The organism is Streptomyces sp. MMBL 11-1, from assembly GCF_028622875.1.
Classification (GTDB): domain Bacteria; phylum Actinomycetota; class Actinomycetes; order Streptomycetales; family Streptomycetaceae; genus Streptomyces.
Map to the genome: position 1 here is coordinate 6,777,883 of NZ_CP117709.1, position 114,296 is coordinate 6,892,178.

A 114,296-nucleotide genomic window follows, 5' to 3' on the forward strand; every position below is an offset into this window, starting at 1 on the left:
CGGCCCGGCGACGACGAGATCGACAAGCTCTGCCGCATGGTGGACAAGGCCAAACGGGTGACGCTGTTCTGCGGCAGCGGCACGGCCGGGGCGCACGCCGAGGTCATGGAGTTCGCCGAGAAGATCAAGTCCCCGGTCGGGCACGCGCTGCGCGGCAAGGAGTGGATCCAGTACGACAACCCGTACGACGTCGGGATGAGCGGGCTGCTCGGCTACGGCGCCGCGTACGAGGCGACCCACGAGTGCGACCTCCTCGTCCTGCTGGGCACGGACTTCCCGTACAACGCCTTCCTCCCGGACGACGTGAAGATCGTCCAGGTCGATGTGCGCCCCGAGCACCTCGGCCGCCGCTCCAAGCTCGACCTCGCGGTCTGGGGCGATGTGCGCGAGACCCTGCGCTGCCTGACGCCCCGGGTGAAGCCCAAGTCGGACCGCAAGTTCCTCGACCGGATGCTGAAGAAGCACGCGAACGCCCTGGAGGGGGTGGTCAAGGCCTACACCCGCAAGGTCGACAAGCACGTCCCGATCCACCCCGAGTACGTCGCCTCCGTGCTGGACGAGATGGCCGACGAGGACGCCGTGTTCACCGTCGACACGGGCATGAACAACGTGTGGGCCGCCCGCTATCTGACGCCCAACGGAAAGCGGCGGGTGATCGGTTCGTTCAGCCACGGCTCGATGGCCAACGCCCTCCCGCAGGCGATCGGCGCCCAGTTCACCGACCTGAACCGGCAGGTCGTCGCGATGTCGGGCGACGGCGGATTCTCCATGCTGATGGGCGACTTCCTCACCCTGGTCCAGCACGACCTGCCGGTGAAGGTCGTTCTGTTCAACAACTCCTCGCTCGGCATGGTGGAGTTGGAGATGCTGGTGGCGGGCCTGCCGTCGTACGGGACGGCCAACGAGAACACCGACTACGCCGCCATCGCCCGCGCGGCCGGCGCCTACGGCGTACGCGTGGAGAAGCCCAAGCAGTTGCAGGGCGCGCTCAAGGACGCCTTCAAGCACAAGGGTCCCGCGCTCGTCGATGTGGTCACCGACCCGAACGCGCTCTCCATCCCGCCGAAGATCAGCGCCGACATGGTCACCGGCTTCGCACTCTCCGCCAGCAAGATCGTGCTCGACGGCGGAGTGGGCCGGATGCTCCAGATGGCCCGCTCCAACCTCCGCAACGTGCCCCGCCCCTGAGCGGAGCTGCGCCTGCGTGGTGATGGTGTGCGCGGGTGGGATGTTCCGTGCGCCCCTCGCCGCTCCTGACCGTTCACCTATTGATGACCCGGCAAGCGTGACCGTACGCGTACAGGGGCATGCATCCCGTGAGGCTGTTCGATGATCGGCCGGATCAGAGGAGGTCGGTCCACTGTGCGGGCGGGGGAAATGGCGAAGCGTCAGAGAAGGATCGCGGTCGTCGAGGGGTGCGGCCCGCGGGGCCGGAGACCGGGCGAGGCACCACCGCCGGCCCGGATGCGCCGGAGGGTGGGCCACGCCGAACAATCGGCCGTGGGCGAAGTGCGCCGGGAACTGCGGGAGTTCCTCCGGCACCGCTCCGACGAGGAGCAGCGCGAGGCGGCGGAGTTGCTGGTGAGCGAGCTGGTGACCAACGCTCTCATCCACACCCGGCACGGGGCCGTGGTCACCGCCACCGCGTCGCCCGCCCGACTGCGCGTGGAGGTCCAGGACTTCGCGTCGGAGGATCTGCCCGCGCCGTACGTACCGAACGCCGACGACGGTACGCACGGCAGGGGCCTGATCCTGGTCCGGAGCCTGGCCGACGCCTGGGGCGTGGAGGCGCAGACCCTGGGCAAAGTCGTCTGGTTCGAGCTGCGCGGCGGGAGGCGCTGAGGGGCGCTCAGCCGAACTGCTGCTCCAGATCCTTCAGTTTCTGTTCCAGCGAGTCGAGCCGGGGGAGTGTCTGGGTGTCGTCCTCGGCGGTGAGGTCGACGGTCCGCGGGTCACTTCCCCGGCTCGAAGCGTCCAGGCTCTTCGAGTTCGAACCGTCCGCCTGCTTCGGGCCGACGGCTTGCAGGGATGGCCGGGGCCGCAGAGGCAGCTGACCCGGCTCTGCTATGGCGGGCTCCGCGACGGCCGGCGCCGCGCCGCCCGAGGCCGGGGCGAGAGCGGGCACGTCCACCTGTCGCGCGCCCCCTCCGCCGCGTCCCCAGACCCGGTTCTGCCGGTTCAAGGCCTTGATGCGGGCCCGGTCCAGCTTCTCCTGGTCGCGTCGGCGCAGCCGTTCCTGCTCACGCTCCCTGCGGTCCTCCCGCACCTCGTCCACCGCCTCGTCCAGGGTGCGGACGCCCTCCAGGAGCATCAGCGACCAGGCGCAGAAGGTCTCCCTGGGCGCCCGGAGCCAGCGGACGATCCGGATCTGCGGCAACGGACGGGGCACCAGGCCCTGTTCGCGCAGCGCGGCACGGCGGGTCTGCTTCAGCGCGCGGTCGAAGAGGACCGCGGCCGAGAGGGACATCCCCGCGAAGAAGTGCGGCGCTCCCGCGTGGCCCATGCCCCGGGGGGCGTGCACCCAGTTGAACCAGGCGGCGGCCCCGGCGAACGTCCACACCAGCAGCCGGGAGCCGAGCGCGGCGTCACCGTGGCTCGCCTCCCGTACGGCCAGCACGGAACAGAACATCGCGGCCCCGTCCAGTCCGAACGGGACCAGATACTCCCAGCCTCCGGTGAGGTTCAGGTTCTGCCGGCCGAAGCCGACGAGCCCGTGGAAGGAGAGCGCGGCGGCGACCGCCGCGCAGCAGAAGAGCAGGACGTAGCTGGCGGTGGCGTACAGCGCTTCCTTGCGTCTGCGGCGCTCCTCGCTGCGTTCCCAGGAGTCGTCGGCCGCGGCCTTGCCGGCGGCACGCTTGCCGCGTGCGACCACCGTCACCGCCGCCATGACCCCCACGAGCAATACGGCGCCCGGAAGCAGCCAGTCAAGCGATATGTCGGTCAGTCTCATGCGCGGTCCCTTGCGTCACGTAGGGCGTTTCGTGCGCCATCGTGACGGAATTCCCGTCCCGCTCCGGTGGTTTCGGGACAAGAGCACGCCATGGGGGTGGGAGAGGTTATCGATGGGTGGAATCTTCTCGAACGACTGCCCGGTCGGGCCGGGTTGCGTTCGATTCCACGTCATCCGGACGGGCGGTGTGGATCAGGAAGCCGCCGCGAGCTTCCGTACCCGGTCCGCGTCGCAAGTGCGCGGGCAGGTCACACAGGTGTCCTCGGGGCGCAGGGTGTAGAAGAGGCAGCAGCTCGCCCGGTCCCGGGTCGGCAGCGACCGGCCCTCGGGTCCGGTCAGCTCGCGGAAGCCCGCGGTGCCGACGTACGGCTTCGTCGCGCCGGGGAGCAGCAGCTCCAGCTCGGCCATCGCCCGGCGCTCCTCGCCCAGCAGGTGCGCGATGTACCAGAGGCCCTCGACGATCTCGTCGGTCGCCATCCCCCACAGGGCACGCTTCCCGCGCCGCATGCGCGGCCCGAAGCCCTCCAGCACCGGGCCGAGGTGCTCGGTCAGGGACGCCAGGACCTCGGCCCGCAGCGCCGCCTCGTCCGGGACGACCCGGGCCCCGGGCAGCGTGGCGGCCGGGTCGTCCGGCAGGCAGGCGAACTCCCGGACCCGTACGGTCAGATGCCCCAGGGACCGCTGGAAGGCGACGTCCTCGACCGGGATCCGCACCACCCGGCGCTGCAGGAACCACGGCACGGTCACCAGCAGACAGGCGGGCCAGGCGTACCGGTGCAGGCCGAAGCTCGCCACCACGTCGGGGCGGGCCCGCTGTCCGTAGTCGCGCAGCACCTGGGCGTCGTCCCAGGCGAGGAAGGCGTCCACGGCGTCTCCACCGGCCGCCAGCTCCGCCGCGCCGACCCAGCCCGCTCCGGACGGGGCGACGGCGTCGCCGGCGAGCACGTCGGCCCGCAGACCGGGAAACACCTCGGTCAGCCGGGCGTACGCGGCGGTCACGGGAGACGTCGCGGTACCGGTGAACGGCGGGGAGAGGGGCATGCGGGGAACCACCGAAAGGGGATCGTTTGCAGGTAAGCCTTACCTTACCCGACGCCGTCGATGTTTGAACCGCGCCCTCCTCCCTCTATCGTGCACAGGAGGCCCCGCGCACGCGAGTCGGCCCGCGGCAGGCGGAGGAGGTCCGGGTGGAGCAGGGCAACGCGCATGAGGGCGCACGTCCGGCGTACGCCCTGGGAGCGTTCCCGCGCACTCCCGCGGACGGCCGGATGGCGGAGTGCCGGGTGCCGGAACAGGCCCGGGGCGAGCGGGCCGGAGCCGAGTGGGCCGGAGCCGAGTGGGCCGGAGCCGGGCAGGCCGGGGGGCGACCGGCGGAGGGCGAGCAGGCCGCCCGGGGCGAGCACACCCACGGGGAGCCTCTCGCACCGCGTGCCGTCCAGCGCCACTCCGTCCGCGGCCAGATCCTGGACGCCCTGCGCGCCGCCCTCGTCGACGGCGAGCTGGTGCCCGGCCAGGTGTACTCCGCCCCCGCGCTCGGCTCCCGCTTCGGCGTCTCCGCGACGCCGGTGCGCGAGGCCATGCAGCGGCTGGCCGTCGAGGGAGCCGTCGAGGTCGTGCCGAACCGCGGGTTCCGGGTCAGCGAACGCGGCCCCCGCGAGCTGGCCGAGCTGGCCGAGGTACGGGCCCTGATCGAGGTCCCGGTGATGCTCAGCCTGGCCCGGACGGTCCCGGCGCACCGCTGGAGCGGCCTGCGCCCGCTGGCGGAGGCCACGGTCACGGCGGCGGCCGTGGGCGACCGGGCCGCCTACGCCGAGTCGGACCGGGCCTTCCACCGCGCGGTCCTCGCGCTGTCGGGCAACAAGCAGCTCGTGTCCGTCGCCGACGAACTGCACCAGCGCTCCCAGTGGCCGCTGGTGTCGGGCCCCGCCACCCGGCGGGCCGACCTGTTGGCCGACGCCTCCGAGCACACCGCCCTGCTCGACGCCCTCGTGGCCCAGGACCTCACCGTGGTCCAGGCCCTGGTCCGCGAGCACTTCGCCGGCGCCGACGGCTGACCGGGGCGGCGCCCGTGCCCCCGAGGGGCGCCCGGCGCCTCCGCCTCAGCTCGCCTCGGCGGTGCGCGGGGCCGGGGGACCGAGGTAGGGGGCCAGCCAGGTGGGTACGCCGCCCAGCAGCCGGAACAGCCGGCCGGCCTCGGCGCGCAGCCGGGCCGCCTGCGGCTCCTCCTCCGCCTCCGCGAGGGAGATCAGCGCCGGGGCCGTACCGACCAGGAACCCCAGCTCCTCCCGGATCCGCAGCGACTCCGCGAAGCCGTGCCGGGCCTCGGCCAGCTCCCCCTCGCGCAGGGCGAGCGCCGCCAGATGCCGCCAGGTGGACGAAAGCAGCAGGTCGTCGCCCCGGGTCGACGCACCGGCGTGCGCCCGGCGGAACGCGGCGCGCGCCGACTGCGGCGACTCCGCGATGTTCTGGGCGATCAGCCCGCGCCGGAAGTCCAGCAGCGGCCGGGCCGGGGACCCGGGAGCCAGCAGCGCCGCCGACCTGCTCAGTGCCACACTCGCCTCGTCGGCCCGGTCCCGTACGGCCAGGAGGGTCGAGGCGTAGGCCAGATGGCCCCGCTCGGAAGCGGCCGATCCGCGTTCGTCGTCGCTGCGGGCGATGGCCTCCGCCGTGCGCAGGGCGTCCTCCGCGTCGGTCCAGCCCTCCCCGGTGTAGAGACACCGCTCGGTCAGCAGCGCGGTGCGCTGGAGAGCGGCGGCCGGATCGGTGCTCGCGTGGGGCTCCAGCAGTGCGGCCGCGTCCGTCCAGCAGGCGCGTGACCGCAACCGCCATACCGCGGTCTGGAGCGGCGGATCGTCATCTGCTGTCGTTCCGGAACCAGACATGGCGGTATGCGCCACATTGCCCTCCCCGAGCGCGCCATTGTGCTGTTGGGTACGGCGCATCTCAGCACGGATTGGCACGCCGGGCCAAGGGGTCCGGACAATGTCAGGTGAAAGATTTCACAATCGGCCGGAGTCCGACGGTGCCCCGCCGGGCCCCGTGCGCGGCCGGAAGATCAGCTCATGCGCAGGGCGAGGAAGAAGTCGAGCTTGTCCTCCAGGCGCGAAAGGTCACGCCCCGTCAACTGCTCGATTCGTCCGACGCGGTAGCGCAACGTGTTGACGTGCAGGTGCAGCCGGGCCGCGCAGCGGGTCCAGGACCCGTCGCAGTCCAGGAAGGCCTCCAGCGTCTCGATCAGCTCCGCCCGGTGGCGCCGGTCGTAGTCGCGCAGCGGATCGAGCAGCCGGGCGGTGAAGGCGCGCCGGACGTCGTCGGGGACGAACGGCAGCAGCAGCACGTGCGAGGCCAGCTCGTGGTGACCGGCCGCGCAGACCCGCCCCGGGCGGGCCGCGGCCACCCGGCGGGCGTGCCGGGCCTCCTCCAGCGCGCCGCGCAGTCCTTCGGCGGAATGCACGGCCGCGCTGACACCCAGTGTCAGCCGGCCGTCCTCGGCGAGCCCCGCCGAGAGCGGTTCGCGTACGGAGGCCAGCAGCGCGTCGGCGTGCAGCCCGGGATCCGCGTCGAGGGCGTCGGCGGGGGCGGCATCGTCAGCAGCGCCCTCCCCGGCGTCCGCGGCGTCCGCGGCCACGGTGGTGGGCGTGGGCAGCGGCACCAGGGCGATGGCCTCCTCACCCGTGTGGGCGACGGCGATCCGGTCGGCCGAGTCGGGGCCGCTGACCGCCGGGTCGACGAGGATCTCCTCCAGCAGCGCCTGGGCCACCGGACCGCTCGCGATGTCGCCCGCGGCGCTCCAGTCGACCCGGGCCACCACGACCTGCCACTGCGGGGACATGCCGAGGCCGGGGAGCAGGACGGGTGCGGCGACCCGCAGCCTGGCCGCGATCTCGGCCGGGGCCGCGCCCGCCTGGACCAGCTCCAGCACCTCCTGGGCGAGCCTGCGGCGTACCGTACGGGCCGCGTCGCGGCGGTCGCGTTCGACCGCGATCAGCTGGGTGACGCCCTGGAGCAGATCGAGCCGGGCGGCGGCCCAGTCCGAGGCGTCGGCCTCGACCGCCAGCAGCCAGTCGGAGAGCACCGACTCCCGTACGTCGCGGGCGGCCGGCACCGCGCCGCGGCCGGTGTTCCGGATCGGGAAGAGTGAATACGTCGTACCGGCGACTGCCGCCCGGTGCGGGCCCCGGCGGCCGGTACGGGTCGCGGCCAGGTGGTGCCCGGCCAGCGCCGCGCCCAGCGGCCCGGGCAGCGGGGCGCCCGCCCCGGCGATCTGGCGGCCCGTGGGGGAGAGGACCCAGGCTCGCAGGTCCAGGTCGGAGGTGAGGAGATCCAGGACCACCTCGGGGCCGCCGCCCGCCGGGCCCGAGGTCATCAGCCGGCGGTGCCGGTCCACCACGGCCGCCAGGTCGCCCGCCCGCTCGCCGGAGACCTGACGGACGACGTACTCGGTGATCGTCGCGAAAGCAACGGTCTCATGCACGGCGAAGAGGGGGAGGCGGTGCTGCGCGCACGCCTCGACCAGATCGGCGGGGATGTCACCGAGCTCCGCCTCGCCGGCTGCGAGACCGGCCACCCCGGCGCCCGCCAGAATCCGGACGAACGGCTCGGAGTCCGCCGCGCCCCGGCGCCAGGCGAGGCCCGTGAGCACCAGCTCCCCGCCGGAGAGATAGCGGCTGGGATCGCGCAGGTCGGTCGTCATGACGCCCCGGACCGCGCGGTCCAGCTCGTCCTCGCCGCCGAGCAGCCGCAGGCCCAGCGCGTCGGTCTCCAGCAGTGCGCGCAGCCGCATCTCGTCGCCGCCGATCTTTCCGTAGAGGGAGCAGGTGAAGTTCGTGAAGGAGCAGGTGAGGGTGGAAGTGGATGAAGGAGGCCGTGGGGTGGGGGAGCCGTGGGGGATACGGGTATCTGTGAATTGCGGAGAGGTTACTGGTTCCCGCCATTCGTTCGAATCTACAAGACGAGGACGGACACCAGCCAACTCCTTCAGTGTTTCGGTGACTGCACCGGTAGGAGCGGGGCTTGTGTACTGGGCCACACACCACGTGAACACCATATGAACGAGCCAGTCGAGGGCAGGCCGTCCCCCAGCCCCAGCGAACGACCCGATTGAGAAGAAGAGAGCCACTCATGGACTTCCTTCGCCCCGCCAGCTGGGAGGAGGCGCTCGCCGCCAAGGCCGAGCACCCCACAGCTGTGCCCATCGCGGGCGGCACCGATGTGATGGTCGAGATCAACTTCGACCACCGGCGGCCCGAGTACCTCCTGGACCTGAACCGCATCGGTGAGCTGTCCGAGTGGGAGGTGGGCCAGGAGAGCGTGCGGCTCGGCGCCTCCGTGCCGTACAGCGCCATCATGGAGCACCTGCGCACCGAGCTGCCCGGTCTGGCGCTCGCCTCGCACACCGTCGCCTCCCCACAGATCCGCAACCGCGGCGGCGTCGGCGGCAACCTCGGCACCGCCTCACCGGCCGGTGATGCCCACCCGGCCCTGCTCGCGGCAGGCTGCGAGGTCGAGGCCGAATCCGTACGCGGAACGCGGCTGATTCCCATCGACGCCTTCTACACAGGGGTCAAGCGCAACGCCCTGGAGCCGGACGAGCTGATCCGCGCCGTGCACATCAGGAAGGCCGACGGACCCCAGCAGTACTCCAAGGTCGGCACCCGCAACGCCATGGTCATCGCCGTCTGCGCCTTCGGTATCGCGCTGCACCCCGAGACCCGCACCGTGCGCACCGGCATCGGCTCCGCCGCACCGACGCCCGTCCGGGCCAAGGAGGCCGAGGAGTTCCTGAACGCCGCGCTCGAAGAGGGCGGGTTCTGGGAGAACGGAAAGATCATCACCCCCGCCGTCGCCAAGCAGTTCGCCGCCCTCGCGTCCGGCGCCTGCAACCCGATCGACGACGTGCGCGGCACGGCGAAGTACCGCAGGCACGCGGTCGGCATCATGGCCCGCCGCACGCTCGGCTGGACCTGGGAGCAGTACCGCGGCGCGGGCCGCACGCTGGAAGGAGCTGCGTAACCATGCGAGTCAATTTCACGGTCAACGGCCGTCCGCAGGAGGCCGACGACGTGTGGGAGGGCGAGTCCCTCCTGTACGTCCTGCGCGAGCGCATGGGCCTGCCCGGCTCCAAGAACGCCTGCGAGCAGGGCGAGTGCGGATCCTGCACCGTCCGGCTGGACGGCGTCCCGGTCTGCGCGTGCCTCGTCGCCGCCGGCCAGGTCCAGGACCGCGAGGTCGTCACCGTCGAGGGCCTGGCCGACTACGCCAAGCACCGCGAGGACGCCCATCCCGGCGGCGGCTGCGCCACCGGCGCCTGCGGCACCACCCTGGACGCCGCCCAGCGCTGGCAGTCCAGGCCCACCGACGGCCAGACCGGCGAGGCCGTCGAACTCTCCCCGATCCAGCAGGCGTTCATCGACGCCGGAGCCGTCCAGTGCGGCTTCTGCACCCCCGGCCTGCTGGTGGCCGCCGACGAGCTGCTGGAGCACACCCCCTCGCCGTCCGACCAGGACATCCGTGAGGCGCTCTCCGGCAACCTCTGCCGCTGCACGGGTTACGAGAAGATCCTCGACGCGGTCCGCCTCGCGGCCGCCCGTCAGGAAGAGGCGGTCCAGTCATGACGACGCCCCCGAAGGACCGGACCGTACCGGCCGGCACGCCCACCAAGATCACCCAGGGTGCGCCCACCAAGGGCGGCATCGGTGAGTCCACGCTCCGCCCGGACGGCACCCTCAAGGTCACCGGCGAGTTCGCGTACTCCTCCGACATGTGGCACGAGGACATGCTGTGGGGCCAGACGCTGCGCTCCACCGTCGCGCACGCCGAGATCGTCTCCATCGACACCTCCGAGGCGCTCGCGACGTCCGGCGTCTACGCCGTGATGACCTACGACGACCTGCCCGCCGAGATGAAGAACTACGGCCTGGAGATCCAGGACACCCCGGTTCTCGCCCACGGCAAGGTCCGCCACCACGGTGAGCCGGTCGCCATCGTGGCCGCCGACCACCCGGAGACCGCGCGCCGCGCCGCCGCCAAGATCAGGATCGAGTACCGCGAGCTGCCGATCGTCACCGACGAGGCCTCGGCGACCGCCCCCGACGCGGTGCTCGTGCACGAGGGCCGCGACGACCACCACATCGGTCACGTCCCGCACCCCAACATCGTGCACCGCCAGCCGATCATCCGCGGCGACGCCGACGAGGCCGCGAAGCGGGCCGACGTCATCGTCACCGGCGACTACACCTTCGGCATGCAGGACCAGGCCTTCCTCGGCCCCGAGTCCGGCCTCGCGGTGCCCTCCGAGGACGGCGGCGTCGAGCTGTACGTCGCCACCCAGTGGCTGCACTCGGACCTCGGCCAGATCGCCCCCGTCCTCGGCCTGCCCGAGGAGAAGGTCCGTATGACGCTCTCCGGCGTCGGCGGGGCCTTCGGCGGCCGCGAGGACATCTCGATGCAGATCCACGCCTGCCTCCTGGCGCTCCGCACCGGCAAGCCGGTCAAGATCGTCTACAACCGCTTCGAGTCCTTCTTCGGACACGTCCACCGGCACCCGGCGAAGCTCCACTACGAGCACGGCGCCACCAAGGACGGCAAGCTCACGCACATGAAGTGCCGCATCGTCCTGGACGGCGGGGCCTACGCCTCCGCCTCCCCGGCGGTCGTCGGCAACGCCTCCTCGCTCTCGGTCGGCCCCTACGTCATCGAGGACGTCGACATCGAGGCGATCGCGCTCTACACCAACAACCCGCCGTGCGGCGCGATGCGCGGCTTCGGCGCGGTCCAGGCGTGCTTCGCCTACGAGGCGCAGATGGACAAGCTCGCCGCGAAGCTGGGCATGGACCCGGTGGAGTTCCGGCAGCTCAACGCCATGGAGCAGGGCACCCTGCTGCCCACCGGGCAGCCCTGCGACTCGCCGGCCCCGGTCGCCGAGCTGCTGCGCCGGGTCAAGTCCCGGCCGCTGCCGCCCGAGCAGCAGTGGCTGGCGGCGGGCAGCGAGGGCACCTCCGTCGACGTCCGCGCGCTGCCCGGCGGGCTCTCCAACACCACTCACGGCGAAGGCGTCGTGCGGGGTGTCGGCTACGCGGTCGGCCTGAAGAACGTCGGCTTCTCCGAAGGCTTCGACGACTACTCCACCGCCCGGGTCCGGATGGAGGTCATCAACGGAGAACCGGTCGCGACCGTGCACACCGCGATGGCCGAGGTCGGCCAGGGCGGGGTCACCGTCCACGCCCAGATCGCCCGTACCGAACTCGGCGTCAACCAGGTCACCATCCACCCCGCCGACACCCGGGTCGGCTCCGCCGGATCCACCTCCGCCTCCCGCCAGACGTACGTCACCGGCGGCGCGGTCAAGAACTCCTGCGAAGCCGTACGGGAGAAGGTCCTGGAGCTGGGCCGCACCAAGTTCGGGACGTACCACCCGGCCTGGGCCACCGCTGAACTCCTCCTGGAGGGCGGCAAGGTCGTCACCGACGGGGGCGAGGTGCTGGCCGACCTCGCCGACGTCCTGGAGGACGAGGCGATCGACATCGAGCTGGAGTGGCGCCACCGGCCCACCGAGGCGTTCGACCTGCGCACCGGACAGGGCAACGGCCACGTCCAGTACTCCTTCGCCGCGCACCGCGCGGTCGTCGAGGTCGACACCGAGCTGGGCCTGGTCAAGGTCATCGAACTGGCCTGCGCCCAGGACGTCGGCAAGGCGCTCAACCCGCTCTCCGTCCTCGGCCAGATCCAGGGCGGCACCCTCCAGGGCATGGGCGTCGCGGTGATGGAGGAGATCATCGTCGACCCGCAGACCGCGCAGGTGCGCAACCCCTCCTTCACGGACTACCTGCTCCCCACGATCCTCGACACGCCGACGATCCCGGTCGACGTGCTCGAACTCGCCGACGAGCACGCCCCGTACGGGCTGCGCGGCATCGGCGAGGCACCCACCCTGTCGTCGACCCCGGCCGTCCTCGCGGCGATCCGGAACGCGACGGGTCTGGAGCTCAACAGGACACCGGTGCGGCCCGAACACCTCACCAGCACCTGAGAGACCGGCCGGGCGACTTCCCACCGGAGCTCGCCCGGCACAGTCTCCGAGCGGTCCCCCCGAACCCTCCGGGCGGCGCGCAGCGCCGAGAACGTCACACTTTTCCGCTCCCCGCGCCGCCCGGAGACACCAAGTACCGCACCGCTCGCGGTTCTTCACCGCCGTGCCGAGAGCACGGCACCGCCTCACGGATCATCCGTGCCGCCGGCACATCCGTTCTGCTTCCCCGTCCGTCCCGGCCGTCCCCGGGTCGTGCAGCCGACGCAGTCATCCCAAATCCCGCATTCAGGAATCTCCAAGCGGGTGCCCCTGTGAACCTTGGGAGTCAGGCATCATGACCCAGCAGTCAGTGGAACCGAGAACCAGCCCGGAAAGCGCGGGCCCCGGCTCGCGCGTCCCCGCCGGAAGATCATGGCTCGACCGGTACTTCCACATATCCGAACGAGGATCCACCGTCGCGCGCGAGCTGCGCGGAGGCGTCACGACCTTCATGGCCATGGCGTACATCCTCCTGCTCAACCCGCTGATCCTGGGCGGGGAGGACGTCAACGGCAACCTCCTCAGCCAGCCCGGCCTGATCACCGCGACCGCCTTCGCGGCGGCCGCCACGACCCTGCTCATGGGCTTCGTCGGGAAGGTGCCCCTGGCGCTCGCCGCCGGGCTCAGCGTCTCCGGCGTGCTCGCCTCGCAGGTCGCGCCCAACATGACCTGGCCGCAGGCCATGGGCATGTGTGTGATCTACGGTGTGGTGATCTGCCTCCTGGTGGTCACCGGCCTCCGCGAGATGATCATGAACGCGATCCCGCTCGCGCTCAAGCACGGCATCACCATGGGCATCGGGCTCTTCATCGCCCTCATCGGCCTCTACAAGGCCGGATTCGTCCACCAGGGCCAGGCGACCCCCGTCTCCCTCGGCCCGGCCGGTGAACTCGCCGGCTGGCCCGTGCTGATCTTCTGCGTGACCCTGCTGCTCATCTTCATGCTCCAGGCGCGCGACATCCCCGGCGCGATCCTCATCGGCATCGCCGTCGGCACCGTGGTCGCGATCGTCATCAACGCGATCGTCGACATCGACCCCAAGAAGTGGAGCAGCGGCCCGCCGGAACTGGAGGGCGGCGCGGTCTCCGCCCCCGACTTCTCGCTCTTCGGGAACGTCGAGTTCGGCGGCTGGGGAGACGTCGGGGTGATGACGGTCGGCATGATCGTCTTCACCCTCGTGCTGGCCGGCTTCTTCGACGCGATGGCCACCATCATCGGCGTCGGCACCGAGGCCAAGCTCGCCGATGACAAGGGCCGCATGCCGGGCCTGTCCAAGGCGCTGTTCATCGACGGCGCCGGCGGCGTCATCGGCGGTGTCGCCTCGGGCTCCGGCCAGACCGTCTTCGTGGAATCGGCGACCGGCGTCGGGGAAGGGGCCCGGACCGGGCTCGCCTCCGCCGTCACCGGACTCTTCTTCGCCGCCTGTCTCTTCTTCACCCCGCTCACCGCGATCGTGCCGACCGAGGTGGCCTCGGCCGCCCTCGTCGTCATCGGCGCGATGATGATGCAGAACGCCCGGCACGTGGACTGGAGCGACCGCTCGGTCGCCATCCCGGTCTTCCTGACCGTGGTCCTGATGCCCTTCACGTACACCATCACCACCGGTGTCGCCGCGGGGGTCATCGCGTACAGCGCCATCAAGCTCGCCCAGGGCCGGGCCCGTGAGGTCGGGGCCTTCATGTGGGGGCTGACGGTGATCTTCATCGTCTTCTTCGCCCTCAACCCGATCGAGAGCTGGCTCGGCGTCCACTGACGCCCGGGGTCCGGTCCTGAGATCATGACCGGACCCGCCCCGCGCCCCTTCACACCTGAGGAGATACGCCATGCTGGACATCGCCGAAGAGCTGCACCGGTGGGTCTCGCAGGGACGCGAGTTCGCCGTCGCCACCGTCGTGGCGGTCGGCGGCAGCGCGCCCCGGCAGCCAGGGGCCGCCCTCGCGGTCGACCGCGAGGGCGCGGCCATCGGCTCGGTGTCCGGCGGATGCGTGGAGGGGGCCGTCTACGAACTGTGCCAACAGGCCCTTCAGGACGGGAAATCCGTCCGCGAGCGCTTCGGCTACAGCGACGAGGACGCCTTCGCGGTCGGTCTGACCTGCGGGGGTGTCATCGACATCCTGGTGACACCGGTACGGACGGACGACCCCGCCCGCCCGGTGTTCGCCGCCGCGCTCGCGGCCGCCGCCGAGGGGACGGCGGCCGCGCTGGCCCGCGTCACGGACGGACCCGACGAGTTGCTCGGACTCCCGCTCCTGGTCCGCGCCGACGGCAGCCACGAGGGCGGGCTCGGCGGCCACCCGGCGCTCGACCGGACCGCCGCCGCCGAGACCCGCGCCCTGCTGGACGCGGGCCGCACCGGGCCCCTCGCCATCGGCGCGGAGGGCTCCCGCTGCGGCCGCCCCATCGAGCTCCTGGTCGAGTCCAGCGTCCCGCCGCCGCGCATGATCGTGTTCGGCGCCATCGACTTCGCCGCCGCGCTCGTCCGCGCCGGGAAGTTCCTCGGCTACCGGGTCACCGTCTGCGACGCCCGACCGGTCTTCGCCACCGCCGCACGCTTCCCCGAAGCCGACGAGATCGTCGTCGACTGGCCCCACCGCTACCTCGCCGGGACCGCGACCGACGCGCGCACCGTGCTCTGCGTCCTCACCCACGACGCCAAGTTCGACATTCCGCTGCTGGAGGCCGCCCTGCGCCTCCCGGTCGCCTACGTCGGCGCGATGGGCTCCCGCCGCACCCACCTGGAGCGCGACGACCGGCTGCGCGAGATCGGCCTCACCGACCGTGAACGGGCCCGGCTGCACTCACCCATCGGCCTCGACCTCGGAGCCCGTACGCCGGAGGAGACGGCCCTGTCCATCGCCGCCGAGATCGTCGCGGTCCGGCGCGGCGGCAGCGGCGTACCGCTCACCGGTGCCCATACCCCCATCCATCACGACAGCAGCGGACAGCCGCTCGCCTCGGTGGCCTGAAACGTCCGTCAACAGCCCATCCGTCTCGGGCGGGTTGCCGCCACGGCGGTTTCCCGCCCGCCCGGAACGCAGCGGTCGCCCCGGATTTGCCGGTAGATCAGCTGCATGACTTCTTCCCCCTCCTCCGTTCCCGGCCGGGCGAGATCCGCCCGCCCCGGACGCAGAGCCCTGCTCCTGGCGACCTCGGCGGCCCTGCTGGGCGGCACGCTGGTCCCCCTCGCGGGCACCGCCGGCGCCGCCCCCGCACCGCGAGCCGAGGCCGCGAGCTCCGACATCCGTACCGAGAGCCACACCATCACCCTGATCACCGGTGACGTCGTGCGCTATGCGGACGGCCCCGGCGGCCAGGACACCGTCACCGTGGACCGCCCGGACGGCGCGAGCGGCGGCGTCCGCATCCAGCAGGCGGGCGAGGACGTGTACGTCCTGCCCGACGAGGCCACCACGCTGATCGCGTCCGGCGCCCTGGACCGTCGCCTGTTCAACGTCTCGGCGCTGGTGCGGATGGGGTACGACGACGAGGGCACCGGCTCCGTCCCGCTCATCGCCACCTACCCGCCCGCACGCGCCAAGGCCCTGCCCGCCGCGCCGCGCGGCGCGAAGAAGGTCCGCACTCTCGAATCCGTCCACGGCGCCGCCCTCACGGCCGACAAGGACGACGCGCGGACGTTCTGGAGTGCCATCACCCGTCAGGACAAGGCCCGTTCATTCGACGGCGGGATCGCGAAGCTCTGGCTGGACGGCCGCTCCGAGGCGCTGCTGACCGATTCCGTGCCGCAGGTGGGCGCCCCGCAGGCGTGGGCCGCCGGCTTCGACGGCAAGGGCGCCAAGGTCGCCGTCCTCGACACCGGCATCGACGCCGACCACCCGGACGTCAAGGACCGCGTCGTCGGCGCCCGCAGCTTCGTCCCGGGCGAGGAGGTCGACGACAAGAACGGTCACGGCACACACGTCGCCTCCACCATCGCCGGGTCCGGCGCCGCCTCCGGGGGCGCCAACAAGGGCGTCGCCCCGGCAGCCGACCTGCTCGTCGGCAAGGTCCTCAGCGACGAGGGCTCCGGCGCGGACTCCGGGATCATCGAGGCCATGGAGTGGGCCAAGGCCGAAGGGGCCGACATCGTCTCCATGAGTCTCGGCTCCCCGGTGCCCGACGACGGCACGGACCCGATGTCCCAGGCGGTGAACTCCCTCTCGGCGGACGGCGGTCCGCTGTTCGTCATCGCGGCGGGCAACGCGTACGGGGCGGGCACCATCGGCTCGCCCGGCTCGGCGGAGCAGGCGCTCACCATCGCCGCCGTCGACAAGCGGGACGGCCGTGCCGACTTCTCCTCCATGGGCCCGCTGGTCCGCTCGCACGGCCTGAAGCCCGACCTGTCGGCCCCCGGCGTCGGCATCAACGCCGCGGCCTCGCAGTCGATCCCCGGTATCGACGGCATGTACCAGTCGCTGTCCGGCACGTCGATGGCCACGCCCCACGTCGCCGGCGCGGCGGCGATCCTGAAGCAGCGTCACCCCGACTGGTCCGGTCAGCGCGTCAAGGACGCGCTGATGACCTCGTCCAGGAAGCTCGACGCGTACACCCCGTACGAGCAGGGCACCGGCCGGCTCGACGTGAAGGCGGCCATCGACACGACGATCGAGGCCACCGGCTCGGTCGAGGTCGCCTCCTACGCCTGGCCGCACAGCCCGTCCGACGAGGTCGCCGAGCGCACCGTCACCTACCGCAACACGGGTGCCGAGGACGTCACGCTGAACCTGGCCACCGACACGGACGAGGCGGCGTACACGCTCTCCACCGACAAGCTGACCGTCCCGGCCGGAGGCACCGCGGAGGCGGTCCTCTCCCTCGACCCGGCGAAGGTCGCCAACGACACCACCTTCTCCGGCCAGGTCGTCGCCACCGACGCGGCGGGCACGACGGTCGCGCACACCGGCTTCGCGCTCACCAAGGAGAAGGAGCTGCACGACCTGACGGTGAAGCTCCGCGACCGGGCGGGCAAGCCGATGGACGGCGCCGTCGTCATCGCCGAGCTGGGCGACCCGCAGCTCGGCCTCGTCCAGGTCAGCGGTGGTGAGACCACCCTGCGCCTGCCGCCCGGCAACTACACCGCCTGGTCCTCCGTGGACGTCGACGGAGACCGCCCCGACTCCAAGGCCGTCGCCTTCCTCTCGGCGCCCGAGACGATCCTGAACAAGCCCACCACGGTCACCCTCGACGCCTCCGAGGCCAACAAGGTCAGCGTTCGGACCCCGAAGGAGACCGAGACCCGCCAGCTCCGCTACGACATGGCACGTACCGCCCCGGACGGCACCGTCCAGCGCGACGCGTACCAGATCCCGCTGACCTACGACCAGCTGTGGGCGAGCCCCACCAAGAAGGTCACCCAGGGCAGCTTCAGCTTCCTGACCCGCTGGCGTCAGGGCGAGGAGCTGATCGACGTGGAAGCCGACGGCCGTGACGTGCCGGTCTTCGTGCAGGGCGGCTCGCCGGTCGCCGAGGACAGCAGGCAGAAGCTCAGGGCGGTGTACGCGGGCAAGGGCACACCGGCGGACTACCGGGGTGCGGACGCGCGAGGCAAGGCGGTCGTCATCACCCGCAGCCCCGACGTCGCTCCCGCCGAACGCCTCGCCGCCGCGCTGGCGGCCGGGGCCGAGGCCCTGTTCGTCGTCAACGACGAGCGCGGCGTGGCGATGGAGAGCTACACCCCGTACGGCGAGGAGACCACCATCCCCGTCGCCTCCGTCCAGGCATCCGCGGGCGAGAGCCTGATCAGGGCGGCACAGCGCGGCAAGAAGGTCCAGATCGACCAGAAGAAGTTCGCGGACTACCTGTACGACCTGGTGGACCGCCACGACGACACGATCCCGGACCGCTCGCTGGCCTTCACCCCCTCGACCCGTCAGCTCGCGAAGGTGGAGAACACCTTCTACGGCCACAAGAAGACGCTCGGCGGCGGCTACCGCTACGACATCCCGGACTACGGGCCCGGCCTCGGCTTCGAGGAGTACGAGCAGTTCCCGGACGTCCGCACCGAATGGGTCAACCCGCTGCCGGGCGACTCCTTCTGGTACGAGAACCACTCCGTCCTCAACGCCGAGCAGTCGGACCGGGCGCACGAGATGCGCAGCGCCGAGCTGGACTACCGGGCGGGCGAGGACTACCGCGCCGAGTGGTTCGCCCCGGTGACGCGCCCCCGTCTCGGCACTGCCTACTGGGGTCCGTTCCGCACGGTGTACAACGACATCCAGTTCAACATCACCCCGTGGACGGACGCGGGCGCGGGCCACTCCGGCTCGATGCCCGAGGACGAGTACGACACCACCTCGTACGCCTTCTACCAGGGCGACAAGGAGCTGAAGAAGGGCGCGGGCAGGGCCGGATACGTCTGGGACCTCCCCGCCGAGAGGCTCCCGTACCGCCTGGTCATCGACTCGGAGCGGGACGCGGAGACCTGGAAGACGTCGACCCGCACCCACTCCGAGTGGGGCTTCGTCTCCGGCGCGCTGGAGACGGGCGGCGCGGACCAGGCCGACATCCCGATGCTTCAGCTGGACTACGCCGTCGACACCGACCTGGCGGGCGACGTCCGGGCGGGCCGCACGACGGAGATCGGCCTCTCCTCCGGCACCCAGGAATGGCTGCCGGGCGCGGTGAAGGCGAACACGGCCTCGCTGTCGGTGAGTTACGACGACGGCAAGCACTGGTCGAAGGTGGAGCTCCGTCAGCGGAAGACCGGTGAGTGGACCGCGAAGTTCCGCACCCCGTCGAAGGGCGCGACGTCGGTCTCGCTCAAGGCGCACGCGGAGGGCCCCGGCGGGCTCGTCGTCGACCAGGAGATCATCCGGGCCTTCGGCCTGAAGTGACCTGCTGACGTGGTCCCGCACCGCCTCGGGGGTGCGGGACCACGTGCGTGGGTGAGTAGCGATGTCCGCCGGTCACGTCGCTCACCGGCCGGGCCGGTGAGGTTGGATAGGACCATGAGCGTTCACGACGTGGCCCGTAGGCTGCCGGGCATATCCGCCCTCACCGACCTCTGCCGTTCCCTGGCGATGCTCGACGCGATCCTGTGCCCCGAGTGGGACCACCGCTGGCACTGTTACGACGCGCAGTGGTCGCCGACGGAGTCGATGGCCTCGATGCGGGACGGTTCGGGCGGTGAGTACAGCGTGGTCTTCTCCGCCGACGGGGCGTACGCGCGCGGCTTCGACCACGAGTCGCCGATGAGCCCCTACGTGGAGGACGGACCCTGGCCCGGAGTGCTCGACGAGGTGCCCGCCGTGTTCCACCGTTACGTCGACGAGCCCTCGTTCACCGACGAGTTCGGTATGCCCGTCGTCACCGCCTGCCTCTGGCGCGCGAGCGACGACGACCGCTGGCGGGCGGGATCCATCGACTTCCCGGAGGAAGGCGAGGACTCCGACGGGGCCGACTGGCTCTTCCAGCTCCTGGTCACGGGTACCCCCGAGTCCTACCAGGAGTGGGCCGAGGACCATTTCGAGGTCTCCGTCGACATCGAGGCCGTACGCCACGTCTATGCGCTGCGGCCGCTGACCGACGAGGTGATCGCCGCTCTCGCCCCCGAGCGCATCCCCGCCGAACTGGCCGAGGACATCAAGGAGATCGGGTACCCGGGCGGCACGGGGGAGTAGACCGCGCCCCGGACGCCGGGCCCCGGGCCCGGTCACGGACCGGCAGGCCCGGGCGGACCCCCTCCGGAGCAGGGGCCCGCCCGGGGCGGCTCACTTCCCGCTCTGCAAGGCCCCCCACGTGGCCGGGCCCACCTTGCCGTCGACCGCGAGCTTCCGGCCGGTCTGATAGCTGCGTACCGCCGTCTCCGTGGCCGGGCCGAAGCTGCCGTCCACGGAGACGGTGGTCCCGAGCGCCGCCGTCAGGGACCGCTGGAGCCGCTTCACCGCGTCGCCCGAACTGCCCCGCGCCAACGCCGGGGTCGTGCCGGCCGACAGCAGGGCCGTCCAGGTCCTGGGGCCGACCGTCCCGTCCGCCGCGAGCGAGCGGGCCCGCTGGAACGTCTGCACCGCTGCCTCGGTCATGGGCCCGAAGCTGCCGTCCGCCGCGCCCGCCTCGTAACCCTGTGCGTTGAGCAGCGTCTGGACGGCCTTGACCTGCGGGCCGGTGGAGCCGGACTGCTGGGTCGTGTACGTGGGGAAGGTCAGGCCGTCGCCGCCGCTGCCCGGGTCGCCGTCGATCAGCTCCATGTAGTGGTTCCAGTCCCAGTTGGGGCCGGGGTCCGTGTGGTCGGCGCCGGGCGCCTCGCTGTGGCCGATGATGTGCGACCGGTTCTTCGGGATGCCGTACCGCGCCGCGAGGTGCTTGGTGAGGGCGGCGGAGGACCGGTACATCGCCTCCGTGTACCAGGCCGGGTTGTCGACGTAGCCCTCGTGCTCGATCCCGACGGACGAGGAGTTGGTGCCGCCGGCGTGCCAGGCGGTGTCCTTCTCCAGGACCGACTGGGTGACCTCACCGTCCGAGGAGCGGATCGTGTAGTGCGCGCTGACCTTCGAGGCGGGGTTCTGGTACCAGCTGATGGAACCGGCGTACGACCCCTGGGTGGTGTGGATGACCACCTTGTCGATGGCGGCCTTGCGGCCGACGACGAAGTTCCCGGAGTACGCGGGCACCCAGCGCGCCGAGGGGTAGTCCGCGCTCTGCGCGTAGACGTCGGACGCCGACACCGCGCCCTTGTCCGGGGAGACCGGCCGGGAGGGCACGAGCACCTCCTCGCCGCCGGGCGCCGTGGCGGACACGCCCTCGGCGAGGAACGTGAAGACCGCGTCCGCGTAGAGCGCGGCGGCCGGTCCCTCGGCGGCGCTGTAGCGCGCCACCGCCGGGTACCAGGAGTTCACGTCCCGGCGCTCGGCGGCGTCCAGGCCCAGCGCGTCCGCGTGGTCGCGCAGGACGGCCGCGCCGCCGAGGATGTTGGCCGTCGTGTCCCGGCGCAGCCGGGCCGCGCTCTCGCCGGTCAGCTCGGAGGCCTTCTCCAGGGAGCGGTTGGCCGGGTTGCTCGCCAGATGCATCACGCCGTAGCCGTTCGCCTGGCTGGGCGTGCCGCCGTGGCCGTCGAAACGGCTCTCGCCGTAGCCGACGGCGGCCAGCAGATCGCGCGGTACCCCGTACGCGTGTGCCGCTTCGGCGAGCGCGCGGTTCATCGGGGCGGGCGTGTCCGCTCGCGGCGCGGCGTTCGCCGGTTGCCCGGTGGCGAGGAGGGCCGTGGCGGTGAGGGCCGCCACGGCACAGGCGCGGGCCCGGATTCGGGCGGCGGTGCGGAGGGGCATGAGGGCTCCTGCTCTGTCGGGGTGGGGGGAAGAGAAAAGCCCTCGGGCCCGGAACGGGCCAGAGGGGTGCCAAGCACGGTCAGGCTATCGATATGGGGTGGGCATGACAAAGAGCGGAAGGGGCGATTGTGCTGGCAACATCCTGCAAAACAACGGGAGTTGAGTGCGGTGCTAGCCCTGCCGGGTGACGTGGAGCATCACCCGGCAGGGGAGTCGGCACGGGTTGACGCGGGGGCTGGGTGCTACCAGCGGTCGCGGTGGATGACGTCCGCCACCGGCCGCCGCCGGACCGGACCGAAGTTGCCCGCGGGCCACCCCACCGGCACGGCGGCGAACGTCGCCATCTCCTCCGGGATACCCAGCTCCCGCTTCCACTCCTGCTCCAGCATCAGGTGCCAGATGGTGATGTTCGCCGCGAGCCCCAGACCCCGGGCCGCGAGCAGCAGGTTCTGCACCCCCGGATAGACGCAGGAGCCCTCGGCCAGCGCCTGGAAACGTGTCTGCGTGTTCATCATGTGCTCCGTGCCCGCCGGGCCGAGCGCCCGCGCCGACGCGGCCAGGCCCTCCTCGTCCAGGCGCGGCTCGGGGAACCGGTAGCACGGCACGATCAGCACCGGGGTGTCGGCGAAGTGGTCGCGCTGATGCTCGATCGCCGCGACCATCCGGCCGTACGCCGCCTCGTCCATGCCCTGCGGGGCGTACTTCCCGGTCGTCGCCAGATACGCGTCGACGCACCGCTTCCACAGCGGGGCGAGCCGTGCCATCACCTGGCGGTCGGTCACCACCACGTACTCGTAGCACTGCATGTTGCCGCCGCTGGGACCCCAGACGGCGGCCTGTATCAGCTGCTCGACCATCTCGTCCGGCACCGCGTCCGGCTTGAGGCGACGCATGGCGCGCATGGTGGACATGGTGGCGAAGAGAGCGGGGCCCCCGGGTGCGGACGGGTCGGCCTGAACTGTTTCCATGGTCATGATCGCGGAGTCTAAGGGCTGTCCCGCGACTCCCGGTGGCCACGAGCGGCGTCCAGGGGGTGTCCGGGCGATTCGGCGCGGGCGGGCGGCGACCGCCGATCCACGCGGACCTGTCGGACACCCCCCGGCCCGCCGCCTCAGCGCCGCGTCAGCCGCACGACCGGGATGTCCCGCTCGGTGCCCGCCTGGTACTCCCCATAGCGCGGGAACAGCTCCACCAGCCCCGGCCAGACCCGCGCCTTCTCCTCGGGCGGGAGCGTCGCCGCGACGGCCCCGAACCGTTCGGTCTCCACCCGGAGTTCGACCTCCGGATTGGCCTGGAGGTTCAGGTACCACAGCGGCGGACGGTCCGAGCCGCCGTTGGACGCCACGATCAGATAGTCCTCGCCGTCCCGCCCGTACATCAGCACCGTGCGCCGCACCGTCCCGCTGCGCCGGCCGACGTAGTCCATCAGCAGGCAGGGCACGCCCAGCTGAGTGGTGCCCTCCGTGCCGCCGGAGGACTCGTACAGCTCGGCCTGCCGGGCGACCCAGTCGGCGGGGCTCGACGCGACCTCCGCGTTGCCGTCCTGCTCGGCCGTCATCGGTTTCTCCTTCTCTCGTGCCGCCCCGTGCGGGCTGCGCCCCCCATCCTGGCATCCACCCGCGCCGCGCCTGGATTCGTACACCTGGACAGCCCTCCCACCGCACGGGGGAACGCGGACCGGGAACCTGCCCGGGAAGGCGTATAAAGGGTCCTTCCGGAGCAGCCGGCGTCCCCGATGGCCCCTCCCCCCACCTCCCCTCACAACGCGGCCGGCGTCACCGCGTCACCGAGCCCAGGAGAGCCGAATGAGCACTTCGGAAGAGATCAGCACGCTGCTGGTGACGAAGTTCGGAACCGATCCCGGGGCCATCCGCCCCGATGTTCCCCTGCACCGGCTGCGGCTGGACTCCCTCGCGCTGGAGGAGCTGCGGCTGCTCATCGAGGACCGGCTGGACGTGGACCTGGAGGACGTCGCGCTCACTTCGCGCGACACCGTCGGCCGCCTCGTCGAGGCCGTCCACGGGAAGGTCTCCGCGTGAGCGCGGCCACCGGCCGGCCCTACCGGCGAACGCCGCTCGCCCCGTTCGCCGCCGCCGTGACCGGCGTCGGCCTGGTCACCGCGGCCGGCACGGGTGCGGACGCCGCCTGGCACGGCGTCACGGAGGGCCTCGTGCCGTCCGCCGGCCCCCGGCCCGAACTGGACGGCCTGCCCTGCGACTTCTTCTACTCCGTCACCGACTGTGACCCGGGAGCGGTCCTCGGGGTGGCCGCCCAACGGCTGATGGACCGGTTCGCCCAGCTCGCCGTCGTCGCCGCCCGCGAGGCCGTCGCCGACGCCGGTCTCGACCCGGCCCTCTGGGACGGCGGCCGCGTCGGTGTCGTCATCGGCTCCGCCCACGGCGGGCTGCCCTTCTACGACGAGCAGCACGCCGCGCTCGCCGGGCGCGGACCCCGCCGGGTCTCCCCGAAGCTCGCACCGCTCAGCGTCGTCAACGGAGCGGCCAGCAGCGTCAGCCTCGACCTCGGCGTCCACGGCCCCAGCCAGGCCGTCTCCACCGCCTGCTCCTCCGGCACCGTCGCCATCGGCACCGCCCACCAGATGCTCCGCTCCGGGGCCTGCGACATCGTCATCGCGGGCGGCGCGGAATCCACCTGCACCCGCCTCCTGATCGCCAGTGCCTGCAGCCTCAAGGCCGTCTCCACCCGCCGCGAGGACCCGGCGAGTGCCTGCCGCCCGTTCGACACCCACCGCGACGGCTTCGTCGTCGGCGAGGGCGCCGGGCTCATCGTCCTGGAGCACCCGGACCACGCCCGGGCCCGGGGCGCCGCCGTCCGCGCCCATGTGCGCGGCTACGGGGCCTCCAGCGACGCCCACTCCGCCGTCGCCCCCGACCCCGAGGGCCTCGGCATCGAACGCGCTCTGCGCACCGCGCTCGCCGACGCGGGCCTCTCCCCGGCCGAGGTCGGGCACGTCAACGCGCACGGCACCTCGACGCTCTCCAACGACCTGATCGAGGCGACGATGCTGCACCGGGTCCTCGGCGAGAGCCCGCTGGTGACCTCCACCAAGGCGATGACCGGCCACACCCTCGGCGCGGCGGGCGGCATCGAGACCGCGCTCACCGTGCTCGCCCTCCAGCGGCAACTGGTGCCGCCCACTGTCAATCTGGACGCCCCCGACCCACAGATCCCGATCGACGTGGTGACCAAGGAGACCCGCGGCGCCTCCTTCGACTGCGCCGTCAAGACCTCGCTCGGCTTCGGCGGCCACAACGCGGCACTCGTCCTCACCAGGGCCTGAGCGGAAGGGAACGCAGGAGCACATGCCCGAGGAGATCATCCGGACCCTGGCGGTCGACGGAGTGCGCTACAGCTACCGCGTCCTGCCGGGCGCCCACCCCGGCGAGCCCCCGGCCACCGAACCGGCGCTCATTCTCGGCGGCGCGCTCCAGGGCATGTTCGGCTGGCCCCAGATGGACGACCACCTGGGCCCGGCGACCGACGTGGTCACCGCCGACCTGCCCGGCATGGGCAGCGCCGACCCGCTCCCGCCCGGCCCCAGCGCCGATCTGCTGCGCCGGGCCGTGCTCGGCATCGCCGACGACCTCGGCGCGCCCCGGCTGAACGTCTTCGGCTTCTCCTACGGCACCGCCATCGCCTTCGGCTTCGCCCGCCGCCATCGGGAGCGGGTGGCACGCCTGGCGCTCGGCGGCGTCCCGGTGCACATCGACGCGGCCCAGGTCGCCTCCTGGGAGCGGGCGCGGCGGCAGCTGGCCGCCGGGGACCGCGAGGGGTTCGCCGCGACGGCCGCCGACGCGCTGATGTGTCTCGATCCCGAACGGCACGTACACCGCAGGGAGCTGGCCCGCCGCTATGTCCGTCGCTCCTTCCTGCACGCGCTCACCCACTCCCCGCACGCGGCGGACTCGCTGTACCGGGCGCTGGCCGACCGGCCCGACTACTCCGGCGGTCTCAGCGGCGTGCCGGCGCTGGTCTTCGCCGGGGAGCACGACACGGTGACGCCGCCCGCGCGGCAGCGGGAGTTCGCCACGACGATCGAGGGCAGCCGCTTCCTGACGATCGGGGAGTCCGACCACTGGGTGGTCCTGGAGCGGGCGGACGAAGTGGCCTCGCTGGTCTCCCGGTTCTTCACCGGCCGCGATCCCGTGGCCGACGGGGCCGCCGCCGTCACCCTGCCGCGCCAGGCGGGCGCCCCGGCTGGGCGGACCTGAGCGGGGTCCGGGCGGGGCGGACCCGACTCGGTCCGCCCCGCCGGGTGGGCGCCTCGGCCCCTCAGTGCCCCGGGCCGCCGACCTTGATCCGCACCACCTGCGGGTCGTGGTCGCTCGCCTGGTCGGCGAACTCGGCGTTGATGTGCACCACGTCGTAGTCGGGGCGCCGGATGCCGGGGCTCGTCAGGATGTGGTCCAGCGTCTGCGAGTTGCCGTCGAAGACATAGCTGTACCGCTCCGACGCGGGGAGCGTCGTGATCAGGGGCTGGAGCACCCTGCCCTTGGTCAGCGCCTTCACCGTCGGGGAGAACTCGAAGTCGTTGATGTCCCCGAGTGTGATGACCCGCGCGGACCTGTCGGCCTTCAGCAGTGAGGCGACGAAGGCGTTGACCTCGGCGGCCTGCTGGATCCGCTGGGTCTCCGAGGAACGCGTCGGCTCCTGGTAGCGGCCGTGCAGCGGCTGGTCGCCGCCCTTGGACGCGAAGTGGTTGCCGATGACGAAGACGGGCCTGCCCCGGAAGACGAACTCGCCCACCAGCGGCTTGCGGCTGTTCTCCCACGCCGGGCTCGCCGGGTTGATCCGGCCCGGGGACGCGGAGAGCTCGACGCCCTTCCAGGTGTCGATGGCGCGCACCGGTGTGGTGGCGTCGCCGCCCGCGCGGCCGGTGAAGGACACCCGCTCGGGGTTGTAGAGGAAGACGTTGCGGATGTTGCCGCCGGGCTGGCCGCCGTCCTTGTTGTTCTCGGGGGCGATGTAGCGCCAGGCGTAGCGCGGCCCGCCCTGCGCGACGATCGCGTCGGCGAACCGCTTCAGCGTCGCCTCGGAGCCCGTCGTGCCGTCGTTCACCGCGCCGTTGTCGTCCTGGATCTCCTCCAGCGAGAGGATGTCGGGGGAGGACAGGTTGACCGCGACACCCTCGGCCAGCGTGTCGAACTTGGTCTGGTCGTCGCGCGCGTCGAGGTTCTCCACGTTGTACGTGGCGACCGCCAGTTCGTTCTTCTTCTGCTTGCGGGTCACCTCGCGCCGCAGCCCGTTGTCGATCACCGTGCCCAGCTCGGTGGCCTGCACGTTGTAGCCGCCGTAGCTCGCGTAGTCGAGCACGCCGGTGGTGCGGCCCTTCAGCACGTCCCCGACGTTCGCCGTCGGCACCGGCCGCGCCGGGTCCAGCGACATCACCTTGAGGCGGCCGGTGTTCTGGTCCTCGTACGAGGCGTAGCGCGTGCCGCCGCGCCGGGTCGGGTTCTCCCCCGGCTTCACGGTCACCCAGATCTCGTCGTACGCGGTCGTCGCCCCGGTCACCCGGGTGTCGGCGATCTCGACCCGGGAGCCCTCCAGCGCCTCGTAGAGGTCCAGGGCGTACCGGGACGGGTCCAGGGGCAGTGCGTCGATCGCCCCGCCGCCCGCCGAGGGCACGTAACGGCCGGGCACCGAACGGGCGTCGAGGACGACCGGGGCGGGCAGCGCGTTGCCGGAGGACAGGACGGTGGTGCGGGGTGCGGTGATCTGGGTGAGGGACTGGGTGCCGGTGCCCGGGGAGTATTCGGCGACCTTGCCGCTGACCAGGACCGCGTCGCCGACCTTCACGGCCGGTGCGGTGGAGCCGGTGTAGACGAACAGGCCCTCGCCGGTGCGCGGGTCGCCGTCGGGGGCGGTGTCCTGGATCCAGAAGCCCCGCGAGCCGCCGGCCCGCACTCCGGTGACGACGCCCGGGACTCCGGTCACCGCCTCGCCGTCGAGCGGGGAGACCCGGGTGGTGCCCTGGATGTCGTGGATCCGTACGTCGCCGGGCTCGGTGGGGCCGGGCTCCTCCGGCTCCTGCCCGCCGCCGGACGTCTCGCCCTTGGCGTTCACCGGCGTCGGGGCGCCCGAGGAGAGGTCGGCGGCGTTGTCGTCGGTGTCGGCGAGCGAGGCGGCCCGTGCGACGGACGCGGTGGCCGACGCGCCGGGGACCGGGCCGCCGCCCTCGCGGACGACCGCCGAGCCGTAGCCGACCAGGTCGACGATCCGGGTGTCCGCCGCACAGTCCGCCGCCGACTTGCAGGTGAGCGGGGCCGTTCCGGAGACCAGGGCGACGGTGCCGCTTCCCGCCGCCATGGCGATCGTGCCGGTGGTGTCGGCGGTGGGAAGGGCGACGGTTCCGCCGGTGCCCGCGGCCTGGGCGACCAGGTAGCGGCCGCCGGGCGCGATCGACCCGGACAGCTCGGAGACCTGCCACCGGGAGCCCGCCGACGGGCTGCCCGGCAGGTACTGGACGCTGAGTCCGCCGACCTCGAAGGACGCGGAGCCGGCGTTGGCCAGCTCGACGAAGTCCCGGGTCAGCGTCGCGCCGGAGTTGCCCCCGCCGCCGTACACCTCGGAGATGACGGCGGTGGCGGACGGGGCCGCCTGGGCGGCGGGCAGGGCGGTCACCGCGAGAGCGGCGGCGACGGCGCCGGTCAGAAGAACGGAACCGGATCTGTGTATCTGCACGGGAGGTGCCCCCAACTGAGTAGTAGGGGCAAAAACTATGCGCGTAGAACGGGCATGACAAGGCGCTGGAGGTTAATTCCGGGCGTATCCCGGGTGAGCGCCACGGACCGGCGCCCGGAGCGGTCCGGGGGAGGACCGCACCGGGCGGGTCACGAGGGCGTCCGTCCCGTCCGATCGGCGGCGGCCGGGACGGCGGGGGTCACTGGCGGATGCGGTCGCGGATCCAGACCCCGGCCTCCTTCAGGACCCCGGTCCCCGCCCATGTGCCCCCGTCGCAGGTGCCGGTCTTGAAGACGGCGCCGGAACGGTGGTCGTCGGAGTAGTTCCAGTTGGTCCAGGAGATCTTCTTGCGCTTCATGAGATCGAGGTAGCGTTGCGACATGGTGAAGTCGTTGGCGCCCTCGCCCGAGTAGTTCTGCGTGCCGAACTCCGTGACGAACACGGGCAGTTTGTTCGACGCGCGGTCGAGCGCGCTCAGGTACTCCTCGCGGTGCGAGGCCGCGTAGAAGTGGAAGGTGTACATGATGTTGGAGGCGCGGACGGGGTTGTTCACGACCTCCGACTCGTCGGAGCCCTCGGACACCCCGAAGGAGGACCAGGCGCGTGTCCCGACCAGCACCACCGCGTCGGGGTCCTGGGCCCGGATCACCGGGATGATCTGCTCGGCGTACGACTTGATGCGCGACCAGCTCACCCCCGAGGGCTCGTTGGCGATCTCGTAGAGCACACCCGGATGGTTCCTGTACTTCTTCGCCATCGCGGTGAAGAAGGTCTTGGCCCGCGACAGGTTCGCGTTCGGGTCGCCCGGGGAGAGCATGTGCCAGTCGATGACCGCGTACATGCCGCGTGCGTGCGCCGCGTCGATGAACTTCTGCGCACGGGCGGTGAAGCCGGCCGGGTCGGTCTCGTACCCGCCCTCCTGTACGTAGGTGGAGACGCGCAGCACGTCGGCGCGCCAGTCCTGGGCCAGGGCGTTGAGCGATCCGTCCGTGACGCACTGGGCGTACCACTGGGTGCCGTGCGTGCTCATCCCGTTGAGGGCGACGGCCTGGCCGGAGTCGTTGCAGAGCTGACGGCCGCAGACGGAGAGCTGGCCGTTGGCGGCGAGCGGGGTGGCGGCGGTGGGGGAGACGGGGGCCGGTGCGGCTCCCGCCCGGACGGGAGCCATCAGTGCGGTGACGACACCGAGCGCGGACGCGGCGAGCAGGGCCTTGCGGGCCATCTTGCGGCGGCCCGTCGTGGGGGCGGAGTCGGTGGGGGGAGTGGTGCGCTGGTGCATGGTGGTGCTCCCTTCGGAGGGGGGTGGGAGACGCCATGTCGGCAGAACTGAAAGTAAAGCTTCCTTCCAATTGTCGTCAACAGCGTTGAGAAACTTTCCTGCGTATGAACACGCGTGGCGGAAGGGCCTGTTGGGGCCCTCCCGCCACGCTCCCGCCCTGGTGCGCCGGTATGTCCTTGTGTGCCGCCCGGCCCTCCCGGGCCGCTCAGCCCTGCGGCAGCGGGTAGACCGCCAGCGAGAACGAGTGGCCCGCCGGGTCCCCGTACACCCTCACGTCCCGGGGACCGCTGTTGCTGTCGCCGGTGTCGACGGGCCGGGCCCCCAGCCCGATCGCCTCCCGCTCGGCCTCGTCGATGTTCTCGGGGCCGACCAGGATCCGCAGGTGCGCCTGCTGCGAGTCCTCCGGGCGCGGCCAGCTCGGCGGGGCGTAGCCGTGGTCGCGGCGGATCGCCAGCCGGACGCCGTCGTTGCCGACGATCTCGACGAAATCGGGGTCGGAACCGATCCGTATCTCCGCGTCGAGCAGACCGGCGTAGAACTCGGCCAGCTCCCTGGGTTCGGCGCAGTCAAGGACGAGGACGCTCGTTTTCTCCACAGTCATGCGGGAACGAGTACCCCCGCCGGGCGCGGACACGCCGCACCGGGCCCGTCCGTGGATCCGGAATCCGGGCCCCCGGTGCGGACGCGTCCCGGAGGAGGAAACACCCCACGCGATCTAAGGTGCGAACCATGGTTCAGAGCGCGGCGCATCCCGGTCCGGCCGGGCGCGACGCCGCCCCCGGCGGCCCCGACCCCCGGCGTTGGCGGGCACTGGCCGTCTGTCTGGTGGCGGGCTTCATGACCCTGCTGGACGTCTCCATCGTCAACGTGGCGCTCCCCTCGATCCGGGAGGGACTGAACACCCCCGAGTCCGACCTCCAGTGGGTGCTCTCCGGCTACGCCCTCGCCTTCGGGCTCTTCCTCATCCCCGCCGGGCGCCTGGGCGACGCGCGGGGCCGCCGGGCGGTCTTCATGGCGGGACTCGCCCTCTTCACCCTGGCCTCCGCCGCCTGCGGGGCCGCCCAGTCCAGCCTGTGGCTGGTGATCGCCCGACTGGCTCAGGGCATCGCGGGCGGTCTGATCTCCCCGCAGATCTCCGCCCTGATCCAGCAGATGTTCTCCGGGCGCGAGCGCGGCCGGGCCTTCGGCATGTTCGGCACCGTCGTCGGCATCTCCACGGCCGTGGGCCCGCTGCTCGGCGGCGTGCTCATCCAGGCCGCCGGACCGGACCACGGCTGGCGCTGGGTCTTCTACGTCAACCTCCCGCTCGGCGCCGTCTGCCTCCTGCTCGCCCACCGGCTGCTCCCGGACACCCCGTCCGCCGGGCGGGTGAGGCCGCGCGACCTGGACCCGGTGGGCGTCGCCCTGCTCGGGGCCGGGGTGCTGGCGCTGCTGCTGCCGTTCGTCCAGGCCCAGCAGTGGCCCGGCAACGGCAAGTGGCTGCTGCTCGTCCTGGCCGGGGCCCTGCTCGCCGCGTTCGTGGCCTGGGAGTCGCGGTGCACGGGCGGACCCACCCACCCGGTCCTGGACCTGTCGCTCTTCCGGCTGCGTTCCTACTGGCTGGGCTGCCTGCTGATCCTGCTCTACTTCGCCGGGTTCACCTCGATCTTCTTCGTGACGACCCTCTACCTCCAGTCCGGCCTGGGCTACTCCGCCCTCCAGGCCGGACTCGCCATCACCCCCTTCGCCCTCGGTTCCGGCGTCGCCGCGTCCATCGGCGGCCGGCTCGTCGGCCGCTTCGGCCGCCCCCTCGTGGTGGCGGGTCTGGCCATGGTCGCGCTGGGCCTCGCCGGCACCGCCCTCGCCGTCCACCTGGTCCCCGGCACCGGTGCGGGCTGGGCGATGGCCGCCCCGCTGCTCCTCGCCGGCCTGGGCAGCGGCCTGGTCATCGCCCCCAACCAGACCCTGACCCTCGCGGAGGTCCCGGTGAACCGGGCCGGCAGCGCCGGGGGCACCCTCCAGACCGGCCAGCGGGTCGGCTCCGCGATCGGGATCGCCGCCGTCGGCGCGGTCTTCTTCGCCCAGGTCGGCCCGGACGGCTGGGCCGACGCCTACGACCACGGGCTCATCGTGTCCGTCGCCTTCGTGCTGGCCGCGCTGATCGTGGCGCTGGCCGACGTCGGAGCCGACCGACGGGGCAGACGACGTACAGCACGCGGACCGAGCGACGCATCGAGGAGCACGGTATGAACGACACGACAGCGGCCAGCGCCGGTAGCGACGGCAACACCTCCTACGGCCACAAACCGTTCAAGCGGTCCAAGAGCCACTTCGCCGACCGGATCACCGCCGACGGCCGCGACGGCTGGCCCGTGGAGCCGGGCCGCTACCGGCTCGTCGTCAGCCGCGCCTGCCCCTGGGCGAGCCGCGCCCTGGTCTCCCGGCGGCTCCTCGGCCTGGAGGACGCCCTCCCGCTCGCCGTCGCCGACCCGATCCAGGACGACCGCAGCTGGCGCTTCACCCTCGACCCCGGAGGCAAGGACCCGGTGCTCGGCATCCGCTACCTCAGCGAGGCCTACGACGCCCGGGAGGACGACTATCCCGGCGGTGTCAGCGTGCCCGCGATCGTGGACGTACCGAGCGGGCAGCTGGTCACCAACGACTACCAGCGGATCACGCTCGACCTCGCCACCGAATGGACCGCGCTGCACCGGCCCGGCGCCCCCGACCTCTACCCCGCACCGCTGCGCGACGAGATCGACGAGGTCATGGAGGGCATCTACCGGGACGTCAACAACGGCGTCTACCGCGCGGGGTTCGCCAGCTCCCAGGAGGAGTACGAGGAGGCGTACGCCGCCCTCTTCGCCCGCCTCGACCAGGTCTCCGACCGCCTCACCGACCGCCGCTACCTGGTCGGCGACACCATCACCGAGGCCGACATCCGGCTCTTCACCACCCTGGTCCGCTTCGACGCCGTCTACCACGGCCACTTCAAGTGCAACCGGAACAAGCTGACCGAGGACCCCGTCCTGTGGGGCTACGTCCGCGACCTCTACCAGACACCCGGCTTCGGCGACACGGTCGACTTCGACCACATCAAGCGGCACTACTACCAGGTCCACACCGGCATCAACCCCACCGGCATCGTCCCCGTCGGCCCCGACCTCTCCGGCTGGACCGCCCCGCACCACCGCGAACAGCTCGGCGGCCGCCCCTTCGGCGACGGCACACCCCCGGGCCCCGTGCCCCCGGGCGAGCGGGTCACCCCCGTGCCCGCCGCCTGACCGGGGCGCCCGGGCCCGGTGGGCGTGACGTGCGCCCGCCGGCCCTTGCGGACCGTAGCTGTCCGCAAGGGTCGATAGCGTACGGACCATGGCAGCGAAGACGCACCGCACCGCCGCACACCCCACCGTCCTCTCCACCCGCGCGCTGAACCGGGCGACCCTGGACCGCCAGCTCCTGTTGCGCCGGTCGGCGATGTCCGCGAAGGACGCGGTCGCCCATCTCCTCGGGCTCCAGGCCCAGAACACCAAGCCGCCGTACTTCCAGCTGTACGCCCGGCTCGCGGACTTCGACCCCGCGGAGCTGTCCGCCCTGATGGAGTCCCGCGAGGTGGTCCGGATCGTCACCCTGCGCTCCACCCTCCACTCCCACACGGCGGACGACGCGCTCACCCTGCGCCCCCTCGTGCAGGCGGCGCGCGAGCGGGAGCTGAAGAACTTCCGGCGCGGGCTGGAGGGCGTGGACCTGGACCGGCTCGCGGCGGTGGCCGAGAAGTCGGTCGTGGAGCGGCCCCGCCCGGTCGGGGAACTGCGGGAGGAACTCCTCGCGCACTGGCCGGACGCCGACCCCCGCGCGCTCACCACCGCCGCCCGCTGCCTGCTGCCCCTGGTCCAGGTCACCCCGCGCGGACTGTGGGGACGCGGTGGACAGGTCGCCCTGACCACCGTGGAGCACTGGCTGGGACGGCCTGCCGAACCCGCCCCCGCCCCCGACGCCACCGTGCTGCGCTACCTCGGCGCGTTCGGCCCCGCCTCGGTGATGGACTTCCAGGCATGGGCGGGACTGACCCGCACGAAGGAGGTCTTCGAACGGCTCAGGCCCCGGCTGCTCACCTTCCGGGACGAGAAGGGCGTCGAGCTCTTCGACCTTCCGGACGCCCCGCGCCCCGACCCCGGCACTCCGGCCCCGCCGCGCTTCCTGCCCGAGTTCGACAACCTCCTCCTCGGCCACGCCGACCGCACCCGCGTGATCGCCCCGGTGAACAAGGGGCGCAACGGGGTCGGCAACCAGGCGTACGGGTCCGTGCTGGTCGACGGGTTCTTCGACGCGGTCTGGCGCGTGGAACGGGAGGGCGGCACCGCGATCCTGACCGTCCAGCCGCTCCGGCGCCTCGCCCGCGACGAGCGCGCCGGGATCACCGAGGAGGCGGCGCGGATGCTGACCGTGATGACGGACGCGACGGACCACCACATCCGGTTCGGCACGTTCCTGGACTACGGGGACTGAGGGCGGCCTGCCGTCCGGATCACGCCGGCCTCGCGGGGCCCGGCGGCCCGATCCGGACGAGCGACCCTGGCCTCCCGGAACCCCCGGGTCAGGGCAGCAGCCCCGCCCGGCGGGCCGCCACCACGGCCTCCAGCCTCGTGTGCGCCCCCAGCTTCCGCATCGCGGACCGCAGATACCCCTTCACGGTCTCCGGCCGCAGCCCCAGCCGCTCGGCCGCCGCCGCGTTCGTCGCGCCCGCCGCCACACACGCCACCACGTCCACCTCGCGCGGCGCGAGGCGGACCTCCCGGGCGGCGGGCGCCTTGGCCCCCGCCGCCGAGGCCAGCCGCCCGCAGACGTCCAGGAGTTCGTCGCGCAGGGCCGGGGCGAGGACCCTCGGGACCAGCGCGCGCAGTTCGCGGTGGGCCTCGCGCACGTCCTCCCAGGCACCGGGCACCGCGTCCGGATCGGTCACCTGCTCCCGGCCCGCGACCAGCAGCCGCCGCGCCTCGTCCCGTACCGCGAGCGACTGCTCCACGTCACGGGCCGCCGCCACCACCGCGTCGAACGTCCGGTCGCCCAGCGTCACCGGCGTGCGCAGCGCCCCGTACAGCACCCCCCGCACCGCGCGCCGTACGACGACGGGCACCGCGACGACCGAGCGCAGCCCCTCCGCCGCCACCGCCGCGTCGTACTCGTGGCTGATGTGGCGGGAGGAGGCGTAGTCCGTCACCGCACAGGGCCGGGACAGCGCGATGGCCTTGCCGCCCAGTCCGCTCCCGGCGGAGATGACGAGGCCCCGCAGCGCACTGGTGTGCGCCCCGTTCAGCTCGGCGATCCGCGCATGGCGCGCGTCGGACAGCAGGCCGCCGAAGACCACGGGAAGCCCGCTCGTGCGGCGCAGCCTCAACAGCGCTGTCTGCATCTCGACCGCATCGACCGGTTCCGGCACTCCGACGCCCTTCCGCCCGGCCCGTGCCGCTCCCCCGGACGGGGGACCGGACCACCCCCGTCCGGGGGTGGTGAGACCTGGGTCACTGTTTACATGATGTCAGGTGACCGGTCCGTATCGAGGAGGGCACATGTCGGCAACCAGCGCTACCGAGACGTTCCGGGCCGCCCGGGACTTCCTGCTGGAGCATCGCGAGGACTACGAGCGGGCCTACGCGGGCTTCCGCTGGCCCCGGACCGAGCACTTCAACTGGGCCCTGGACTGGTTCGACGTCATCGCCGAGAACAACGACCGCACCGCCCTGCACATCGTGGAGGAGGACGGCCGGCGCACCGAGGTGTCCTTCGCGGCGATGTCCGAACGCTCCGGCCGCGCCGCCAACTGGCTGAAGGAACAGGGCGTGCGGGAGGGCGACCGTGTCCTCGTCATGCTCGGCAACCAGGTCGAGCTGTGGGAGACCGCCCTCGCCGCGATGAAGCTGCGCGCCGTCGTCATTCCCGCCACCCCGCTCCTCGGCCCCGCCGACCTGCGCGACCGGGTGGAGCGCGGCCGGGTGCGCCATGTGCTGGTGCGCGACGCGGACACCACGAAGTTCGACGAGGTCCCCGGGGACTACACCCGGATCGCGGTGGGCGAGGAGGTGGCGGGCTGGCTGCCGTACGCGGGAGTGGCCGAGGCGTCCGCCGTGTTCACACCCGGCCGGGAGACGGACGCGGACGAGCCGCTGATGCTCTACTTCACCTCCGGCACCACCGCCAGCCCCAAGCTGGTCGAGCACACCCATGTGTCCTACCCCGTGGGCCACTTGTCGACGATGTACTGGATCGGGCTCAGGCCGGGCGACGTCCATCTGAACATCTCCTCGCCCGGCTGGGCCAAGCACGCCTGGTCGAACCTCTTCGCCCCGTGGACCGCCGAGGCCACCGTCTTCATCTTCAACTACACCCGCTTCGACGCGGGCCGGCTGATGGCCGAGATGGACCGCTCGGGCGTCACGAGTTTCTGTGCCCCGCCCACCGTGTGGCGCATGCTCATCCAGGCCGACCTGAGCCAGTTGAAGGTCCCGCCGCGTGAGGTCGTCGCGGCCGGTGAGCCGCTGAACCCGGAGGTCATCGAGACGGTCCGGCGGGAGTGGGGCGTCACCATCCGGGACGGGTTCGGCCAGACGGAGACCGCCGTCCAGGTCGCCAACACCCCCGGTCAGCGCCTCAAGACCGGCTCCATGGGCCGTCCGAGTCCCGGCTTCACCGTCGAACTGCTCGATCCGGTCACCGGCCGGCCCGGGGCGGCCGAGGGCGAGATCTCCCTCGATCTGGCCGGCCGACCCGTCGGCCTGATGACCGGCTACCACGGCGACCCCGACCGCACCGCCGAGGCGATGGCGGGCGGCTACTACCGCACCGGGGACATCGGCGCCCGCGACGCGGACGGCTACATCACCTATGTGGGCCGCGCCGACGACGTGTTCAAGGCATCCGACTACAAGATCTCGCCGTTCGAGCTGGAGAGCGCCCTGCTGGAGCACGAGGCGGTCGCCGAGGCCGCCGTCGTGCCCGCCCCCGATCCGCTGCGCCTCGCCGTCCCGAAGGCGTACGTCGTGCTCGCGGAGGGCTGGGAGCCGGGGCCGGACACCGCGAAGGTCCTCTTCGAGCACTCCAGGGCGGTCCTCGCCCCGTACAAACGCATCCGCAGGCTGGAGTTCGCGGACCTGCCCAAGACCGTGTCGGGCAAGATCCGCCGCATCGAGCTGCGTGAGCGCACCGCCCTGGGCTCCGCCGCCGAGTTCGCCGAGGGGGACCTCTCGTGAGCGGCCTGTCCTACGCGCACGGCGTCGGCGACACCGCGCTGCTCGGCGACACCATCGGCCGCAACCTCGACCGGACCGTCGCGGCGCACGGCGACCGCGAGGCACTCATCGACGTGGCCTCGGGCCGACGCTGGACGTACACCGAATTCGCCGGGGACGTCGACACGTTGGCGCGCGCCCTGATGGCCTCGGGGGTGGCCAAGGGCGACCGGGTCGGCATCTGGGCGGTCAACTGCCCCGAGTGGGTGCTCGTCCAGTACGCCACGGCCCGGATCGGGGCCGTCATGGTCACCATCAACCCCGCCTACCGCGCCCATGAGGTGGAGTTCGTCCTCAAGCAGGCCGGTATCTCGCTGCTCGTCGCCTCCCTCTCCCACCGCACCAGCGACTACCGCGCCCTGGTCGAACAGGTTCGCGCCGACTGCCCCGGCCTGCGCGCCGTCCACTACATCGGCGACCCGTCCTGGGACGAGCTGACCGCCGCCGCGCCCGCCGTCACCCGGGAGCAACTGGCCGCCCGCGAGGCGGAGCTGTCGTGCGACGACCCGATCAACATCCAGTACACCTCGGGCACCACGGGCTTCCCCAAAGGGGCGACGCTCTCCCACCACAACATCCTCAACAACGGGTATTTCGTCGGGGAGACGATCGCGTACACCCAGGAGGACCGGATCTGTCTGCCGGTGCCCTTCTACCATTGCTTCGGCATGGTGATGGGCAACCTCGCCGGTACCTCGCACGGCGCCTGCATCGTGATTCCGGGCCCGTCCTTCGAGCCCGCCGCCGTGCTGGCCGCCGTTCAGCAGGAGCGCTGCACCTCCCTGTACGGCGTGCCCACCATGTTCATCGCCGAGCTGGATCTGCCGGAGTTCGCGGCGTACGACCTCTCCTCGCTGCGCACCGGGATCATGGCCGGATCCCCCTGCCCGGCCGAGGTGATGAAGCGGGTCGTCGCCGAGATGCACATGGCCGAGGTGTCCATCTGCTACGGGATGACGGAGACGTCCCCGGTCTCCACCCAGACCCGCCGCGACGACGACCTGGAGCGCCGCACCGGCACGGTGGGCCGCGTGCTGCCGCACATCGAGGTCAAGGTCGTCGACCCGGCCACCGGCGTCACGCTGCCGCGCGGCAGCGCCGGCGAGCTGCGCACCCGCGGCTACAGCGTGATGCTCGGCTACTGGGACCAGCCCGATCGCACCGCCGAAGTCGTCGACGCCGGGCGGTGGATGCGCACGGGGGACCTCGCGGTGATGCGCGAGGACGGATACGTCCAGGTCGTCGGCCGGATCAAGGACATGATCATCCGGGGCGGCGAGAACGTGTACCCACGGGAGATCGAGGAGTTCCTGTACGGCCATCCGAAGGTCGCCGACGTCCAGGTGGTCGGGGTGCCGGACGAGCGCTACGGGGAGGAGATCCTGGCCTGCGTCATCCCCCGGAACCCCGCCGACCCGCCCACCCTGGAGGAGATCGCCGCGTACTGCCGGGAGCGGCTCGCGCACTACAAGATCCCGCGCAGGCTGCGGATCCTGGAGACCTTCCCGATGACGGTGAGCGGAAAGGTCCGCAAGATCGAACTGCGCGAGGCGTACGCGGACTGAGCGGGAGGAGCGGGGGGGCGGGGGTGGGTCAGGCGGCTTCGATGATGTCGGGGTCGCCCCGGGTCGCCGCCGCCCATTCGATGAGCAGCACCTCGTACGTGGCGGCCTCCACCTCGGACCAGCCCTGCCCGGAGGCGTCGACGAGGGCGCGGATGGCCTCGTTGGCCTGCTCGGCGGCGGGCGCGGGGCGGTCTGCGGGGAAGGAGCTGTCGGGGAGTAAAGCCATGCGCACAGCTTACGGGCTGCCACTGACAGCCACGGCTTCCGAAGCGTCCTGGGACGCCGAAGCCTCCGGGACGCGCGGAACCTTCGTGGATCCCGGAGCGCCCGACGGCTGAACGGCGGACGTCAGTTCGCGCCGCATGCAGACCCGTGGCCAGCGGTCGAGGCCGTGCTGGGCCTCCTCGGCCCGGATCGCGCGCAGCCCGTCGGTGAGTTCGCTTTCGGTCAGGATCCGGAAGCCGATGCGGGCGTAGTAAGGGGCGTTCCACGGCACCTCGGTGAAGGTGGTCAGGGTGAGCGCCGCCATGCCCCGGGGCACGGCCAGGCCGGCGAGGTGGGCGATCAGGCCCCGGCCGATGCCCCGGCGGGCGGCGGCGGGGTCGACCGAGACCTGCTCGATGTGCAGGGCGTCGTCGACGGGGTCGGCGAGCACATAGCCGAGCGGCCGGTCACCGGTGGCGGAGAGGGGGTCGGAGGCCACCCAGCAGCGGCCTGCCAGCCGGTAGGTCTCCAGCAGGTCGAGCGGCGGCGGATCGTCGTCGGCCACGAAGGCCATGCCCAGGGCCCGGAACGGTTCCCCTGCGGCGCGCTCGATGTCCTGGAGCAGGGGGAGATCCGAGCGTCTGGCGGAGCGGATACGCATGTACTCAGTGTGCCGCGCCGGACGGCGGACCGGTACGCGGTGGCCGGATCAGGATGTCCTGCCGAAGGCCCCGGGGAACGCGCTGCCCGGAGCCCGCACCTTCCGAAGTCGCCCCCCGTCTCCGGCACCGTTCAGGCGCTGGTGCTCACCAGGTCGTCCGCGGGGCTGTTCACCGGCTGCGGTGTCCCGGTGAGATCCATGACGAAGAGCGCGAGCCCGACGCCGTCCGCGCGGGCCCGGGCGTCGGCCGCGTATCCCGCGAGGGAGAAGAACACCCCGGTGACCGAGGCGCCCAGCGCGTTGAGCCAGAGGGTCTCGACCGCGCGCAGTGACGTCGGCCGTGTGGTGGAGTCGACCCGCGCGATCAGCCCGTCGGCCCGCAGGTCGATCCCGGCGGCCGGGCCCGCTCCGGGCCGGCCGACATCACGGAAGCCCAGCCAGGTCAGGTAGAGGCCCGCCGCGCTCACCGCGTCGTGGCCCGTGCGGATCGTCATCGGCCGGAAGGCCGGGCGCGGGTGCGCGGCGGTGCGCGGCAGGGGTATGTGGGCGGGGGAGGGCGGCGCGGCCGGGGCCGGAGGGGCGGCCACCGGGCGCACCGCTATCCGCAGGACGGCCCCGCACGGGCAGCACAGTTCGGGCTGGGGCCACTGGTTCTCCCGGGCGCAGGACGCGCAACGGACGGTGACCCACGCGTCGTTCCAGCTGCGGTGGGTGACCAGCACCGCCGGGGCGTCCCGCAGCAGGGGTGGGGCGGTGGGCGTCCCGCACGGGCAGGGGTAGGCCGGTGTGCTGTAGGCGTGGCCCCGGCCGCAGACAGGGCACCGTACCGGCACGGGCTCCACGATCGTCTCCCTCCGGCACGGACGGCGCGACCGACTGCGCTCCGTGCCTCCCTCGTCACACCATCGTCCACCAGGAGCGAGGCTCTGGGGAGGGGGTGGGCGGACTTCATGGGGGCGGGCGGCCGTCCGCGCCCTTGACGAGGGTCGCCCCACGTTTTAGATTGCTTCCGTATAGCAGAACTGAATTTCCGTAATGCGGAATTGGTGCTCTCAGGTGGCGCGACAGAGCCCGACTCCACCAATCCCGAGCAGGAGCACTCAATGCCTCGTATGACCGCTGCCCGAGCGGCAGTTGAGATCCTCAAGCGCGAAGGCGTCAGCAACGCGTTCGGTGTGCCGGGTGCGGCGATCAACCCCTTCTACGCGGCCCTCAAGGCCTCCGGCGGGGTGCGGCACACGCTGGCCCGGCACGTCGAGGGCGCCTCCCACATGGCCGAGGGCTACACCCGGGCCAAGGCCGGCAACATCGGTGTCTGCATCGGCACGTCCGGCCCGGCCGGCACCGACATGATCACCGGTCTGTACTCCGCCATCGCCGACTCCATCCCGATCCTGTGCATCACCGGCCAGGCTCCGACCGCCGTCCTGCACAAGGAGGACTTCCAGGCCGTCGACATCGCGTCGATCGCGGCGCCGGTCACCAAGGCGGCGACGACCGTTCTGGAGGCCGCGCAGGTTCCCGGTGTCTTCCAGCAGGCCTTCCACCTGATGCGCACCGGCCGGCCGGGCCCGGTCCTCATCGACCTGCCGATCGATGTCCAGCTCACCGAGATCGAGTTCGACCCCGAGCTGTACGAGCCCCTCCCGGTGCACAAGCCTGCGGCCTCCCGCAAGCAGATCGAGCGGGCGATCCAGATGCTGAACGCCTCGGAGCGCCCGGTGCTCGTCGCGGGCGGCGGCATCATCAACGCCGACGCCTCCGAACTCCTGGTGGAATTCGCCGAGCTGACCGGCGTCCCCGTCGTCCCCACGCTGATGGGCTGGGGCATCCTCCCCGACGACCACGAGCTGAACGCCGGCATGGTGGGCCTCCAGACCTCGCACCGCTACGGCAACGCGAACTTCCTGGAGTCCGACTTCGTCCTCGGCATCGGCAACCGCTGGGCCAACCGCCACACCGGCAAGCTGGACGTCTACACCCAGGGCCGCACCTTCGTCCACGTGGACATCGAGCCCACCCAGCTCGGCAAGATCTTCGCCCCGGACCTCGGCATCGCCTCCGACGCCAAGGCCGCCCTGACGCTCTTCGTCGAGGTGGCGCGCGAGCTGAAGGCCGCGGGCGGGCTGAAGGACCGCTCGGCGTGGGCCGCGTCCACGCAGGAGCGCAAGTCGACCCTCCAGCGCCGGACCCACTTCGACAACGTGCCGCTCAAGCCGCAGCGCGTGTACGAGGAGATGAACCGGGCGTTCGGCCCCGAGACCCGTTACGTCACCACGATCGGGCTCTCCCAGATCGCCGGCGCGCAGATGCTGCACGTCTACAAGCCGCGCCACTGGATCAACTGCGGCCAGGCGGGCCCCCTCGGCTGGACGATCCCGGCCGCGCTGGGCGTCGCCACCGCGGACCCGGAGGGCACGGTCGTCGCGCTCTCCGGCGACTACGACTTCCAGTTCATGCTGGAGGAGCTGGCCGTCGGCGCCCAGCACCGCATCCCGTACGTCCACGTCCTGGTGAACAACTCCTACCTGGGACTCATCCGCCAGGCGCAGCGCAACTTCGACATCGACTTCCAGGTCAACCTGGAGTTCGAGAACCTCAACTCCCCGGAGCTGGGCGTCTACGGCGTCGACCACGTCAAGGTCGTCGAGGGGCTGGGCTGCAAGGCGATCCGGGTCACCGAGCCGGACCAGCTGCTGCCGGCCTTCGAGGAGGCGAAGAAGCTCGCCGCGGAGTTCCGGGTGCCGGTGGTCGTCGAGGCGATCCTGGAGCGGGTCACGAACATCGCGATGAGCGGCAGTGACATCGCGTCGGTCAACGAGTTCGAGGACATCGCCACGGACGCGTCCCACGCGCCCACCGCGATCCGCCCCCTGACCGTGTCCTGACGGACCGGCCCACCCGCCACGACGACAGGCCCCCGCCCCGGATTCCACTCCGGGGCGGGGGCCTGAGTCGTCGCGTGCGGGCCGTCTTCCGCCCCGCCGGGGATGTCCTCGATCGCCGGACGGGCCGGATACGGACCATCCCGGCACTCACGCACCACCCCAGCCTGTCCGGCGTTCGAGGACGGAACGCTCGCGCGGGAGGGGGGACCCGCACTCCGACGGCAGGGCGTCAGGGCGCGTCCCTCCCGCAGGCAGCGGCCCGCTCCGGAGCCACGGTTGCGTCCTCAAGCGCCGGACGGGCTGCAATGGTGCGGCCCCGCCGCCGCGAGGGGACAGGGCCGGGCACGGAGAAGGGCGCGGAGTACGGGACCGTATCCGTACTCCGCGCCCTCGTTCGGGAGCGACAGAGGTGTCGCCGGGTGACAGGGACCGCGGCGGCGGCGATCGGCCCGGGGGAGGGCGTCTCCTTCAGGTCAGGAGACGGTCCCCGGCCCTTCACCACCGCACTGGCATCGCTCGACCGCCGCGGCCTCGTCGTCCTGCCCGTGCCGCGCGGCACCCCTCATCCGGGTGCGCGGTACGGGCAGGGGCCTGGAGAAGGGGGCTCAGTCCTCGCGCAGGGCGCGGACGGCCTCCTCGACGCGCTTGCCGTAGTCGGCGTCGGCGGCGTGGAAGTGGGCGAGGTTCTTCTCGATCACGTCGTCGCGGGTGACCTGCGAGAGGCCTCCGGCGATGTTCGCGACCAGGCGGCCCTTCTCGTCCTCCGACATGAGCCGGAAGAGTTCGCCCGCCTGGAAGAAGTCGTCGTCCTTGGCGTGCGCGGGCGCCTCGTGCGTGCCCGTCCAGCCGTGGACCGCCAGCGGGGCGGCGAGCGCCGCGTCGGTCTGGGCCGGACCCGCGTACGAGTTGGGCTCGTAGTTCTTGTCGTGGCGCGAGCCGTTGCGGGTGGCGTGGACGCCGTCGCGGCCGTAGTTGTCGACGACGGCGGTCCTCGGGGCGTTCACCGGAAGCTGGGTGTGGTTGACGCCCAGGCGGTAGCGGTGCGCGTCCGCGTAGGCGAACAGCCGGCCCTGGAGCATCTTGTCCGGGGACGGGCCGATGCCGGGTACGAAGTTGTTCGGGGAGAACGCGGCCTGCTCGACCTCGGCGAAGACGTTGTCCGGGTTGCGGTCCAGGACCAGGCGGCCGACCCGCTGGAGCGGGTAGTCGCTGTGCGGCCACACCTTGGTGAGGTCGAACGGGTTGAACCGGTAGTCGGCGGCGTCGGCGGCCGGCATCACCTGGACGTGCAGGGTCCAGGAGGGGTTGACGCCGCGCTCGATGGCCTGGAGCAGGTCCGTCTGGTGCGAGTTGGCGTCCTTGCCGACGAGCTCGGCTGCCTGGTCGGCGGAGAGGGACCGCACGCCCTGGTTCGTCTTGAAGTGGTACTTGACGAAGAAGGCCTCACCCGCGGCGTTCGTCCACTGGTAGGTGTGCGAGCCGTAGCCGTTCATGTGACGGTACGAGGCGGGGATGCCCCGGTCGCCCATCAGCCAGGTGATCTGGTGCGTCGCCTCGGGGGCGTGCGCCCAGAAGTCCCAGACGTTGTCCGGCTCCTGCCTGCCCGTGAACGGGTCGCGCTTCTGCGAGTGGATGAAGTCGGGGAACTTGATCGGGTCCTTGATGAAGAACACCGGGGTGTTGTTCCCGACCAGGTCGTAATTGCCCTCGTCCGTATAGAACTTGAGGGCGAAGCCGCGCGGGTCGCGGACCGCGTCCGCGCCGCCGAGCGAGTCGGCGACCGTAGAGAAGCGGATGAACGTCTCGGTGCGCTTGCCCACCTCGGAGAGGAAGTCGGCGCGGGTGAAGCCCGTGACGTCGTCGGTGACCTCGAAGTAGCCGTACGCGCCGGAACCGCGGGCGTGCACCACGCGCTCCGGGATGCGCTCACGGTTGAAGCGGGCGAGCTTCTCCAGGAGGTGCTGGTCCTGGAGGAGGATCGGTCCACCGACACCGGCGGTGGCGGAGTTCTGGTTGTCGGCGACCGGGGCGCCTGACTCGGTCGTGAGCACACGCTTAGCCATGTGGCGGGATGACCTTTCGTACGAGCTGCTGACGGCTTGAGGAGCGTAGATTCGCCGCGGAGCAACGTCAACAGTTTGTTGAAAACGAAGTGTGTGGTTCCGGGCCGCGGCAGCGCCTGGGCGCGACAGGACAGGTGTCAGCGCCACCGCGGCCCGGAGGTCAGGGGGCCCGTCGTGCGGGCCGTGGCCCCGTACGAGGCCAGGGGCTCCTCGCGGAGCGTGGTGGTCAGACCTGGGAGCCGGACAGCCGCTCGACCGAGCGCAGCAGCGCCGAGTGGTCCAGGCCGCCGTCGCCCTGGGCGCGCAGCGAGGCGACCAGCTGGGCGACCACGCCGCCGACGGGCAGGGCCGCGCCGACGTTGCGGGCGGCGTCCGTGACGATGCCCATGTCCTTGTGGTGCAGGTCGATCCGGAAGCCGGGGGCGAAGTCCCGCTTCAGGAAGTTGTCCTTCTTGCGGGTCAGCACGGTCGAGCCGGCCAGGCCGCCGTTCAGGACGTCGAGTGCGGCGGTGAGGTCGACCCCGGACTTCTCCAGGAAGACCACGGCCTCGGCGCAGGCCTGGATGTTGACCGCGACGATCAGCTGGTTGGCCGCCTTCACCGTCTGGCCGGAGCCGTGCGGGCCGCAGAGCACGATGGTCTTGCCGAGCGCCTCCAGCAGCGGCTTCGCGGCGTCGAAGTCCGCCTGCTCGCCGCCGACCATGATGGACAGGACCGCCTCGATGGCGCCGGCCTCGCCGCCGGAGACCGGCGCGTCCAGGACCCGGATGCCCTTCTCGGCCGCGTTCCTGGCGAGGTCCACGGAGGTCTGCGGGGTGATGGAGGACATGTCCACCAGCAGCGCGCCGCGCTTGGCGTTCTCCAGGATGCCGTCGGGGCCGTAGGCGATGGCCTCGACCTGCGGGGAGGCGGGCACCATCGTGATGACGACGTCCGCGTCCTTCACCGCGTCCGCGATCGAGGAGGCGCCCTTGCCGCCGGCCGCGACCAGCCGGTCGACCTTGTCCTGCTCCAGGGTGTATCCGGTGACGTCGTAACCGGCCTTGACCAGGTTCTCGGACATGGGGGATCCCATGATGCCGAGGCCGATCCACGCAACCTTGGGGAGGTTGTTGCTCATGAGGGTGCCTTCCTGAAAAACGTGTGTACGTAAGGGGGTCGGGCGCGCCACCGGGGCCGCCCCGGCCCGTCCGCAGCGAGGGGGCCGGTCAGCGGGCCGCTCGGGCCGACGCCGGGAGCCAGTCGAAGGACTCCGCGCTCGGCCGGTCGCCCGGCTTGTACTCCAGGCCGACCCGGCCCGTGTAGCCGGCGTCCCTCAGCTCGTCGAGGAGCCGCTCCAGCGGGAGCGAGCCGGTGCCCGGCGCGCCGCGCCCCGGGTTGTCGGCGATCTGGACGTGTCCGGTCTTCGCGGCGTACGCCTTGATGACCTGGCTCAGGTCCTCGCCGTTCATCGACAGGTGGTACAGGTCCAGCAGGAACTTGGCGTTCCCGAGGCCCGTCGCCGCGTTGACCTGGTCGACGACCTCGATCGCGGCCGGTGCGCTGACCAGCGGATAGAGCGGCGACTCCGGCTTGTTGAGGGTCTCGACGAGGAGGATCGCCCCGATCCGGTCCGCCGCGCGGGCGGCCAGCACCAGGTTCTCCAGGGCGAGCGCGTCCTGCACCGCCGGGTCCGCGCCCTCGACGCGGTTGCCGTACAGCGCGTTGAGCGCCGTGCAGCCGACCGAGGCGGCGAAGTCGGCCGCCACCTCGATGTTGGCCCGGAAGCGGTCCGACTCCGTGCCGGGCACGGAGAGCGCGCCGCGGTCGGGGCCGGGCAGCTGTCCGGCGTAGAAGTTCAGCCCCACCAGCTGGGTGCCCGCGTCGTCGAGCGCCTTCTTGAGGGCGTCGAGCTCCGCCTGCGGAGGGGTGGGGGTCTCGATCCAGGGCCACCACAGCTCGACCGCCGTGAAGCCCGCCGCGGCGGCTGCCGCGGGACGCTCCAGGAGCGGGAGTTCCGTGAAGAGGATCGAAAGGTTCACATCGAAGCGCTGGTCCGGGTATCCCATGAGGATGTCGGCGCTCCTTCCGTATTGCGGAAGTTAGTTTCTGCTTAACGGAAGATTGCCCGGAGGGTGGCGGGGCTGTCAAGAGGTGCCGGGAAATTCGCCCCGGCCGGCGGCGCCCGGAATCGGTGGCGGGGGCGCCTCCGGGCATACGAAAGCGGGGCGGGGGCCGCTCTCGACCCCCGCCCCGCCCGGCTCTCACGCCGTGTGGACCCCCGCTACGCGCCCGGGACCGTGTCCTCGAAGCTCGTCCCCGCCCCGCGGTACGCCCCGACCATCGCGTTCACCTGTGCCGGGGTCAGCACCTGGTCCTTCACGTGCAGGACGTAGTCCACCTGCTGGTCGTAGGCGCGGGGCGTGGTGCTCGGCTGCCCCTGGAGGTCGATCAGCCACTGGTTGAAGTTGATCGACATCGGCCGCTCGGGCAGGTAGGCCGACCCGTGCGTCCCGAAGTGCTGACCGTCGACGTAGTACGTGATCCGGTGGTCGTCGATCGTCACCACCAGGTCGTGCCAGCCCGCGTACGACTGCCGGACCTCGCTGTGCGCGTTGACCGCTTCCCACGGGTCGGGCCGGTAGGTCTCCCACGACGTCGTGTAGAGGATGTTCGCGGGCTCGCCCCAGCCGCCGTTGGGCAGATACTCGAAGTCGTACTCCGCGTAGTCGTCCGCCATCGGCGCCTTCAGGTCGTTGATCGTGAAGAACGTCTGCACGATCCGGTCGCCGTCCGGGCCCGAGCGCGGCGCGTCGCTGAACTTCACCCGGGACGCGTACGTCCCGTTCTTGAACTTCATCGACTTGGTCAGGATCTCGGTGTGCTTGGTCGAGGCCCCCGTGCCGGCCGTCGAGGTCTCCAGGTTCATCACCGAGTTTCCGCCCTGGTCGGCGAAAGTGACGTTCTCGGCCGCCCAGGTCGCCCCCGGCACCCCCGGGCCGCCGGAGTTGGACCGGACGCTCCAGCCGTTCGCGTTGATCTCCGGGTCGGTGTGGGAGCTGTAGTCGAAGTCGTCGAACAGCGTCGGCGCGTTCCCCGGCGGGTCGGTGGGCGGGTCCGTCGGGTCCGGCGGGTCGGTCGGGCCGTTGCCCCCGGGAGCCTCGCCCCACACGGTCGCCCCGGAGATATGGGCGGTCACCTTGGACCAGTCGCCGTACGCCGTCCTGTCCGCGCCGAAGGAGTAGTCGTCGGACTGGACGAGCGGGGCCCAGGAGCTCTGGTGGAAGCGGAGCTGCATGTCCCCGGTGTCCGCCCCCGGCGCCAGCGAACCGGACCCGGCCGTGAAGCCGATCTCCAGATACCGGTCGGCCGTGGCGGTCGGGTCGGCGAGCGTCCCGAACGTACCGGTGATGTTCGCGCACCCCTTCACCGCCCAGGAACAGGCGAACCGGTAGGCGGCGGACGCGGAGTCGGCCTTGAAGTAGTAGCGCACCTTGACGCTGCTCAGCGGTACGGAGGCGGAGCCGGTGTTACGGACCTTCAGCCACGGCTCGCTCTGGTCGGCGCTCGCGCCGGACGCGCTCGTACGGTACTGGACGACGATCCCGTCCGCCGCGGCGGACGCCGAGGACGGCAACGCGGCCAGACCGGTGGCGGCCAGCGCCACGGCGGCGGCCGAGGCGGCGGCGGTGCGCAGCCTGCCTCGACGGGGACTGCTCGATGAGGTGTTCACAGGCGTGTTCCTCTCCGGAACGGTGGTGGGGGACGGGTTACGGGTGGAGTCGCGCTGTTCCTGCGGACGGGGACGCGGATGCGGGCGCCGGTGCGTTCTCGGTCGCTAGCGACCGCGCGTCCAGGGGGCGGTAGGGGACGCCCAGGGCGTCCAGCCGGGCGGTGTGGTGACGCAGCCGCTCGACGAACCCCGGCCAGTCGCCGCGCCCGCCGGACCAGGACCGGTCGGCCAGCGCGCAGAGCCGTGGGTAGCTGAGGTACTCGATCTCCTCGGGGGTGCGGGCGTACTCGGTCCACACCTGGGCCTGGGTCCCGAGCACCCGCGCCCGGTCCGCCTCCGGCCAGTCGGGAGGCGCCGGCTCGTAGCGGTGGACCGTGTGCAGGGGGACCGGCGCCCCGGGCTGGGCGACCGGCTCGGACGGGTCGCCGGACTGGGCGTAGTCGAGGTAGGTGGCCCGGTGGTGCGCGGCGATCACCTGATGGCCCCGGCGTGCGGCGGCCCGGGCGTGCGAGGAGTCACGCCAGGTCATCACCGTGAATTCCGGTGGGAGTTCGGAGCCGTTCTCGACCCAGCCGAGCGGAATCCGGCCGCGCTCCACCAGGAACGCCCCGACCCGGCCCATGAACCAGCCGTGCAGCGCCGCCGGGTCCGCGAGCCCCAGCGCCGCCGCGCGATCCCTTGCGGCAGGGCTCTGCTCCCACTCGGTGGTCGGGCACTCCTCGCCCCCGATGTGGATGTACGGCGAAGGGAAGACGTCCATCACCTCCTCCAGCACGACCCGGCAGAAGTCGATGACCCCCTCGTGGACGCCGAGGATCGTGTCGCACACCCCCCAGCGGGTCCACACGTCGAGTTCACGGTTGGGGTGGTTGCCCAGCTCCGGGTAGGCGGCGAGCGCCGCCCGCACATGGCCGGGCATCTCGATCTCCGGCACGACGGTGACCCCGCGCTCCGCCGCGTACCGCACGAGGCCTCTCAACTCCGCCTTGGTGTACGCCCCTTCGTGCGGCACCGCGTCGAAGTGCGCCCCGTCCGGACCGGTCGGGCCCTTCTGGGACCGGGCCCGCCGGGAGCCGACCGAGATCAGCCGGGGGTAGGCGTCGACCGGCATCCGCCAGCCCTGGTCGTCGGTGAGGTGGAGGTGCAGGACGTTCAGCTTGTGCAACGCCAGCAGGTCCACGTACCGGCGCAGATAGCCGACCGGCTGGAAGCGCCGCGCCACGTCCAGCATCGCCCCGCGCCACGGCCGGTCCGGTACGTCGGTGATCTCGACGCACGGCAGTTCCCAGGAGCCCCGGGTCGCGGAGCCGCCCGACAGGGCCTCGGCGGGCAGGAGTTGGCGGATCGTCTGGACGCCCCGGAGCAGCCCGGTGAGATGGGCGGCACGCAACTGGAGGGCCTGCGGGGCGACCGTCAGCCCGTACCCCTCCTCGCCGAGGCCGCCGAGCCGGTCGTCCAGAGCGAGGACGACCCGGCCGTCCGGGGCGGAGGAGAGCGGGAGCCCGGCGGCACGGCCGACCAGGGAACGCAGCAGGTCCGCCGCCGGCTCCGCACCCGGCAGCGCCCGGACGGTGGTCTCCCGGTCGAGGGTGAGCCGGCCGCCCAGCGAGGAGATCCTGGTGGGCCGGGGGACGAGGGAGAGGGCGGCGGGGGCTGGGCGCGATGCGGGCACGGGGGCCTCCGGATTCGGTTCGCGGGCGGGAGGGCAGGCGAGCGGGCGAGGGCGGCGGGGCGGACTTCGCCGCTCAGCCCTTGACGGCGCCGGCGGCGAAGCCGGACGTGACATGGCGCTGGAGCAGCAGGAAGATCACCAGGGCGGGCAGCGCGAAGAGGGTGGAGGCGGCCATCGTGGCGCCCCAGTCGGTACCGAACGTGTTCTGGAAGGACGACAGCCAGACCGGCAGGGTGCGGTTGTCCTGCTGCTTGATGATCAGGAAGTTGGCGTAGGCGAACTCGTTCCAGGCGGTGATGAAGCCGAACAGCGACGTCGCCATGAGCCCCGGCGCCAGCAGCGGCATCGCCACGCGCCAGAACGCCCCGGTCCGGGTACAGCCGTCGACCTGCGCGGCCTCCTCCAGCTCCGGTGGGATCGTTCCGATGAAGCCCCGCAGCACCACGACCGTGAACGGCAGCGTGATCATGAAGTAGATCAACGTCAGCGTCGGCAGCCGGTCGAGCATGTCGGTGTCCCGCGAGATGATGTAGACCGGGATGATCAGGGACTCCCAGGGCGCCATCTGCGCGATGAAGATCATCAGCATGAACTGCCGCCGGCCCCTCCACCGCATCCGCGCCACGGCGAACGCCGCGCCCAGCGCCACCAGCAGCGCCAGCAGGACGGCCCCCAGCGTGACCAGGATGCTGTTGCGCCAGAACAGAGCGAACCCGTCGGCCTCCACGGCCCGGCGGAAGTGGTCGAGCGTCCAGGTCCGCGGGAGGAGCTGCGGATCGGTGGACCGGATGTCCTTGGACGGCTTGAAGGCCGTGGAGATCATCCAGTAGACGGGGAAGAGACAGACGACGACGGTCACGGCGGCGGCGATGTTCAGCGGGAGGCGCCGCAGGCGGGGGCGTACGGGCTTACGGGGGCGTGCGGCCCTGGGGGGACGCGCGGTGCGCGGGCTCATCGGGTCTCGTCCTCCTGGCGGAGCATCTGGCGGAAGTACAGGACGAGCACCCCGGACATCAGGACCACGGTGACCATCGAGGCGGCGGAGCCCAGGTCGTACCGCTGGCCGGAGAGAGCGGTCTGGACCGCGTAGACCGGCAGGATCGTCGTGGCGTCACCCGGGCCGCCCCGGGTCATCACCCAGATCTGGACGAACGCCTTGAACGTCCAGATCACCTCCAGCGAGATGACCAGCAGGAAGATCGGCCGCAGCATGGGGAAAGTGACCGAGCGGAACATCCGCCCCGCGCCCGCCCCGTCCAGCCGCGCCGACTCGTACAGCTCCAGGGGCACGGTGGTCAGCGCCGAGTACAGGGTGACCGCGGCGAACGGCACCGACTGCCAGACGATCAGCGTCACCAGGATCGCGAAGGCCGCGGTGCCGTTGGCGAACCACGGATAGCGGTCGAAGGAGTCGAAGCCGAGCGAGGTCAGCGTCCGGTTGACGATGCCGAACTCCGAGTGGAACAGCCACTGGAAGACGGTGGTCGCCGCCACCACCGGCATCGCCCAGGCCAGCACCAGCGAGCTCAGCACCACCGTCCGCCCGATCCGGCCCAGCCGCTCCACCATCAGCGCGACCAGGGTGGCGATCACCATGATCAGGACGACGTTGACCGCCATGAACAGGAAGGTGCGCCGCACCACCTCCCAGAACCTGGGGTCGGCCAGCAGCGTCCGGTAGTTCCGCAGTCCGACGAACTCCGCGTCTCCACGGATCAGCTGGCGCAGGCGGAAGTCCTGGAACGAGATCAGGACCGCCCGCACCAGCGGGTAGACCAGCAGATAGAGCATGCCGCCGACGGCGGGGGCGATCAGGGCGTACGGCCAGAGGCCGCGGGCCCGGCCGGGCCCCGGCGGCGGGCCCCCGGCCTTGCGGACGACGAGGCGCGAGGCCGGGCGCCGCCGGGGTGTGCGGGGTGCGGTCCGTTGGTCGACGACCGGCACGGCACGCCTCCTTGTCCGGGTCGTGAGCGGGCGGAGCGGGGTCAGGAACCGGCGTTCATGGCCCGGGTGATGTCCGCCGAGGCCTTCGCCGCCTCCTTCGCCGGATCGCCCCCGGTGAGCACGGCCGTCATGTAGTCCTTGATCGGGTTCTCCGCCTCGACCGCCGCCCAGCCCGGGGTGTTGGGCGTCGCGTGCCCGTTGGCCGCGCCGACCGCCATCGCGGCGGCGCCCGGGTCGTCGGCCACGGCGGAGGCCAGGGTGGTCCGGTTCGGCACATAGCTCATGGCGACGGCGAGCTTCTTCTGCCAGGCGTCCCCGGTCAGCTCCTTGATGAAGGTGACCGCCTCGTCGGGGTGGGCCGCGGCGGCCGGCACGACCAGGTCGGAGCCGCCGGTGAAGACCGCGCCCGGAGTGCCGGCGGTCTTGCCCGGGATCGGGAGGAAGGCGAGCTTGCCCTGGAGACCGGGGTTCTGCTCCGCGATGACGCTCGCCCCGCCCGGCGTGGAGATCACCTGCGCCACCTGCCCCTGCGCCATCACCTCGGCCTGCGGCGGATCGTCCTCGTCGGAGTCCTTGGGCCCCTTGCCGAGCGCCTGGAGCCGGGCGTAGAACGCCATGCCGCGCAGTGCCTCGGGGGTGTGGAGTGCGCCGGACCACTTCCCGCCGGACTCGCGCGCCAGGTCGCCGCCCTCGTCCCAGATGAACCCGGCCAGCGCGTACCACATCTGCCCGGGCAGATAGATGCCCTGCGTGCCGCCCCGGTTCAGCTTGGCGGTGGCATCGATCCACTGCTCGCGGGTCTTGATCGCCGCGGCGTCGATGCCCGCCTTCTCGAAGAGGTCGGTGCGGTAGACGACCACCCGGTTCGCCGCGTAGTACGGGATGCCGTACTGCTTGCCCTCGTACGACCCCGGCTCGGCCAGGCCGCTCAGCCAGTCCTCGCCGTTCAGCTCCTCGGTCCGGTCGCTGAGGTCGAGCAGCCCGCCGCTCTCCGCGAACTGCGCCACCTGAGTGTTGCCCGCCTCGATGACGTCCGGGGCGTCGTTGCTCGCGAGGGCGGCGGTGATCTTCTGGCCGATCCCGTCCCACTCCTGGATCTGGATCTTCACGTCGATCGTGGGGTGGCGCTTCTCGAAGTCCGCCGTGAACTCCTTCTGGAACCGGGCGGAGACGCTGTCGCGCATGAGCCAGACGTCCACGGTCGTCCGGCCGTCCCCGTTCCCGGAGTCGGAACCGGACGACGAACTACAGGCACTGAGCGCGGTGGTCAGGACGAGCACGGACACACCGGCGAGCAAGCGGTACTTCACGGTTCACCTCGGAAGCAGAACTGATGTGGCTGACCTGACCTGACCTGACCTGAACTGACTGGTTGGAGCTGACCGGCTCTGACGTGGCCGGCTGTGACCTGAGCACCTGACCACCTGACCAGTGATGTCCACTGGACAGCTCGCCTCTCGATGGGGGTTGAAGGTGGCATGGACCACTGATGCCGTCAACCCCTCGCGTAACAAGGGCATTTGGTGATCCGCGCGGAGAAGTAGTGCTCGCGTCTCGTGTGCAAGGCGCTACACTTCGCCTGACCAGCAAGCCAGTTCGATCGGGCTGGTGATGAACTGGTAAGGAAATGTGGGCTGTCGGGAGGGGAGCGCGTGGACGCGGACGTGCCGGGGACGGTGCTCAAACGGGAGCGGACCCGTGAGGCCGTACTGGAGCTGATCGAGTCGCGCAGCCCTGGGGACGCCATCCCCTCGGAGCGCGCCCTGTGCGCCCTGCTCGGCGTGTCGCGGCCCACCGTGCGCGCGGCGGTGGACGAGCTGGTCGCCGCCGGGCTCCTGGTGCGCGAGCACGGCCGGGGCATGTTCGTCGCCCCCGCCAAGATCACCCAGGAGCTGGTCGCCGGGGACCGGGCGCTGAGCGTGCCGCAGGCGGCGGGCGCCTGGTCGAGCCGGCTGCTGGAGTTCACCACGCTCCAGGCGGGGGCCCGGGTCGGCCGCAAGCTGCGGATGTCACCCGCCGCCGAGATCGTCTACGTGGCGCGGCTGCGGCTGGTCGACGGTGCGCCGATGGCCATCGAGCACCTGCACATCCGGGCCGAGCTGGTGCCGGGCCTCAGCGCACGGGAGCTGGAGAGCGGCGACCTGTACGAGCATCTGCGCTCCACGCACGGGGTGCACGTCCACGAGGCGGTCCAGGCCATCGAGCCCACCGTCGTCACCCGCGCCGAGGCGGGGCTGCTCGACGTTCCGGAGCTGTCGCCGGCGCTGCTCTTCGAGCGGCTGACCTCCGACACCACGGGCCGTCCGGTGGAGTACGTCCACTCGCTCTACCGGGGCGACCGCTACCGGATCGTCTCCCGGCTCGCGCTCGGCCCGGCGGCCGAGGTCGCCCCCGACCGGGAGGGGCACCATCCGGGCATCCCGCCCGGCGACTTCGCGCACGGCGACGCCATCGCCTCCTCCACCAGGGGGGACATCCAGGCGGGCGACTGATCGCGCCTTCGGTCGCGTTGCGCAGGGTGCAACTCCGGTTGCACCTCTTGTCGAACGGCCGGGGGCGCGTCAGGGTGGCGGACGCATCCGAAGCAACCGAACCCCCACACGAGGTGCCTCGCATGAAGCCTGCCCACCACGCGAAAGCCGGCCCCGGCCGCGCCCCCGGCCCCGCTTCCGCTTCCGCCCCTGATTCCGAGGCTCCCGCCTCCGGCCGCCCCAGTCGCCGGAGCCTCCTCGGCGGTCTGCTCGCGGGGGCCGCCCTGGCCGCCGCCCCCGCCCCCGCGGCCGCCCGTCCCACTCCCGTGCCGGCCGCCCCGCGCGCCACCCGCCCGCTGCTCCTCGGCACGTACACCTCCGAGGCGGGAGGCGGCGCCGGCATCGGCACCGCCGCGTACGACACCGGCACCGGCGCGATCGCCCCCGGACCGGTGATCACCGGCGTCGAGAACCCCTCCTACCTGGCCCTCCACCCCTCCGGCGCCACCGTCTACGCGGTCGCCGAGCAGGGCGCGGGCGCGGTCACCGCCGTGGCGGTCGCGCCGGACGGGAGGTACGAGGTGCTCGGCAGCCGTTCCACCGGCGGCTCCGGCCCCACCCACCTCTCCGTCCACCCGTCCGGACGCTGGCTGCTGAGCGCCAACTACACCTCCGGCAGCGTCGCCGTGCACCCGATCGCGGGGGACGGCTCCCTGGGGGAGCGCACCGACCTGGTCACCCACAGCTCGCTGCCGCCCGGACCCGGCCAGGGCGGGCCGCACGCCCACCAGGTCGTCACCTCACCCGACGGCGGCCACGTCCTCGCCGTCGACCTGGGCACCGACACCGTGTACACGTACGCGCTCGACGAGTCGGCCGGGACGCTCACCGAGGTCTCCCGGGCCGCTCTGGCTCCCGGCTCCGGCCCCCGCCACCTGGCCTTCCATCCCGGCGGGCGCTTCGCGTACCTGGCCTGCGAGCTGGACGACACCATGGTCGTCTGCGCGTACGACCCCGCCACGGGCGCTCTCACCCCGGGGTCCGGGCAGTCCACCGGTACGGGATCCGGCACCAGCTACCCCGCCCAGCCGGTGGTCACCGGGGACGGGGCGTACGTCTATCTCGCCAACCGGGGCCACAACAGCCTCACCCGTTACGCCGTGGAGAGCGGCGGGGCGGCCCTGCGACTGCTGGACACCGTGCCCGTCGGCGGCGACTGGCCCCGCCAGCTCGCCCTGTCCCCGGACAGCTCCCTGCTCTTCGCCGCGAACCAGCGCTCCTCCACCGTCACCGTGTTCGGGGTCGGCTCCGACGGCTCCCTGACCGCTGCGGGCGCCCCCTTCCCGGCTCCGGTCGCGGTCTGTGTCCTGCCGCTTCCCTGAGCCGAGCCGTCGGGGCCCCGCGCGCACCGGGGCGGGCCCCCTCCAGCGGTTACAGTCGTGGCCGAGCCGCGGGGGCCCGCACCGGGGCGAGGACATCAGGGAGGCACAGTGCGCTTGAGGGTGGAATTCACCACCGAGCCGTTCGATCTCGACGAAGCGCCCACCCACGCGGTGGTGGCCCGCGAGGTGATCCAGGGCGCCGGGCTCGACGCCGTGGACGTCGGCCCCTTCGGCAACACGGCGGAAGGGGACGCGGACGCGGTGCTCACCGCCGTCGACTCCCTGCTGCGGCGGGCCCTGGCTTCGGGCGCCACCCGGGTATCGCTCCAGGTGAACGTGGTCGAGGGGGACGCGCCGTGACCGGATCCACCGAACACCCCCCGGCTGCGGCCGACGCCCCCCTGGCAGCCGACCACCCTTCGGCGACGTTCGACCATCCGCTGGTCTCCGCGGTCAAGCCGCTCGTCGACGCGATGGGCGCGGAGCTGCTGGGCCCGGATCAAGCCCAGCCGGACGACGTCGTCCTCGCCTGGGAGGGGCGGGACGTCATAGCCGTACGTCTCCCGCAGCTCTCCGAATCGCTCGACCACATCCTCGCCGCGATGGAACGACGGCACGGGATGCCGCTCGCCGACCTGGACCGCAAGGCCAAGCAGGGCGTCGTCCGGACGCTGGAGGCACGGGGTGCCTTCTCCGTACGGCACGGGGTGGAGACCGTGGCGAGCGCCCTGGGCGTCTCCCGGTTCACCGTGTACAACTACCTGAACAGGGAACATGCGGCCAAGGGTGAGTAGTTGGCCGAAACCACCGAACGCACAGGAAAGCCGCCGTCCGCATGCCGGGACGGCGGCTTTCTTCGTTCGCGATATTTCAACAAAGTGTTGACGTCGTGTTGTGGAGGGCGTTAGCTATCCGCAGCCCGAACAACGCACAGCGAAAAGCAGCCACGGAGGCTCCCGTGACTTCGAGCTCCACACCGGGCCTCGCCCGGTTCAACACCCTGGCGGACGGCGAGGCCACCCCCGCACTGCACGAGGTCTGTGCCAGTGCGGCCTGGGGAAACGCCATCCTCGCCGGGCGCCCGTACGCCACCGAAGAAGCCCTGTTCTCCGCGAGCGACGCCGCCATGGCGGAACTCACCGCGGAGGACCTGGCCGAAGCGATGGCGGGCCACCCGCCGATCGGCCGCCCGAAGCCCGGCGATCCGACCTCCTCCCGTGAGCAGCGGGGGATGGCCGGCGCCTCCGAGGAGCTCAAGACCGAGATGCTCGAACTGAACCTGGCCTACCAGGAGCGGTTCGGACATGTCTTCCTGATCTGTGCCACCGGTGCCACCGGTGAGCAGATGCGCGACGCGGTGAAGTCCCGGATCGGGAACTCGCCCGAGCAGGAGCAGGAGATCGTGCGCACCGAACTGGGCAAGATCAACCGCATCCGGCTGACCCGTCTCGTGACGGAGACCCTCGCAGAGGGCGCTCCCGCACAGGACTCTTGAGATCTAGGAGAGTGACGGTCTTGAGTACCGACACGACCGCATCGGTGTCCACCCACATCCTGGACACCAGCATCGGCCGCCCCGCCGCGTCCGTCACCGTCTCGCTCGCCGCCCGCAGTGGAAGCGACGCGCCGTACGTGACGCTCGGAGCGTCCGCGACCGATGCGGACGGGCGTTGCAAGGACCTCCCGGCACTGCCGGAGGGAACAAGCCATGTGCGTCTCGAATTCGATACCGAGGCGTACTTTTCCAAGAAGCAAGCCGAGGCGCAGCAGGACGCCCCCCGCGTAAGGGACAGCGGCGCGTTCTTCCCGGAGGTGACCATCGCGTTCGCGGTCACCCCGGGCGAGCACTATCACGTACCGCTGCTGCTCAACCCGTTCGGCTACTCCGTTTACCGAGGGAGCTAGCACCGACATGCCCACGATTCTCGGCCAGAACCAGTACGGCAAAGCAGAGAACCGCGTCGTAAAGATCACGCGGGACGGCGACACCCACCACATCAAGGACCTGAACGTCTCGGTCGCCCTCTCCGGCGACATGGACGATGTCCACTACTCCGGCTCCAACGCCAACGTCCTGCCGACCGACACCACCAAGAACACGGTGTTCGCGTTCGCCAAGGAGCACGGGATCGAGTCCGCCGAGCAGTTCGGCATCCACCTCGCCCGGCACTTCGTCTCCTCCCAGGAGCCGATCCACCGCGCCCGGATCCGGATCGAGGAGTACAGCTGGGAGCGCATCGCGACCTCCGACGGCAATTCGAAGTTCATCGGCGCCGACGAGGTCAAGCACTCCTTCGTCCGCAAGGGCCAGGAGACCCGCGTCTCCCAGATCACCTACGACGGGGAGAACTGGGAGGTCATCTCGGGCCTCAAGGACCTGACGGTGATGAACTCGACCAACTCCGAGTTCTGGGGCTACGTCAAGGACCGGTACACGACGCTCAAGGAGGCGTACGACCGCATCCTGGCGACGGACGTCTCCGCCCGCTGGCGCTACAACTGGACCAGCGACGAGCAGCGGATGCCGAACTGGGAGAAGTCCTACGAGCAGGCGCGCAAGCACATGCTCCACGCCTTCGCCGAGACGTACTCCCTCTCGCTCCAGCAGACCCTGTACCAGATGGGTTCGCGCATCATCAACAGCCGCAGCGAGATCGACGAGATCCGCTTCTCGCTGCCCAACAACCACCACTTCCTGGTGGACCTCGAACCGTTCGGCCTCAAGAACGACAATGAGGTCTACTTCGCGGCGGACCGTCCCTACGGTCTGATCGAGGCCACCGTGCTCCGGGACGGCGTCGAGCCGAAGATCCCGGTCGACATGACCAACCTCTGACGCGGCACTGAACCGGCCGCCGTCCGCGTAACGACGGGCGGGGGCCGGTCATCCCGGAGGGAACACCCATGGCACAGCCTGCAACGAGGCCGGCAGAAGGCCCAGGCACCACCTCACCGATCACCGCTGCCGACACGGCGGTTCACCCGGTCGACGAGAAGCTTCCTCCCGCGCGGCTCGTCCCCGCCGCGCTCCAGCACATCGCCGCCATGTACGCGGGCGTCGTCACCCCTCCGCTCATCATCGGCCAGGCCGTCGGCCTGGACACCGCCGGGATGACCCGGCTCATCGCGGCGAGCCTCCTGATCGCCGGACTCGCCACCATCCTGCAGACCGTCGGTCTCGGCCGCTTCGCCAGCAACCGGCTGCCCTTCGTCAACGCAGCCTCCTCCGCCGGGATCGCGCCGATGCTCGCCATCGCCGAGACCAGCGCGCCCGGCCACCAACTCCCCGCGATCTACGGGGCGGTGCTCGTCGCCGGAGGCTTCTGTCTGGCGGTCGGCCCCTTCTTCGGCAGACTGCTGCGCTTCTTCCCGCCGCTCGTCACCGGTGTGGTCATCACCCTCATCGGCGTCACCCTGATGCCGGTCCCGGTCGCCTGGGCGCAGGGCGGCGACGCCACCGCCGCCGACTTCGGCGCCATGAAGTACCTGGCGCTGGCCGCCTTCACGCTCGTCGTCATCCTGCTCATCCAGCGCTTCGGGCGAGGGTTCCTCAAACAAGTGGCCCTGCTCATGGGCATGTTCGTCGGCACGCTGGCCGCGATCCCGTTCGGACTCGCCGACTTCTCCGCGCTGAAGTCCGCGCCGCTCGCCGCCCTGCCGACCCCCTTCGCCTTCGGCGCGCCGGAGTTCCACCCCGCCGCGATCCTCTCCCTCTGCATCGTCATGCTCGTCCTGATGACGGAGTCCTCGGCCGGGATGCTCGCCCTCGGCGAGATCTGCGACCGCCGCACCGACGGCCGTACGATCACCCGAGGCCTGCGCACGGACGGCATCGCCACCCTCCTCGGCCCGGTCTTCGGCGGCTTTCCCACCAGTGCCTTCGCCCAGAACGTCGGTGTCGTCTCGCTGACCCGCGTACGCAGCCGGTACGTTGTCGCGGCCGCCGGCGGCGCGCTGCTGGTCCTCGGCGCCTTCCCGGTGCTCGGCGCGGTCGTCTCGCTCGTCCCGATGCCCGTCCTCGGCGGCGCCGGCATCGTCCTCTTCGGCTCCATCGCGGTCAGCGGCATCCGCACGCTCTCCGAGGCGGGCCTGGACGACAGCTCCAACATCATCCTGGTCGCCGTCGCACTCGGCGCGGGCATCATCCCGCTCGCCGCGCCCACCTTCTACGCCGGATTCCCGGCCTGGGCGCAGACCGTCCTCGGCTCCGGGATCAGCGCGGGGGCACTGGTCGCGGTCGTGCTCAACCTGTTCTTCCATCATCTCGGCACCCACAGCCGCACCGCTGTGGCACTCAAATCCTCCTAGGGTCCTGCCGTGCCCACATCGCCACAGAGAGAAGAAGGAAGCGCCATGGCAGCTTCGGCAGACCCTCAGCGCATCATCATCGAAAACTGTTCGATCGCCACCGTCGACGCGCACGACACGGAGTACGCGTCCGGGTACATCGTCGTGGCGGGCAACCGCATCGAGTCCATCGGCGCCGGCAAGGCCCCCGAGGGCCTGACCGGAGTCGTCCGGCGGATCGACGGCACCGGGCACCTCGCCACCCCCGGCCTGGTCAACACCCACCACCACTTCTACCAGTGGATCACCCGGGGTCTGGCCACCGACCACAACCTCTTCAACTGGCTGGTCGCGCTCTACCCGACCTGGGCACGCATCGACGAGCCGATGGCCCGGGCCGCCGCGCAGGGCTCGCTCGCCATGATGGCCCGCGGCGGCGTCACCACCGCCATGGACCACCACTACGTCTTCCCGAAGGGCTCCGGCGACCTCTCCGGCGCGATCATCGGCGCCGCCCGTGACATGGGCGTACGGTTCACCCTCGCCCGGGGCTCCATGGACCGCAGCGAGAAGGACGGCGGCCTGCCCCCGGACTTCGCCGTCGAGACCCTGGAAGGCGCGCTCGCCGCCACCGAGGCCACCGTCGACGCCCACCACGACGCCTCCTTCGACGCCATGACCCAGGTCGCCGTCGCGCCCTGCTCGCCGTTCTCGGTCTCGACCGAACTGATGCGCCAGGGCGCCGAGTTGGCCCGGCGCAAGGGTGTACGGCTGCACACCCACGGCTCGGAGACCGTCGAGGAGGAGCAGTTCTGCAAGGAGCTGTTCGGGATGGGCCCGACCGACTACTTCGAGTCGACCGGCTGGCTCGGCGACGACGTGTGGATGGCCCACTGCGTCCACATGAACGACTCCGACATCGCCGCCTTCGCCCGTACGGGAACGGGCGTCGCCCACTGCCCGTCCTCCAACGCGCGCCTCGCCGCCGGGATCGCCCGGGTCCCCGACATGCTGGCCGCCGGTGTTCCCGTCGGCCTCGGCGTGGACGGCACCGCCTCCAACGAGTCCGGCGAACTCCACACCGAGCTGCGCAACGCCCTGCTCATCAACCGCCTCGGCGCCCACCGCGAGGCAGCCCTGAACGCCCGTCAGGCCCTGCGCCTCGGGACCTTCGGCGGGGCCCAGGTCCTGGGCCGCGCCGACCAGATCGGCTCCCTGGAGGCCGGCAAGCTCGCCGACCTCGTCCTGTGGAAGCTGGACACCCTGGCCCACTCCTCGATCGCCGACCCGGTGACCGCGCTCATCTTCGGCGCGGCCGCCCCGGTGACCCTCTCCCTCGTCGACGGCAAGCCGGTCGTCGAGGGCAGCCACCTCACCACGGTGGACGAGGACGCGATCGCCCGGGTCACCCGCGACGAGGCCCGCCGCCTCGCGCAGATCGCCGCCGGAGCCTGATTCCGAGCGGTGCCCCGCCGGAGTCCGACTCCGTGCGGCATCCCCGCGGAGCCCGGCTCCGCGCGGTATCCCCGACCGGCCGGTCGAGGGGGACGGCCCGAGACCGGCCGCCGTGGACCCGAGCGGGGTCCACGGCAGCCGGTCCGGCGGACGCGCGCATGGTGCGCGCCCGCCGGACCGGTGATGAACGCTGCCCGCACACACCCCCAGTGCGAGCCGCTCCCGCACCCCCCCTTCTGCCCCACCTGCACCACCTGCAGCACCTGAGAGAGCCGCACCACCGCACCACTTACGCACCACCTCCCTGAACCCCACGTCGCCGACGACGTGTAACCGACCGGAGGAACCGCCGTGGCCGCCAAGCCCAGGTTTCGCAAAGACGCAGATGCAGCCGCCCCCGACACGACGGCCGACAACGCCGCGGAAGCGGGAGGCGACCGGAAACACCCGGTCGACCAGACCCTCCCCCCACTGAAGATGTTCACCAGCGGCCTCCAGCACGTGGCCGCCATGTACGCGGGCGTGGTGGCCCCACCGCTCATCGTGGGGCCCGCCGTCGGCCTCACCGCCAAGGAGACCGCCTTCCTGATGGGGGCGAGCCTCTTCACGGCGGGGATCGCCACCCTGCTCCAGACCATCGGCTTCTGGAAGGTCGGCGCCCGGCTGCCCTTCGTCAACGGCGTCTCGTTCGCCGGGGTCGCCCCGATGATCGCCATAGGCAAGGACCGGGGACACGACGGGATAGCCGTCATCTTCGGCGCGATCATCGTCGCGAGTCTTCTCGGGTTCGTCCTCGCTCCGTACTTCTGCAAACTGGTGCGCTTCTTCCCACCCGTCGTCACCGGCACCGTGATCACTCTGATCGGCGTCTCGCTCCTCCCGGTCGCCTTCAACTGGTCCCAGGGCGGCAACGCCACGGCCGACGACTACGGTTCGATGACCAACATCACCATGGCCGCCGTGACCCTGGTCATCGTGCTGGCTCTGCGCAAGCTCCTGCGCGGCTTCCTCCAGCAGATCGCGATCCTGCTCGGCCTGGTCATCGGCACCCTGATCGCCATCCCGGCCGGCATCACCGACTTCGGAGCCATCAAGGAGGCCGACGTGGTCGGCTTCCCGACGCCGTTCGCCTTCGGCGCCCCGCAGTTCGAGATCGCCGCCATCATCTCCATGTGCATCGTGATGCTGGTCTGCATGACCGAGTCCACCGCGGACATGCTGGCCCTCGGCAAGATCGTCGGCCGCCCGGCCGACGAGAAGATCATCGAGGGCGGTCTGCGCGCCGACACCCTCGGCAGCGCCATCAGCCCGCTCTTCAACGGGTTCATGTGCAGCGCCTTCGCCCAGAACGTCGGCCTCGTCGCCATGACGAAGATCCGCAGTCGCTTCGTCGTCGCCGCGGGCGGCGGCATCCTCATCGTGCTCGGCCTGGTCCCCGTCGCGGCCTCCGTCATCGCCCTCGTACCGCTGCCGGTGCTCGGCGGCGCGGGCATCGTCCTCTTCGGCACGGTCGCGGCCAGCGGTATCCAGACCCTGGCCACCGCGGCCATGGAGAAGGGCGAGAACGCGCTGATCGTGGCGGCGGCCCTCGGCATCGGCCTGATCCCGATCGCGGCGCCGCAGTTCTACCACGCCTTCCCGGAGAGCCTGCTGGTGGTCCTCGACTCGGGCATCTCCACCGGCTGTGTGGTGGCGATCGTGCTGAACCTCGCCTTCAACCACCTGGGCCGCGAGCCGGACGCGGCGGACGAGGAGCAGGCACCGGGCGAGCACGTGGTGCCGGCCGCGGCCGGGGTCGGCGTCCACTGACCCCTGCGGATGTGGACCGGAGCACCCCGGGGCCCCGCGCGACGCGGGGCCCCGGCGGCCGACCGGCGCCCGTCGGCTGTAGCGTCAGGGGCATGGAAGATCAGTCTGTTGTGGATGTCGGTGATGTGCGCCTCGCGTACCGGACCTGGGGCGACGCGTTCGGCTCGCCCGTCGTGCTGCTGCACGGCCTCGGCGGTTCGGCCGCGGACTGGGAGGCGGCCGGCCCCCTGCTGGGCCAGGACTGGCGGGTCTTCGCCCTGGACCTGCGCGGCCACGGCGAGAGCGACTGGCCCGACGCCTACGGCCTGGACCTGATGGCCGAGGACGTCGTGGGCTTCCTCGACGAACTGGAGCTGGACCGGGTCGGCCTCGTCGGCCACGGCATGGGCGGCGTCGTCGCCCGGCTGGTCGCCCAGGAGCACTCCGACCGGGTGGAGCGGCTGGTGCTGGTGGAGACCCCGGCCCCGTTCCCCGGCGACCCGGGCCCGGCGGGCCGGGCCGAGGGCCCGGTGGACTACGACGAGAACGCCGTGCCCGCCGTACGCGACCAGCTCGCCGACCCCGGCCCGGACGCCGACGAGGCCCTCGGCGACATCGTCTCCCCGACGATGATCATCACCGGCGGCCCGGAAAGCGCGATGGAACAGCACCGCCAGGCCGACGTGGCCTCCCTCATCCCGGACTGCCGGATGATCACGGTCCCGGGCGGCCACCGGATGCACGAGACCCGGGCGGACCAGGTGGCCGCGCACATCACGGAGTTCTTCACCAGCTGAGGCGCTCCCGCGCCGACGGCGCTGTCAGTGGCGGCTGCCATGATCGACGCCATGGACTTCGACCGTGCCCTGTTCCACGCCGAGCTGGACGCGCAGCCCTGGGCGTCGTACACCCACGCCTACGGCAGCGCCGAGGACGTTCCCGGCTGTCTGCGCGCACTCGCCGGGGACGACGACCCGGCGGCGGAGGAGGCACAGAGCGAGCTGTACGGCAGCATCCTGCACCAGGGATCGGTGTACGAGGCCTCCGCGATGGCGGTCCCGTTCCTGGCCCGGATCGCCGCGGCGGGCATCCGCACGGTCGATGTGCTCCTGCTGATCGGCGGCGTGGCGGAGGGCGGCACGGACCCGGACCCCGGGGCGGAACCCGCCGGGGGCGGGGCGGCCGGGGAGAGCGACGAGGCGGCCTGCCGCCGGGCCGTCGTCGCGCAACTGCCGTTGCTGCTGGCCTCATTGGAGCACCGGGACCGTGCCGTACGCCAGGCGGCGGCCTGGGCCGCCGGGTGGACGGGGACGGCGGGAGCCGCCCTCGCCGTGCCGGCGCTCCGCGAGCGGTCGGCGGTCGAGACGGATCCCCTTGTCCGCGCCGAGCTGCTCACGTCCCTGGTGGAGTTGGATCCGGAGGGCGCCGCCCCCGCGGCGGCCCGGGCGGTCGGCCCCGACAGCCCGCCGGAGCTGCGGATCGCCGCCGTGATGGCCTGCCTGGACGCCGGGCTTCCCTGGACCCGGGACCAGCACGAAGCCGTGCTGGACCTGCTGCCCCTGGACCGCCTCGCCGCCGACCGGCACGACCACTCCCGGAACGAACCCCTGCACGCCATCTCCCTGGCCCTGCTGGAGCGGGACACCGAGGCGGACCGCGAGGCGGTGTTCGCGCTGCTCGACGCCGCGCTGCGCAGCGACGATCCCGAAGCCCGCACCGAGGCGGTATGGGCGGCCACGACGGCGTGCGAGCTCTCCCGGTCCGCGCCCGCGCGGCTGGCCCCCGCGCTGATATCGGCGGCCCTGGCGGACGGGCCCGACGACGAGACCGGCGCCCTGTCGGCGCTCGGCCGGCTCGGCCCGTCCGGCGCTCCCGCCGCCGATCTGCTGGCGGCCCGCTCGGCCGGCGACGGCGATACGGCGGACCGCGCGCTCGAAGCCCTGGTCACCGTCGACCCGGTACGAGCCGCGCCCCTGCTCGCCCGGGACCTGGAGCGGCGGCCCCGGGCGTTGCAGGCCGCGTCCGGCCGGCTCGCCGAGGCGCTCCCCGTCGTGCCGTTCGACCCGGAGCTGCTGGCGGCGGTCCGGCGGCGGCTCGCCACGATGGAACCCGGCGGCACCACTCCGTTCCGGCTGACGGCACTGCTCGCGTCCTGGGGCCCGGACGCCTCCGCCGCCGTGCCGGAACTGCTCGCCGCCCTGCCGACGCACCCCCGGGTGCTGCCGAAGGCACTGGTCGCCGTCTGCCCGCCCGGGCGCCGGGCCGAGGCGGCGGACGCCCTGCGGGCGCGGACGGGGACGGGCCCGGCCGAGGAGCGGATCGAGGCGGCCCGCGCACTCCACGAACTGGCCGGTGACGATGGGCCGTTGCTTCCCCTGCTGGCGGAGCGGCTCGCGGTGAGCGCCGGGGGAGGCGGGGGATCCGGCGGGGCGATACGCGAGGCGGCGGAGGCCGCCGCCGCTGTCGGGCCCGCCGCCTCGTCGCTCGTACCCGCCCTGCGCGCCGCGCTCAACAGCCCCGGCGCCGAGCGGACCAACCCCCAGATGGACGACGACATCGCCCTCGCCGTCGCCCTGCACCGGATCACCGGCGACGCGGCGGAGGCGGTTCCGGTGCTGGCCGGAGTGCTCGGTGACCGCGGCGGGCTCTGGCGGCGCTGGACGCTGGTCCGCGCGGCGGAGGCCGCGGGAGGCCTCGGCCCGGCGGGCCGGCCGCTCGTCCCCGTACTGAAGGCACTGCTCGACGACCCCCGGCAGACGCCGTCAGTGGCCCTCGCCCTCCATGCCGTCGCCCCCGACGCGCTGGACGCCGGGCACGTGGCCGGGCTGCTGCTCGACGCGGCGGAAGCATCCACGGCCCCCTTCGAGGCCGTGGACGCGCTGGTGGTGTTCGGCACGGACGCCCTGTCCGACGAGCACCGGGCGCGGCTCACGGCGCTGGGGGAGCGGGACAGGAGAGTGGTGAGGTCCGGGCTGGACGGCACGGTCGAGCTCACCGACGAACGGCTGCGCGCCCGGGTGCGCGCGGCGGTCAGGGGTGCGTGATCCTGCGGACCCGATCCGAACCGGGCCGTGCGTCCGGAGCCCGTGAGGCGGCGGGGACGCCGGGGCCCGCCCCTCTCAGCTGCCCGGCTGCCAGTCCGGACGGCGACCGCTGAGAGCGATCACCCGGTCCAGCGGCGGGGCGTCGTCCGGCACCGGGACCGGCGGCCCGAAGAGACTGCCGCCGTCGGAGCCGTCCGGGCGGTCCGGGCTGTCCGGGCCGCTTCCCACCGGCGCGAGGAGGGCCTCGCAGGAACGCAGTTCGGCCTCCCCGGCCGCGTACGGCTGCCCGGTCGACCGGGCGAGGTCCCAGCCGTGGACGACGAGTTCGTTGAGTGCGACGGCCCCCGCCACCTCGCCGGGCAGCTCCACCCCGCCCGCCCGGGTCATGCCCGTCCAGGCGTCGGGCGAGCGCCAGGCCGCCGCCATCTCGTCCAGCCGAAGGGGCAGCACCTCACGCCAGTCGTCGTCGAGGACGGGGAGGGCGGCGTCGGGGGACACGTCGGTGCTCGCCCCGAGATCCTTGCGGGCGGCGTCGCGGAAGGCGGTGGCCAGCCCGGTGAGATGGCCGAGCAGCTCCCGTACGGCGTAGTCGGGGCAGGGGGTGGGGCCGTCCAGCCGGCTGTCGTCGAGCGGACCGAGCAGCGCGGCGATCCGTCGGGCGGCGGGCTCCAGGTCGGGAGGAGCGGCGGCATCCGACACGGGGTTCTCCTGTGCGTCCATACAGGGAAGACCCCTCGACCACCGAAAACTCATCGCCCCGCCACCCGCCACCCGCGCCCCGCCACCCGCGCCCCGCGCCCCGCGACCCAAGACCCATGCCCCGTGTCCTGCCCGGACCGCGGGCGGGCGGGCGGACGGGTGGCGCACACCGTCACATAGCGGAAGGTTCCTCGCCGTCCTCTTGTCGGCGACCCCCGCACCATGGCATACAGGTCTGGACCATTGCTGTCCGGATGGAAGGCACCACCGTGCAACGCCCCCACATCTCTGCCGCGTTGACCTGCTCCGCCCTGCTTCTCACCCCCCTCCTCTCCGCCTGCGGTGGTTCCGCCGAAGCCGACACCCAGCCGCCCGGCACCCCGGCGAACGTCACCGCCCAGGCCAGCAGCTCCACCTCCGTGCACGTCATGTGGAAGGCCGCCCCCGACGACGAGAAGGTCGCCGGCTACGAGGTCTACCGGGGAAAGAGCAAGGTCAAGAGCGTCCCCGCGACGAAGACCATGATCGACGTCAACGGTCTGACGGCCTCGACGGACTACACCTTCAGCGTCCGGGCCAAGGACACGGCCGGGAACCTCTCCGCGCCCAGCAAGGCCGTCCCCGTCACCACCCAGGCCACCCCGCCCAAGGACGACGAGCCCCCCACCGTCCCGGCGAAGCTGACCGGCCGCGCCGACGGCAGCCGTGGGGCCACGCTCACCTGGGGCGCGGCCAAGGACGACGTCGGTGTCACCTCGTACGACATCTACCAGGAGGACTCCCGGATCCACAGCGTTCCCGCCTCCGAGACCACGGCGAAGCTCACGGGGCTGCGCCCGGGGACCGTCTACACCTTCACCGTCCGGGCCCGCGACGCCTCCGACAAGTCCTCGGCCGACAGCAACACCCTCGACCTCACCACCGCGTCCGCGCCCGGCGCCCCCGCGAGCACCGCCCCCACCGGGCTGCGGACCGAGGTCGGCAAGGAGGGCGGCCTGTTCACCCTGGACCTGTCCTGGGACCAGCCCGACACGGGCGGCACCATCCCCGCCTACGAGCTGTACATGAACGGCAAGCTGACCACCACCATCGTCTGGGGCGGTACGCCCCCCAAGGGCCGTGCCACCTACCGGCTCGACCTCCCCGAACCGGCGGGCACCCGCTATTCGGTGAAGCTCAGGGCCAAGCTTCCGGACGGCACGTGGGGTGACTTCTCGGCCCAGCGGACGGTGGTCCTGACGGACTGACATCCGGCGGGGCCTTCCGGGGCCCTCGGGGGCTTGGGCCGGCCGGGGTCCATGGTCCATCCTGGGGCGGCGGCGACGCTGCCGCGGCGATGAGCACGGGGGTGCGGCACCACGATGGTTCCGGGGACAGTGGGGCAGTTGGTCATTCTGCTGGTCCTCGTGCTGCCGGGGTTCTTCTACCAGGCGGTGCGGGAACGGCTGCGCGGCTCCCTCGCCAGTGAGCAGGAGCCGCAGAACCGGCTGGTGCGCGCCATCGCCGCAGGCGCCCTGCTCGACACCGTCTACGCGGTGGTCGCCGGGCCGTGGCTGGTGCGGCTGCTGGCCGGGGGAGGGGACGGGCCGGTGGCCGGGGTGCTGCGTCAGCCGCGCCAGGCGGGGCTCGCCGCGCTGCTGCTGATCGTCGCCGTGCCGTCCGCGCTGGCCTGGGCGGAGGCGGTGTGGTGGCGGCGGCGCGCCCGGGCGCGGTACGAACCGACGCCGACCGCCTGGGACGCCCTCTTCCGCGACCGGGGATCGTGCTTCGTCCGGGTGCGCCTCAAAAGCGGTCTGTGGGTCGGGGGTTGGCTCGGTTCGGGGTCGGCCGTCTCGGCCTATCCGCAGCCGGGTGACCTCTATCTTCAGGCCCAGTACCGGATGGGGCCCGACGGCTCCTTCCTGGGGAAGGTGCCGGGCACCGCCGGCGTGTATGTGCGGGCGGCCGATGTGGACGTGCTGGAGGTGCTGCTGCCGCCCGCCGCGTCAGCGGCCGGAGGGAGTGACTGACCGATGGCGAAGGCAGCGGGGACGGGTCGAGGCGGGGAGGACGGGGCGGGTGACGACGCCGAACTGGCCGCCCTCGTAGCGGAGTTCTCCTTCCGCAAGACCTATCGGCCCACCGACGACCTGGCCGAGCCGGACGAGCTGCCGCACGGGCCGTCGGGCACCGCGCTGGGGGAGGGGGCCCCGCCCGCCCGGGGAGCCGGGGAGCCGGACGGGCCCTGAAGGCGGGCGGGGCCGCGCCGCCCCGTCGTGGAGCGCCGCCCTCATCAGGGGCCCGTGTGGATATGGGCCGCCCACAGGTGGGGCGCCTGTGGGTACTGGTCGCGCAGGGCCCTGACCGGGTGGTGCAGGGCCCTGGCCGGACCGATCGGACGGCCCCGGTCGAGATCCGCCGCGAGCGCCGTGTAGAACTCTTCGGTGAGCCGGGTCGCCAGCTTGTCGGCGACGGGCCACAACGTGCCGATCACATGCGGGTATCCGGCCAGTTGGAAGGAGGAGGCCAGCTGGACCGCCTCGTCGGACAGCCTGATGCCACCCTGGGCGGCCGAGCAGGCGGACAGTACGGCGAGCTCCGGGCTGCCGGGGCGCTGGGCCGCCGCGTCGGAGACGGTGAGCCGGCCGTCGTACAGGACCAGCCCGCTTCGCGACGGATCGAGCGGCTCGTTGACTCCGTGGCAGCTGAAGTGGACCCAGGGGTGGGCCTCCAGCGCCCGGCCGACCGCCGCCACGGTGGCCTCGGGCCCGGCCAGCAGCCTCCCCCCGGGGAACAGCTCCCCGACCAGCTCCACCTCCCGCGCGACGCCCGGCAGCGGCGCGGCCCCCGGCGTCTCGGCGAGGGCCACGACCAGCGGGGAGGGGCGTGCGGTGCCACCGGGGGCGGGGCGGTCGCGGCCCCCGGAGGCGAGGCCGTCGCGGGCCCGCACCAGGGCGCGCACGGTCGGGGTGTACGAGGAGACGGCACGGTCGAGGACCCAGGTCCCGGAGTCCGCCGCGCCCCGCCCGGCGGCGTGCAGCGGCAGGAAGGACAGCAGGCCGGTGGCGCACCACCACACCCGGGGCCACGGACCGTCCTCGCGCGGTACGGAGTCGAGCCCGAGGTGCTCCAGCACGGGTGCGGCCACGGTGTCCCAGAGCCAGCCCAGCGTTCCCGAGAGGCGGCGCATCATCGCGACGGCCTCGTCGACGCCTCGTTCCCCGTACGCCGTGTCGATCCCCCCGACGAACTCCGCCGCCCGCGCCTCGACGTCCCGCAGCGTGAGGCGGGGCAGGGGCACCACGTCGATGCCGGCGTCGGCGGTCACGATCAGGGCGTCGCAGCGGAAGGCGCTGACGTTGACGACCACCACCGGCCCCTCGGCCGCGGAGGCGACCAGGTCGCTCACCGACGGCGGTCGCAGGAAGCCGTCAAGGCCCGGTAACGCCCTGATCTCCTCCAGAAGTTGCTCCCAGCGCCGGGCCAGGGCGAGCCGGTCCTCGGCGACCGCCGCCGCCTCACGGGCGGCGTCGGACGGGACCACCGTCGGCCCGCCGGGCCCGGAGCCCAGCACGGGGGAGGGGCGCGGCGGCCGGCTCAGCCGTTCGCGTATCCGCTCGAACTCCGCCGCGAGGCCGGGAGCGACGGTGCGCAGCCGCGACACACCGGCCCGGTTCTCCAGCCCCTGGGCCAGCAGCACGCCCCGCCCCTGTTCGAGGAGGGTGAGCGCGCGTTCCACCGCACCCGTCTCGATCGCCAGTGCGGCGGCGTCACTCGCCACGCCGTCGCTGAGCAGCAGCCGCGCCTCCTGGTCCGCGCGGGCGAGGCTGCGTGGTGCGATGCGGGGCAACAGACCGACGGCGTAGGCGTACGCCTCCAGGCCGTCGGCCGTCCGCCCGGCGTGGACCGAGGCCAGCCCCCAGGCCTGGGCGGCCCGGAGCCGGGCGCCCAGATGGGTCACCGGGCTCCGGGCGCAGTCGCGGGCGACGCGGGCCGCCTCCGCCAGGTCGACCCGGTCTCCCAGCCTCCTCCGGTCCAGTTGCGCGGTCGCCAGCAGCAGTTGGGAGACCCCGTGCAGGGCGTGGCCGGGGGAGGTCCCCGCGAGGGCGTCCCGGGCGGCGGCCTCCGCCCGGTGCAGGGCCTGCCGCACCGCCGCCCCGTCGGGTTCCCCCGCAGGACGGGCACCGGCCCGGCGGCCGGGAGCGAGGCGGGCGAAGGTCACGCAGGCGGTCGCGAGTTTCTGCAGGGCGAAGGGGCGCGAGGGGTGGTCCGCGCCGAACCCGGCGATCACCTCATCGAGGATCCGCCGGGCCTCGTCGGCGGGACGCGGGTCCTGGTCCGACTGGGCCCGGTTGATCAGCAGGGCGCCCAGATTGACGGCGGCCGACTCGGCGCCCCAGCGGTCGCCGTGGGTCATGACCATCGCCTCGCGCAGCAACGCGACCGCCTCGTCGACGACGGAGGCGTCGCCCACGGTCTCGTACCAACAGCGCAGGGCCTCTGCGAGGTTGTTGAGATGCAGGGACCGCTCCACCGCCGTCGGCGGGCTTTCGTCCAACGCACGGCGCAACACCGTCAGGGCCTCGGCCAGCCAGACCCGGTTGCCGGAGAGCAGGCCGCGGTCCATGAGGGCCCCGCCCAGGTTCGTGAGCGCCATCCCCCGGCGTATGCGGGGCGTCTGGGCCGCGGCCTCGCGCAGGGTGCGGACGGCCAGGTCGCCGAGCGCCTCGTTCCCGCTCTCGACGGCCCGGGTCCACCGGATGAAGCCGAGTCCGGTGAGGACGCTGCCCCGCAGTCCGTACGGTGTCGGCCGGGGCGAGTCCAGAACGGCCTGGTAGAGGCGCACGGCCTCCTCGCTCTGCGGCACGTCACGGCTGTGGCGGTAGAGGGCCCCCAGGCTGTTGGCGAGGCCGAGCAGCGCCATCGGCGGGGGCGCGCCCGGCGCCACGGCGAGCGCCTCCCGGTGCCACCGTACGGACTCCTCCAGCGGAGCGGGGTCGGAGGCGTGACGGGCGAGGTTGCGCAGCGCGTCGCCGAGGGCCGTGCGGCAGGCGGATCCGCCGTACACGGACGGGTGGGAGGCGGCAACAGCCCTGCGCAACACGGTGATGCCCTCGTCCAGCGCCCCGGTGTCCGAGCAGAACTCGGCGCGCGCCATCAAAGTCTCACCGAGGCCCAGGAGCAGCCGGGCGGCGAAAGGGTCGGACGGCCTCGACAGGCCGACGGCCTCCCGCTGGGCGGCCACCGCCTCGCTCAGGAGCTCGGTCCGGACGGACCACGCGACGATGTTCATCAGGCCGAGGCCGACGTTCGCGTGCCGTACGGCTCGGTCGACGCGGGAGAGCGGCGCTCGCCGCAACTGCTCGCGGAACAGGCCCACCGCTTCCTCGCACAGGCCGACGTCCCCGGTCGCCTCCGCCCGTCTCATGAGGGCCTCGGCGTACTCCCCGTGGCCGTCCCAGTACTCCGGGCCGCCGGTCCGGAGCAGTCCGAGCCCTCGGCGCATCTCGGCGGCCGCCCTGGGCCACTCCTCGACGTTCGCCCCGGCGCGCCGGGCGAGCGCCGCCCCGAGCGCGATACGCGTGGTGGCCTCGAAGTTCCTGGTGGGAGCGGGAAGGACGAGGCACTTGTGGAAGCAGTCGATGGCCTCGGCGGCACCGTCGGCGTCGCCCGGGAGCAACAGGCAGGCGCCGAGTGCCCGCAGGACCCGGGCCCGGTCGGCGGAGCGGGCCGGAACCTCCCCGGCGAGCTCCCGGAGGAGGGCCAGGGGGGCGTCGATGGCGCCGGGGTCGCCGGGCGACTCGACCAGGCCGAGGCCCCCCGGATCCCAGAGGTTCCCGGCCCGCCGGGCGGCACGCCTTCCCAACAGCTCCGCGAGGTGGGTGGCGAGCACGATCCGCCGTGGCACCTCGTCCGAGGACACGGACTCGGTCCCGAGGCGGGCGTGGGTGACGGCCTCGTCCAGGTCGCCCAGGGAGCCCTTCGCCGTGTACCGCGCGTCCAGCGCCCGGGAGAGCGTGAAGTGGGCGCGGGAGCGCAGCGGATGCCCGTCCGGAGCGCCGTCCAGAGCCTCACGGGCCGTGGCGCACGCGTCGTCGAGGAGGTCGGGGCGGCCCGCGTGCCCGGCGAAGCCGGACAGCAGCAGTCCGAGGTTGGTGAGATAGACGGTGCGCTCGAAGACGTTGGGGGCGGTGTCGGCGGCCCGGCGGCAGGCGGCCACGCCCTCCTCGTGGAGCCCGCCGTGCCCACCGGCCGCGACGGCTTCCGCGAAGAGGGCGACACCCAGGTCGGAGAGGAGTGCGGCCCGGTCGGCCCCGATGGCGTGCGGCTCGCGGAGGGCCGTGCGCAGCAGCGCGATCCCCTCGAAGCGCAGCGCGGGTTCGTCCAGGCGGTCGGCGGCGAGGCAGAGCGCGGAGCCGAGCGTGGCGCGGTGCTGTTCGCGGTGCGGGCTGTTCCCCGTGGCGAGGTCCACCGCCTTCCGCAGGGCGTCGACCGACTCCCGCAGGGCGTTCCCGTCGCCGGTCACATCGGCCCAGTTGCGGAGCGTGTGGCCGAAGTTGCCGTGTCTGCGGGCCTGTTCGTCCCGGTCGCCCGGGGCACAGGCCACGGCGGCGCGCCCCGCGGCGACGGCGTCGGCGAGCGCCTGGCGTCCGGCGCCGTCCTGGAATCCGTAGAAGAGGACGAGCCCGAGGTCCGACAGGCAGATGCCCTGCTCCACGCTGCCCCCGCCGGAGGCGGTGGCGGCGTGCCGCAACAGGGCCTCGGCCCCGCGCAGCACCTCCGGGTCGCGGGCCTGCTGGAACACCGCCATCATCCCGACGCCGGCGTCGTACGCCAGACCGGGCTCGGTCACGGCACCCTCCGGCTCGCCCGCCAAGGTGGCGAAGACCGGGCGCAGCCCCTGCGGGACCCGGTCGGGGTCCTGCTCGCGGATCACGGAGAACCGGAGCAGCGCGGTGGCGAGCGCAGCCCGGTCGGCCGAACCCCGTGCGGCGTAGCGGAAGAGGTCGGCGATGCCGAGCGCCAGAACGCCCGGGCCCCACGTGCTTCCGTCGGGCAGGGCGAGGCAGCCGAGCACCTCGTCGGCCGCCCGCGCGGCCTCCGGGCCGGTGAACCATTCCAGAACGCCCGGGTCGGCTTCCGCGCGCTCGGCCTGCCGGAGGATGAGGTGGGCGCAGTCCTCGGCCCTCGCCTGTGTCATCGCATTCCCGTCGCCCCGGTGCTCCCCGCGTTCCCGGCGTGCTCGGCCGGCAACGGGAACACTCTGGTGAGTGCGGCCATCACCACCGTTCCTTCCGGGCTCACTTCGCAAAGGGTGCTGCTCCGCGAAGCACTTGGTCAAGCGAAAGGCGTTGGTACTCCGAGACCGGTCGGCTCCAGGAGGCCACCGCGTGCGGCACGCCCGAACTCTCCCGGCTGGATCGACGACATGTCCGCCACGGACCGGGTGGCGCGGGGTGCGGGTCCCGCCGCCGGTCAGAACCGCCCCCGGCGCTGTGCGGTGCCGGGGGCGGTGGTGCGGGTGCTCGTACGGTGAGGTCAGCGGAGCTGCTCGTACGCCGGCAGCGTCAGGAAGTCCGCGTAGTCCTGGTCCAGGGAGACCTGGAGCAGCAGGTCGTGGGCCTGCTGCCACTTGCCGGCGGTGAAGGTCTCCTCGCCGATCTCCTCGCGGATCGCGGCAAGTTCCTCGGCGGCGACCTTGCGCGCCAGGTCCGCCGTGGCGTGCTCGCCGTTCTCGAAGACCACGTCCGCGTTGATCCACTGCCAGATCTGCGAGCGGGAGATCTCCGCGGTGGCGGCGTCCTCCATCAGGTTGAAGATGGCGACCGCGCCCAGGCCGCGCAGCCAGGCCTCGATGTAGCGGATGCCGACCGCGACGGCGTTGCGCAGGCCGTCGTACGTGGGGCTCGCGTCGAGGGTGTCGATGGCGATCAGGTCGCCCGGTGCCACCGAGACGTCCTCCCGCAGCCGGTCCTTCTGGTGGGGCTTCTCGCCGAGGACCGCGTCGAAGGAGGCCAGGGCGATCGGGACCAGGTCGGGGTGGGCGACCCAGGAGCCGTCGAAGCCGTCGTGCGCCTCGCGGTCCTTGTCCGCCTTGACCTTCTCGAAGGCCACCTTGTTGACCTCGGCGTCGCGGCGTGAGGGGATGAAGGCGGCCATGCCGCCGATCGCGTGCGCGCCGCGCTTGTGGCAGGTGCGGACCAGGAGTTCGGTGTACGCGCGCATGAACGGGGCGGTCATCGTCACCGCGTTGCGGTCCGGGAGGACGAACTTGGGCCCGCCGTCACGGAAGTTCTTGACGATGGAGAAGAGGTAGTCCCAGCGTCCGGCGTTCAGCCCGGAGGCGTGGTCGCGCAGCTCGTAGAGGATCTCCTCCATCTCGTACGCGGCGGTGATCGTCTCGATCAGCACCGTCGCGCGGACGGACCCCTGCGGGATACCGACGTAGTCCTGGGCGAAGACGAAGACGTCGTTCCAGAGGCGGGCCTCCAGGTGCGACTCCGTCTTCGGCAGATAGAAGTACGGGCCCTTGCCGAGGTCGATCAGACGCTGGGCGTTGTGGAAGAAGTAGAGGCCGAAGTCGACCAGCGCGCCGGGCACGGGGACGCCGTCCAGCTGGAGGTGGCGCTCCTCCAGGTGCCAGCCGCGCGGGCGCATGACGACCGTGGCGAGTTCGCCGGCGGACTTCAGCGCGTACGACTTGCCCGACCCCGGGTCGGTGAAGTCGATACGACGCTCGTAGGCGTCGGTCAGATTGAGCTGGCCGAGGATCACGTTCTCCCAGGTGGGAGCGGACGCGTCCTCGAAGTCGGCGAGCCAGACCCTGGCGCCCGAGTTCAGGGCGTTGATGGTCATCTTGCGGTCGGTCGGACCGGTGATCTCCACCCGGCGGTCGTTCAGAGCGGCCGGAGCCGGTGCGACCTTCCAGGAGTCGTCCGCGCGGACCGCCGCAGTCCCGGGCAGGAAGTCCAGCGTGGAGGTGCGGGCGATCTCGGCGCGGCGCTCACCGCGACGGGCGAGCAGCTCATCGCGGCGCCGGGTGAACCGCCGGTGCAGTTCGGCCACGAAGGCGAGGGCCGCGTCGGTCAGGACCTCTTCCTGCCGGGGCAGGGGCTCGGCATCGACGATGGCCAGCGTGGACGGCGCTGGTGCGGACATGAGCTGTCACTCCTTCAGCGGGCGGCGGCGTCTCATGGCCGCCGGGTCGCCAGAGACGGCACGGCGTGCCATGGCTCCGAGATACGGCCGTGGGTGCCGTCTGAGGTTCAGAGGGCTTCTGACCAGTGGATAGTAGTTTCCTCATGGTGGAAGTTCAATGGTTTGTTGATGTCGAGATTCTCCGGGTCGACAGAAACGGGCCGCCGTCGGCGCAGCGTGCCAACGCGGCCACGGACCGTGCGCGGCGATCCGCCCCGCCCGGTCACTCCAGGTGCCTCAGATCCCGTGAGGTGTCGATGTCGTACGCCTCGGCCACATCCGAACACTCCACGAGCGTGATCGCATCGCGGTGCTCCCGCAGATACGCCCGAGCCCCCCGGTCGCCCACCGCTCCCGCCGCGATGTCCGCCCACCGGTCCGCGCCGAACAGCACCGGATGGCCCCGCTCCCCGCCGTACGAGGCGGCCGCCAGACTCGCCCGCGAGCGGTACGCGAGACGCACCCGCGCCACCGCCTCCGCCCCGATCCCGGGCTGATCGACCAGAAGGACGAGCGCCGCGTCCGCGCCCGTCGCGCTGAGCGCGGCCAGGCCCAGGCGGAGCGAGGAGCCCATGCCTTCCTCCCAGCCCGGGTTCACCGTCACCGCGCAGCCCGAGAGGTCCGTGCGGGCCCGCACCTCCCCGGCCGCCGCGCCCAGCACCACGTGCAGCGGTCCGCAGCCGCCGTCGCGCAGGGTGCGCACCGCGTGTTCGATCAGCGGCCGGCCCCGGTGCTCCAGCAGCGCCTTCGGCCGGCCGCCGAGCCTGCGGCCCCCTCCGGCGGCCAGGAGCACCCCCGCGACCTCGGGGTTCTTCGCGGCGGACGTCATGTCCGCGGTGCTCTTTGCCGTCCTGCCCGTAGGCGTGTCCGTGACCATGGGCTCTGGATACCACTGAGGGGTTCGCACACGCGACACGCATATCACCCTCAGGGGTCACCCCGATTTCTTTCCGTGGGCTGGCGCGCACTGCCTGTTATGGCGTTAACTTGCGGACACACCCGGGGACTTGGCCACAGCCCGGGTTCGGGGGTCACACCGGCACAGGGACGTGCGAGGGGGAGTGCTGTGTTGCGAAGCGTGGGGCAGAAGCGCCTGACCGGCAGCGACGAGGACCCGAGGGTGGCCGAGCTGCGGGTGGCCGTCTCCCGGCTCCGCCGGGAACTGGCCGGGCTCCGGACCGAATTCCCCGACAGGCCGATCGCCGAGGACGAGCTGGCGGCCCTGGACGCGATGGCCGTCAGCGGCGTGCCGGAGATCCCCCGCATGCGCCGCTCCCTGCTGCTGATCGCGGGGGCGATCGGCTCGGTGAGCGCGGTGGCCGCGGCCCTGCGCGAGGTGCGCAACGCGGTCGACCTCTTCGGGGAGCCCCCGCGCGGCTGACGCACGACGCGCCGGGCCGGCCTCAGCGGCGGATGAGCGGGCGAGCCCGGGTTCGCCGGCGGATGAAGCGTGAGCCGGGCTTCAGCGGATGAACGCGCGAGCCGGGCTTCAGCGGCGGATGAGCCTGCGGGCCGTGGCAGCCGCGACCGCCGACGTACGGGAGTCGACGCCCAGCTTGGCGTAGATGTGCACCAGGTGGGACTTGACCGTGGCCTGGCTCAGGAACAGCCTCTTGCTGATCTGCAGGTTCGACAGGCCCTCCCCGACCAGCTGGAGCACCTCCAGCTCCCGCCGGGTCAGCGCCTCGGCCGGGGTGCGCATCCGGTCCATCAGCCGGTGCGCCACCGACGGCGCGAGCGCGGAGCGGCCCGCGGCCGCCGTGCGCACCGCCGCCGCCAGCTCCTGCGGCGGCGCGTCCTTCAGCAGATAGCCGCTCGCCCCCGCCTCGACCGCCGCCAGGATGTCCGCGTCGGAGTCGTAGGTGGTGAGGATCAGGACCCGGGGGCCGTCCGGTGCGGCGGTGATCGTCGCCGTGGCCTGTGAGCCGTGCAGGCCCGGGCCGAACTGGAGGTCCATCAGGACCACGTCGAACCCGCCGGACGCCGCCAGGGCGACGGCCTCCTCGGCGGTGGCGGCCTCGCCGGCGACCCGGAAGCCGGGCTCGGTGTCCAGCACCGCGCGCAGCCCCGCCCGGACGACCGGATGGTCGTCCGCCAGCAGCAGCCGGATCGGGTCCCCGGCCCCGCCCCCGATCCCGTCCCCGCTCATGCCGCACGCTCCGCTTCCGCGACGGGCAGCGGCAACGTGACCGCCACCGCCGTGCCCTGGCCGGGCGCCGACTCCACGCTCAGCGCACCGCCGAGCGACCCGGCGCGCGCCCGCATCGCCGGCAGCCCGAAGCCGCCGTCGGCCCGCTCGTGGACGGGTGCCCCCGCCGGGTCGAAGCCCTGCCCGTCGTCCACGACGTCCAGCGCCACCGAGGTGTCCATGAAGCTCAGGGTGATCTCCGCCCGTCCGGCCCGCGCGTGGCGCACCGTGTTGGCCAGCGCCGACTGCGCGGTCCGCAACAGCGCCACCTCGTACGGCGTCGGCAACTCCACCGGGGCGCCGCTCACCGCGAACCGTACGATCAGGTCCGGCGCGGTCGTGCGGGCACAGAGCCGCTCCAGCGCGGCGGCCAGCGAACCGTGCTCCAGCTCCGGCGGGGTCAGCGCGCGCACGAAGGAACGGGCCTCGGCGAGGTTCGCCTGCGCGGCCTCCCGGGCGGCCCGCACATGCGCGGCGGCCGGAGCGTCCTCGGGCAGCGAGCGCTCGGCGGCGCGCAGCAGCAGCTGGATGCTGGACAGGCCCTGGGCCAGCGTGTCGTGGATCTCCCGGGCGAGGCGCTCACGCTCGGCGAGGGTCCCGGCCGTGCGTTCCGCCTCGGCCAGATCCGCGCGGGTGGCGACCAGCTCCACGATCAGCTCACGCCGCCGTTCGCTCTCCCGGAAGAGCGCGTCGTACCCGAGGACGGTGGCGACGGCGACCGCCGCGCCGATCAGCGGCCCGATGAACGCGCCGGGCTCGATCTGCTGCCGGTGCACGACGAAGCCGGTGATCGCGGCGCCCGCGGTGACCACGACGGCGGGCAGCGCCCAGCGCATCGGCAGGAGGTGGAGCTGGAGGAAGTAGAGGGGGAACGCCACCCAGAGGGCGTCCGGCGACAGCACCAGCAGCGTGGCCCACAGTGCGCCGAGACCCGCCAGCCACACGGCCCCCGCCCGGCTGCCCGGCTGTACGGAGGGGGCGAGCGGCCCCGCCGCGTACAGGGCCGCCATCAGCGCCGCCACCACCACGACCGCCGACGCCCGCGGCGCGCCCTCGCTCACCGCGCGGACCACCACCAGGGCCAGCAGCCCCGTCAGCAGGGCGTGCAGACAGAGCCGCAGGGCTGCCGTGACGTGGGTGTGCGAACGCGAATCCATGGTTCGTCCAGCGTAGCCGCGGACTCCTGGGACCCGGTCAATCGAAAGGTTGATCCCGGGCCCGTCCGCCGCGCGATGTTTTCCCGCCCGCGCCGCACGACGCTGGAGCCATGTTCGTCGCATGGAGAGACCTCCGCTTCGCCAAGGGCCGGTTCGCGCTCATGGGCTCGGTCGTGGTGCTGATCACGCTGCTCGTGGGCCTGCTGTCCGGCCTGACCGCCGGCCTGGCCCGGGAGAACATCTCGGCCGTCACCGGCCTGGACGCCGACCACCTGGCCTTCGCCGCGCCACCGGAGGGGCAGGCGGAGTCGTTCACCAACTCGACCGTCCGGGAGGACGACTGGCGGAGCTGGGCCGGACAGCCCGGGGTCGAGGCCGCGCAGCCGGTCGGCATCCGGACCCTGAACGCCACCGCCGCCGGTGAGCGGACCGCCGCCGTGTCGGCCTTCGGCGTCGAACCGGACGGCACCCTCGGGCCGGAGGGGATCGGCCCGGGGCGGGTCGTGCTCTCCGGGAAGGCGGCCGAGGAGCTCGATGTCACGGCGGGCGACAGGATCGCCCTCGGCCGGACCGAGAGCGAGGTAGCCGCCGTCGCCACGGACGCCTCCTACAGCCATACCCCCGTGGTCTGGACCTCGCTGGACGACTGGCAGCGGATCGGCCACGACGGTGCCGGGCCCGCCGAACAGGCGACGGTGATCGCCCTGACCACCACCGGTGGCGTCGACCTCGCGGCGGGGGACGAGGCGGCGGGCACGAGCACGCTCACGCTCGACGACTCCCTCACGGCCATCGGCTCCTACCAGGCGGAGAACGGTTCGCTGCAGCTGATGCGCGGCTTCCTCTTCGCCATCTCCGCCCTCGTCATCGGGGCGTTCTTCACCGTCTGGACGATCCAGCGCAGCGGCGACGTCGCCGTGCTGAAGGCGCTCGGCGCGTCGACCCCGTACCTCCTGCGCGACGCGCTGGGACAGGCCGTCGTGATGCTCGCCCTCGGTACGGGACTGGGCACCGCGCTCGCCGCCGGGGCCGGAGCCCTGATCGGCGGAGGAGCCGTGCCGTTCGTCCTGGACGCGGCGACCGTCCTGGTCCCGGCCGCCGTGATGATCGCCCTCGGCGCGCTGGGGGCCGCCCTGTCCATCCGGCGGATCACCGCCGTCGACCCGCTCACCGCACTCGGGAGTGCCCGATGACGCTCACCCTGACCGACGTCACCCTCACCTATCCGGACGGCGAGGGACGGCTCACCGCCCTGGACCGGGTCTCGCTGGACGTGCCCCCGGGCACGCTCACCGCCGTCGTCGGGCCGTCCGGCTCGGGCAAGTCGAGCCTCCTCGCGGCCGCCGCCACCCTGGTCACCCCGGACTCCGGCGAGGTCGTGGTGGCCGGGACGCCGACCACCGGCCTCGGGCGGTCCGGGCGGGCGGCCCTGCGCCGGGAGCGCATCGGCATCGTCTTCCAGCAGCCCAACCTGCTGCCCTCGCTGACCGCCGCCGAACAGCTCCAGGTGATGCGCCACCTGTCCGGGGGCTCGGCCCGCACCGCCCGCCGCCGGGCCCTCGACCTGCTGGACGCGGTCGGTCTGGCCGACCGCGCCGACCGGCGGCCGCACCAGCTGTCGGGCGGTCAGCGTCAGCGGATCAACATCGCGCGGGCCCTGATGAACGAACCGGCGGTCCTGCTCGTCGACGAACCGACCAGCGCGCTCGACCACGAGCGGGGCGCGGCCGTGCTCGACCTGCTGGTCACCCTGACCCGGGAGCGCTCCACCGCCACGGTGCTGGTCACCCACGACCTGGCGCACCTGGAGCGGATGGACCGCACGGTGACGATGGACGACGGGCGGCTGACCGCGACGGCCCGGGTCTGAGGACGAGGAGCGGCGGGGCCCGGCGTCCCGGCCCCGCCGTCTCCGGGTTCAGCCGCCGTGCGTGCCGTTGCTCGCCAGCGCGTCGGACAGCTCTCCCGCGACCTGCTGGAGGATCGGCACGATCCGCTCCGTCGCCGACTCCGTCACCCGTCCGGCCGGGCCCGAGATGGAGATCGCCGCCGAGGTGGGGGAGTTCGGCACGGAGACCGCGAGGCACCGCACGCCGATCTCCTGCTCGTTGTCGTCCACCGCGTACCCGGCGCGGCGCACCAGCTCCAGGGCGTCCAGGAAGCCCTCCGGAGTGGTGATCGTCTTCTCCGTCGCGGCGGGCATGCCGGTACGGGCCAGCAGTGCGCGGACCTCGTCGGCGGGGGTGTGCGCGAGGAGCGCCTTGCCCACGCCGGTGGAGTGCGGCAGGACCCGGCGGCCGACCTCGGTGAACATCCGCATGGAGTGCTTCGAGGGCACCTGGGCGACGTACACGATCTCGTCCCCGTCCAGCAGCGCCATGTTCGCCGTCTCGCCGGTCTCCTCCACCAGTCTGCTGAGGTAGGGGCGGGCCCAGGTGCCCAGAAGCCGGGACGCGGACTCGCCGAGCCGGATCAGCCGGGGGCCCAGCGCGTAGCGGCGGTTGGGCTGCTGGCGTACGTATCCGCAGACGACCAGGGTGCGCATCAGCCGGTGGATGGTCGGCAGGGGCAGACCGCTGCTCGCGGAGAGCTCGCTCAGCCCGACCTCGCCCCCGGCGTCGGCCATCCGCTCCAGCAGATCGAAGGCGCGCTCAAGGGACTGCACCCCACCGCTGGAACCGGAGGGCTTGGAGTCGGCTGTGCTGGCGTGGGACGGCGGCACGTCAACGGTCCTTTCGAAGCGGAAGGCAAGGCAGCAGCCTACCGGGCGGCTCCCGATCGGCCCACAGCTCCCCGGTCGGCGTCGGTGCCGGTCAGGGGCTGTTTTGTCCGGGTGCCGACGGTCGGTGCGGGCGACTCGGCGCCACCTCTCCTGGCCCATGCTACGTTCCGCACTTCGAAATATGACTTTTACTTTGTGGAAACCTCCAGGCGTGCTGCCGGGGTGGTCCGGCAGGCCCATGTGGCGGAAGGTGGGGTCTTGACGAGGGCGATCCACAAGTGAAGACTCCATCGAAAGCTTCAACAGTTCGTTGAATTCCTGGAGTGAAGGAGCACAGGTGTCCGGTCCGGACGTGAACCTGATACTGCGCTCGACGCGCGTCGTCACCCCCGAGGGGACCCGCCCGGCGGCGGTCGCCGTCGCGGGCGGGACGATCGACGCGGTCCTGCCGTACGACGCCGGGACGCCCGCGGGCGTCCGCCTGGAGGACTTCGGCGACGATGTCCTGCTGCCCGGTCTCGTCGATACCCACGTCCATGTGAACGACCCCGGCCGCACCGCGTGGGAAGGCTTCTACACCGCCACCCGCGCGGCCGCCGCGGGCGGGATCACCACGCTCCTGGACATGCCCCTCAACTCCCTCCCGCCGACCACCACCGTCGAGAACCTGCGGGTCAAGCAGCAGGTCGCGGCCCCCAAGGCGCACGTCGACACCGGCTTCTGGGGCGGGGCGATCCCTTCCAACGTCAAGGACCTGCGCCCCCTGTACGAGGCCGGGGTCTTCGGCTTCAAGTGCTTCCTGTCGCCCTCCGGCGTCGAGGAGTTCCCGGAGCTGGACCAGGAACAGCTGGCCCGCTCCATGGCGGAGATCGCCGGATTCGGCGGGCTGCTCATCGTGCACGCCGAGGACCCGCACCACCTGGCCGAGGCCCCCCAGCGTCCCGGACCCGCCTATGCGGACTTCCTCGCCTCCCGGCCGCGCGACGCCGAGAACACCGCGATCGAAGGGCTCATCGCCCACGCCAGGCGGCTGAACGCCCGCGTCCACGTCCTGCACCTCTCCTCCAGCGACGCCCTGCCCCTGATCGCCGCCGCCAAGCGCGAGGGCGTCCGCGTGACCGTCGAGTCCTGCCCGCACTTCCTCACCCTCACCGCCGAGGAAGTGCCGGACGGGGCGACGGAGTTCAAGTGCTGCCCGCCCATCCGCGAGGCCGCCAACCAGGACGTGCTGTGGGCCGGGCTCGCCGACGGCACCATCGACTGCATCGTCAGCGACCACTCCCCGTGCACCACGGACCTGAAGACCCCGGACTTCGCCTCCGCCTGGGGCGGCATCTCCTCCCTCCAGCTTGGTCTGCCCGCCATCTGGACCGAGGCCCGCAAACGCGGCCACTCCCTCGACGACGTCGCCCGCTGGATGTCCGCCGCCCCCGCCGCGCTGGCCGGGCTGACCCGCAAGGGCGCCATCGAGGCCGGGCGCGACGCCGACTTCGCGGTCCTCGCCCCCGACGCGACCTTCACCGTCGACCCCGCCGAGCTCTTCCACCGCAACCAGGTCACCGCCTACGCCGGGAAGACCCTGCACGGCGTGGTCCGCTCCAGCTGGCTGCGCGGTGCCCGCATCGCCTCCGACGGCGTTCTCGCCGAGCCCGCCGGCCGCCTCCTGGAACGCGCCGCCCCCTGAGCGAGCCCACCGGTCCGCTCCCCGAACGCGCCCCCCCGCACCGTGCCCGAAAGGAACCCCTGACCATGACGGACGCCGCGATACCGCGCTTCACCGGCGACGCGAGCCCCTACGCGGGCGGCGACCCGTACGCCGACCACCGCACCGCCGACTTCCCCTTCACCCACCTCGTCGATCTGGCCGACCGCCGTCTCGGGGCGGGGGTCATCGCCGCCAACGACGAGTTCTTCGCCGAGCGCGAGAACCTGCTCAAGCCCGGGCCCGCCGTCTTCGACCCGGAGCACTTCGGGCACAAGGGCAAGATCATGGACGGCTGGGAGACCCGCCGCCGACGCGGGGTCAGCGCCGCCGAACCGCACCCCACCGCCGACGACCACGACTGGGCCCTCGTCCGGCTCGGCGCGCCCGGTGTCGTCCGGGGCATCGTCCTGGACACCGCCCACTTCCGGGGCAACTACCCGCAGGCGGTCTCCGTTGAGGCGGTCGCGCTGCCCGGCTCCCCGTCCCCCGAGGAGCTCCTCGCCCCCGACGTGAAGTGGACGACGCTCGTCCCCCGTACGGCGGTCGGCGGCCACGCGGCCAACGGGTTCGCCGTCGACGCCGAGCAGCGCTTCACCCACCTGCGGATCAACCAGCACCCGGACGGCGGGATCGCCCGCCTGCGCGTGTACGGAGAGGTCGTTCCCGACCCCGCCTGGCTCGGCGCGCTCGGCACGTTCGACCTGGCCGCCCTGGAGAACGGCGGCCAGGTCGAGGACGCCTCCGACCGCTTCTACTCCCCGGCCACCAACACCATCCAGCCGGGACGCTCACGGAAGATGGACGACGGCTGGGAGACCCGCCGCCGGCGCGACCGGGGCAACGACTGGATCAGCTACCGCCTCGCCGCGCGGTCCGGGATCCGGGCCGTCGAGATCGACACCGCCTACCTCAAGGGCAACTCCGCGGGCTGGGCGAGCCTCTCGGTCCGGGACGGCGGGAACGCCGGGGACGGTGACTGGACGGAGGTCCTTCCCCGGACCCGGCTCCAGCCCGACACCAACCACCGCTTCGTCCTGGACGGGACCGTCCGGGCCACGCACGTCCGGATCGACATCTACCCGGACGGCGGCATCTCCCGGCTCCGGCTGTTCGGATCGCTCACCGACGAGGGCGCGGCCGCCCTGGCGGCCCGTCACCGGGAGCTGGGCGGCTGATCCCCGGACCCGCCCGGCACAGGGCGCACCGCGATCGCAGGAGGATCGAGGTATGCCCGGCCGGTCCCGTTACGTGCGGGTGTGTCACCCTGGTCGAGGTGCGGCGAGCAGGCCCCGAGGGCCGGGCGCCGCACCTTCCGACCTCCTCCGACCGGGAGCCCCCATGATCTTCATCGCCGTCAAGTTCACCGCCCTCGACCCCGAGGAATGGCTCACCCGGCTGGACGACTTCACCCTCGCCACCCGCGGTGAGCCCGGCAACCTCTTCTTCGACTGGTCCCGCAGCGTGGAGAACCCCGACGAGTTCGTCCTGCTGGAGGCCTTCGCCGACGCGGCGGCGGGCGAGGCGCATGTGAACTCCGACCACTTCAAGGCGGCGATCGCGACCATGTCGGAGCTGGTGGCCGAGGTCCCCGAGATCATCAACGTCGAGGTGGAGGGCGCCGGCTGGTCACGGATGGCGGAGGTCACCCCGCGCAACCGCTGACCGGCGCGTCCCGGACGCCGCCCGGCGGGCGGCAGCCCGACCGCAGTGCCTTGGGTGTACTGACCCGCAGGGGTGCTGACGCGGGTGACCCTCCGCCTTGCGGCGCACCGCGTCCGACGCCGCGCACCGATCCACCGGTCATCGCGGGACACTCCCTAGAACTCCTCGTGGGACTCCGGGTCGCCGCCGAACCGCCGCTGCCGCCCGGACGCGATCGTCGTCAGCTCCTGAGCCGTCAGCCGGAACCCGAACAGATCGAGGTTCTCGCGCTGCCGGCCCGGGTCCGCCGACTTCGGGATCGGCACCGCGCCCAGCTGGGTGTGCCAGCGCAGTACCACCTGGCCGGGGCTCACCCCGTGGTCCTCGGCGATCGCCACGGTCGAGGGATCCTCCAGCACCTCGCGGCCCCGGGCCAGCGGGCTCCAGCTCTCCGTCACGATGCCCTTCGCCGCGTGCACCGCCCGCAGCTCCTCCTGCGGCAGCAGCGGATGCATCTCGATCTGGTTCACCGAGGGCAGCACGCCCGTCTCCCGCTCCAGCCGCTCCAGATGCGCGGCGGTGAAGTTGGAGACGCCGATGGAGCGGACGAGACCGTCCTCGCGGAGCCGGATCATCGCCTTCCAGGTGTCCACGTACTTGTCGACGCGGGGGAGCGGCCAGTGGATCAGGTAGAGGTCGACGTACTCGACGCCCAGGCGGGCCCGTGACTCCTCGAACGAGGCGAGCGTCTCCTCGTACCCGTGGTGCCGGCCGGGCACCTTCGTGGTGAGGCGGACCTCCTCGCGGGGGACGCCGCTGCGGGCGATGCCCCGGCCGGTGCCGGTCTCGTTGCCGTAGTTGAGGGCCGTGTCGACCAGCCGGTAGCCGAGCTCCAGGGCCCCGGCGACGGCCTCCTCGGCCGCCGCGTCGTCCAGCGGGTAGGTGCCGAGTCCCACCGCGGGGAGCCGTGTGCCGTCGTTGAGCGCCTGAACCGGTGTGCCGGACATGTGCGTGGTCCCGTCCTTCCCGTCGCTGCCCCCGTCCCGGCCAGCGTAGGGGCGTGGCGGGGACGGGGGCGGCCGGACGGGGCCGACGGGGGAGCGCTCCGAGGTGCGGCGGGCGAGCACTCCCCCGAGGCGGCGGCGCCGCTCAGGCCGCGTGGCCGCCGTCCACGACGATCTCCGTGCCGGTGATGAATCCCGCCTCCCCGCTCGCGAGGTACGCGACGAGCGAGGCGACCTCTTCGGTGGTGCCGAAGCGGCCCAGCGCGGTCGCCGCGCGCTGGCCCTCGGCGAACGGCCCGTCGGACGGGTTGAGATCGGTGTCGACGGGCCCGGGCTGGATCAGGTTCACCGTGATGCCGCGCGGTCCCAGCTCCCGGGCGAGCGGCTTGGTCAGCCCGACCAGGGCGGACTTGCTGAGCCCGTAGAGGGTGGAGCCGGGCCCGCCCACGTACCGGCTCAGCGCGGAGCCCACGGAGACGATGCGGCCACCGTCGGCCAGCCGCTCCGCCGCCGCCCGGCAGGCGAGGAAGACCGCCCGCACGTTCACCGCCAGCGTCCGGTCCACCTCCGGTCCGGCGAGCCCGGAGATCGGGCCGAGGACGCCGATGCCCGCGTTGTTGACCAGGATGTCGAGCCGGCCGAGCGCGTCCGCCGCCCGGTGAACGGCGTCGGCGGCCGCCTCGGCGTCCGCCGCGTCACAGCGCAGGGCGACGCCCCGGCGGCCGAAGCCCTCGATCTTCGCGACGACCGCACGGGCCGCCGCCTCGTCCTGGACATAGGTGACGGCGACGTCCGCACCGTCCTGGGCGAGCCGCAGAGCGATCGCGGCGCCGATGCCCCGGCTGCCGCCGGTGACCAGGGCGGCGCGGGCCGGGAGCCCGGCGGACGCGGCGGTGGGAGCGGTGGTGGACAGGGTGCTGGACATGGGGTGTTCCTTTGCTGGGGGACGCCGTCGCTGCGACGACATCCCCCAGCAAACGCGGGCCGGGGCCCGCGCACCGGCGGGTATCGGACACCCACGGCCCGCCGGGCTCGCACACCCACGGTCGCCCGGGACCTGGCGCCGGGACCCCGCCCCGGCGCCTACCGCGGAGGCAGCAGTGTGGGATCCGTCGCCGCCGCCCGCAGCCGTCGCAGGATGGCCCGCGCCGCCTTGTCGTAGCCGAGGTTGTTGTTCTGGAGCACCGACTCGGCGTTGGCCAGCTCCAGCAGGGCGATCACCTCGAAGGCCAGCTGGCACACGTCGGTGTCCGCGACCAGCTCCCCGGCGGATCTGGCCTCCTCGATCGTCTGCTCCACGAAGGTGACCCAGCCCGTCTGCGCGGACGCCAGGGCGTCATGCACCCTGCCGCCACGGGCGTCGAACTCGGCGGTGGCGGCGTAGAAGAAGCAACCGCCCCGGAACACGCGCTCCCGGGAGTACGCGATCCACGCCTCGCACAGCCGCCATACCCGGCCGAGCCCCGGCGGCGCCGACCGGGTGGGGCGCAGCACATGGTCGACGTAGATCGCCACCGCCCCCCGCACGGTGGCCAGCTGGAGCCCTTCCTTCGAGCCGAAGAGGGCGAACACCCCGCTCTTGCTCAGCCCGAGCTCGGTGGCCAGCCGCCCCAGCGACAGGCCCTCCAGCCCTTCGACCGAGGCGATCTGCACCGCCCGCCCCAGGATCAACTGCCGGGTCTGGTTCCCCCGCTCGACCCGCCCGTCCGCTCTCAACGACGTCATGTGACCACTCCGTGCCTCAGAGTTATCGAGGCGTCAGTCTAGGGAGCGGCGGCGCGGCCGACGGACCCTTCGCCGCCCGGCCGAACGGCCCGACCGCCCCTGACCACGGGTGATGCCCCTGGACGATCCGACCGTTGAGACAGGTGTGCCTTTTCCAGGGGCCCAGGGGACACCGTGATCGCCCCGCGTGTGAGCCGGTGGGGTGCGGACGGGGTCCGTACACCGCACCTCCCCGTCCCGGGGCGGCCTGCCGTCGCCGTCAGGACTTGATCGAGTCCGCGGCGATCATCACGGCCGCCCCCGCCACGATCAGCACGATGTTGACGAACAGTCCCCGGTCGCTGAGGAAGTCGATCCGCCGCACCACTGTCCACAGCCGGAACCAGCCCGTCCACTCGTACAGCAGCCCGGCGGCGCCCTGGGCGAAGACGAGGAACCCGATTGTCTCGACGATTTTCTTCATGGGCCGAGCCTCCCGCCCGCCCCGCACCCACCGCGTCGGCCACCGGTTCCGTACGCCGCGCCGAAAGTAGCCGGTCCCGCGACTTTGGTCGCTCCCTCGCCGCGCGGGGCGCCTCCGGGCCGCCCGGCTGCGTAACTTTGTCGATATGACGCGCACCGAGTACCGCTGGCTGCTCCCCTCGGCCATGGCCGACCCCGAGCTGCCCGGGGACCGGCCCCGGACGCGGCGCACCGTGCGGGACTGGGCCGTCGACATCACGGCGTTCCTCTGCGCCGCGGGCGTCGGTCTGCTGGTGCTCGCCGCGATCGACGCCGACGACACCACGGCGGACGTCTTCGTCCTCGTCGACTCGGTGATCGGCGCGGCGGCCTGCTGCGCGCTCTGGCTCCGGCGGCGCTGGCCCGTCGGGCTCGCCGCCACGCTGACCGTCGTCTGCATCGTCGAACCCGTGGCCGCCGGGGCGCTGATGGTGGCCCTCTTCAGTCTCGCCGTGCACCGCCCCTTCAAGCCGGTGGCGATCGTCGGCGCGGGTGCGCTGATCGTGGCCCCCCTGCAACCCCTCCTGCGCCCCGACCCCGCGACGACCTTCCTCGCCTCGGTCGTCTTCGGCATCCTGCTGATCCTGCTGGTCCTCAGCTGGGGCATGGTCGTACGTTCCCGGCGCCAGCTCGTCGTCACCCTCCGCGAACGGGCCCGCCGCGCCGAGGCCGAGGCGGAGCTGCGCGCCGAACAGGCCCAGCGGCTGGCCCGGGAGGCCATCGCCCGCGAGATGCACGACGTCCTCGCCCACCGGCTGACCCTGCTCAGCGTGCACGCCGGGGCCCTGGAGTTCCGGCCGGGCGCCCCCGCCGCCGAGGTCGGCCGGGCGGCCGGCGTCATCCGGGACAGTGCCCACGAGGCCCTCCAGGACCTCCGCGAGATCATCGGCGTGCTGCGCGGGCCCGGCGACACCGACGAGGGCGACCGGCCGCAGCCCACCCTCGCCACCCTGGACGCCCTCGTCGCCGAGTCCCGGCTCGCGGGCATGAAGGTCGTCGTCGACAACCGGGTCGCCGAACCGCTGGACGCCCCCGCGGCCACCGGCCGCACGGTCTACCGCATCGCCCAGGAGTGCCTGACCAACGCCCGCAAGCACGCGCCCGGCACCGAGGTCTCCGTCACGGTGGCGGGCGGCCCCGGTCAGGGGCTCACCATCGAGGTGGCGAACCCCGCCCCCACCGAACCCTTCGAGCGGGTCCCCGGCTCGGGCCAGGGGCTCATCGGCCTCACCGAACGCGCCACGCTCGCCGGCGGCGGGCTGGAGCACGGCCCGACGAAGGACGGCGGCTTCATGGTCCGGGCCCGGCTGCCGTGGCCCGCCGCGTGACGCCCGCGGGCGCGACGCCCTCCCGGAGGACCGGGACCGCGAGGCCTGCCCGGGCGGCCCGGCCGGTACGCCCGCCGTACGGGGCCCGCGCACCGGCTGGCTACGGTGGCCGTCATGAGAACCCCGGCGTCCCCGACACCCCCGCCCGTCCGGCTGCTGATCGTCGACGACGACCCGCTGGTCCGGGCCGGACTGACCCTGATGCTCGGCGGCGACGAGGGAATCGACATCGTGGGGGAGGGCGCGGACGGCGAGCAGGTCGAGGAACTGGTCGAACGGTTGCGCCCCGATGTCGTCCTGATGGACATCCGTATGCCGGTCATGGATGGCCTCACCGCGACCGAGCGCCTGCGCCGCAGGCCCGGGGCTCCCGAAGTCGTCGTCCTCACCACGTTCCACGCGGACGAACAGGTGCTCCGGGCCATCCGGGCCGGGGCGGCCGGATTCGTCCTGAAAGACACCCCGCCGGCCCGGATCGTCGATTCGGTCCGCAGGGTCGCTGCCGGGGACCCGGTGCTCTCGCCCGCCGTCACCCGCCAGTTGATGACCCGCGCCGCCGGTGGCGGACACGACGACCGGGTCGGCCGCACCGATCGCGCCCGCAGACGTTTCGACCAGCTCGCCGAGCGCGAGAAGGAAGTGGCCGTGGCCGTCGGACGCGGCGGCTCCAACGCGGAGATCGCGGGCTCCCTCTACCTCAGCGTCGCGACCGTCAAGGCCCACGTCTCGCGGATTCTCGCCAAGCTCGAACTCAACAACCGCGTCCAGATCGCGCTGTTGGTCCATGACGCGGGGCTTCTCGACACGGAGGGGGAAGACGGGGGCGGCCTGCGCTGACCGCAGCGGAGCGGAGCCGGCGGAAGCGGAGCGGACCCGACCGGAGCGGAGCGGACCGGACCGGAAGAGGGGCTGACCACCGCGGCTGTGCTCGATCCGCGGGGCCCGCCGGACTTCGCCGCGCGTCCCTCCCGCTGCCGATGACCGTACGGGTCCGGGACCCGTACGGTCAGCCGCCGGGGATCTCGGTCATCGCCACCGGCCGGCGTTCGCGGCGGGAGACCTCGCACGCCTCGGCGATCCGCAGGGCGTGCAGGGCCTCCCTCCCGTCGCACGGGTTGGCCAGCTCGCCCCGGACCACGCGCAGGAACGCGTCCAGTTCCGCCTCGTACGCCGGGGCGAACCGCTCCAGGAACCCCGGCCAGGGCTTCGCCGGGGCGCCGGAACCCCCGGGCTCGGCCGAGGTCAGCGGCGTACGGTCGTCCAGGCCCACGGCGATCTGGTCCCGTTCCCCGGCCAGCTCCATCCGTACGTCGTACCCGGCGCCGTTGCACCGGGTCGCGGTGGCGGTGGCGAGCGTCCCGTCGTCGAGGGTGAGCAGAGCGGCGGCCGTGTCCACGTCCCCGGCCTCCCGGAACATCGCGGGTCCGGCGTCCGCGCCGGTGGCGTACACCTCGCTCACCTCGCGGCCCGTCACCCAGCGCAGCACGTCGAAGTCGTGGACCAGGCAGTCGCGGTACAGCCCGCCGGAGAGCGGGAGGTAGGCGGCGGGCGGCGGGGCCGGGTCGGAGGTGACCGTGCGCACGGTGTGCAGGCGGCCGAGTCTCTTCTCCCGTACGGCGGCCCTGGCCTCGCCGTACCCGGCGTCGAAGCGCCGCATGAAGCCGAGCTGGAGCACGCTGTCGGCCGCCTCGACCTCCGCGAGCGCGGTGAGGGTGCCGGGCAGGTCCAGGGCGATCGGCTTCTCGCAGAAGACGGGCAGCCCGGCGCGGGCGGCACGTGCGATGAGCCCGGCATGCGCCGAGGTCGCCGAACAGATCACCACGGCGTCGGGCAGGCCCCCGGCCGCCCCCTCCCCGGAGAACAGGCCGTCCACCGGGACGGCCGCCGCCCCCGTCCGTGCCGCGGCTCCGGCCGCCCGCTCCGGGTCCGCGTCGGCCAGCAACAGGGCGTCCACGGCGGGGTGACGGCTCAGCACCTCCGCATGGAATGTGCCGATCCGTCCCGTTCCGATCAGTCCGATGCGCATGGGCCCCAAGGTGACGTTCGCCCGGTCATCATGTCAAGCGTTTGTCCTGACAAATGGCGGCCGCATCGATCGACGGTCCCCGGCCCCGCGACGCCATGGCTTTGTCCGGACAAGCGAACTACGCTCACCCCGTGACCGCACATGGACCCGACCGGCCGCTGCCGCTGAGCGTGGACCGCACCAGCCCGGTGCCGCTCTACTTCCAGCTGGCACAGCAGCTGGAGGCCGCCGTGGAGCAGGGCCGGCTGGCGCCCGGCGCCCTGCTCGGGAACGAGATCGACCTCGCCGCCCGCCTCGGTCTGTCCCGGCCGACCGTCCGACAGGCCATCCAGTCACTGGTCGACAAGGGCCTGATGGTGCGCCGCCGGGGAGTCGGCACCCAGGTCGTCCACAGCAAGGTCCGCCGCCCGCTGGAGCTCAGCTCGCTCTACGACGACCTGGAGGCGGCCGGCCAGCGGCCCGCCACCCGCGTCCTGCGCAACACCACGGAACCCGCCACCGCCGAGGTCGCCGCCGCGCTCGGCGTCGCCGAGGGCGGGGAGGTCCACCTCGTCGAGCGGCTGCGCAGCGCCCACGGCGAACCGATGGCCCTCCTGCGCAACCACCTGCCTCCGGGGCTGCTGCCCCTGCCCACCGAGGAACTGGAGGCCACCGGCCTCTACCGGCTGATGCGGGCCCGTGGCGTCACGCTGCACAGCGCCCGCCAGACCGTCGGCGCGTGCGCCGCGGACGACCGGCAGGCGCGGGTGCTCTCGGAAGCCGTGGGCGCGCCGCTGCTCACGATGGAGCGCATCACGTACGACGACACCGGCCGGGTGGTCGAGTTCGGCTCGCACGTCTACCGGGCGGAGCGGTACGCCTTCGAGTTCCAGCTGCTGGTGCGCGCCTGAGCCCGGCCGCCCCGCCGAAACGGTGCGGGCACACGGGTTGCGCTCGACAGCTCCCGTGCCCCAAGCTCCGTGTCCGTCGGGGCTCGGGGATACTTGGGCAGCCGGGCCGGGACCGTACACTCCCCGGCCCCGTCAAGCAGCACAGCGAGCAGCAGTAGAAGGGCACGGCGTCGTGGCAAGGGTTCGGACAGGGGTACGCGCGATGGGCGCCGTGCTGGCAGTGGTGCTGGGCGCCTCCCTCGTGGGATGCAGCAGCACCGGCGGCAAGCGCGCCGAGGAGCGCGCGGCCGCCGCGGCCGAGGGGCGGGCCGCGGTGAACACACCGCGCTGGACCTTCGCCATGGTCACCCACTCGGGCGACGGCGACACCTTCTGGGACATCGTCCAGAAGGGCGCCGAGCAGGCGGCCCTCAAGGACAACATCAACTTCCTCTACTCGCACAACGACGAGGCCAACCAGCAGGCCCAGCTCGTCCAGACCGCGATCGACAAGAAGGTCGACGGGCTGATCGTCTCGCTGGCCAAGCCGGACGCGATGAAGGCCGTGGTCGCCAAGGCCGTCAAGGCCGGCATCCCGGTCGTCACCGTGAACTCCGGCTCCGCGGAGTCCAAGGAGTTCGGCGCCCTGACCCACATCGGCCAGGACGAGACCATCGCCGGTGAGGCCGTCGGCGACGAGCTGAACAGCAGGGACCGCAAGAAGGCCCTGTGCGTCCTGCACGAGCAGGGCAACGTGGGCCACGAGCAGCGCTGCGCCGGAGCGAAGAAGACGTTCGACGGCACGATGCAGAACCTGTACGTCGACGGCACCAACATGCCCGACGTCACCGCGTCCATCGAGGCCAAGCTCCAGTCCGACAAGAGCATCGACGCGGTCGTCACCCTCGGCGCCCCCTTCGCCGACGCCGCCGTCCAGGCCAAGCAGACCGCCGGCAGCAAGGCCGAGATCGACACCTTCGACCTGAACGCGAAGGTCGCCACCGGCCTCCAGACCGACAAGCTCGGCTTCGCCGTCGACCAGCAGCCCTACCTCCAGGGCTACGAGGCCGTCGACCTGCTCTGGCTGTACCGCTACAACCGCAACGTTCTCGGCGGCGGCCTGCCCGTCCTCACCGGCCCCCAGATCATCACCAAGGACGACGCCGGCGCCCTGGCCGACTACACCAAGCGGGGCACCCGATGAGCGGCTCCACCGCCGCGCCCGACCAGCTCGACGAGCGCCTCGTACGCACCTCGCCGCTGCGCAAGCTGCTCGGCCGCCCCGAGCTCGGCTCGGTCGTCGGCGCGGCAGCTGTCTTCCTGTTCTTCGCGATCGTCGCCGACAGTTTCCTCCAGGCCTCCAGCTTCGGCACCGTGCTGTACGCGGCCTCGGTCCTCGGCATCATGGCCGCACCGGTCGCGCTGCTGATGATCGGCGGCGAGTTCGACCTCTCCGCCGGCGTCATGGTGACCAGTTCCGCGCTGATCTCCTCGATGTTCAGCTACCAGATGACGGCCAACGTCTGGGTCGGCGTCTTCGTGTCGCTGCTGGTCACGCTCGCCATCGGCGCGTTCAACGGCTTCATGCTGACCCGCACCAAACTGCCGAGCTTCATCATCACGCTCGGCACGTTCCTGATGCTGACCGGACTGAACCTCGGCTTCACCAAGCTCATCAGCGGTACCGTCTCCACCAAGGCCATCGGCGACATGGAGGGCTTCGACTCGGCCCGCGCGCTGTTCGCCTCGACGCTGACCCTCGGCGGAGTCGAGTTCAAGGTGACGATCCTGTGGTGGGTGGCGCTCGTCGGCGTCGCCACCTGGATCCTCCTCCGTACCCGCTTCGGCAACTGGATCTTCGCCGTCGGCGGCGAGGCCGGCGCGGCCCGCGCGGTCGGCGTCCCGGTCATCCGCACCAAGATCGGGCTCTACCTGGGCGTCGCCTTCGCCGCCTGGGTCTCCGGCCAGCACCTGCTGTTCAGTTACGACGTCGTCCAGTCCGGCGAGGGTGTCGGCAACGAGCTGACGTACATCATCGCCGCCGTCATCGGCGGCTGTCTGATCACCGGCGGCTACGGCTCCGCGATCGGCTCGGCCGTCGGCGCCTTCATCTTCGGCATGACCAGTAAGGGCATCGTGTACGCCGAGTGGAACCCGGACTGGTTCAAATTCTTCCTGGGAGCGATGCTGCTCCTGGCCACCCTGCTCAACGCGTGGGTGCGCAAGCGCGCGGAGGCGACGGCATGACGGCCACCCCTGAAGAGCCCGCGGGACCGCTGGTCGAGCTGGACGACGTGTCCAAGTTCTACGGGAACATCAAGGCCCTGGAGCACGTGTCGCTGGAGGTCCACCCGGGTGAGATCACCTGCGTCCTCGGGGACAACGGCGCCGGCAAGTCCACCCTCATCAAGATCATCGCGGGGCTGCACCGGCACGACGCCGGACGCTTCCTGATCGAAGGCGAGGAGACCAACCTCGCCAATCCGCGTGACGCCCTGGACCGGGGCATCGCCACCGTCTACCAGGACCTCGCCGTCGTCCCGCTGATGCCGGTCTGGCGGAACTTCTTCCTCGGCTCCGAGCCGACCGTCGGCTTCGGCCCCCTCAAGCGCCTCGACGTCCGGAAGATGCGCGAGAGCACCCGTACCGAACTGCTGCGCATGGGCATCGACCTGCGCGACGTCGACCAGCCCATCGGCACCCTCTCCGGCGGCGAACGCCAGTGCGTGGCCATCGCCCGCGCCGTCTACTTCGGCGCGAAGGTCCTGGTCCTGGACGAGCCGACCGCCGCCCTCGGCGTCAAGCAGTCCGGCGTGGTCCTCAAGTACGTGGCGGCGGCCCGCGACGCCGGCCTCGGCGTGGTCCTCATCACGCACAACCCGCACCACGCCCACCTCGTCGGGGACCGCTTCATCCTCCTCAAGCGCGGCGCGATGTCCGGCAGCCACACCAAGGCCGACGTCACGCTGGACGAGCTGACCCGGCAGATGGCGGGCGGCAGCGAGCTGGAGGAGCTCAGCCACGAGCTGGAACGCACCCCGGCCCCCACCCTCCCGGGCGCCCACGGCACGAAGGGCGGGACTCCCTGAGCGGGGACCGCCCCGGCGCGGCCGACCCCGCCCACCGGCCCGCCGGTGCCGGGCAGTGGCAGAATCGAGCCCGGCGGGCGCCGTCCGCCGCCGGCCGCGACAGCGGCCCGGCCCCTCAGACCCCGCAGGGACGATGAGCACGTACCGCGACTTCGCACACCGCGGCTCCGCCCGCGCCACCGTCCTCAAGACCGTCGGCACCAAGGAACGCCGCTCGCACCTCACCGCCCCCCGGGTCCCCACGGTCGGGATCGACATCGGCGGCACCAAGGTGATGGCGGGCGTCGTCGACGCCGACGGCAACATCCTGGAACAGCTCCGCACCGAGACGCCCGACAAGTCCAAGAGCCCCAAGGTTGTCGAGGACACCATCGTCGAACTGGTCCTGGACCTCTCCGACCGCCACGACGTCCACGCGGTGGGCATCGGCGCGGCGGGCTGGGTGGACGCAGACCGCTCCAAGGTGCTGTTCGCCCCGCACCTCGCCTGGCGCGACGAGCCGCTGCGCGACGCGATCGCGTCCCGCCTCGTCGTCCCCGTCATGGTCGACAACGACGCCAACACCGCCGCCTGGGCGGAATGGCGCTTCGGCGCCGGCCGCGGCGAGGACCACCTCGTCATGATCACCCTCGGCACGGGCATCGGCGGCGCGATCCTGGAGGACGGCCAGGTCAAGCGTGGCAAGTACGGCGTGGCCGGTGAGTTCGGCCACATGCAGGTCGTGCCCTCGGGCCACCGCTGCCCCTGTGGCAACCGGGGCTGCTGGGAGCAGTACAGCTCCGGCAACGCCCTGGTCCGTGAGGCCAGGGAACTGGCCGCCGCCGACTCCCCGGTCGCGCATTACCTGCTGGACCGGGTGAAGGGCCACATCCCCGACATCACCGGTCCGCTCATCACCGAACTGGCCCGCGAGGGCGATGCGATGTGCATCGAGCTGCTCCAGGACATCGGCCAGTGGCTCGGCGTCGGCATCGCCAACCTGGCCGCCGCTCTCGACCCCTCCTGCTTCGTCATCGGAGGCGGTGTCAGCGCCGCCGACGACCTCCTGATCGGCCCCGCCAGGGACGCCTTCAAGCGCCACCTCACCGGCCGCGGCTACCGCCCCGAGGCCCGGATCGCGAAGGCGCAGCTCGGCCCCGAGGCGGGTATGGTCGGCGCCGCGGACCTGGCCCGGCTGGTCGCCCGCCGCTTCCGCCGGGCCAACCGGCGCCGTGTCGAGCGGTACGAGCGGTACGCCCAGATCTACGACCAGGCGGCGAGCACCATCCGCAACACGCGGTCCACCCGTACCGCCGACTGAACCGCAGCCGCCCGTTCCGGCGTCCACCCTTCAGTACGCCGTCACCGCAGCATCTTGAGGACGACCTGATCATGATCGCAGCCGAGCACCCCGTGGTGCCGCACCAGTCGGAGTCTCCGGGCGACGGCGAGGGCAAGCCGCCCGAGGACCGGCGGCAGGTGTTCAAGCGGCGTTTCATCACCGCGACGATCATCGTACTGCTGATTGGCATCCCGGCCGGCTATCTGCTGATCTCGGCCGGTCAGAGCCGCCGCTCGGGCCAGGACAAGGAGGCCGAGGCGGCCGCCCAGGGGCTCCGCGAGGGCTGGCCCTCCAAGATGCAGCGCCGGATCTTCGAGATCCCGATCCCCGGCAACGGGCAGGGCGTCCAGTACTACGAGACGAACAACTGGAAAGCCAGCCGGATGTACGCGAAGTTCCGGACGACCTCCGCCGGTCTCGACCGCTTCCTGAGCGGGGTGGGCACCGGACGCGCGGCACTGGAGCCCGACACGATCGACATCAGCCCCCGGGACATCAAGATCACCGGTTGGTCCTTCGGCCCGGGCGAACACTGGGCCAGCACCACGCACAGCAACAAGAAGCCGCGCCCCACCCAGAACATCACCGTCAATATGACCGACCCGGCCAGCCCTGTCGTGTATGTCGTATCGGCGGCGACCCCCTGACCCGGGGGCCGGAGGGGCGCTCAGTAACCTGGAGCGAGTGAGCGAAGTGAGCGAGACGACCCCGCAGTCCGTGCAGGCCCCCCACGCCGGTGGGCCCGCCCCGCACCCCGGAACGCCTCACCAGGCGGTTCCGGCCCCCCACCAGGAACCGGACCCCGCGCCCCTGTCGGCGGCCCCGGCGCCCTATCCGGCCCCCGGCGGCAGCGGGACGCCCGGATTCCCGCAGGCCCCGGTGACCGCACAGCCGGCTCCGACCCCGCTCGCCCCGCAGATCACCCCCGTGCCGCAGGCTGCTTCCGTGCCGCAGGCCACCTCCGCCCCGCAGGTCGCACCGGCCCCGCAGGCTGCTTCCGCGCCGCAGGCCGCCTTCGGGCCACCGTCCACGCCCGGCCCGCAGGCCGCCCCGGGTCCGGTGGCCGCCACCGGTCCGGTGGCCGCCCCGGGCCCGCAGGACGCGCGGGGAGTCGAAGGGCCGGCCGACGCTCCCCGGACGCTTCAGTACCGCTTCGACGGGCCCGAGGACGCCCCGGTCCTGGTCATCGGGCCCTCCCTCGGGACGACCTGGCACATGTGGGACCGCCAGATACCCGAGCTGTCCCAGCACTGGCGGGTCTTCCGCTACGACCTGCCCGGCCACGGCGGCGCGCCCGCGCACGCCGCCGCCTCCGTCGCCGATCTGGCCGACCGGCTGATCGCGACGCTGGACGGGCTGGGCGTCCAGCGCTTCGGCTACGCGGGCTGTTCGATCGGCGGGGCCGTCGGCGCCGATCTGGCCCTGCGCCACCCGCACCGGGTTGCCTCGCTGGCGCTCGTCGCCTCCTCGCCCCGGTTCGGCACCGCCGACGAGTTCCGTCAGCGCGGCGTGATCGTCCGCACCAACGGCCTGGAGCCGATGGCCCGCACCGCGCCGGAGCGCTGGTTCACCCCCGGCTTCGCCGCCGCGCAGCCCGCCATCGTCGAATGGGCCGTGCAGATGGTCCGCACCACCGATCCCGGGTGCTACATCGCCGCCTGCGAGGCGCTCGCGGCGTTCGACATCCGCGGCGCCCTGGGCCGGATCGGCGTGCCCACCCTGGTGCTGGTCGGGGCGGAGGACCAGGTCACCGGGCCCGCCGAGGCCCGCACGCTGGTCGCCGGGATACCGGACGCCCGCCTGGCGCTCGTCCCCGGCGCCTCGCACCTCGCGCCGGTCGAGCAGCCCGCCGCCGTCAGCGACCTGCTGCTGACGCACTTCTCCACCGCCTGGCAGCAGGACACCTCGGCCGCGATCCCGGTGCTGCCGCTCGTCCCCGGCCCCGCGACGCCCGCCGCCCCGTTCGCCCCGGTGGCCGAGATCGCCCCGGCCGCCGCGACGCCCGAGACCTCCGCTCCGACACCGGCCGACCGGTACGAGCAGGGGACGAAGGTACGCCGCGAGGTGCTGGGGGACGCCCATGTCGACGCGGTGAACGCCTCGGCCGACGGGTTCACCGAGGACTTCCAGGAGCTGGTCACCCGGTACGCCTGGGGCGAGGTCTGGAGCCGCGACGGTCTCGACCGCCGCACCCGCAGCTGCATCACGCTCACCGCGCTCGTCGCCTCCGGCCACCTGGAGGGCCTGGCCGCGCACACCCGCGCCGCCCTGCGCAACGGCCTGACACCCGCCGAGATCAAGGAAGTTCTGCTCCAGACGGCCGTCTACTGCGGGCTCCCGGCCGCCGGAGCCGCCTTCGACGTCGCGCAGGCCGTGATCCAGGAGGAAACCACGCCGCCCGCGTAGCAGGATGGAGCCATGAACGCATCGCCCGGGGCACTCACCCTCACCAAGAAGACCCACTCCTGCGTCCGGATCGAGAAGGAGGGGCGGGTCCTGGTCATCGACCCGGGAGGTTTCTCCGAGGACGACGCGGCGCTCGGCGCGGACGTCGTCCTGGTGACGCACGAGCACCCGGACCACTTCGACGAGGCGCGGCTGCGGGCGGGCCTGGAGGCGAATCCGGCGGCCGAGATCTGGACGCTGCGCAGCGTGGCCGAGCAGCTCTCGGCCGCGTTCCCCGGGCGGGTGCACACCGTGGGCGACGGGGACGCGTTCGCCGCCGCCGGATTCGACGTCACCGTCCACGGCGAGCTGCACGCGGTGATCCACCCGGACATCCCGAGGATCACCAACGTCGGCTTCCTCGTCGACGGTTCGGTCTTCCACCCCGGCGACGCGCTCACCGTTCCCGACCGCCCCGTCGACACCCTTCTGCTGCCGGTCATGGCCCCCTGGAGCAAGATCTCCGAGGTCATCGACTACGTGCGCGAGGTCGGGCCGCGACGGGCCATCGACGTCCACGACGCCCTGCTGACCGATCTGGCACGGCCGATCTACGACCACCAGATCGGGGCCCTGGGCGGTGCGGACCACGGCCGGCTGGCCCCGGGCGGCACCACCGAGCTGTGAGCCCCGCGGCCACTGTCAGTGGGAGCCGCTAGGTTGGCTGCCATGCGCATCGCCACCTATAACGTCAATTCGATCACCGCCCGGCTGCCGAGGCTTCTGGCCTGGCTGGAGAGCAGCGGCACCGATGTGCTGTGTATCCAGGAGACCAAGTGCACGGCGGAGCAGTTCCCCACCGCCGCGCTCGCCGAGCTGGGTTACGAGTCCGCGGTCAACGCCACCGGCCGGTGGAACGGGGTCGCGCTGCTCTCCCGCGTCGGCCTCACCGACGTCGTCACCGGGCTGCCCGACGGCCCGGACTACGAAGGCGTGCAGGAGCCCCGCGCGATCTCGGCGACCTGCGGCCCGCTGCGCCTCTGGTCGGTGTACGTGCCCAACGGCCGCGAGGTCGCGCACGAGCACTACGCGTACAAGCTGCGCTGGCTGGAGGCCCTGCGGAAGGCCGTGGCGGCGGACGCCGGGGGAGCCCTGCCGTTCGCGGTCCTGGGCGACTTCAACGTGGCCCCGACCGACGAGGACGTGTGGGACCCGGCGCTGTTCGCCGGCGCCACGCATGTGACGCCCGCCGAGCGCGCCGCCCTCGCGGCCCTGGAGGCGGCCGGTCTGAGCGAGGTCCTGCCCCGCCCCCTCAAGTACGACCGCGCCTACACCTTCTGGGACTACCGCGAGCTGAGGTTCCCCAAGAACAAGGGCATGCGGATCGACCTCACCTTCGGCAACGCCCCGTTCACCGCCGCGGTGAAGGACAGCTACGTCGACCGCGAGGAGCGCAAGGGCAAGGGCGCGTCCGACCACGCTCCGGTGGTCGTGGACCTCGATCTCTGAGCCGGGATCCGCGGAGCGGAGGCGCGTCGTTCTGACAACCCGAGGTTGACGCCAAGTGGGTGTCAACCTACGGTTGACGTATGACGCAGCCTCTTCCCGCGACCCCGTCCGTGCGCCTCGACGACCTGATCGAGGCCATCAAGAAGTCCAACACCGACGCCCTGGAGCAGCTCTCCGGCGCGGTCATCGCGGCCGACCACCTCGGCGACGTGGCCGACCATCTGATCGGCCACTTCGTGGACCAGGCGCGCCGTTCCGGCGCTTCCTGGACGGACATCGGCCGGAGCATGGGGGTCACCCGCCAGGCGGCCCAGAAACGCTTCGTGCCCAAGAAGGGTGACGGGGCCTCCGATCTGGACCCGAGCCAGGGCTTCGGCCGCTTCACCCAGCGCGCCCGCAACGTCGTCATGGCCGCCCACAACGAGGCCCAGGCCGCCCGGCACGCCGAGATCCTCCCCGTCCACCTGGTGCTCGGCCTGCTCGCCGAGCCCGAATCCATCGCGGTCGGGGTCCTCGTCGGCCAGGAGGTCACCCCGGACACGCTCCGTGCGGCGGCGACCGCCGTGCTGCCGGCGGCCTCCGACGAGGTGCCCGAGCTGATCCCGTACGACGCGGACTCCCGCAAGGTGCTGGAGCTGACCTTCCGTGAGGCGCTCCGGCTCGGGCACAACTACGTCGGCACCGAGCACATCCTGCTGGCCCTGCTGGAGTTCGAGGGCGGCACCGGCGTGCTGACCGGCCTCGGCGTGGAGAAGGAGGCCGCCTCGGCGGCCGTGGACGCCATGGTGACCGAGGCGGCTGCCGCCCTCTGGCAGCAGAACTCCTGACCGGAGGGCCCGGGCGGCGGGACCTCAGTGCACCGAGAACCCGCCGTCCACGAACACCGACTGCCCGGTGACGTACGCCGAGGAGCGCCCCGCCAGGAACACCGCGGCCCCCGCGAAGTCCTCCGCGAGACCGTTGCGGCCGACCAGGGTCCGCGCGGCGAGCGACGCCACCTTCTCCGGGTCCGAGGCGAGCCGCTCGTTCAGCGGGGTCAGCACGAACCCGGGCACCAGGGTGTTCACCGTGACGCCGTGCGGGGACCACGCCTCCGCCTGGGAGCGGGCCAGGGACTCCAGGCCGCCCTTCGACACCCCGTACGCACCGCTGTTCACGAAAGCCCGGTGCGCCTGCTGCGAGGTGACGTGGATGATCCGCCCGTAGCCGCGCTCGGCCATGCCGGGCCCGAAGCGCTGCCCCAGCAGGAACGGTGCCTTCAGGTTCACCGCCATCGTGGTGTCCCAGACGTCCTCGCCGAGCTCGGTCATCGGCGGGCGCAGATTGATCCCGGCGCAGTTCACCAGGATGTCCGGCTCCCCGAACGCCGCCGCGGCCTCCTCCGCCCCGACGCGCACCCCCTCGGCGGTGCTCAGGTCCGCGCTCACCCACGCGGCCCGGCAGCCCTCGGCGGTCAGCTCGTCCACGGTCGCCCTCAGCTCCGTCTCCCGGCGGGCCACCACGACGACGCGCGCGCCGGCCCGGGCCAGGGCGCCGGTGATTCCCCGGCCGATGCCGGAGCTGCCGCCGGTGACCACCGCCACCCGGCCTTCCAGCGAGAACAGTTCCGAAACGTAAGCGTGTGCACTCATGTGCGTACTTTAGATAACTGATCGGATCCCCGGCCGGGGCGGGGTGGGGGATCGGTGAACGCCGCGCGCCCTGTGGTGCGGAAGCCGGACGGGATGGGACCCTAGTGGTATGAACATCCCTTTCTTGGACAACTGGCGTAAGCGTCAGGGTGGTACGCATTCAGGCGCACTCGCCGCCGCCGTCGAGACGGACCCCGACGGTGTGGCCGAACTGCTCGCCGAATGCGAACTGCTGCGCGCCCGGGCGGGGCAGCACGGACTCGAACTCGATGACACCCCGGCCTCGTTGGCCGCGCTCGACCAGCTGCCGCCCAGCTGGCGCGACGACCCCGAGGAGCTTCCCTGGCTCGGCAACGACGCCGGCCTCTACCTCGGGACCGTGATCGTGCGGACCGTCCCGGGTGCCGTGTGGGACGTCTGGCCGAGCGGTCAGCCCGTGGTGCGGCTGGAGTCCGGGCGGGAGATCGACGTGGTGGCGGCCGGTCTCGACTGGGCGATGGCGGGCAGCCCCGAGCTCTCCCAGGTGTACGCGGAGTCCGCCGAGAACTGAGCCGGGAGCGGCCCGGCGGCCCGCTCTCCTCCCCTAAGGGCCGTCCCGCAATTCCCGGCAGGCGCGCCACCGGGAATTGCGGGACAGCCCTTAATCCAGTTAAAAAGCCTTTTGCGCCATTCACGCGTGTCGGGTGCGAAGTCCCTTTTCGGGATGGATAGTTTGCGCTGACCTCGACACAGCGACAAGTGGGTAGGGCAGCGCATGGCCGTCGATCCGTTGATCGAACTGAGGGACGTCAACAAACACTTCGGAGAGTTGCACGTACTTCAGGACATCAATCTCACCGTCGGCCGCGGGGAGGTGGTAGTGGTCATCGGCCCCTCCGGCTCCGGGAAATCCACCCTGTGCCGGGCGATCAACCGGCTGGAGACGATCGAGTCCGGCAGCATCACGATCGACGGCAGACCCCTTCCCGAGGAGGGCAAGGGTCTGGCCCAGCTCCGTGCCGAAGTCGGCATGGTCTTCCAGTCGTTCAACCTCTTCGCCCACAAGACCGTGCTGGACAACGTCTCGCTGGCGCAGCTCAAGGTCCGCAAGCGCAAGAAGGAGGAGGCCGACCGGCGCTCCCGCGAACTGCTGGAGCGCGTCGGCCTGGCCGCCCACGCGGACAAGTTCCCCGCCCAGCTCTCCGGTGGCCAGCAGCAACGCGTGGCCATCGCCCGCGCCCTGGCCATGGATCCCAAGGCGCTGCTCTTCGACGAGCCCACCTCGGCGCTCGACCCGGAGATGATCAACGAGGTCCTGGAGGTCATGCAGCAGCTGGCCCGGGACGGCATGACCATGGTCGTGGTCACCCACGAGATGGGCTTCGCCCGCTCCGCAGCGAACCGCGTGGTGTTCATGTCCGACGGCTGCGTCGTCGAGGACCGCACCCCGGAGGACTTCTTCACGTCCCCGTCGAGCGACCGCGCCAAGGACTTCCTGTCCAAGATCCTCAAGCACTGAGGGGAGGCTTCCATGTTGCGCACGAGGAACACGCGTACGGGCAGGGCCGCCGCCCTCGCGGCCGGTCTCCTGCTCGCCGCACTCGCCGCGGGCTGCGGCAAGGAGGGCAGCCCGCCGGTCAAGGGGCCCAAGGCCGAGGCGCTGCCGGTGTACCAGGTCGACACCGGCTTCGAACTGCCCGACTCCCGCACCTGGACCAAGGCGAAGAAGCGCGGCCATCTGGTGGTCGGCGCCAAGGAGGACCAGCCGTACCTGGGGGAGAAGGACCCGGCCAGCGGGGTCTACTCCGGGTTCGACATCGAGATCGCCCGCATGATGGCGGCCTCGCTCGGCTTCGACCCGAAGACGATCCGCTTCCGCACGATCGCCTCCGCCAACCGCGAGACGGCCCTGCAGAACGGCCAGATCGACTACTACGTCGGCACCTACACCATCAACGACATGCGCAAGAAGCTCGTGGGCTTCGCCGGCCCGTACTACATGGCGGGCCAGGGCCTGCTGGTGCGCACCGACGAGAACGACATCAACGGGCCCCAGGACCTGGCGGGCAAGACCGTCTGCTCGGCGGCCGGCTCCACGCCCTACCAGCGCATCGCCGCCGACTACCCGAGGGCGACGCTCGTCGCGTACGACACGTACTCGATCTGCGTCGACAACCTCCTCACCTTCCAGGTCGACGCCGTCACCACCGACGACGCGATCCTGCTGGGCTTCGCCGCCAAGGCGCCCGAGGAGATGAAGGTCGTCGGCAAGCCCTTCTCCGAGGAGCCGTACGGCATCGGCGTACCGCGCAACGACAACGCGCTGCGCAACGCGCTCAACGACGCACTGGAGGCCAACGAGAAGGACGGCAACTGGAAGAAGGCGTACGAAGCGACGCTGGGGCTCTCCGGATCTCCCGCGCCGACCCCGCCGCCCATCGACCGCTACCCGGCGAACTGAGGGGACGGCCCCACCCATGGACGTACTGACAGAGAACTTCTCCCTCTACGGCAAGGGCTTCCTCGGCACCGTCGAGCTGACCGTCTACGCCTCCGCGCTGGCGCTCGTCCTCGGCTTCCTGATGGCGTCCTTCCGGGTCGCGCCCGTCGGCTCCTTCCGGGTGCTGGGCACGGTCTGGGTCACCGTGCTCCGCAACACCCCGCTGACGCTGCTGTTCTTCGCGGTCCTGCTGGGCCTGCCCCGCTTCGGGCTCGTCCTGCCGTTCCAGGTCTTCGCGGTGCTGGCGCTCGGCTGCTACACCTCGGCCTTCATCTGCGAGGTGCTGCGCTCCGGCATCAACACCGTGCCCAAGGGGCAGGGCGAGGCCGCCCGCAGCCTCGGAATGAACTTCGGCCAGACCCTGAGCACGGTGGTGCTGCCGCAGGCGTTCCGGTCGGTGATCCCGCCGGTCGGCTCGACGCTGATCGCGCTGGCGAAGAACTCCGCGATCGCCGGGGCGTTCAGCGTCACCGAACTCCTCGGCACCTACAAGACGCTCAACGAGCTGGGCTACAGCATCATCTGGTCCTTCATCTGGATCGCCGTCGGCTACCTGGTCATCACCCTGACCATCAGCGCGGTGTTCAACGTGATGGAGAAGCGCTGGGGAGTGGCACGATGACCAAGACCCTCACCCGCGGGCCGTCACGGCCAGAGGCCAGCGTGCTCTACGACATCCCCGGCCCGGCGACCCGCAAGCGGCACCTGATGTACGGGATCGTCTCGACGACCGTGATCCTGGCGCTGTTCGGCTGGATCGTCTACCTGCTCTTCGACACCGACCAGTTCACCGCCGAGAAGTGGTCGCCCTTCACCTACAAGGGCATCCAGGAACTGCTGCTGCGCGGACTCGGCAACACCCTCAAGGCGTTCGCGTACGCCGCGCTCCTCTCGCTCGCCCTCGGGGCCGTCCTCGCGGTCGGCCGGCTCTCCGAACACCGCGTGCTGCGCTGGATCTCGACCCTGTTGGTCGAGTTCTTCCGGGCCATGCCGGTGCTGGTGATGATCTTCTTCATCTTCGTGGCGTTGCAGGTCCAGCCGCTGCCCGCCCTGGTCGCCGGTCTGACGCTCTACAACGGCTCCGTCCTCGCGGAGGTGTTCCGCACCGGAATCAACTCCGTGGACCGGGGCCAGCGCGAGGCCGCTTACGCGCTCGGCATGCGCAAGACACAGGTCACCACGTTCGTCCTGGCTCCCCAGGCGGTACGCGCGATGATGCCGACCATCATCAGTCAGCTGGTGGTCGCGCTCAAGGACACCTCACTGGGCTTTCTGATCACCTACGAGGAATTCCTCCACGCCGGAAAGCTGATCGCGTCGAATCTCGACTACGATCTTCCCTTCATCCCCGTCGTGATGGTGATCTCTCCGATCTACATCGGGATGTGCATGCTGCTCTCGTGGTTCGCCACCTGGGCGGCCCGTCGTCAGCGGCGCAGTCCGAAGACGGAGGCGGTGGGGGTGGCCCCGGCCGAACCGGGGACGCTGCTGCCGGGAGGGCGGTAGCCCGGGCCCTGCCCGCCCGGCAGCAGTCGGTGATCACTTCTCGCGCAGCGGGACCGAGAGATGACTCGGGTCCGTGCCGGGCGAGGAGAAGGTCAGCTGCGCGCCGGTCGGGTTGTGCTCGATGTACAGCGGATCGACGGTGTCGATCACCAGGGCGAGCCGGTGACCGGCCGGGACGTCGTAGGCCGTGGAGTACAGCTCCAGGTCGACGGGGAACGGCCGGCCCGGTGTCTGCCCGTGGAAGGTGTACGGAGCGTTGCTGACCAGCCTGCCGATGCCGAGCGGCCCCACGTCGTAGAGATACGCGACAAGGGTGCCGCTCGGCTTCGTGGCGGTGACCGTGGTGTGCAGCGCGGACGTGCCCCGGATCCGCTGCTCGGTGGCGTACCGCTCCGACTGCCACACGCTCGCGAAGGTGCGTGGCAGCAGGGGCACGGAGACCGTCGGCGGGAGCTTGAGGAACTGGTCCAGCGCGTTGGACAGGATCGTGACGCCGCCGTTGGCGCCCGAGTCGACGTTCGCCCACACCTTCTTGGTGCCGTCCAGTGGGATGCGCTGCTGCGCCGCGCCCACGGACTTCCAGTCCGGGTAGCCCTCGTACCCCTGGCCGGTGCGGGACTTGAGCTGGACGGGCAGCTCGGTGTCGATGCCGTTGCGCTCGCCCTTGAGATAGCGGTCGAACCAGCGGCGGGTGCTCGTCCAGGTGTCGTTCGGCAGCCCGAGCAGGCCGGTGGCCTCGGCGGTGGCGTGGTCGCCGGGGCGGAACTCCAGCCGCTTGGGGCCGGTGAGCTTGTCGTAGAACGAGGCGTACTGGTTGGGCGGGAAGACGGTGTCGCCCCAGGCGTTGCCCATCATGATCGCCGCGCCGTTGGCGTTGATCCGGTCCAGATACGTGGCGGGGGAGCGCTTCTTCCCCCAGGCGATCATCTCCGGCTCCTTCTCCAGACGGGAGCCGAGGAAGTCCTCCAGCGTCTGCGTCAGTTCGTCGCCGGGGCGGCCGGTGACCAGACCCGCGCCGCCGAGCAGGGCGGCGGCCTGGAGGTGCTGGGTGCGACCGCTGTAGATCGAGTCGATCAGGTCGGCCCAGCCGCTGAGCGCGGCCACCGCCTTGACGCGCGGGTCTTGCCCGGCCGCCAGCAGGCTGATGCCCGCACCGTAGGAGACGCCGCCCATGCCGATGCGGTCCGGATCGGCGGAGGTGCGCTGGAGCGCCCAGTCGATGACGGCGGAGGCGTCCGCGATGTCCGGCGGTCCCGCGACCTCGATCTCCCCGCCCGAGAGCCAGAAGCCGCGCGATGTGTAACTCACCACGACGTAGCCGGAGTCGGCGAGCTTCTGGGCCTGGGCCAGATACTCGATCTGCGGCATGGCCCAGCTCGTCGGGAACACGATCAGCGGATGCTTCGCCCCGGCCGCCGCCCCGGCGGGCGTGAAGACGTTGCCCTTCAGGGTGACGCCCCCGGAGCCGGGGATGTCGTGGAACGTCAGGCCCTGGGCGGTCGTGCCCGCGGGTGCGGTGCCGGGGGCCGCCGTCGCGGCCGGGGCGGCGCCGAGCGCGGCCCCGGCGAGCAGGACGACAGCGGTGGTGATCGAAGCGGTGGTGCGCGGTGCCGGTTTCGGACGTGCCACGGGGTCACTCCTCACGCGTGTCAGTGCAAAGTGACCCGACGGTAACCCTGATTGTTTACCGCTGGTAACTATCGGGTGCGTTGCGTGAGGGTAACGATTGTTGGACGGCGCGTCAGTAGGGCTCCGGCCCCGGAACGGACGCTACCGGGCCGCTACAGCGCACTCTTGGCCGCCCAGTCCTCCCACGAGAGGTTCCACGCGCCGTATCCGTTGCCCTCGGCGACCGTGCCCTTGGCCTGGGTGCCGGTCATCTCGAACGGGTCGCCCACCCGCACCTGTCCGTACAGGGCGGCGGCGTCCGCGTCGCTCATCCCGACGCAGCCCGAGCTCCGGTTGGCCTGACCGAAATAGCCCGCGTTCCACGGGGCCGCGTGCACGTACATCCCGGACCAGGTCAGCCGCATCGAGTAGTCGACCATCTTGTCGTAGGCGTCGCCGAGGCCCACCGTCTCGGAGCGCATGTTGATCGTGCCCTCCTTCGACATCAGCACCGCCGTGCCCCGCCAGGACGCCTTCTCGCCACCCGGAGTGCCCGCTGACATCGGGATGTCCAGAACCTGCTTCCCGTCCCGGTGCAGGGCGAGGCGGGACCGGTCGAGGTCGACCTTGACCACCTGGGCCGCGCCGACCGTGAACGTCGTCGTGTAGTCGCGGACGAACCAGCCGCCGTCCGCACCCGTGTCGACCCCGTTCAACTGTGCGTCCAGGGTGACCTTCGTGCCGGGCTTCCAGTACTCCTTGGGCCGCCAGTCGACGCGGTCCTTGCCCGAGTGGTCCCGCAGCCAGCCCCAGGAGCCCTCGGTGTCGTTCGACGTCGAGACCTTCAGGGCCTTCTCGACGGCCGCCTTGTCCTTCACGGGGTGGTCGAAGACGACGGACAGCGGCTGCGCGATGCCCACGGTCGTGTCCTTCCCCGGGGCGAGGGAAAGCTTGTTGACCTTTTCGGCCTCGGCGGTGGCGAACACGGCCCGGTCGCTGCCGCCGTCCGTGTCCTTCGCCTCGACCGTGTACGCGGTGCCCGGCGCGGCGACCCGGTCGGAGGTCCAGGTCCGGCCGTCGGCGGATATCCTCCCGGCCAGCGCGCCGCCCTCACCGTCGGTCACCGACACCGCCTTCAGCTTCCCGTGAGCCAGGGTGACCTTAACCGGCCCGCCCGGGGCCGCGGCCTTGCCCGTGAGGTTCACCGAGACGCTGGTGGCGGGTGCCTCGGCGTCCCCGCCCACCGCGGTGGAGCCCGATGAGCCGCCCGAGCACGCGGTGAGCGCGGCGGCGAGCGGCGGACCCGGGGAGGAATCCGCCTCGCGTGTCGGCTCTCTGGAGGGCATCGATCGCGGAGGGCCGCAGAAGCGGCCGGGACGGTCGTCGACCGACGCGGTGCTGTCACCCGCGGCCCACGCCGTATGTGGGGGCGGGCGCGTAAAGGCTGCCTCCGCTCTGCCCCTGATACCGCCGATCAGCCGAGGGAAACGTTCCTAGGGTGGAATTCCAAGGGGCTGCACAGGCGAATGAGCCAGTCAAGGAGTGAGCCATGCGTACGCAGTTGATCAACAAGATCGAATTGGACCGGGAACGGCTGCTGGAGGATCTGGAGCGCAGCCTCGAGATCAACTTCGCGGAGCCTTATGACGAATTCGTCTGCGGCCGCCCCTGGAAGAGCGCCATGCTGATGGCCCCGGGCGGCGGGGAAGGCGGAGTTCTGTCGGATTTCGACCATTCCAAGCGCACCGCGTTCACCGCGGACGGCGAGCGACTGCCGTATGTCCAGGAGATCCTGAGCACGTACTTCAACCTCGAACACGTCACCTTCGTCCGGCTGATCGCGCTCAGCAACAGCGTGCTGATCCCGCACTGCGACTACGTCGAACTGGACGACACCTCCAAGCAGCGTATCGCCCACCGCGTGCACGTGGTGCTCTCGACCGCCGAGGACGCCATGTTCAACGAGTCCGACTCGGTCTACCGGATGAAGGAGGGCGAGGTCTGGTTCATCGATGTCACCCGCCCCCACAGCGCCGGGGTGGTCGGCGACACGCGCCGGGTGCACCTGCTGATCGACGTCGCCGACGTGGACGACATCGAGGACCTGTTCACGTTCACGTGCGAGCTCTCCGGCGGTATCCCGGACGCCAACCTCTGTGACCGGCCCGCCCTGGGCGACGCGGAGCGGGACGGCCTCCTCTCCCTCTCGTCGATCATCGACGAGGAGAACATGATGCAGATCATGGCGCTCGTCGTGAAGAAGCACTACCGCAAGGACGGCGGTCACAACTTCGTGTGGAACACGATGAGCGAGATCGCCGCCCGCAGCGGCAACGAGGCCATCGTGAAGACGGTGGAGGACCTCTACCGGCACACGAACATCGCACGTTCCGAGTCCGCGCTCGCGAGCTGACGACGTCGCGCTTCGGGGGATGACCTGACAGGCCGGCCGGTTCTCCACCGCTCCCGGAACCCGCGCATCGCCGGCCCGCCCGCCGCGGGCGCCCACGGGCGGCTGCGCGTCGGCGGGCGTCCCCGACCTCGATCAGCGTTGCTCCACGCGGCGGCAGCGCGGCCATGCAGAGGCGATGCGTCACCAACGCCGGACCCATGCGACGTGGACCTCGGGTGTACCTGACCGTTGAGATCGGGTGCCGTATCACGTTCTGGGCGATCTGACAGGGAAAAGATGCCTTCTTTCCATCACATCGGTATACAGACAGCGGACCTGGACAACTGCCTGGACTGGTACCGGGACTATTTCGGCGCCCAGGAGAAATGGACGCTGGACACATTCTCGGAGCTGACCATCAGTCGCCTTCCGGGCATCACCCGGCTGACCGAGGTGGAGATCGGGGATTTCCGGCTGCACCTGTTCGAGCGCACGGGGCATGACGAACGGCTGCCCGGCGGGAACACCGCGCAGTTCCAGCACACCTGCGTGGCGACGGCGTCACCCGAGGAACTCACCCGATGGCGCGACCGGTGGGTGGAGTTGTACGGCTCCGGGAGATACCGATTCGCCAGGCCGGATCAGCCCACGGACATCGTGACCGACGCGGACGGGATACAGAGCTTCTACACGTTCGACGTCAATGGCCTGGAATTCGAGTTCACTTACGTGCCGGACGGTTCATGAACATCAGCTACGACTCGATGTCGGCCGAGCTCGGCACACCGCCCGGCTGGGATTTCGGCGACTGCGCCTACGGCCTGGAACCCCTGCTGCTGCCCGAGCCCCTCGCCCCCGGGGACGACGCGCCCCCGCACCGGGCACCGTCCGGACTCGATGTGGCGCGGCTGTGCCCGAGCCTGCTCGCCGGAGCGGCCACGGACAGGGCGGCGGCCCCGGCCCCGGCGCGGGAACCCGCGGGTGCGCAGGTCTACTGGTTCCGCTGGATCACCGGGCACCAGGTGTCCTTTCTGCTGTGGCGGCTGCTCGGCCAGCAGATGCGGGTGGCCTCCGGTTCGGTGGGCGAGCGCCGCACGGACGCCCTCGCGGCGATGACGGCGTACGTACGCGGCTACTGCGCGATGCTGCTCTACACGAGTTCCTGCCCGCGCGGCGTCTACGAGGGACTCATCAGGCCGTCGATGTTTCTGCAGCACCCGGGATTCAGCGGGACATGGGCACCTGACTTCGGCGCGGTCCGACCGCTGCTCCGCGGCCGGGGCGCCGCCCGATGGGCCGACAACCCGGTGGGGGCGCGACTGCGCCAGGCCGTCGCGGTGCATCACACGATCCACTCAGGGGTCGCGGCTCGACTGGTTCCCGGTGGGCGCTCCCTGCTCCAGGAGGCGACCCGAACCGCCGAGGTCCGCGGTCCGCGGATGCTCGGCACGCTCTACGACAACTACTTCCTGACGGTGCGCCTGCCCCAGTCGCCGCCGGAGATCCTCGCGCAACTCCTGCGTCGGCTCGAGGCGGTGGCGGTCGACCTGCGCGCCAACGGCCTCTACGACGCGGCCTACGACGAGGACCTGCCGGCGGAGCTGCGCGAGAACGACGTCGTCGAGTGCGGACGCGACGTACCCCGCGTGCTGCTCCGCCTCGCCGGCCACGCGGCCGGGCTCGACGCCGAGGCCCTCGGCGTGCAGTTGGAATCGGTGTGACAGGGAAGACGACATGCGTTACGGACTTCTGATCCTTCCGGACAGGCGCTGGTCCGAGGCCCGGCCCAACTGGGTGCGGGCCGAGGAACTGGGATTCGACCACGCCTGGACCTACGACCATCTGATGTGGCGGTGGCTGCGGGACAAGCCCTGGTTCGGGGCCGTGCCCACCCTCACGGCGGCCGCGGCGGCCACCTCGCGCATCCGGCTCGGCACCATGGTGGCCAGCCCGACGTTCCGCCATCCGGTGACCTTCGCCAAGGAGCTGATGGCCCTCGACGACATATCCGACGGCCGGATCATCTGCGGCATGGGCGCGGGCACGGGCGCGTACGACGACACCGCGACGGGCGGCCGGCCCCTGCCGGCCCGTGAGCGGGCGGCCCGGTTCGCCGAGTTCGTGGAACTCACAGACCGGCTGCTCCGCTCTCCGGAAACGTCCTACGAGGGCGCCCACTTCACGGCGCGCGAGGTGCACACGCGGCCCGGCTGTGTGCAGCGTCCCCGGCTGCCCTTTGCCGTGGCGGCCACGGGCCCCCGTGGCATGCGCCTGGCCGCCCGGTACGCCGACATCTGGGTGACGGCCGGCACCCCCGGCAACTTCGAACCGCGCTCCTACGAACAGCTGCTTCCGCTGTTCCGCAAGCAGGTGGAAGCCCTGGACGAGGCCTGTGCCGACATCGGGCGCGACCCGGCCACCATCGGCCGCCTCGTGCTGACCGGTGCCATGGTCGGTGGCGTCCTTGAATCGGCGGACTCCTTCGTCGACGCCTCGGGGGCCTTCGCCGAGATCGGCTTCACCGACATGGTGATCCACCAACCCCGCGAGGAGTTCCCCTACCAGGCGGACCGGGCGATCCTCGACCGCATCGCACCCCACCTCGGGACCGGCGCGTGAAGCGGGGCGGACGACCGATCGCGGAAGTCCGATGACCACGTCCGCACCCGTCCTCGCCGTGGTGGACCCCTATGGGCCGGGGGCGCTCATCGCCCCGGCGTTCCGCGAACACGGCTGGTCCTGCGTCGCCCTCACCACGGCGGACCGACCGCCGGGCCCGCTGGCCCACACCTGGCAGCCCACGGATTTCGATCACCACCTCGCGTTCACCGGAGACATCGCCGCATTCGGCCGACAGCTCGGCCGACTGGGCACCGTGGGCGTGGTGACCGGCCTCGAAACCGGAAGCGCCCTCACCGACGCGCTGTGCGCGCGCCTGCTTCCCGAGTACGCCAACCGCACCGAGCTGTCCGCGGCACGCCGGGACAAGTCGGCCATGCAGCGCGTCCTCGCCCGCGCCGGTCTCGCCTCCCTGCGCCAGGTCCACACGCCGACATGGGCCGAGGTGGAGGACTGGCTGCGGGACACCGGGCTCGACGACGCCCCCTGGGTGATCGTGAAACCGGCGCGCAGCGCGGGCGGCGACGCCGTCCGTCGTGTGCGTCCCGGCGACCAACTGCGCGCGGCCTTCACCATGATGGCCGGGCGCCGCAACGCCCTCGGCGATGTCGAGGAGGCGGTCCTGGTCCAGGAGTGCGTACGGGGTACCGAATACAGCGTCGACACGTTCACGACCGGCGGCGTCCACGAGATCTGCGGCGTCACCCGCTGCACCAAGCGCTCCTCCGGCTCCGTGGTCGGCATCTACGACTCGGTCGAGTTCGTCGCCCCGGACGACCCGGTGTGCGAGCAGCTCCTTCCCTACGCGCGCGGCGTGCTGGACGCCCTGGGCGTGCGGTTCGGCCCCATGCACGCGGAGATCATGCTGCGCCCCGAGGGACCCGTGCTCATCGAACTCAACCCACGGCTCGCCGCCGGCCAGATGGGCTTCCTGTCCGGTCTCGCGACCGGCCGCAGCCAGCTCGACCGCCTCGTCGACTTCTTCCACGGCCGGCAGCACCGGAAGACGTCCGGCTATCGCCTGCTGCGCCATGTGATGTCGGTCTTCGTGACGGCACACCGCTCGGGCGTCATCCGCAACCCGGATTCGCTGAACGGCCTCGCGAAGCTGCCCACGGCGGTGCGCTCGACGGTGACCGTGCCCCCGGGCGGCCGGGTCCGGATGACCTCGGACGTGTTCTCGGTGCTCGGGCGGGTCGTGCTCGTCGACCGCGACCGCGACCGGGTGGAGCTCGATCGCCGACGTATCAAGCGTGTGGAGAGGGATCTGCGCATCGAACGTGTCTAGGTCGTGTCCGCACAGTCTCGTCCGGCTCGCGACAGAGGGCGGACGACGGTACTTTGCGGACACTCCGC

General features: G+C 72.1%; 99 protein-coding genes (1 of these 99 running past the window's edge). 62 read left to right on the forward strand and 37 right to left on the reverse strand.

Annotated features, from left to right (window positions below; translation table 11 throughout):
• Together PSQ21_RS30045 and PSQ21_RS30050 are read left to right on the forward strand one after the other, a co-directional pair.
• Positions 1 to 1,188 carry the 3' portion of a pyruvate dehydrogenase gene (locus PSQ21_RS30045; protein ID WP_274034441.1) on the forward strand. Its footprint begins 555 nt before the window's first position, so the window shows 1,188 of its 1,743 coding nt (coding positions 556-1,743); the start codon falls outside the window, past its left edge; it ends in the stop codon at positions 1,186 to 1,188.
• A 288-nt stretch (positions 1,189 to 1,476) separates the two neighbouring features.
• A complete protein-coding gene (locus tag PSQ21_RS30050) occupies positions 1,477 to 1,842 on the forward strand; it encodes an ATP-binding protein (protein ID WP_097871123.1) in 366 nt (121 codons plus the stop codon).
• A 7-nt stretch (positions 1,843 to 1,849) separates the two neighbouring features.
• Here the strand turns inward: PSQ21_RS30050 and PSQ21_RS30055 are convergent, their stop codons facing one another.
• Both PSQ21_RS30055 and PSQ21_RS30060 read right to left on the reverse strand, forming a co-directional pair.
• Positions 1,850 to 2,950, reverse strand: a complete 1,101-nt coding sequence (locus PSQ21_RS30055) for a DUF2637 domain-containing protein (RefSeq protein ID WP_274034442.1) — start codon at positions 2,948 to 2,950, stop codon at positions 1,850 to 1,852.
• Between the two features lie 192 nt (positions 2,951 to 3,142).
• On the reverse strand, positions 3,143 to 3,991 hold the full coding sequence (locus PSQ21_RS30060) for a (2Fe-2S)-binding protein (protein ID WP_274034443.1): 849 nt from the start codon (positions 3,989 to 3,991) through the stop codon (positions 3,143 to 3,145).
• Between the two features lie 146 nt (positions 3,992 to 4,137).
• Between PSQ21_RS30060 and PSQ21_RS30065 the strand changes: the two genes are divergently transcribed.
• The gene (locus PSQ21_RS30065) at positions 4,138 to 5,004 is read left to right on the forward strand and encodes a GntR family transcriptional regulator (protein WP_274034444.1); all 867 of its coding nucleotides are present in this window, start codon (positions 4,138 to 4,140) and stop codon (positions 5,002 to 5,004) included.
• A gap of 45 nt (positions 5,005 to 5,049) precedes the next feature.
• Here PSQ21_RS30065 and PSQ21_RS30070 read toward each other — a convergent pair whose 3' ends face one another.
• Together PSQ21_RS30070 and PSQ21_RS30075 are read right to left on the reverse strand one after the other, a co-directional pair.
• Positions 5,050 to 5,832 carry a hypothetical protein gene (locus tag PSQ21_RS30070; RefSeq protein ID WP_274034445.1) on the reverse strand — a complete coding sequence of 261 codons (783 nt, stop codon included), beginning with the start codon at positions 5,830 to 5,832 and terminating at the stop codon, positions 5,050 to 5,052.
• Positions 5,833 to 6,005: 173 nt separating this feature from the next.
• The gene (locus PSQ21_RS30075) at positions 6,006 to 7,733 is read right to left on the reverse strand and encodes a PucR family transcriptional regulator (RefSeq protein WP_274034446.1); all 1,728 of its coding nucleotides are present in this window, start codon (positions 7,731 to 7,733) and stop codon (positions 6,006 to 6,008) included.
• 338 nt (positions 7,734 to 8,071) lie between these two features.
• On the opposite strand from PSQ21_RS30075, the gene PSQ21_RS30080 reads away from it, so the two are divergent.
• The 7 genes from PSQ21_RS30080 to PSQ21_RS30110 all read left to right on the forward strand — a co-directional run bounded on the left by PSQ21_RS30080 (position 8,072) and on the right by PSQ21_RS30110 (position 19,633).
• Positions 8,072 to 8,962, forward strand: a complete 891-nt coding sequence (locus tag PSQ21_RS30080; RefSeq protein ID WP_274034447.1) for an FAD binding domain-containing protein — start codon at positions 8,072 to 8,074, stop codon at positions 8,960 to 8,962.
• Between the two features lie 2 nt (positions 8,963 to 8,964).
• Positions 8,965 to 9,564 (forward strand): (2Fe-2S)-binding protein, encoded by a 600-nt coding sequence (locus PSQ21_RS30085; protein WP_274034448.1) that lies wholly within the window; start codon positions 8,965 to 8,967, stop codon positions 9,562 to 9,564.
• Positions 9,561 to 11,978 carry a xanthine dehydrogenase subunit D gene (gene pucD, locus PSQ21_RS30090; RefSeq protein WP_274034449.1) on the forward strand — a complete coding sequence of 806 codons (2,418 nt, stop codon included), beginning with the start codon at positions 9,561 to 9,563 and terminating at the stop codon, positions 11,976 to 11,978. Before PSQ21_RS30085 ends, pucD begins: the two co-directional genes overlap by 4 nt.
• A gap of 334 nt (positions 11,979 to 12,312) precedes the next feature.
• Entirely contained in the window at positions 12,313 to 13,770 is a 1,458-nt protein-coding gene (locus PSQ21_RS30095) for an NCS2 family permease (RefSeq protein ID WP_274034450.1), read from the forward strand.
• A 70-nt stretch (positions 13,771 to 13,840) separates the two neighbouring features.
• Positions 13,841 to 14,983, forward strand: a complete 1,143-nt coding sequence (locus tag PSQ21_RS30100) for an XdhC family protein (RefSeq protein WP_274034451.1) — start codon at positions 13,841 to 13,843, stop codon at positions 14,981 to 14,983.
• Between the two features lie 105 nt (positions 14,984 to 15,088).
• Positions 15,089 to 18,847: a S8 family serine peptidase gene (locus PSQ21_RS30105; protein WP_274034452.1), complete on the forward strand. Its 3,759-nt coding sequence runs from the start codon at positions 15,089 to 15,091 to the stop codon at positions 18,845 to 18,847.
• A gap of 114 nt (positions 18,848 to 18,961) precedes the next feature.
• Positions 18,962 to 19,633, forward strand: a complete 672-nt coding sequence (locus tag PSQ21_RS30110) for a hypothetical protein (protein ID WP_274034453.1) — start codon at positions 18,962 to 18,964, stop codon at positions 19,631 to 19,633.
• Positions 19,634 to 19,723: 90 nt separating this feature from the next.
• Here the strand turns inward: PSQ21_RS30110 and PSQ21_RS30115 are convergent, their stop codons facing one another.
• The 3 genes from PSQ21_RS30115 to PSQ21_RS30125 all read right to left on the reverse strand — a co-directional run bounded on the left by PSQ21_RS30115 (position 19,724) and on the right by PSQ21_RS30125 (position 22,835).
• Positions 19,724 to 21,277: a peptidoglycan-binding protein gene (locus tag PSQ21_RS30115; protein WP_274034454.1), complete on the reverse strand. Its 1,554-nt coding sequence runs from the start codon at positions 21,275 to 21,277 to the stop codon at positions 19,724 to 19,726.
• 242 nt (positions 21,278 to 21,519) lie between these two features.
• Positions 21,520 to 22,251 (reverse strand): nitroreductase family protein, encoded by a 732-nt coding sequence (locus PSQ21_RS30120; protein ID WP_274034455.1) that lies wholly within the window; start codon positions 22,249 to 22,251, stop codon positions 21,520 to 21,522.
• A gap of 137 nt (positions 22,252 to 22,388) precedes the next feature.
• Positions 22,389 to 22,835 (reverse strand): nitroreductase family deazaflavin-dependent oxidoreductase, encoded by a 447-nt coding sequence (locus tag PSQ21_RS30125; RefSeq protein ID WP_274034456.1) that lies wholly within the window; start codon positions 22,833 to 22,835, stop codon positions 22,389 to 22,391.
• Between the two features lie 247 nt (positions 22,836 to 23,082).
• Between PSQ21_RS30125 and PSQ21_RS30130 the strand changes: the two genes are divergently transcribed.
• Genes PSQ21_RS30130 through PSQ21_RS30140 form a run of 3 tightly spaced genes read left to right on the forward strand, consistent with a single transcriptional unit; the run spans position 23,083 to position 25,509 of the window.
• On the forward strand, positions 23,083 to 23,316 hold the full coding sequence (locus PSQ21_RS30130) for an acyl carrier protein (protein ID WP_003965385.1): 234 nt from the start codon (positions 23,083 to 23,085) through the stop codon (positions 23,314 to 23,316).
• On the forward strand, positions 23,313 to 24,578 hold the full coding sequence (locus PSQ21_RS30135) for a beta-ketoacyl-[acyl-carrier-protein] synthase family protein (protein ID WP_274034457.1): 1,266 nt from the start codon (positions 23,313 to 23,315) through the stop codon (positions 24,576 to 24,578). The genes PSQ21_RS30130 and PSQ21_RS30135 overlap by 4 nt, the downstream gene beginning before the upstream one ends.
• Positions 24,579 to 24,600: 22 nt before the next feature.
• On the forward strand, positions 24,601 to 25,509 hold the full coding sequence (locus tag PSQ21_RS30140) for an alpha/beta fold hydrolase (protein WP_274034458.1): 909 nt from the start codon (positions 24,601 to 24,603) through the stop codon (positions 25,507 to 25,509).
• A 61-nt stretch (positions 25,510 to 25,570) separates the two neighbouring features.
• Here the strand turns inward: PSQ21_RS30140 and PSQ21_RS30145 are convergent, their stop codons facing one another.
• From PSQ21_RS30145 to PSQ21_RS30155, 3 genes are all read right to left on the reverse strand, one after another.
• Positions 25,571 to 27,979 carry an endonuclease/exonuclease/phosphatase family protein gene (locus tag PSQ21_RS30145; protein ID WP_274034459.1) on the reverse strand — a complete coding sequence of 803 codons (2,409 nt, stop codon included), beginning with the start codon at positions 27,977 to 27,979 and terminating at the stop codon, positions 25,571 to 25,573.
• A gap of 199 nt (positions 27,980 to 28,178) precedes the next feature.
• Positions 28,179 to 29,258, reverse strand: coding sequence for a glycoside hydrolase family 5 protein (locus tag PSQ21_RS30150; protein ID WP_274034460.1), 1,080 nt, complete (start codon positions 29,256 to 29,258; stop codon positions 28,179 to 28,181).
• Between the two features lie 205 nt (positions 29,259 to 29,463).
• Complete coding sequence (locus tag PSQ21_RS30155) at positions 29,464 to 29,859, reverse strand: VOC family protein (protein ID WP_274034461.1); 396 nt, start codon at positions 29,857 to 29,859, stop codon at positions 29,464 to 29,466.
• Between the two features lie 128 nt (positions 29,860 to 29,987).
• Between PSQ21_RS30155 and PSQ21_RS30160 the strand changes: the two genes are divergently transcribed.
• From PSQ21_RS30160 to PSQ21_RS30170, 3 genes are all read left to right on the forward strand, one after another.
• Positions 29,988 to 31,487, forward strand: coding sequence for an MFS transporter (locus PSQ21_RS30160; RefSeq protein WP_274034462.1), 1,500 nt, complete (start codon positions 29,988 to 29,990; stop codon positions 31,485 to 31,487).
• Positions 31,484 to 32,521, forward strand: a complete 1,038-nt coding sequence (locus tag PSQ21_RS30165; RefSeq protein ID WP_274034463.1) for a glutathione S-transferase family protein — start codon at positions 31,484 to 31,486, stop codon at positions 32,519 to 32,521. The genes PSQ21_RS30160 and PSQ21_RS30165 overlap by 4 nt, the downstream gene beginning before the upstream one ends.
• Positions 32,522 to 32,609: 88 nt before the next feature.
• Positions 32,610 to 33,746 (forward strand): winged helix DNA-binding domain-containing protein, encoded by a 1,137-nt coding sequence (locus PSQ21_RS30170; protein WP_274034464.1) that lies wholly within the window; start codon positions 32,610 to 32,612, stop codon positions 33,744 to 33,746.
• 88 nt (positions 33,747 to 33,834) lie between these two features.
• Here PSQ21_RS30170 and PSQ21_RS30175 read toward each other — a convergent pair whose 3' ends face one another.
• Positions 33,835 to 34,677: a helix-turn-helix transcriptional regulator gene (locus tag PSQ21_RS30175; RefSeq protein ID WP_274034465.1), complete on the reverse strand. Its 843-nt coding sequence runs from the start codon at positions 34,675 to 34,677 to the stop codon at positions 33,835 to 33,837.
• A 130-nt stretch (positions 34,678 to 34,807) separates the two neighbouring features.
• Between PSQ21_RS30175 and PSQ21_RS30180 the strand changes: the two genes are divergently transcribed.
• Together PSQ21_RS30180 and PSQ21_RS30185 are read left to right on the forward strand one after the other, a co-directional pair.
• On the forward strand, positions 34,808 to 36,484 hold the full coding sequence (locus PSQ21_RS30180) for an AMP-binding protein (protein WP_274034466.1): 1,677 nt from the start codon (positions 34,808 to 34,810) through the stop codon (positions 36,482 to 36,484).
• Positions 36,481 to 38,088, forward strand: a complete 1,608-nt coding sequence (locus PSQ21_RS30185; RefSeq protein ID WP_274034467.1) for an AMP-binding protein — start codon at positions 36,481 to 36,483, stop codon at positions 38,086 to 38,088. The genes PSQ21_RS30180 and PSQ21_RS30185 overlap by 4 nt, the downstream gene beginning before the upstream one ends.
• Before the next feature lie 28 nt (positions 38,089 to 38,116).
• Here PSQ21_RS30185 and PSQ21_RS30190 read toward each other — a convergent pair whose 3' ends face one another.
• From PSQ21_RS30190 to PSQ21_RS30200, 3 genes are all read right to left on the reverse strand, one after another.
• Entirely contained in the window at positions 38,117 to 38,314 is a 198-nt protein-coding gene (locus PSQ21_RS30190) for a hypothetical protein (RefSeq protein WP_274034468.1), read from the reverse strand.
• A gap of 9 nt (positions 38,315 to 38,323) precedes the next feature.
• Positions 38,324 to 38,953 (reverse strand): GNAT family N-acetyltransferase, encoded by a 630-nt coding sequence (locus PSQ21_RS30195; protein ID WP_274034469.1) that lies wholly within the window; start codon positions 38,951 to 38,953, stop codon positions 38,324 to 38,326.
• Positions 38,954 to 39,084: 131 nt separating this feature from the next.
• On the reverse strand, positions 39,085 to 39,795 hold the full coding sequence (locus tag PSQ21_RS30200) for a hypothetical protein (protein WP_274034470.1): 711 nt from the start codon (positions 39,793 to 39,795) through the stop codon (positions 39,085 to 39,087).
• 261 nt (positions 39,796 to 40,056) lie between these two features.
• Between PSQ21_RS30200 and gcl the strand changes: the two genes are divergently transcribed.
• Complete coding sequence (gene gcl / locus PSQ21_RS30205) at positions 40,057 to 41,841, forward strand: glyoxylate carboligase (RefSeq protein ID WP_274034471.1); 1,785 nt, start codon at positions 40,057 to 40,059, stop codon at positions 41,839 to 41,841.
• Between the two features lie 605 nt (positions 41,842 to 42,446).
• On the opposite strand, the gene PSQ21_RS30210 is transcribed toward gcl, so the two are convergent.
• The 8 genes from PSQ21_RS30210 to PSQ21_RS30245 form a co-directional block, all read right to left on the reverse strand.
• A complete protein-coding gene (locus PSQ21_RS30210; protein ID WP_274034472.1) occupies positions 42,447 to 43,904 on the reverse strand; it encodes a catalase in 1,458 nt (485 codons plus the stop codon).
• Positions 43,905 to 44,130: 226 nt separating this feature from the next.
• Complete coding sequence (locus tag PSQ21_RS30215) at positions 44,131 to 45,024, reverse strand: 2-hydroxy-3-oxopropionate reductase (RefSeq protein ID WP_274034473.1); 894 nt, start codon at positions 45,022 to 45,024, stop codon at positions 44,131 to 44,133.
• Positions 45,025 to 45,112: 88 nt separating this feature from the next.
• The gene (locus PSQ21_RS30220) at positions 45,113 to 45,952 is read right to left on the reverse strand and encodes a TIM barrel protein (protein ID WP_274034474.1); all 840 of its coding nucleotides are present in this window, start codon (positions 45,950 to 45,952) and stop codon (positions 45,113 to 45,115) included.
• 215 nt (positions 45,953 to 46,167) lie between these two features.
• A complete protein-coding gene (locus PSQ21_RS30225; RefSeq protein ID WP_274034475.1) occupies positions 46,168 to 47,616 on the reverse strand; it encodes a cellulose binding domain-containing protein in 1,449 nt (482 codons plus the stop codon).
• 37 nt (positions 47,617 to 47,653) lie between these two features.
• Positions 47,654 to 49,288, reverse strand: coding sequence for a beta-N-acetylhexosaminidase (locus PSQ21_RS30230; protein WP_274034476.1), 1,635 nt, complete (start codon positions 49,286 to 49,288; stop codon positions 47,654 to 47,656).
• A gap of 73 nt (positions 49,289 to 49,361) precedes the next feature.
• The gene (locus tag PSQ21_RS30235) at positions 49,362 to 50,243 is read right to left on the reverse strand and encodes a carbohydrate ABC transporter permease (RefSeq protein WP_274034477.1); all 882 of its coding nucleotides are present in this window, start codon (positions 50,241 to 50,243) and stop codon (positions 49,362 to 49,364) included.
• Complete coding sequence (locus tag PSQ21_RS30240; RefSeq protein ID WP_274034478.1) at positions 50,240 to 51,232, reverse strand: carbohydrate ABC transporter permease; 993 nt, start codon at positions 51,230 to 51,232, stop codon at positions 50,240 to 50,242. The genes PSQ21_RS30235 and PSQ21_RS30240 overlap by 4 nt, the downstream gene beginning before the upstream one ends.
• A gap of 41 nt (positions 51,233 to 51,273) precedes the next feature.
• The gene (locus PSQ21_RS30245; protein WP_274034479.1) at positions 51,274 to 52,542 is read right to left on the reverse strand and encodes an extracellular solute-binding protein; all 1,269 of its coding nucleotides are present in this window, start codon (positions 52,540 to 52,542) and stop codon (positions 51,274 to 51,276) included.
• A gap of 342 nt (positions 52,543 to 52,884) precedes the next feature.
• Here PSQ21_RS30245 and PSQ21_RS30250 point away from each other — a divergent pair, with 342 nt between their 5' ends.
• The 12 genes from PSQ21_RS30250 to PSQ21_RS30305 all read left to right on the forward strand — a co-directional run bounded on the left by PSQ21_RS30250 (position 52,885) and on the right by PSQ21_RS30305 (position 65,659).
• A complete protein-coding gene (locus PSQ21_RS30250) occupies positions 52,885 to 53,724 on the forward strand; it encodes a GntR family transcriptional regulator (protein WP_274034480.1) in 840 nt (279 codons plus the stop codon).
• Between the two features lie 122 nt (positions 53,725 to 53,846).
• A complete protein-coding gene (locus tag PSQ21_RS30255) occupies positions 53,847 to 55,085 on the forward strand; it encodes a lactonase family protein (RefSeq protein ID WP_274034481.1) in 1,239 nt (412 codons plus the stop codon).
• 108 nt (positions 55,086 to 55,193) lie between these two features.
• A complete protein-coding gene (locus tag PSQ21_RS30260) occupies positions 55,194 to 55,445 on the forward strand; it encodes a thiamine-binding protein (RefSeq protein WP_274034482.1) in 252 nt (83 codons plus the stop codon).
• Between the two features lie 113 nt (positions 55,446 to 55,558).
• On the forward strand, positions 55,559 to 55,879 hold the full coding sequence (locus tag PSQ21_RS30265; RefSeq protein WP_274036012.1) for a helix-turn-helix domain-containing protein: 321 nt from the start codon (positions 55,559 to 55,561) through the stop codon (positions 55,877 to 55,879).
• A gap of 164 nt (positions 55,880 to 56,043) precedes the next feature.
• Complete coding sequence (uraD, locus tag PSQ21_RS30270; RefSeq protein WP_274034483.1) at positions 56,044 to 56,580, forward strand: 2-oxo-4-hydroxy-4-carboxy-5-ureidoimidazoline decarboxylase; 537 nt, start codon at positions 56,044 to 56,046, stop codon at positions 56,578 to 56,580.
• 20 nt (positions 56,581 to 56,600) lie between these two features.
• Entirely contained in the window at positions 56,601 to 56,990 is a 390-nt protein-coding gene (gene uraH, locus PSQ21_RS30275) for a hydroxyisourate hydrolase (RefSeq protein WP_274034484.1), read from the forward strand.
• Positions 56,991 to 56,997: 7 nt separating this feature from the next.
• Entirely contained in the window at positions 56,998 to 57,921 is a 924-nt protein-coding gene (gene pucL, locus PSQ21_RS30280) for a factor-independent urate hydroxylase (protein ID WP_274034485.1), read from the forward strand.
• Positions 57,922 to 57,989: 68 nt separating this feature from the next.
• The gene (locus PSQ21_RS30285; protein WP_274034486.1) at positions 57,990 to 59,393 is read left to right on the forward strand and encodes a nucleobase:cation symporter-2 family protein; all 1,404 of its coding nucleotides are present in this window, start codon (positions 57,990 to 57,992) and stop codon (positions 59,391 to 59,393) included.
• A 45-nt stretch (positions 59,394 to 59,438) separates the two neighbouring features.
• Complete coding sequence (locus PSQ21_RS30290) at positions 59,439 to 60,827, forward strand: 8-oxoguanine deaminase (RefSeq protein ID WP_274034487.1); 1,389 nt, start codon at positions 59,439 to 59,441, stop codon at positions 60,825 to 60,827.
• Positions 60,828 to 61,178: 351 nt separating this feature from the next.
• Positions 61,179 to 62,636, forward strand: coding sequence for a nucleobase:cation symporter-2 family protein (locus tag PSQ21_RS30295; protein ID WP_274034488.1), 1,458 nt, complete (start codon positions 61,179 to 61,181; stop codon positions 62,634 to 62,636).
• A gap of 92 nt (positions 62,637 to 62,728) precedes the next feature.
• A complete protein-coding gene (locus tag PSQ21_RS30300) occupies positions 62,729 to 63,412 on the forward strand; it encodes an alpha/beta fold hydrolase (protein ID WP_274034489.1) in 684 nt (227 codons plus the stop codon).
• Between the two features lie 39 nt (positions 63,413 to 63,451).
• The gene (locus tag PSQ21_RS30305) at positions 63,452 to 65,659 is read left to right on the forward strand and encodes a HEAT repeat domain-containing protein (RefSeq protein ID WP_443334409.1); all 2,208 of its coding nucleotides are present in this window, start codon (positions 63,452 to 63,454) and stop codon (positions 65,657 to 65,659) included.
• A 75-nt stretch (positions 65,660 to 65,734) separates the two neighbouring features.
• Here the strand turns inward: PSQ21_RS30305 and PSQ21_RS30310 are convergent, their stop codons facing one another.
• Entirely contained in the window at positions 65,735 to 66,379 is a 645-nt protein-coding gene (locus PSQ21_RS30310; RefSeq protein ID WP_274034491.1) for a TIGR03086 family metal-binding protein, read from the reverse strand.
• 233 nt (positions 66,380 to 66,612) lie between these two features.
• Here PSQ21_RS30310 and PSQ21_RS30315 point away from each other — a divergent pair, with 233 nt between their 5' ends.
• The 3 genes from PSQ21_RS30315 (at position 66,613) to PSQ21_RS30325 (ending at position 68,586) form a co-directional block, all read left to right on the forward strand.
• Positions 66,613 to 67,605, forward strand: a complete 993-nt coding sequence (locus PSQ21_RS30315; RefSeq protein WP_274034492.1) for a fibronectin type III domain-containing protein — start codon at positions 66,613 to 66,615, stop codon at positions 67,603 to 67,605.
• Between the two features lie 129 nt (positions 67,606 to 67,734).
• Positions 67,735 to 68,367: a DUF6338 family protein gene (locus tag PSQ21_RS30320; protein WP_274034493.1), complete on the forward strand. Its 633-nt coding sequence runs from the start codon at positions 67,735 to 67,737 to the stop codon at positions 68,365 to 68,367.
• A gap of 3 nt (positions 68,368 to 68,370) precedes the next feature.
• Positions 68,371 to 68,586 carry a hypothetical protein gene (locus PSQ21_RS30325; protein ID WP_274034494.1) on the forward strand — a complete coding sequence of 72 codons (216 nt, stop codon included), beginning with the start codon at positions 68,371 to 68,373 and terminating at the stop codon, positions 68,584 to 68,586.
• 44 nt (positions 68,587 to 68,630) lie between these two features.
• Here the strand turns inward: PSQ21_RS30325 and PSQ21_RS30330 are convergent, their stop codons facing one another.
• From PSQ21_RS30330 to PSQ21_RS30340, 3 genes are all read right to left on the reverse strand, one after another.
• Positions 68,631 to 73,538: a CHAT domain-containing protein gene (locus tag PSQ21_RS30330; protein ID WP_274034495.1), complete on the reverse strand. Its 4,908-nt coding sequence runs from the start codon at positions 73,536 to 73,538 to the stop codon at positions 68,631 to 68,633.
• A gap of 338 nt (positions 73,539 to 73,876) precedes the next feature.
• Positions 73,877 to 75,496, reverse strand: a complete 1,620-nt coding sequence (gene aceB / locus PSQ21_RS30335; RefSeq protein ID WP_274034496.1) for a malate synthase A — start codon at positions 75,494 to 75,496, stop codon at positions 73,877 to 73,879.
• A gap of 262 nt (positions 75,497 to 75,758) precedes the next feature.
• Positions 75,759 to 76,364, reverse strand: coding sequence for a nucleotidyltransferase family protein (locus tag PSQ21_RS30340; protein WP_274034497.1), 606 nt, complete (start codon positions 76,362 to 76,364; stop codon positions 75,759 to 75,761).
• Between the two features lie 249 nt (positions 76,365 to 76,613).
• Here PSQ21_RS30340 and PSQ21_RS30345 point away from each other — a divergent pair, with 249 nt between their 5' ends.
• Positions 76,614 to 76,916: a DUF5955 family protein gene (locus PSQ21_RS30345; RefSeq protein ID WP_274034498.1), complete on the forward strand. Its 303-nt coding sequence runs from the start codon at positions 76,614 to 76,616 to the stop codon at positions 76,914 to 76,916.
• 108 nt (positions 76,917 to 77,024) lie between these two features.
• On the opposite strand, the gene PSQ21_RS30350 is transcribed toward PSQ21_RS30345, so the two are convergent.
• Entirely contained in the window at positions 77,025 to 77,684 is a 660-nt protein-coding gene (locus PSQ21_RS30350; RefSeq protein ID WP_274034499.1) for a response regulator, read from the reverse strand.
• Positions 77,681 to 78,880 (reverse strand): sensor histidine kinase, encoded by a 1,200-nt coding sequence (locus PSQ21_RS30355; RefSeq protein WP_274034500.1) that lies wholly within the window; start codon positions 78,878 to 78,880, stop codon positions 77,681 to 77,683. The genes PSQ21_RS30350 and PSQ21_RS30355 overlap by 4 nt, the downstream gene beginning before the upstream one ends.
• A 110-nt stretch (positions 78,881 to 78,990) precedes the next feature.
• Between PSQ21_RS30355 and PSQ21_RS30360 the strand changes: the two genes are divergently transcribed.
• Positions 78,991 to 80,073, forward strand: a complete 1,083-nt coding sequence (locus PSQ21_RS30360) for an ABC transporter permease (protein WP_274034501.1) — start codon at positions 78,991 to 78,993, stop codon at positions 80,071 to 80,073.
• Positions 80,070 to 80,750, forward strand: coding sequence for an ABC transporter ATP-binding protein (locus tag PSQ21_RS30365; RefSeq protein WP_274034502.1), 681 nt, complete (start codon positions 80,070 to 80,072; stop codon positions 80,748 to 80,750). Before PSQ21_RS30360 ends, PSQ21_RS30365 begins: the two co-directional genes overlap by 4 nt.
• A 48-nt stretch (positions 80,751 to 80,798) precedes the next feature.
• On the opposite strand, the gene PSQ21_RS30370 is transcribed toward PSQ21_RS30365, so the two are convergent.
• Entirely contained in the window at positions 80,799 to 81,602 is an 804-nt protein-coding gene (locus PSQ21_RS30370) for an IclR family transcriptional regulator (RefSeq protein WP_274034503.1), read from the reverse strand.
• 337 nt (positions 81,603 to 81,939) lie between these two features.
• Between PSQ21_RS30370 and allB the strand changes: the two genes are divergently transcribed.
• The 3 genes from allB (at position 81,940) to PSQ21_RS30385 (ending at position 84,969) form a co-directional block, all read left to right on the forward strand.
• Complete coding sequence (allB, locus tag PSQ21_RS30375) at positions 81,940 to 83,286, forward strand: allantoinase AllB (RefSeq protein ID WP_274034504.1); 1,347 nt, start codon at positions 81,940 to 81,942, stop codon at positions 83,284 to 83,286.
• A 65-nt stretch (positions 83,287 to 83,351) separates the two neighbouring features.
• Positions 83,352 to 84,482 (forward strand): allantoicase, encoded by a 1,131-nt coding sequence (gene alc, locus PSQ21_RS30380; protein ID WP_274034505.1) that lies wholly within the window; start codon positions 83,352 to 83,354, stop codon positions 84,480 to 84,482.
• 163 nt (positions 84,483 to 84,645) lie between these two features.
• Entirely contained in the window at positions 84,646 to 84,969 is a 324-nt protein-coding gene (locus tag PSQ21_RS30385) for a putative quinol monooxygenase (RefSeq protein ID WP_274034506.1), read from the forward strand.
• Positions 84,970 to 85,124: 155 nt separating this feature from the next.
• Here PSQ21_RS30385 and PSQ21_RS30390 read toward each other — a convergent pair whose 3' ends face one another.
• From PSQ21_RS30390 to PSQ21_RS30405, 4 genes are all read right to left on the reverse strand, one after another.
• On the reverse strand, positions 85,125 to 85,955 hold the full coding sequence (locus PSQ21_RS30390) for an aldo/keto reductase (RefSeq protein ID WP_274034507.1): 831 nt from the start codon (positions 85,953 to 85,955) through the stop codon (positions 85,125 to 85,127).
• Between the two features lie 142 nt (positions 85,956 to 86,097).
• On the reverse strand, positions 86,098 to 86,877 hold the full coding sequence (locus PSQ21_RS30395; protein ID WP_274034508.1) for an SDR family NAD(P)-dependent oxidoreductase: 780 nt from the start codon (positions 86,875 to 86,877) through the stop codon (positions 86,098 to 86,100).
• Positions 86,878 to 87,035: 158 nt separating this feature from the next.
• Entirely contained in the window at positions 87,036 to 87,677 is a 642-nt protein-coding gene (locus PSQ21_RS30400; protein ID WP_274034509.1) for a TetR/AcrR family transcriptional regulator, read from the reverse strand.
• A gap of 259 nt (positions 87,678 to 87,936) precedes the next feature.
• Complete coding sequence (locus PSQ21_RS30405; protein WP_274034510.1) at positions 87,937 to 88,140, reverse strand: hypothetical protein; 204 nt, start codon at positions 88,138 to 88,140, stop codon at positions 87,937 to 87,939.
• A 145-nt stretch (positions 88,141 to 88,285) separates the two neighbouring features.
• Between PSQ21_RS30405 and PSQ21_RS30410 the strand changes: the two genes are divergently transcribed.
• A complete protein-coding gene (locus tag PSQ21_RS30410; protein ID WP_274034511.1) occupies positions 88,286 to 89,506 on the forward strand; it encodes a sensor histidine kinase in 1,221 nt (406 codons plus the stop codon).
• A gap of 114 nt (positions 89,507 to 89,620) precedes the next feature.
• On the forward strand, positions 89,621 to 90,343 hold the full coding sequence (locus PSQ21_RS30415) for a response regulator (protein WP_274034512.1): 723 nt from the start codon (positions 89,621 to 89,623) through the stop codon (positions 90,341 to 90,343).
• Positions 90,344 to 90,512: 169 nt separating this feature from the next.
• Here PSQ21_RS30415 and PSQ21_RS30420 read toward each other — a convergent pair whose 3' ends face one another.
• On the reverse strand, positions 90,513 to 91,532 hold the full coding sequence (locus PSQ21_RS30420) for a Gfo/Idh/MocA family protein (protein ID WP_274034513.1): 1,020 nt from the start codon (positions 91,530 to 91,532) through the stop codon (positions 90,513 to 90,515).
• A gap of 131 nt (positions 91,533 to 91,663) precedes the next feature.
• Here PSQ21_RS30420 and PSQ21_RS30425 point away from each other — a divergent pair, with 131 nt between their 5' ends.
• The 10 genes from PSQ21_RS30425 to PSQ21_RS30470 all read left to right on the forward strand — a co-directional run bounded on the left by PSQ21_RS30425 (position 91,664) and on the right by PSQ21_RS30470 (position 101,532).
• Entirely contained in the window at positions 91,664 to 92,422 is a 759-nt protein-coding gene (locus PSQ21_RS30425; RefSeq protein ID WP_274034514.1) for a GntR family transcriptional regulator, read from the forward strand.
• 172 nt (positions 92,423 to 92,594) lie between these two features.
• Positions 92,595 to 93,605 carry a sugar ABC transporter substrate-binding protein gene (locus PSQ21_RS30430; RefSeq protein WP_443334410.1) on the forward strand — a complete coding sequence of 337 codons (1,011 nt, stop codon included), beginning with the start codon at positions 92,595 to 92,597 and terminating at the stop codon, positions 93,603 to 93,605.
• Positions 93,602 to 94,648: an ABC transporter permease gene (locus PSQ21_RS30435; RefSeq protein ID WP_274034516.1), complete on the forward strand. Its 1,047-nt coding sequence runs from the start codon at positions 93,602 to 93,604 to the stop codon at positions 94,646 to 94,648. The genes PSQ21_RS30430 and PSQ21_RS30435 overlap by 4 nt, the downstream gene beginning before the upstream one ends.
• A complete protein-coding gene (locus PSQ21_RS30440; protein WP_274034517.1) occupies positions 94,645 to 95,490 on the forward strand; it encodes an ATP-binding cassette domain-containing protein in 846 nt (281 codons plus the stop codon). The genes PSQ21_RS30435 and PSQ21_RS30440 overlap by 4 nt, the downstream gene beginning before the upstream one ends.
• Positions 95,491 to 95,623: 133 nt before the next feature.
• The gene (locus PSQ21_RS30445; RefSeq protein WP_274034518.1) at positions 95,624 to 96,790 is read left to right on the forward strand and encodes an ROK family glucokinase; all 1,167 of its coding nucleotides are present in this window, start codon (positions 95,624 to 95,626) and stop codon (positions 96,788 to 96,790) included.
• 71 nt (positions 96,791 to 96,861) lie between these two features.
• Entirely contained in the window at positions 96,862 to 97,458 is a 597-nt protein-coding gene (locus PSQ21_RS30450; RefSeq protein WP_274034519.1) for a hypothetical protein, read from the forward strand.
• 430 nt (positions 97,459 to 97,888) lie between these two features.
• Positions 97,889 to 99,217 (forward strand): bifunctional 3-oxoadipate enol-lactonase/4-carboxymuconolactone decarboxylase PcaDC, encoded by a 1,329-nt coding sequence (gene pcaDC / locus PSQ21_RS30455; protein ID WP_443334435.1) that lies wholly within the window; start codon positions 97,889 to 97,891, stop codon positions 99,215 to 99,217.
• A 12-nt stretch (positions 99,218 to 99,229) separates the two neighbouring features.
• A complete protein-coding gene (locus tag PSQ21_RS30460) occupies positions 99,230 to 99,883 on the forward strand; it encodes an MBL fold metallo-hydrolase (RefSeq protein ID WP_274034520.1) in 654 nt (217 codons plus the stop codon).
• Between the two features lie 42 nt (positions 99,884 to 99,925).
• The gene (locus PSQ21_RS30465) at positions 99,926 to 100,705 is read left to right on the forward strand and encodes an exodeoxyribonuclease III (protein ID WP_274034521.1); all 780 of its coding nucleotides are present in this window, start codon (positions 99,926 to 99,928) and stop codon (positions 100,703 to 100,705) included.
• 80 nt (positions 100,706 to 100,785) lie between these two features.
• A complete protein-coding gene (locus PSQ21_RS30470; RefSeq protein WP_274034522.1) occupies positions 100,786 to 101,532 on the forward strand; it encodes a Clp protease N-terminal domain-containing protein in 747 nt (248 codons plus the stop codon).
• A 24-nt stretch (positions 101,533 to 101,556) separates the two neighbouring features.
• Here PSQ21_RS30470 and PSQ21_RS30475 read toward each other — a convergent pair whose 3' ends face one another.
• Entirely contained in the window at positions 101,557 to 102,336 is a 780-nt protein-coding gene (locus tag PSQ21_RS30475) for an SDR family NAD(P)-dependent oxidoreductase (RefSeq protein ID WP_274034523.1), read from the reverse strand.
• A 109-nt stretch (positions 102,337 to 102,445) separates the two neighbouring features.
• Here PSQ21_RS30475 and PSQ21_RS30480 point away from each other — a divergent pair, with 109 nt between their 5' ends.
• The 5 genes from PSQ21_RS30480 (at position 102,446) to PSQ21_RS30500 (ending at position 106,321) form a co-directional block, all read left to right on the forward strand.
• Positions 102,446 to 102,886: a DUF6278 family protein gene (locus tag PSQ21_RS30480; RefSeq protein WP_274034524.1), complete on the forward strand. Its 441-nt coding sequence runs from the start codon at positions 102,446 to 102,448 to the stop codon at positions 102,884 to 102,886.
• A 204-nt stretch (positions 102,887 to 103,090) separates the two neighbouring features.
• Positions 103,091 to 103,834: an amino acid ABC transporter ATP-binding protein gene (locus PSQ21_RS30485; protein WP_097866759.1), complete on the forward strand. Its 744-nt coding sequence runs from the start codon at positions 103,091 to 103,093 to the stop codon at positions 103,832 to 103,834.
• A 12-nt stretch (positions 103,835 to 103,846) separates the two neighbouring features.
• On the forward strand, positions 103,847 to 104,776 hold the full coding sequence (locus tag PSQ21_RS30490) for a glutamate ABC transporter substrate-binding protein (RefSeq protein ID WP_274034525.1): 930 nt from the start codon (positions 103,847 to 103,849) through the stop codon (positions 104,774 to 104,776).
• A 16-nt stretch (positions 104,777 to 104,792) separates the two neighbouring features.
• Positions 104,793 to 105,437, forward strand: a complete 645-nt coding sequence (locus tag PSQ21_RS30495; RefSeq protein WP_274034526.1) for an amino acid ABC transporter permease — start codon at positions 104,793 to 104,795, stop codon at positions 105,435 to 105,437.
• Positions 105,434 to 106,321, forward strand: a complete 888-nt coding sequence (locus tag PSQ21_RS30500; protein WP_274034527.1) for an amino acid ABC transporter permease — start codon at positions 105,434 to 105,436, stop codon at positions 106,319 to 106,321. Before PSQ21_RS30495 ends, PSQ21_RS30500 begins: the two co-directional genes overlap by 4 nt.
• Before the next feature lie 33 nt (positions 106,322 to 106,354).
• On the opposite strand, the gene PSQ21_RS30505 is transcribed toward PSQ21_RS30500, so the two are convergent.
• On the reverse strand, positions 106,355 to 107,950 hold the full coding sequence (locus PSQ21_RS30505) for a CocE/NonD family hydrolase (protein ID WP_274034528.1): 1,596 nt from the start codon (positions 107,948 to 107,950) through the stop codon (positions 106,355 to 106,357).
• A gap of 152 nt (positions 107,951 to 108,102) precedes the next feature.
• Positions 108,103 to 109,275, reverse strand: coding sequence for a L,D-transpeptidase (locus PSQ21_RS30510; protein ID WP_274034529.1), 1,173 nt, complete (start codon positions 109,273 to 109,275; stop codon positions 108,103 to 108,105).
• Between the two features lie 203 nt (positions 109,276 to 109,478).
• Here PSQ21_RS30510 and PSQ21_RS30515 point away from each other — a divergent pair, with 203 nt between their 5' ends.
• The 5 genes from PSQ21_RS30515 (at position 109,479) to PSQ21_RS30535 (ending at position 114,228) form a co-directional block, all read left to right on the forward strand.
• Entirely contained in the window at positions 109,479 to 110,342 is an 864-nt protein-coding gene (locus PSQ21_RS30515; RefSeq protein ID WP_274034530.1) for an aspartyl/asparaginyl beta-hydroxylase domain-containing protein, read from the forward strand.
• Between the two features lie 276 nt (positions 110,343 to 110,618).
• Entirely contained in the window at positions 110,619 to 111,068 is a 450-nt protein-coding gene (locus PSQ21_RS30520; protein ID WP_274034531.1) for a VOC family protein, read from the forward strand.
• On the forward strand, positions 111,065 to 112,042 hold the full coding sequence (locus PSQ21_RS30525) for a hypothetical protein (protein WP_274034532.1): 978 nt from the start codon (positions 111,065 to 111,067) through the stop codon (positions 112,040 to 112,042). Before PSQ21_RS30520 ends, PSQ21_RS30525 begins: the two co-directional genes overlap by 4 nt.
• Positions 112,043 to 112,055: 13 nt before the next feature.
• Positions 112,056 to 112,940 carry an LLM class flavin-dependent oxidoreductase gene (locus PSQ21_RS30530; protein ID WP_274034533.1) on the forward strand — a complete coding sequence of 295 codons (885 nt, stop codon included), beginning with the start codon at positions 112,056 to 112,058 and terminating at the stop codon, positions 112,938 to 112,940.
• Positions 112,941 to 112,971: 31 nt separating this feature from the next.
• Positions 112,972 to 114,228: an ATP-grasp domain-containing protein gene (locus PSQ21_RS30535; protein WP_274034534.1), complete on the forward strand. Its 1,257-nt coding sequence runs from the start codon at positions 112,972 to 112,974 to the stop codon at positions 114,226 to 114,228.
• Positions 114,229 to 114,296 lie beyond the last annotated feature (68 nt).

Bases quoted from the DNA above. Each gene is read 5' to 3' on its own strand.
- gcl (WP_274034471.1), top strand. From the start codon at position 40,057: ATGCCTCGTATGACCGCTGCCCGAGCGGCAGTTGAGATCCTCAAGCGC.
- PSQ21_RS30520 (WP_274034531.1), top strand. From the start codon at position 110,619: ATGCCTTCTTTCCATCACATCGGTATACAGACAGCGGACCTGGACAAC.
- pucL (WP_274034485.1), top strand. From the start codon at position 56,998: ATGCCCACGATTCTCGGCCAGAACCAGTACGGCAAAGCAGAGAACCGC.
- PSQ21_RS30525 (WP_274034532.1), top strand. From the start codon at position 111,065: ATGAACATCAGCTACGACTCGATGTCGGCCGAGCTCGGCACACCGCCC.
- PSQ21_RS30305 (WP_443334409.1), top strand. From the start codon at position 63,452: ATGATCGACGCCATGGACTTCGACCGTGCCCTGTTCCACGCCGAGCTG.
- PSQ21_RS30215 (WP_274034473.1), bottom strand. From the start codon at position 45,024: ATGAGCAACAACCTCCCCAAGGTTGCGTGGATCGGCCTCGGCATCATG.
- PSQ21_RS30120 (WP_274034455.1), bottom strand. From the start codon at position 22,251: ATGACCATGGAAACAGTTCAGGCCGACCCGTCCGCACCCGGGGGCCCC.
- PSQ21_RS30285 (WP_274034486.1), top strand. From the start codon at position 57,990: ATGGCACAGCCTGCAACGAGGCCGGCAGAAGGCCCAGGCACCACCTCA.
- PSQ21_RS30360 (WP_274034501.1), top strand. From the start codon at position 78,991: ATGTTCGTCGCATGGAGAGACCTCCGCTTCGCCAAGGGCCGGTTCGCG.
- PSQ21_RS30445 (WP_274034518.1), top strand. From the start codon at position 95,624: ATGAGCACGTACCGCGACTTCGCACACCGCGGCTCCGCCCGCGCCACC.
- alc (WP_274034505.1), top strand. From the start codon at position 83,352: ATGACGGACGCCGCGATACCGCGCTTCACCGGCGACGCGAGCCCCTAC.
- PSQ21_RS30075 (WP_274034446.1), bottom strand. From the start codon at position 7,733: ATGCGGCTGCGCGCACTGCTGGAGACCGACGCGCTGGGCCTGCGGCTG.
- PSQ21_RS30490 (WP_274034525.1), top strand. From the start codon at position 103,847: ATGTTGCGCACGAGGAACACGCGTACGGGCAGGGCCGCCGCCCTCGCG.
- PSQ21_RS30500 (WP_274034527.1), top strand. From the start codon at position 105,434: ATGACCAAGACCCTCACCCGCGGGCCGTCACGGCCAGAGGCCAGCGTG.
- PSQ21_RS30365 (WP_274034502.1), top strand. From the start codon at position 80,070: ATGACGCTCACCCTGACCGACGTCACCCTCACCTATCCGGACGGCGAG.
- PSQ21_RS30325 (WP_274034494.1), top strand. From the start codon at position 68,371: ATGGCGAAGGCAGCGGGGACGGGTCGAGGCGGGGAGGACGGGGCGGGT.
- PSQ21_RS30315 (WP_274034492.1), top strand. From the start codon at position 66,613: ATGGAAGGCACCACCGTGCAACGCCCCCACATCTCTGCCGCGTTGACC.
- PSQ21_RS30395 (WP_274034508.1), bottom strand. From the start codon at position 86,877: ATGTCCAGCACCCTGTCCACCACCGCTCCCACCGCCGCGTCCGCCGGG.
- PSQ21_RS30385 (WP_274034506.1), top strand. From the start codon at position 84,646: ATGATCTTCATCGCCGTCAAGTTCACCGCCCTCGACCCCGAGGAATGG.
- PSQ21_RS30115 (WP_274034454.1), bottom strand. From the start codon at position 21,277: ATGCCCCTCCGCACCGCCGCCCGAATCCGGGCCCGCGCCTGTGCCGTG.
- PSQ21_RS30190 (WP_274034468.1), bottom strand. From the start codon at position 38,314: ATGGCTTTACTCCCCGACAGCTCCTTCCCCGCAGACCGCCCCGCGCCC.
- PSQ21_RS30165 (WP_274034463.1), top strand. From the start codon at position 31,484: ATGAACGACACGACAGCGGCCAGCGCCGGTAGCGACGGCAACACCTCC.
- PSQ21_RS30420 (WP_274034513.1), bottom strand. From the start codon at position 91,532: ATGCGCATCGGACTGATCGGAACGGGACGGATCGGCACATTCCATGCG.
- PSQ21_RS30300 (WP_274034489.1), top strand. From the start codon at position 62,729: ATGGAAGATCAGTCTGTTGTGGATGTCGGTGATGTGCGCCTCGCGTAC.
- PSQ21_RS30405 (WP_274034510.1), bottom strand. From the start codon at position 88,140: ATGAAGAAAATCGTCGAGACAATCGGGTTCCTCGTCTTCGCCCAGGGC.
- PSQ21_RS30450 (WP_274034519.1), top strand. From the start codon at position 96,862: ATGATCGCAGCCGAGCACCCCGTGGTGCCGCACCAGTCGGAGTCTCCG.
- PSQ21_RS30220 (WP_274034474.1), bottom strand. From the start codon at position 45,952: ATGGGATACCCGGACCAGCGCTTCGATGTGAACCTTTCGATCCTCTTC.
- PSQ21_RS30465 (WP_274034521.1), top strand. From the start codon at position 99,926: ATGCGCATCGCCACCTATAACGTCAATTCGATCACCGCCCGGCTGCCG.
- PSQ21_RS30330 (WP_274034495.1), bottom strand. From the start codon at position 73,538: ATGACACAGGCGAGGGCCGAGGACTGCGCCCACCTCATCCTCCGGCAG.
- aceB (WP_274034496.1), bottom strand. From the start codon at position 75,496: ATGTCCGCACCAGCGCCGTCCACGCTGGCCATCGTCGATGCCGAGCCC.
- PSQ21_RS30155 (WP_274034461.1), bottom strand. From the start codon at position 29,859: ATGACTGTGGAGAAAACGAGCGTCCTCGTCCTTGACTGCGCCGAACCC.
- PSQ21_RS30105 (WP_274034452.1), top strand. From the start codon at position 15,089: ATGACTTCTTCCCCCTCCTCCGTTCCCGGCCGGGCGAGATCCGCCCGC.
- PSQ21_RS30100 (WP_274034451.1), top strand. From the start codon at position 13,841: ATGCTGGACATCGCCGAAGAGCTGCACCGGTGGGTCTCGCAGGGACGC.
- PSQ21_RS30410 (WP_274034511.1), top strand. From the start codon at position 88,286: ATGACGCGCACCGAGTACCGCTGGCTGCTCCCCTCGGCCATGGCCGAC.
- PSQ21_RS30535 (WP_274034534.1), top strand. From the start codon at position 112,972: ATGACCACGTCCGCACCCGTCCTCGCCGTGGTGGACCCCTATGGGCCG.
- PSQ21_RS30110 (WP_274034453.1), top strand. From the start codon at position 18,962: ATGAGCGTTCACGACGTGGCCCGTAGGCTGCCGGGCATATCCGCCCTC.
- PSQ21_RS30470 (WP_274034522.1), top strand. From the start codon at position 100,786: ATGACGCAGCCTCTTCCCGCGACCCCGTCCGTGCGCCTCGACGACCTG.
- PSQ21_RS30125 (WP_274034456.1), bottom strand. From the start codon at position 22,835: ATGACGGCCGAGCAGGACGGCAACGCGGAGGTCGCGTCGAGCCCCGCC.
- PSQ21_RS30070 (WP_274034445.1), bottom strand. From the start codon at position 5,832: ATGTCTGGTTCCGGAACGACAGCAGATGACGATCCGCCGCTCCAGACC.
- PSQ21_RS30435 (WP_274034516.1), top strand. From the start codon at position 93,602: ATGAGCGGCTCCACCGCCGCGCCCGACCAGCTCGACGAGCGCCTCGTA.
- PSQ21_RS30530 (WP_274034533.1), top strand. From the start codon at position 112,056: ATGCGTTACGGACTTCTGATCCTTCCGGACAGGCGCTGGTCCGAGGCC.
- PSQ21_RS30140 (WP_274034458.1), top strand. From the start codon at position 24,601: ATGCCCGAGGAGATCATCCGGACCCTGGCGGTCGACGGAGTGCGCTAC.
- PSQ21_RS30150 (WP_274034460.1), bottom strand. From the start codon at position 29,258: ATGCACCAGCGCACCACTCCCCCCACCGACTCCGCCCCCACGACGGGC.
- PSQ21_RS30510 (WP_274034529.1), bottom strand. From the start codon at position 109,275: ATGCCCTCCAGAGAGCCGACACGCGAGGCGGATTCCTCCCCGGGTCCG.
- PSQ21_RS30390 (WP_274034507.1), bottom strand. From the start codon at position 85,955: ATGTCCGGCACACCGGTTCAGGCGCTCAACGACGGCACACGGCTCCCC.
- PSQ21_RS30265 (WP_274036012.1), top strand. From the start codon at position 55,559: ATGGGCGCGGAGCTGCTGGGCCCGGATCAAGCCCAGCCGGACGACGTC.
- PSQ21_RS30440 (WP_274034517.1), top strand. From the start codon at position 94,645: ATGACGGCCACCCCTGAAGAGCCCGCGGGACCGCTGGTCGAGCTGGAC.
- PSQ21_RS30180 (WP_274034466.1), top strand. From the start codon at position 34,808: ATGTCGGCAACCAGCGCTACCGAGACGTTCCGGGCCGCCCGGGACTTC.
- PSQ21_RS30480 (WP_274034524.1), top strand. From the start codon at position 102,446: ATGAACATCCCTTTCTTGGACAACTGGCGTAAGCGTCAGGGTGGTACG.
- pucD (WP_274034449.1), top strand. From the start codon at position 9,561: ATGACGACGCCCCCGAAGGACCGGACCGTACCGGCCGGCACGCCCACC.
- PSQ21_RS30085 (WP_274034448.1), top strand. From the start codon at position 8,965: ATGCGAGTCAATTTCACGGTCAACGGCCGTCCGCAGGAGGCCGACGAC.
- PSQ21_RS30340 (WP_274034497.1), bottom strand. From the start codon at position 76,364: ATGACGTCCGCCGCGAAGAACCCCGAGGTCGCGGGGGTGCTCCTGGCC.
- PSQ21_RS30235 (WP_274034477.1), bottom strand. From the start codon at position 50,243: ATGAGCCCGCGCACCGCGCGTCCCCCCAGGGCCGCACGCCCCCGTAAG.
- PSQ21_RS30495 (WP_274034526.1), top strand. From the start codon at position 104,793: ATGGACGTACTGACAGAGAACTTCTCCCTCTACGGCAAGGGCTTCCTC.
- PSQ21_RS30515 (WP_274034530.1), top strand. From the start codon at position 109,479: ATGCGTACGCAGTTGATCAACAAGATCGAATTGGACCGGGAACGGCTG.
- PSQ21_RS30290 (WP_274034487.1), top strand. From the start codon at position 59,439: ATGGCAGCTTCGGCAGACCCTCAGCGCATCATCATCGAAAACTGTTCG.
- PSQ21_RS30080 (WP_274034447.1), top strand. From the start codon at position 8,072: ATGGACTTCCTTCGCCCCGCCAGCTGGGAGGAGGCGCTCGCCGCCAAG.
- PSQ21_RS30055 (WP_274034442.1), bottom strand. From the start codon at position 2,950: ATGAGACTGACCGACATATCGCTTGACTGGCTGCTTCCGGGCGCCGTA.
- PSQ21_RS30485 (WP_097866759.1), top strand. From the start codon at position 103,091: ATGGCCGTCGATCCGTTGATCGAACTGAGGGACGTCAACAAACACTTC.
- PSQ21_RS30195 (WP_274034469.1), bottom strand. From the start codon at position 38,953: ATGCGTATCCGCTCCGCCAGACGCTCGGATCTCCCCCTGCTCCAGGAC.
- PSQ21_RS30400 (WP_274034509.1), bottom strand. From the start codon at position 87,677: ATGACGTCGTTGAGAGCGGACGGGCGGGTCGAGCGGGGGAACCAGACC.
- PSQ21_RS30060 (WP_274034443.1), bottom strand. From the start codon at position 3,991: ATGCCCCTCTCCCCGCCGTTCACCGGTACCGCGACGTCTCCCGTGACC.
- PSQ21_RS30415 (WP_274034512.1), top strand. From the start codon at position 89,621: ATGAGAACCCCGGCGTCCCCGACACCCCCGCCCGTCCGGCTGCTGATC.
- PSQ21_RS30350 (WP_274034499.1), bottom strand. From the start codon at position 77,684: ATGAGCGGGGACGGGATCGGGGGCGGGGCCGGGGACCCGATCCGGCTG.
- PSQ21_RS30355 (WP_274034500.1), bottom strand. From the start codon at position 78,880: ATGGATTCGCGTTCGCACACCCACGTCACGGCAGCCCTGCGGCTCTGT.
- PSQ21_RS30095 (WP_274034450.1), top strand. From the start codon at position 12,313: ATGACCCAGCAGTCAGTGGAACCGAGAACCAGCCCGGAAAGCGCGGGC.
- PSQ21_RS30130 (WP_003965385.1), top strand. From the start codon at position 23,083: ATGAGCACTTCGGAAGAGATCAGCACGCTGCTGGTGACGAAGTTCGGA.
- PSQ21_RS30475 (WP_274034523.1), bottom strand. From the start codon at position 102,336: ATGAGTGCACACGCTTACGTTTCGGAACTGTTCTCGCTGGAAGGCCGG.
- PSQ21_RS30255 (WP_274034481.1), top strand. From the start codon at position 53,847: ATGAAGCCTGCCCACCACGCGAAAGCCGGCCCCGGCCGCGCCCCCGGC.
- PSQ21_RS30210 (WP_274034472.1), bottom strand. From the start codon at position 43,904: ATGGCTAAGCGTGTGCTCACGACCGAGTCAGGCGCCCCGGTCGCCGAC.
- PSQ21_RS30310 (WP_274034491.1), bottom strand. From the start codon at position 66,379: ATGGACGCACAGGAGAACCCCGTGTCGGATGCCGCCGCTCCTCCCGAC.
- PSQ21_RS30460 (WP_274034520.1), top strand. From the start codon at position 99,230: ATGAACGCATCGCCCGGGGCACTCACCCTCACCAAGAAGACCCACTCC.
- PSQ21_RS30160 (WP_274034462.1), top strand. From the start codon at position 29,988: ATGGTTCAGAGCGCGGCGCATCCCGGTCCGGCCGGGCGCGACGCCGCC.
- PSQ21_RS30170 (WP_274034464.1), top strand. From the start codon at position 32,610: ATGGCAGCGAAGACGCACCGCACCGCCGCACACCCCACCGTCCTCTCC.